Below are 102495 nucleotides of genomic sequence, written 5' to 3' on the forward strand. Positions count from 1 at the left end.
GCAAATTTACAATCACGATGCTAAACGGTTTTTCTCTGGTGGCTTTGAAACGCTACCTACCTTTGAGTTACCAAAAGCCGTGTTAGATGCCGCTTTAAAAGCATGTAAAACTGTGGGCAAAGGCTTATATGGCGTAGATGTTAAAGAACATCAAGGCAAAGCATATGTGCTTGAAGTAAATGACAATCCAAGTATTGATCACAAAGTAGAGGACGGATATTTGGGCGACGAGCTATACATGATCATTATGGATGAATTTAAACAACGCCTAGAAGCGCGAGGCCGTGGCTAATACATGAGCAACCTTGTTATTCGAAAAGCACTTAGCAGTGATTTAAACGCGCTAATTGATGTTGAAAACGCGTGCTTTAATAACGATAAATTGAGCCCGCGTAGTTTAAAGCGTTGGTTAAGTGCTAAGCACGGTATTTTGCTCGTTGCAGATAACGGCGAGCAAGTATGCGGCTATGGGCTGGTGTGGTGTCATAAAGGCACGCGTTTGGCGCGTTTATATTCGCTTGCTGTAAAACCAACAATGCAAAGTAAAGGCATTGCTAAAATGTTATTAGCTGCGCTTGAAAAACAAACAAGTGAGCGCGGGCGACTTTACTTACGATTAGAAGTAGCGGTAAATAACGAAAGTGCGATAGGGCTTTACAAAAGCTTAGGTTATAGAGTATTTGGCCAATATAGCGATTATTATGACGATCACAGTGATGCACTGCGAATGCAAAAAAATATTCGCAAAACGCGTGAGCTAAAAGTAGCGCGGTTAACGCCGTGGTATCAGCAAACTACCGAGTTTACTTGTGGGCCTGCTGCGTTATTAATGGCAATGGGGGCACTTGAGCCAACAACTGAGCTTAGCCAATCGCATGAGCTGGCACTTTGGCGTGAAGGCACCACCATTTTTATGACATCGGGTCATGGTGGTTGCCATCCGTTTGGTTTAGCGTTGGCGGCAAACAAACGCGGCTTTAAAAGCGAGGTAATGGTAAATACCACAGAGCCTTTGTTTTTAGATGGCGTACGCAATGAAAACAAAAAAGTGGTGCTTTCAACAGTACACCAACAATTTGTGGATGGTATAGCGCAGGCAAATATACCGCTTAGCTATAAAGATGTTGAGCTTGAGCATATTGAACAGTGGTTAAGTCAAGGCTTTAGTGTGCTGTTACTAATTAGCACCTACCGGTTTGATGGTAAAAAATCACCTCATTGGGTGTGCGTTACCCACCTTGATGAGCACTGCGTGTATGTTCATGACCCATTTTGCGAGCCAGGCAGTGACAAACAGCTCGCAATAGATTGCCAGTACGTGCCTATAGCGCGCAGTGATTTTAGTAAAATGTCAGCATTTGGTAGCCAACGTTTAAGAACCGCAGTGGCCATTGCTAATAATTAATGGGTTTAATGTAAAGAGTGACTTTTTTAGATTTAATTGATGTAGCCCCTTATTCGTGGGCGGCCATTGGTACCGCCGCTTTTTGCGGTGCCATAATTGGGTTAGAGCGCCAGTTACGCGGTAAACCTGTAGGTATTCGTACCTCAGCTTTAATAACACTGGGCACGTATTTGTTTTTATCGACCGCGTTTAACTTACAAGGGGATGTAATTGATCATTCGCGTGTAGTGGGGCAAATAATTACAGGCATTGGCTTTTTAGGCGCAGGCGTTATGCTTGCAAAAGACGGAGCCGTTGTAGGGGTTACCTCAGCTGCAACCATTTGGGTGCTTGCCTCAATTGGCGTAATGATAGCCACCGATAATCTAGCTGCTGCTATTAAACTTTCAGTGCTGGTGGTTGGTATTTTATACGGTGTAGATGTACTGGAGGCAAAATTTAAAAGCCTAAGCAAAGGGGTACACACTAAAGTAAAAAATTATCAAAAACGTTACTACCGAAAAGACTTTAACGACATAGAACGCCACTAATTTAGTGGCGTTTTGTTTTATTATTACTCAAATATACATTGTATTTTTAAAATTATAACTGGCCTATTATTCAGCGGATAACTTTTCGATTGAACTCTAATCATATGCGTGCTGTTAATTTACATATATCTAATCTAATATTAATAAATATATTTATGAACAAATAGTTAGTAATTTAAAAGGATTTTATGAACCGTCATTCATTCGATAAAACACAAGAGGTAAGAACAAAAGTTCTTCAAGGAATGAGTTTAATAATAGCGCTAGTTGCGCTTGTTGTAGCTTATGTAAATATAATTATTTCGAAGGTTTACATATTAGGAGCGATAGAAGTTTTACTCGCTGTGTTTTGTTTTTACACGTATTACAAAACATGTGTATCTGCCTCAAAGGTTTGGCATAGATGGGCGGTAGCCTATGCTTATTTCTTTGTTGTATTTTTAGCTGTTTATATTTTAAAAACAGATGAGGGTATAACGCATTGGATTTGTACATTTCCCATTTTGGCGTATTTGTTATTTGGTAAAAAACATGGGCTTATAAGTAGCTTTTGCTTACTGTTTGCGTCGGTAATTCCTTTATATTCTTTCCTCAGTTTAGGTGGTGCTAATAGTTTGCACTTAATTGTTAACTTAGGCCTTTCGTATATGACTATATGGACCGTTTCGCATATTTATGAAGCGATGAGATATTCTAACCAAGAAACAATTTTAAATTTGGCACTAAGAGATCCATTAACAAAAGCGTTTAATAGACGTGCATTACAAAGCCGCTTTAGTAAACAAACAATTATTGATGAGCCTTTATGCATAGCACTAATTGATATTGATTTTTTTAAAAAGGTGAACGATAAATATGGACACGACGCAGGTGATGCTGTTTTAACGCAACTAACTGAGTTATTTGTAGAAAAATTTAAAGAAGATAATGTATTTAGAATGGGCGGTGAGGAATTTGTAGTGGTTATAAACACTGATCAACAAGCCGCTTATGACTTAATAAATTGTTTAATTAAAACGGTTGAAAGTCATCATTTTACTTATGAGAAAAATAGTTTAAAAATTACAATAAGTATTGGTTTGGAGGAACTGGTTACAGATTCGTTTGTTGATTTATCTAAAATACTTAAAGCAGCTGACGGTTATTTATACATAGCAAAAGATAACGGAAGAAATTGTGCTGTTTGTAGTATAAATAATTCAATGTTAGGTAATTAAAAAGCTTATTTGTTAGCCAAATAGCTTTCTTCTTACTACTTTTCTGTACTCGCTTGGCGTTTGGCTTAGCACTCTTTTAAACACGCGAGTTAAGTGGCCTTGATCGTTATAGCCAACCTCAAGTGCCACTTCTTGTATTGTTAAATTAGACGACGCCAATAACTCTTTAGCACTTTCAACCCGTAATTGCTGCCAATATTCTATAGGGCTTTGATTAGTTGCAAGCTTAAAGCGTCGTGTAAATGTACGGTAGCTCAAACTAAATTGGGCGGCTACTTCTTGTAAGTTTAACTCGCTGGCTAAATTAGTTTTAAGCCAAAACTGAATTTGCGCTATGAGTTCATCTGGGTGGCGGTCAACCGCGCCTTCAAGGTAGCGCTGATCTTCGTAGGGTTTACGTACTTCGTGTGAAAAGTTACGTTCTACGTGCTGCGCAGCGGCTTTGCCGTAGTATTGGCTAATAATATGTACGATCACATCGGCAAGAGCATTTAAGCTTGCTACCGTATACATGCGCTCAGACTGGGTTATAAAAAAGTCGGGCTTTAAGCGCACTAACGGGTAGTCATGGCTAAATTGTTTTGCGTAATGCCAATGAGTTGTTGCAGGGTGCCCATCAAGTAAACCCGCTTCTGCAACTAGGCAATTACCCGTGCCTACACCAATTATATGGCTGCCAGTTTCAAAGCTTTCTTGGAGCCATTCAACCACTTCTTTATTAGTACGTACTACAGGGCGAGGATTTCGCCATATGCCGGGGACTATAATTAAATCGTTATACGGTGCGTTAGCAGTAGTGCAATCCGGGACTATAGCAAGGCCAGTACGGTTTTGTATTGGCTCATTACTTTTAGAAATTAAATTTATACTAAGCGGTCTAAAGTCAGTTTGGTCTAAGTGGCCTTTTGCGTAGGCTTCGCCGGCTCTTAGCATTTCAATAGGCAGTGTTAAACTGGTAATAAGTAAATGCGGATACACTGTGATTGCAATATTTAACGCAGGCTTTACTGATTTTTTATGCATATGAATGCTCCGACCAGTACTTTTTGGCCTTTAATGCTGAATATTTGGCTATTAAAGCATAAAGCGGTGTGGTTAATCCAATTAAACTGTTGGCTTCTCCCATAACACGTTTTAAAGGTTAATTATGACAGCATTACCCGTAATTGTAGGCATGGGTGGTATTAACGCCGCAGGCCGTACTTCTTTTCATCAAGGTTACCGCCGTATCGTGTTAGACGCATTAAACGCACAAGATCGTAGTGAAACATTTTTAGGCCTCGCCACATTAATGAACTTGGTATGCGTTGTTGATGGTCAATTACAAGACACAAACGGCAATAATGTTGAGCAAAGCGACATAGAAGCACGCTTTGGTGAGCAAATTATTGCTGGGACGCTTATTCGTAAAATTGAAAAAGAACATTTTGATGCAGATGCCACACCTTGGCAGCAAAAAATGACATTAAAGACATCTGATGAAAACGCGATTGTATTTGAAACTCGCGCACGCGATTTACCAAGTCCAGTACCTGCAAGTTGGAATGTACAAACGCTTGATGGCAAAAAAGTAAAAGTAACAATAGCTGCAGACTTAGACGTAAAGCTTGATTCTACACGTGATAACCCAATTAAATCGGCAGGGCAGTTTCCTACCGGGTTTGATCCATCAATTATGTATAACAGCCGTTATCAGCCACGCGGTTTGCAAGCCACCATATTTGCTGCAAACGATGCGATTAAATCAACAGGCCTTGACTGGCAACGCATAATGAATAGCGTAGAGCCAGATAAAATTGGTACCTATTCAGCCTCGGTTATTGGCCAAATGGACGACAAAGGGTTAGGTGGTTTAGTTAAAGCCCGTCAGCAGGGCGATCGTGTTAGTACAAAGCAATTAGCACTTGGCCTAAACACGATGTCGACTGATTTTATAAACGCCTACGTTACAGGTAATGTAGGTACTACGTTTTCTACCTCGGGTGCATGTGCCACATTTTTATATAACTTACGCGCTGCAGTAAACGATATTCAAGCAGGGCGCACCCGTGTTGCGGTGGTAGCAAGTGTTGAATGCGCTATTACGCCTGAAGTGGTAGAAGGCTTTGGTAATATGAGCGCCCTTGCAAATGTTGAAGGCCTGCGCCGTTTAGATAACTTAAGCAGTGAACAAGAGCCCGATTACCGTAAAAGCAGCCGCCCATTCGGCGAAAACTGTGGTTTTACATTAGGTGAAGGCGCACAAGTCACTATTTTAATGGATGATGCATTAGCACTTGAGCTTGGTGCAGATATTACGGGCTCAGTACCTGATGTATTTGTAAATGCCGATGGTATTAAAAAATCAATCACCTCACCGGGTCCAGGTAACTACATTACAATGGCCAAATCTGCAGCGCTTGCAACAAGCTTATTAGGTAAAGAGGCGTTACAAAAGCGTAGCTTTATTTTAGCGCATGGTTCTAGCACGCCGCAAAATAGAGTCACAGAGTCACTTATTTACCATAAAGTGGCACAAACGTTTGCCATTGATAGCTGGAAAGTGACGGCGCCAAAAGCTTATGTAGGGCATACAATTGCCCCCGCCAGTGGCGATCAGCTTGCTATTGCGCTGGGGGTATTTAGCCATAATATTATGCCGGGTATTACTACCATAGATAAAGTGGCCGACGATGTTTATGCAGATCACTTAGATATACGTAACAGCCATTACGATTGTGGCGACATGGACATCGCCTTTATAAACTCAAAAGGTTTTGGCGGTAATAACGCCACAGCTACAGTACTTAGCGCTAAAGTAACACTACAAATGCTTGCTAAGCGCCATGGTGAAAAAGCGATGAGTGATCACGCTGATAAAAATACATCCGTTGTTGCTTTGCAAAATACCTATAAAGCGCAAGCTGACCTTGGTAAGTACGAATTAGTATATCGTTTTGGTGATGGCGCCATTGACGATAACGACATTGTAATTGGCGAAGACGGAATAGAGCTTCCTGGTTTTGATAAAGCAATTTCGTTTAATACAACCCACTCCTATCAAGATATGTTTTAAGCACACATACTTGAAACCCAAGGCGCTTAATAAAGCGCCTTTTTTTATATTTATTAGCCTATAGTTAAATTTTGGTTAGTTATAAATATAAGCTTGCATCTTTTTATAATGTTTGTTTCTATAATAGCTACTTTGCGTTCTAGGATGGATAATCAAATGAAAAAACTCTCTATAGCTCTTTCTATATTACCTGCGTTAACTTGTGTGCCTGTAATGGCAGATTTTGTGCCAGCTGAAGTTGTTAAGGACAACTACAATAAACAAACAAATACATCTTCTCGTGTGTCACGCTTTGAAGGCTTAAATTTAAGTAGTTATGTTGTGAATGAAAGCGGTCAGGTTAGTGATATTGAAATTGTTGCATCTATTGGGCAAGACAAATACAAAAGAGAAGTTGTTGAGTATGTGTCAAAACTAAATTACAAGAGTGCTCAGGTCGATGGTAAAGCTGTGCCTAGTGCCAAGCTAATTACAGTGACTTCTCAAAACCTGCACTTGGGGTACACTAACGACAAAGCAACGCATGGCTTTTTTAATGATTATGAAACGGCAAGTAATCTAATTAATGAAAAAAAATTAGACGAAGCGCAAATTAAAATAATAGAGCTAGAACGCGACCATGCTAAAAATACTGTTGAAATAGTATTACTTTCATGGCTAAAAAGTCAGCATAGCTACTTTACCCAAGATTGGATTGGCTTTGATAAACATATTAATAATGCATTTTTATTTAGAGATAATTTACCAGATCAGATTAAAGTGCGAGTGGTAAAAAATGCTTTGCAATGGTTTATATCTAAACAGGACTACGTGCGCGCTTATGATGCAATTGATGCCCTAGGAAATATTAAAGCCTTTGTTTTTACAAATGAAAACAAGCAGCAGTTGCTAGCTCAAGTTAATGATATTTATAAAAATTCAGGCGATATAAACCAACAAATAGCTATTGAGACAGATCAAGCTGTTATGCCTTTACTGTCTAAAAGTGAGGTTGTGCTTGAGTCAACAATGCCACTTAGCAAGGTTCAACTGCGCTGTGAAAATAAAGTGGTAAATTACAACACAAGCGCTATTGATAAAATTGTCATTTCTAAAGATGATTTACGTTGCGGGTTATTAATTAAAAGTGCGCAAGCACAAACAGTAACGCTAAAACAAAGTGGTAATGCTTTTTTGTAAAGACCAAAAAATATTTTTATTTAAAACCCCATATATAACGATGGGGTTTTTACTTTTAAGCTATATTACTTCAATTTTTTTACATACCTGAGCGTTATAAAGTTAATAATAGCTAGCAAAATGGCTACTTCATATCGGTTATTTGCTACAGCAATACCAATTAATCCCATATTCCATATGCTCGCTGCTGTCGCAGTACCTGATGTCGACTGATTATTTTTCAAAATTGCACCACCGCCAATAAAACCAATGCCTGTTATTATTCCTTGTAGCATTTTAGATTGTGCTTCAGATGAGTCTAGTACCGACATGGCTATAAGTGCGTAGCCACACGATGCAACTGCAACTAACGGAAATGTTCTTAGTCCAGCGCCGTCTTTACTTCGCTCTCTATCGTAGGCCATTGGCAAGGCTAGGGCGTAGGCAATACCTAAATGAATTAAGTTATCTAAGATTTCATTCCACTGTAAATCAAATTCCATTGCGATTCTCTATTAAAAAACTTAACTTACAAAAGCAATTGCCACGCCAAGTATAAAAACATTTAAAATCAATGTATTGTTTTTTATTTTAGGTTTACCTAGATCATATTTAGTAAAATGTACACATTGGTTTATCACTTTTACTTAATGTATTTACAGGTGTATTTAAATTGGTTTTACAACTTTTTACAGTCTTAATTTTATAAACGTATAGTATAAATCCATGCTTTTAGAGGATGAAACTATGAAATTATTACTAACACTATTAATAAGTGTGTACTTAAGTGGTTGCACGGTGGCCGGAGTTTTAATAGATGGGCATGCTCAAAATAACGAAAAATTAAATCAAAATATGAATAGCAAAGCTCGTTCAGACCATTACAAAGATCCATTCAAACCCATTCCAAAAGATAGAGAAGGGTTTTCTTTTACAAAGTTAGGTTTAAAAATTGATTCTGCATTAGTCGACTTTGTCAGTGTGGAAAATAAGCAACAACGCCAAGTGTGTAGGAAGGTGAGTAAAAGTTTAAAAGAGTGTGTAGAACTAAATAAGCCAGAACTACACACTAACGAGGCTACGCAGTTAAAAACTGACTATGAAATAATAAGTGTTGGTCAATAAAACTACTTATAAAGAAGTAACTATGATCGTAACCTTCTTGCATTTCAAGCGTTAACGGGTAACTCTTATCGTGAGCGATAGCCACTAGGTTTTGTGGTTTAAGTTGCTCCTCTAAAAAGCCATCGGCATCACCCTGCGATACTAGCATAGGTAGGTAATCGTCCTGCTTTGCTAGTTTCATCAACTCACACGTATCGTATTGAGCCCAGAGCTCTTTGTCAGTGCCTAAATAACCGTTAAACGCTTTTGTGCCCCATGGGCAATTGATTGGGTTAACTATTGGGCTAAAAGCAGAGGTACTTACATAGGCTTGTGGGTTTTTAAGAGCAACCATTAAAGCACCGTGCCCACCCATAGAATGACCACTAATAGCTTTGGTACTTGTTACCGGAAAATGCTGTTCAATAAGTGCTGGTAGCTCATTAACGACATACTCGTACATATTAAAATGTGTATTGTAAGGTGCTTGAGTAGCATTAACATAAAAGCCAGCACCTTGAGCAAAGTCATAACTATCTTCATTGGGTACGTTATCGCCACGCGGGCTTGTATCCGGTGCCACTATTGCAATACCCAGCTCAGCAGCTTTTTTAAACGCGCCCGCTTTTTGCATAAAGTTTTCGTCGGTACAGGTTAAACCCGATAGCCAATAAAGCACAGGGACTTTGTTTGTTTCACTTGCACCTGGTGGTAAAAATACCGCAAAACGCATTGTGCAATGGGTACTTGTTGAAGCGTGAGTGTATTGCTTATGCCAACCACCGGCTACTTTTGTACTTGAGATATTCTCTAACATAAAAATCCTTAAAAGCCGCAAACGTTCAAGTTTTACGGCTTTATATCAAGTCGTTTACTAAGTGCTTATTAGTAATGAATTACTGTACGAATACTCTTGCCTTCGTGCATTAAATCAAATGCATCGTTAATTTCTTCAAGGCTCATTGTATGAGTAATAAAGTCGTTTAGTGCAAATTCGCCTGCCATGTAGCGCTCAACTATTTCAGGGAGTTGCGAGCGACCTTTAACGCCACCAAATGCGCTACCACGCCATACACGGCCGGTAACAAGCTGGAAAGGACGAGTTGAAATTTCTTGGCCAGCACCGGCTACACCAATAATTACCGATTCACCCCAGCCTTTATGGCAACATTCAAGGGCAGAGCGCATTACATCAACGTTACCAATACATTCAAATGAGTAATCAACGCCGCCGTCAGTCATTTCAACGATCACTTCTTGAATTGGCTTGTCGAAATCTTTAGGGTTTATTAAGTCGGTTGCGCCAAGCTTAGTAGCAAGGTCAAATTTACTGGTGTTAATGTCTACACCAATAATACGACTCGCGCCCGCCATTTTTGCACCAATAATGGCCGATAAACCAATGCCGCCAAGGCCGAATATCGCGACTGTATCGCCTTCTTTTACTTTAGCAGTGTTAGTTACAGCACCCATACCGGTTGTAACACCACACCCTAATAAACAAATTTCTTCTAAAGAGGCTTCTTTGTTTACTTTGGCGAGTGAAATTTCTGGAAGTACTGTGTACTCAGAAAATGTAGACGTACCCATATAGTGGTAAATTGGTTGGCCGTCTTTAAAAAAGCGCGTTGTGCCGTCTGGCATTAAACCTTTACCTTGTGTTTCGCGTACTGCTGAACACAAGTTAGTTTTGCCAGATGTACACATTTTACACTCACCACATTCAGCGGTATAAAGTGGAATAACATGATCCCCCACTTCAACACTTGTTACACCTTCGCCAACGGCATAAACAACGCCTGCGCCTTCGTGGCCTAAAATAGCTGGGAATATACCTTCTGGATCTTCACCTGATAACGTAAATGCATCGGTATGACAAACACCAGTAGCAGTAATTTTTACCATTACTTCGCCTTTTTTAGGCATCATTACATCAACTTCTTCAACGCTTAAAGGTTGGTTAGGGCCCCAAGCAATCGCCGCTTTTGATTTAATAAAATCAGACATGTGTTTATCCTTAGTAGTGTTATTTAATATCAATTGTAGACCCATTTTGTTTGGGTGATGGGACTATTGTATTTGTTTCTCATATAATGATAATCTCTTATTTATTAAAACACTTTTACAGTATGGTAATAATGGCGCGTTGGGATGGGATTGACGAATTTATAGCAGTCGGTGAGGAAGGAAGCTTCACTGCTGCAGCTAGGATATTGGGCCTTTCGGTTGCGCATATTAGCCGTCATGTAACAGCCCTTGAGCAACGTTTAAATACCCAGCTTTTAACGCGCACCACACGAAAAGTTGTTCTTACCAAAGAAGGTGAGGTTTTTTTACATCAAATAAAACACTTACAGCATGCAATGGACGATGCTACGCAGGGCCTTGCATCACATCAAACAACCCCTAAAGGAAAAATTAAACTAACAGCCCCGGTAATGTTCGGCGAAACCTTTATTATGCCTATTGTGCACAATTTTATGCACGATCACCCCGATGTTGAAGTTATTGCAAACCTAAGTAACGAACAAGAAGATTTACTTGAAGGCGGGTTTGATTTAGCAATAAGGTTAGGCCATTTAAAAGATTCGAGCTTAAAAGCGCGAAGGTTAAGTGATCGGCGCTTTATTATGTGTGCATCGCCTGCTTATTTAAGGCGCTTTGGTGAGCCACATACCTTAGGTGAGCTACATAACCACCAGTGTTTAGTAGGGAATAGTAGTTATTGGCGTGTAAACGAAAATGAGCGTGAAAAACACATTAAAATTGCTGGCAGATTAAATTGCAATAGTGGTTGGTCACTTGTTGATGGTGCTAAAAAAGGCTTAGGTATTGTGCAACTTCCTGATTACTACATAGATAATGAGCTTAATAGTGGTGAGTTAGTGCCTATTTTAACGTCTTACCAACCCAAGCAAGAAGGTGTGTGGGGGGTTTATCCACCACGTCAGTTTGTAGCTACCAATGTACGTGTATTACTAGACTATTTAGTTGCTGGCCTTAAAGAATAAATTGCACTAAATAAATTGCTGAAAAATCATCCAAGTCTCAGATTTATAAATTATTTCTTACATTTATGGTCATATTCAATTGTGCTAACTTCGTGCTACTATAGCCTCACACTTTTAGCATAAATGTTTTAAATTATATGTTTCAACCGGTTAGCTTATTTATAGGACTTAGATACAGCCGCTCCTCAAAAGGGAATGCGTTTATATCGTTTATTTCTTTTTTTTCTATTGCCGGTATTGCTATTGGTTTAATGGCTTTATTTACTGTAAGCAGTGTAATGAATGGTTTTGAGCATAGCTTAAAAACTAATATGCTTGGCCTTATTCCGCACATTGAAGTTAAATCTGATCAGCACACCCCAGAGCAAATAACGAGTTTAAAGGCAGCTCTCACTAAATCTTCATATGTGAAACATGTTAATTTGTATCGCCAAGGCGAAGCTATATTGCAAACCAATAAAGATCTTCACGGCGTATTACTGCAAGGTTTATATGACAATAACGGTGCGTTATACAAAGTTACTGAGAAAATAGTACAAGGCAATTGGCAAACAGTACTTAATAGTAATTATAACATTGCTATAAGCCGCTATTTGAGTCGGAAGTTAGGTGTCGGTTTAGGTGATAAACTTCGTGTGATCATGCCAAATGCATCTACTTATACTCCTTTGGGGCGTGTGCCTAGCCAGCGTTTATTTAAAGTTGCAGCAATATACGAAACGGGCTCTGAAATAGACATGGCACTCGCTTTCACAAGTGGGCCATCGCTTCAGCGTGTTTTAAAGTTAAATAAAAATGTTGCCCCAAATTTAAGTGTGTCACTTTTTGAACCCTTTGAATTGGACGAATTTACGGACGCAAGCCAACTTATATTAAAAGGTTACAACTATTCAGATTGGCGAAGCAGCCAGGGCACTTTATTTGCCGCAGTAGCAATGGAAAAGCGGATCATGTCTATGTTACTTGCACTTATTGTGCTGGTGGCTGTGTTTAATATTGTATCTGCCTTAACAATGATGGTGAGTGAAAAACAAGGGGAAGTTGCGATACTTCAAACACTTGGGCTTACACCATCGCAGGTGCAAAAAGTATTTATGGTTCAAGGTCTTTACAATGGCGTTATTGGAACATTAATCGGCGCTTTTTTTGGGGTGCTACTGAGTTTATACATAAATGAGCTTCTTGAATTAGTTGGCCTGAGTCTACTTGCTGGCATTGAACTACCTGTGAAATTTGATGTGCTTAGTTTAGTAATAATTGCGTTTGCCAGTATTGCTATGAGCTTTTTAGCTACCTTATATCCTGCGCGCAAAGCCGCAAAAGTAAAACCAGCAGAGGTGTTGCGTTATGAATAATTTAGTAATTAGTTGTGAAAATTTAAGCAAAGTATACCAAGATGGCAACAACCAAGTTGAAGTGCTAAAGGGCGTAGATTTAGCGCTACAGCAAGGTGAAATGCTTGCTATTGTAGGTAGTTCTGGTTCTGGTAAAAGTACGCTTTTGCATATACTCGGTACGCTTGATACTGCCACTGCAGGTATTGCGAAAATTAAAAATCAAGAAGTTGCTAAGTTATCTCGTACTGAACAAGCAGCTTTTAGAAACCAAAATTTAGGTTTTATTTATCAGTTTCACCATTTATTGATGGAGTTTAGTGCTGTAGAAAATGTAGCAATGCCTTTGTTAATAAAAGGCTTAACGGCAAAAGAAGCAAAAGTACAGGCGCTCGACATGCTTGAAAAAGTGGGCCTTGCACATCGAAGTGATCATAAACCTTCTGCTCTATCAGGAGGAGAACGTCAACGTGTTGCTATTGCCCGTGCTTTGGTTACGAAACCTTCGTTGGTTCTTGCTGATGAGCCAACAGGTAATTTAGACAAGCAAAATGCGATTAAAATTTATGATTTAATAAACGAGTTAAACCAGAGTTTAAACACGAGCTTTGTAGTGGTAACTCATGATTTAGAGCTTGCTGATAAGCTAGGTAAAATAGCTTACTTAGATGACGGTAAACTATCGGTAAAAGAGTCACAATATGTTGCTTAGTGCATTTTTAAGTAAACGTTTTAGAGCATACTCAGGTCATAAAGACGAAAAAAACGGGTTTGTTAGTTTTATAGCTAAAGCGTCTACTATAGGTATTTTATTGGGGGTCGCTGTTTTAATTGTTGCCCTTTCAGTAATTAACGGCTTTGAACAACAATTAGTCCATCGTTTACTAAGCGTAGTACCTCAGGTTGAATATGTTGCACCAAGCAGACCTATTGCTAATTGGCAGCTAAAAGTAGCTAATATAGAAAGTCAGCCGCACGTAACGGGAGCTGCCCCATTTATCGCGGTTAATGGTATGGCGCAGTATAAAAGCCAATTAAAAGCGGTCGAAATACGCGGTGTTAGCCCTTCTTATGAGGGCAATGTTTCTGCAGTTAACCAGTTTGGAACAGGTAAATTAGTAAGCCAATTATCCTCTGAAGAGGTTATTTTAGGCCAACAGATAGTAAAGCAACTTGACGCAAAAGTGGGCGACAATATTACTTTACTAATTCCTCAGGTTGGGCAAGCAGGTGGTCAGTTATTAGCACCTAAACGCGTTACCCTGAGCCTTGCAGGTGTTATTGAAATGGGCGGCCCAATTGATAGTACGGCTGCTTTTATACATTTAAGCAAAGCGCAGCAAACACTTGGCTACGACGAAACCCAAGTTACAGGTTTAAGGTTAAGTGTTGATGATGTGTTTTCAGCGCATCAAATAGCGCTTAATGTAGGGCAAACCATTAGCGATTATGTCTATATTTCTAGTTGGTTTAGAACACAAGGTAGCTTATATCAAGATATACAAATGGTTCGTACCATTGTTTATATTGTTGTGTTTTTAATTATTGCTGTTGCGAGTTTTAATATTGTGTCTTCTCTTGTCATGGAAGTGCGTGAAAAAGAAGGCAATATCGCAATTTTAAAAACAATGGGCGCTAAAGACAGCACTATTTTAGCAACCTTTGTAATGCAGGGATTAACGCAAGCGTTTGTGGGTGTCTTACTTGGCTCGTTCATTGGTGTTGTATTAGCATTAAACATAAGTGAATTATTTGCTTGGCTGAGCCAGCTAATGGGTGCTAATCCGCTTGAAGGGGTTTATTTTATAGAATTTTTACCTAGTAAGCTTGTGCTCGAAGACATCGGCATTACAGTAATTGCAACATTCGTACTTGCTATTTTTGCGACTATTTATCCCGCATGGCAGGCCACGCGAGTCGATCCGGCAAAGGTGCTGGGTAATTAACCTTACTAAAACAATAGGGGCGGGTTTGTAAAGCTGCTAAACTACGGGCTCAATTAATAGTGGGCGCTATTGCTCAGCTATACAACACCTTACTCAGGAAATTACTTTGACAAATAACGATATTTTACGCCGTCTTCGCTATACCTTTAATTTAACCGATACTGCCATGGTTGACATTTTTGCTGCGGCAGAGGCTACAGTAACAACAGAGCAAGTCATTGCGTGGTTAACAAAAGAGGGCGAGCAAGAGTTTGTTAAAATTTCAGACACTGAGTTTGCAACCTTCCTAAACGGGTTTATTAATACCAAACGAGTTAAACGCGAGGGTGTACAGCCAATACCAGAGAGTAAGCTCAATAATAATATTATCTTTATGAAGTTACGCATTGCTTTAAACATGAAGGCTGAAGATGTAATAGCCACGCTTGCATTGGTTGATTTTGATTTAAGCAAACACGAATTAAGTGCGTTTTCTCGTAAAGTAGACAACAAGCATTACCGAGTGTGTAACGATCAAATACTGCGTTTATTCTTAACAGGCGTTCAGCAGCAATACCGCCCTGAGTAATTACTAATAATTATTTTGGCTTAAAAACGTTGTAATAACCAACGTTTTTTAGACAGTCATCTTTAAGCGTTTACTAATATTGTAATTAATCAAACATAGCGATAATATTTAAATGCTAACTTTACTAGACCAATTTAAATGGCTTAAAAAGCAACCATCACATAAATACAAAAATAGCGGCTTTTAAGCACATTATTTCAAGCCAACGAAAGTATAAAAGGAATTTAAAATGCAATTAATACCCGCAACATTTTATTTTCCGCCTGACAAAGAAAAAGATTTTCAGTATCAACTTAATAAAAGCACCGTTCACTTTGCTAATATAGCCTTGTATTTAGCTGCTTTATTTTTAACGATTTTGGTTATTCTTTCGTGGTTGAATGATGAACAATCTATATCCTCTGTCATTAATGTTTTAAGACTATCGATGGTTTGTTTGTCGTTTGTATTGGTTTATGTAAACAATAAATTAAAGGCAAAATACTTACATTATCGTTGTTTTGCTTTTGGCGTTTTATTTTGTATTTTATTTGGGTATTTATTTTGGTCCTTTGTCGGATTATATGGTTATTTAAACGAGGGAGGGCCAATGCTTGTAGTGGCTTCCTTTTCTGCAATACCCATGCTTCATTTAGGCCATAAACTTATTTTATGGACAATTACGGGGTTAAGCCTTCTAAGTGTTCATTTGTTTTCATCCACGCCAATAATATGGAGCCTTTACTTTTATATTAGCATTGTGATTGTAATGGCTTGTATTCAATATCAACTGGATATACTTTTACGTAAACAATATGAAGCTGAGCTTGTTGAAACACAAAAAGCAAACATTGATCAACTAACGGGGTTATATAATAGACACAGTTTTGACTCAGAATGTAAACGCTTAATGGATCAAATAAAGCCATCTCAGTCGCTAGCGCTTGCTATGGTTGATATCGATGACTTTAAAAAATATAACGATAATTACGGGCATTTAGATGGCGATAACATACTCATTGATGTTGCGAGCCGATTAAAAAAACTCCAGGCAGATATCGTTGTTAGATTTGGCGGCGAAGAGTTCATTTTAGTTAAAATTTTAGATCAAAATAATTTAAACTGGCTTGATGATTTACCCAATCGTTTTGCTACAGATACGATAAGTCACGAATACTCAACATTTAAACGTGTAACTGTTTCTGCTGGCGTTGTTGTAGCTGATTTTTCCGCCCTTTGTCCAGACATGAAAGCATTGCTATCTGCAGCCGATAAAGCGATGTACAAAGCAAAAAATACAGGTAAAAATAAAGTAATTAAAGATTACATATAAAAATGGCCCAACATTTATATTGTGTCATGCTGGGCAAGTTTACATTATGAAAATAATTTACTTGATAATACTTCTTGCATTTGTTCTCGCATTTTGAACTTTTGTAGTTTGCCTGTCACTGTCATTGGGTAACTTTCTACAAAGCGAATATAGCGAGGCATTTTAAAGTAGGCTAGTTTGTCTTGTAAAAAAGCACGAATCGCTTGCTCATCGAGTGTTGTATCTTCTTTTGGTTGGATCCACGCACACACTTCTTCACCGTATTTTTCATCGCTGATACCAAATACAGCGGCGTCTTGTATGCCTGGATAAGTATAAAGCACCTCTTCAATTTCTCGAGGGTAAACGTTTTCACCACCACGGATAATCATGTCTTTAATTCGCCCAACAATACTCACAAATCCTTCGCTATCCATAACACCTAAATCGCCTGAATGAAGCCAGCCGTCACTATCTATTGTGGCTTTTGTTTTTTCTTCGTCATTCCAATAGCAGCGCATTATTCCTACGCCTTTGGAGCATACTTCACCGGGTAAACCTATTTTTTGAATGTTACCCAGTTCATCAATAATTTTAACCTCAGTATGTGCAAGGGCGCGGCCAACGGTTGTTACTTGGCGCTCTATTGATGAATCAGTTTCGGTTATATTATTGATTGGGCTGCATTCAGTTTGCCCATAGGCAATTAAAACCTGATGCATATTCATTTGTGTTTGAACTTTGCGCATGACTTGTTCTGGACAAGTAGAGCCTGCCATAACGCCAGTTCTGAGTGACCTTAAGTCATATTCACTAAAGGTACTGAGCTCAAGTTGACTAATGAACATAGTGGGAACACCGTGCAATGCTGTACAGCCTTCTTGTTCAATTACATCAAGCGTTGTTTTGGCGTCAAACGAATCACTCGGATAAATGGCTGCGGCGCCTTTTGTAACGCATAACAGACTACCTAAAACCATACCAAAGCAATGATATAAAGGAACTGGAATACAAAGCTTGTCGTGCTCAGTAAAGTGCATAGAGTCGCTAACAAAAAGCGCGTTATTTAATATGTTTTTATGGGTGAGTGTAGCGCCTTTTGGGTTACCTGTTGTGCCTGAGGTAAATTGTATATTTATGTCCTGTTCGGCATTTAAATTTGTAGCAATAGCATTAAGTTCAAGCTCATGAGCTGGCGTTGCCATACGCATAATATCGGAAAACGAAAACATGCCAGCGCTTACATTATCACCAATACGAATTACATTCTTAAGATTGGGCAGAGCTTTAGCTGAAAGCTTGCCACTGTCACAATGTTTAAGTTCTGGCGCTAGACTATTTAGCATTTCTATATAGTTGCTGCCTTTAAATTGTGAAGCGGTAATGAGTGTTGAACATTCAACGCTATTTAATGCATATTGAAGCTCATTTGGCCGATAGGCTGGGTTAATGCAAACCATAATGGCACCAATCTTTGCGGTAGCGAATTGAGTTAAGCACCACTGTATATTATTAGGTGACCATATTCCGACCCGATCGCCTGGCTTAACACCGATGGCTAATAGCCCCATTGCGAGTTGATTCACTTCTTTTTGAAATTCTTTGTAGGTTAAACGAATGTTTTGATGATTGACCACTACCGCAAGCGAGTTAGGGTTTTTGTCGACAATGAGGTCGAAGTAAGCACCAATGGTTTTATTGGTTAAAGGTGTATTTTGTGAGCCTTTAAAATAGCTTTTGGACAACGGTAGTGAATTTATTACTTCTACTTCTTTAACCGTTTTATGTAGTGTGTGCATGTTTTTCTCCGTGTCGATGTGTGTGTATTACATAAACTAGGAACTAAATAAACACACATTGTCGACAAAAAGAAGGGTGGTTAGACTAATGTATTATAAGTAAAGATATAGCCAGTAAAATAGTAGCAATAAAAAACGCGCCATATTGGCGCGTTCATAATTTAAAAAACTTTAAACGTTTTAAATTAAATTTCGTCACTACGATACGTTTTTTTCATTATGTATACGTAGGCGTTCACAAATGCATTTTCTTGGTACTTTTTAAGGCCTGTTTCCTCAAATGCTATTGGGATAGGGTTACGCTTAACTTGCTCTTTAATCTCTGTAGTTGAGAATACGCGAACATCAAGGTTTTCAATGAGCTGGATGGCGGTTTCCATTTTAAAACCTTTCGCACTGCCGGCAAATTTACCTTTTGGTTGGCGTTCGCGAATGGCAACAGAGTCAATTTGGTAATCTTGCATTAGCTTTGCAAAATCAAATTGAAATTTGCGCATTATTTCAGTGTCGTTACCATTACCTAAAGTAAAACGTGTTTGACGCACATCGCGAATATCAAAAACGTCGTTATCTTTACTTAAAATACAAAGTAGTACGTCACTACCGGTAATTTCTACACCACATGTTCTCATTGCTGTTCTCTAATAAAACTTAATTATTGCGTATTATACGCAACATCGAATAAATTGCGAGAATAAGCAATAAGGTGAATTCTTACTATGCATTTCTCAAAATTGTCATCGTTTTTAACTATATTTACAAACTTACGCAAAATAACATTGATTACAGCGCCTTTAAACTTGTAATTGTTTCGCGCTCACGCGACAATATATTTTTGTAGTTGAGCAGACTCAGCATCTACATCAGCCTGTTAGGCGAAAAATAGTCAATGCTTATTCGTAAGAGCGTTGTCGAGTCATTCTCATTTAATTTTATTTAAAATACACGTGATACATTGTAGGTGTCACCACTGTATGTAAGGATTTATAATGCCAGTTATTACCCTTCCTGACGGCAGTCAGCGTAGTTTTGAAAACCCTGTAAGTACCCTTGATGTTGCAAACGATATTGGTCCAGGCCTAGCCAAAGCAACCATTGCTGGTCGTGTTAATGGCGACCGTGTTGATGCATGTGACCTAATTAATGATGATGCACGCCTTGAGATCATCACAGCAAAAGATGAAGACGGACTTGAGATTATTCGTCACTCGTGTGCTCACTTAATAGGTCATGCGGTTAAGCAACTTTTCCCTGAAGCAAAAATGGCTATTGGTCCAACTATTGATAACGGCTTTTACTACGATATCGATTTAGATCATTCTTTGTCACAAGATGACTTAGATGCCATTGAAAAGCGTATGCTGCAACTTGCAAAAACAAACTATGACGTAGTGAAAAAAACAGTAAGCTGGCAAGAAGCTCGCGATACGTTTGAAGCGCGTGGCGAAACATACAAAATTGAAATTTTGGACGAGAACATTGCAAAAGATGATCGCCCAGGATTATACCACCACGAAGAATACGTAGACATGTGTCGTGGTCCTCATGTACCTAACATGAAATTCTGCCAAAACTTTAAAATAATGAAGGTAGCAGGTGCATACTGGCGTGGTGATTCTGAAAACAAAATGCTACAACGTATTTATGGCACAGCGTGGGGCGATAAAAAGCAACTTAAAGCGTACTTAAAGCGTTTAGAAGAAGCTGAAAAACGCGATCACCGTCGTATTGGTAAAGCACTTGATTTGTGGCATTGGCAAGAAGAAGCGCCAGGCATGGTATTTTGGCACAACGATGGTTGGAGCATTTACCGCGAACTTGAAGAGTTTGTTCGTGAAAAACTACGTGAATACAGCTACGAAGAAGTAAAAGGTCCAATGATGATGGACCGTTCTTTGTGGGAAAAATCTGGTCACTGGGAAAAATATTCAGACGCCATGTTTACCACAGAGTCTGAAAAACGTGAATACGCTATAAAACCAATGAACTGCCCGGGTCACGTGCAAATTTTTAACCAAGGTTTAAAATCGTACCGTGATTTACCACTGCGTATGGCCGAGTTTGGTTGTTGTCACCGTAACGAACCATCAGGCGCTTTACACGGCTTAATGCGTGTACGTGGCTTTACACAAGATGATGCTCACGTGTTCTGTACAGAAGAGCAAGTAATGGACGAAGTTTCAGCGTGTATTAAGATGGTTTATGATACCTATGAGACATTCGGTTTTGACAAAATTGTAGTTAAGCTTTCTACGCGTCCTGAAAAACGTATTGGTGACGATGAAATTTGGGACAAAGCAGAGGTTGCATTAGCTGATGCACTTAAGGCAAACGACATTGAATTTGATTACCTACCAGGTGAAGGTGCCTTTTACGGACCTAAAATTGAATTTACTTTGTACGATTGTTTAGACAGAGCGTGGCAATGTGGTACAGTGCAACTAGATTTTGCACTTCCGGGTCGTTTAGGCGCTACTTATGTAGCAGAAAACAACGAACGACGCACTCCAGTTATGATACACCGTGCTATTTTAGGCTCAATTGAGCGCTTTATCGGTATTTTAACTGAAGAATACGCTGGTTTGTTCCCAACGTGGCTTGCTCCAAAGCAAGTGGTAATTATGAATATTACCGATAAACAAGCAGATTACGTGCACGAAATTGTACAAAAATTAAATAAACTTGGAATTAGAGCCGCTGCTGACTTGAGAAATGAGAAGATTGGCTTTAAAATCCGTGAGCATACATTAAAGCGTATACCTTACTTACTGGTTGTTGGCGACAAAGAAGTTGAACAACAAGAAGTAGCGGTTCGTACGCGAACAGGTGAAGACCTGGGTAAATTTAATGTCGATGACTTTGTAGCTAAAATAAGCGAAGAGATTAAAAATCGACAGTAAAAATCGAGCGTGTAGGGCTGTAACTAAAAGTCATCTACACGCTTATATTATTGATATTCTTGGAGGAACGTACCATTAGAGGCGGCAAGAAAGGGCAACAAACAGCTCAAAAAAATCGTATTAACGAAGAAATTACAGCTCAAGAAGTTCGTTTAATCGACATCGACGGCGAACAAGCTGGCATTCAGTCATTAAAAGACGCACAAGCTATGGCTGATGCAGCGGGTGTTGATCTTGTAGAGATTAGCCCAAACGCTGAGCCGCCTGTTTGTAAGGTTATGGACTACGGTAAGTTCATCTTTGAAAAAAGCAAAGAACTGAAAGAGCAGAAGAAGAAGCAAAAGCAAATCCAGATTAAAGAAATCAAATTCCGTCCTGGTACGGATGAAGGTGATTATCAGGTTAAGCTTCGCAACTTACGTAAGTTCTTAGAAGCTGGCGATAAAGCTAAAATTACCATCCGCTTCCGTGGCCGTGAAATGGCTCACCAAGAAATTGGCATCGAACTATTAAACCGCGTTAAAGGCGATTTAGAAGATTTAGCAGTTGTTGAGTCTTTCCCAAATCGCGTTGAAGGCCGTCAAATGGTTATGATGATGGCACCTATTGCTAAAAAGTAATTTTTAAGTAATAATGCGCACCGAATTTAGCTCAGGTCTGCAAGCAATATGCAAATATTCACCTGAGTTAACCGGTTTTAAAGTAAAGTTGCAACATTTTATGTTGGGCTTTCACCGGAACATGGCAGTAAGTTAGGCCTAAAAGTGGAGCTATAGAAATATACCTCACGCCTGCTTACTAATTTAAAGGCAATACAATTGGAGTTATTGCAATGGCTTATAAGCTAAAAAGTCACAGTGGCGCTGCTAAGCGTTTCAAAAAGACTGCTTCTGGCGGTTTCAAGCGTAAACAAGCGCATCTTCGTCATATTCTGACTAAGAAAACTTCTAAGCGTAAGTTACACCTACGTCCTAAGATGATGGTTCATAAAAATGACCATGGTCTAGTTTCACGTATGTTACCGTTCGCTTAATAGGGGTTTTTAGAAATGGCAAGAGTTAAACGCGGCGTTGTCGCACGTGCACGTCACAAAAAAGTTTTAAAACAAGCAAAAGGTTACTACGGAGCACGTTCACGTGTTTACCGCGTAGCTTTCCAGGCTGTTACTAAAGCGGGTCAATACGCTTACCGTGACCGTCGTGCGAAGAAACGTACTTTCCGTCAATTATGGATTGCACGTATCAATGCTGCTTCACGTCAAAATGGTCTGTCTTACAGCCGTTTTATCAATGGTCTTAAAAAGACTTCTGTAGAAATCGATCGTAAGATCCTTGCAGATATCGCTGTTTACGACCAAGTTGCATTCGCAGCGCTTGTAGAAAAAGCTAAAGAAGGCCTAGCCGCTTAAGCTTTTTTATAAGAACTGAAAAGGAGCCCATTGGCTCCTTTTTTTGTGCCTAAAATTTGCTATGAAAACCCCACCACATAAAAGTTATTCTAAGTTCCCGAGTAAGATAAGCTGTTATTAATTTAAAGACCCAGCTGTATTTAATTGGATGCTAATTGTGCTGAAATACTAATAAAGCATTTTTGATCCATTATTAACTTACCTTAGGCTGTGTTTTTTGTTGAACTACCGCAGTTTTTTCGTAACGATCAGTTAAGTTGTTATAATTTGGCCATTAAAGCGTTTTTTTGAGAATAATATGTTAGCCAGCTTACTCTTTTTATCTGCAAGTATGACTTACGACAGCCATTTACCACCTTTGCTACCTTGGCAAGGACAAAGCTTATCGCTGATACAACAGGCAGGTCCTCTGACAACGGATTTTGAACTTTCAGATGGTTATATATCTCCTGACTACAAAAACACAATGGCTTTTGTAGAGCGTTTAGTTGCTGCAAACCCAACTCAATTCAAATCGCAAATAATTGGTTATAGTAATAGTAAGCGCGCTATTAAAATGGTTGTAGCGAGTGAGCAAGGTTTTTTTGATGCAGATCAGCTTGCTAATAGCACCAAGCCTACAGTGCTTGTTCAAGCGGGAATTCATGCTGGCGAGATTGACGGTAAAGACGCCATGTTTATGTTGTTACGCGATATAGCGACAGGCAAACGCAGGGATATTTTAAAGAAAGTAAATATTTTGTTTATCCCAATTTTAAACGTTGACGGACATGAAAGAAGCGGCCACTTCAACCGTATTAATCAACGCGGCCCAAGTAAAATGGGTTTTAGAACTAATGCAAATAATTTAAATTTAAACCGTGACTTTACAAAACTTGATACACCCGAAGTTAAAAGTGTTTTGAAGGTTATTAATTACTATAACCCAAATCTGTATGTTGATGTGCACGTTACTGACGGTGCAGATTATCAATACGATGTCACCTATGGGTATAACCCGGTTTTTGCGAGCGAATCACCTGCTATATCAGCTGCGCTAGACCAATACTTCAAACCTGTAATAGATGAAAAGTTAGCATCGCAAGGCCATATACCTGGACCACTTGTATTTGTTATGAATAAGCGAAACTTTAAAGAAGGGCTTGCAGGTTGGGTTGCTACACCACGGTTTTCAAATGGTTGGGGCGACTTAAAGTCTTTACCTACAATTTTAGTCGAAAACCATTCCCTGAAACCCTATAAGCAACGTGTATTAGGAACTTATGTATTTATTGATGGTGCAATTGATGCCTTATCAAATCACAGCCATGAACTAGCTAATGCAGTAAAAAAAGAACAGGCATTTGTGCCAAAAGAGCTTATTGTTCAACGAGGGTATAGTAAAACTCCTGTTGAAATTGAATTCAAAGGTATTCGTTATACCTCAAAAATGAGTACGTTATCAGGTCAAACAGAAGTTCAATATATTGGCGAGAAAGAAGACTATACAAACCTCCCTGTATATTGGCAAAAAGACGTACAAAAGCGTGTTGAAGTGCCTAAGGCATTTTTTATACCACCTGTTTACACGGATTTAATTGAAAAGTTATCGCTTCATGGTGTGTCTGTGAACAAATTAGTTGGTGAAAATACACAACCATTAAAACAGGCCAAAATAGATAAGTACTCTTTTGCTAAGTCACCGTTTGAAGGACGATTTAGAGTAACGGCTATTTTTGATTATAAGCCTGCTATTAATGTAAATTTAGACGGTTGGTTTGAAGTGACAACTCAACAAAAGGCAGGGGAATTAGCTGTTCATTTGCTGCACCCAGAGGCACCGGATTCATTTTTTGCATGGGGTGAGTTTAATACTGTTTTTCAACGAACAGAATACATGGAAAACTACGCGCTAATCCCGTTTGCCCGTCAAATGCTAAAAGATAATCCAAAACTTGCATTAGCATTTGATAAAAAGCTAAAAAATGATAAGTCATTCGCTAATGATCCTGATGCTCGCTTAAACTGGCTGTATGAGCATAGCCCGTTTTATGACCAAGCTTATTTAAAGTATCCAATACTTATGTCGTTTGAAGAAGAAATAGCAATACCAGAACAAAAAGATAAAGAAATATAGCGATGAAAGTTATAACAATACCAGTGACACCTTTTGCACAAAATTGCAGAATAATAGCTTGCGAAAGTACTCAAGAAGCAATCGTTGTTGACCCCGGTGGTGACAGCGATAAGATAATAGCTACTTTAACGAGTAATAGTTTAACCTTAAAAGCTGTTTGGTTAACCCATGGGCACTTAGACCATGTTGGTGCAGCTGACGTGCTTCGTAGGCAGTTTGATATTAAAATTATTGGCCCGCACAAGGATGAACGTTTTTGGTTTGATAGTTTACCAATGCAAGCTCAAATGTTCGGTTTTCCACCCATTGATCCTTTTTACCCAGATGCGTGGCTATCGCATGGTGATACTTTGAGCCTAGGTAAATTAAAATTCGATGTAATGCATTGCCCAGGTCATACGCCAGGACATATTGTATTTTATGAACACAATAATAAATGTGTAATTGTTGGTGACGTTATATTTAAAGGCTCTGTGGGTCGTACGGACTTTCCACAAGGCAATAGTCAACAACTTATAGAATCCATTAAGGCTAATATATTTACCTTGCCGGCGCAGACCGCGATTTTGTCGGGGCATGGCAGTGAAACAACGGTAGAGCATGAAATTAAAACGAACCCTTTTATGAGTGGGCAGTACGGATAGTGAGTTAAATGTATTAATTATGAGTAATTTATACATAGAAAAACTAAAAATAAGCAGACTGTTTTTAAAAATGGTTGTATAATTTAACCAGTTTATTTGATAAATAAGAAATAAAATGTCTCTAAATCACGTAGATCGCCAAATTTTGGCACTTTTGCAGCAAGACGCAAGTCTATCAACTGCTGAAATAGCCGACAAAGTAGGCTTATCTCAATCACCTTGTTGGCGTCGAATTGCTAAACTTGAACAAGACGGCTATATAAAAAGCAAAGTGGCATTGTTAGATGAAAAGAAACTAGGCTTTGATATGCTGGTATACGCACATGTGCGTTTATCTAACCATGGAAAAAAAAATCTGGCTGAGTTTGAAAAACTGATCATGAGTTATGATGAAGTTACTGAGTGTTATACAATGGCTGGTACCATGGATTTTATGTTACGTATAATCTCGCAAGGTATAGAGGGTTACGAACATTTTGTTAGAGATAACTTATTAAGTTTAGAATATGTACAAGAAGTGCATTCAAACGTAACAATGACATGTGTAAAACGAAGCACATCTCTTCCTTTGTAAACGGATAACTTTTTAGAACTATTTAGTTTAAAAGACAATGTAATTGTTAAATGAGCGCTAATTTGCTAGAATTTAGCGCTTTTTTTATACCCAAAACACACCTGAGGATCTCAATGTTTAACTTACTCAGTAGGGCGCCAAGCTCTGCTAAAAACGATATTCTATCTGGTTTAACTGTGGCGTTAGCCTTAGTGCCAGAAGCTGTTGCGTTTGCCTTTGTTGCAAATGTAGAACCTTTAGTTGGTCTATATGCCGCGTTTATCGTAGGTTTAATCACGGCTATATTTGGCGGTCGCCCTGGTATGATTTCAGGTGCTACCGGTGCATTAGCAGTTGTTATGGTAAGTTTAGTACTTGATCATGGTGTTGAGTATCTCTTTGCAACCGTTCTGTTGATGGGTATTTTGCAAATACTCGCGGGAATATTCAAGCTCGGTAAGTTTATACGTATGGTTCCGCATCCTGTAATGCTAGGGTTTGTAAACGGCTTAGCTATTGTTATATTTTTAGCCCAGTTAGGTCAGTTTAAAGTACCTGACGGTATGGGCGGTCAGCAATGGATGACGGGTGAACCATTGTTTATTATGCTAGGGCTAGTCGCGCTAACTATGGGGATTATTCATTTCCTTCCTAAGTTAACAACGGCTATTCCTTCATCTTTAGTTGCGATTGTGACGGTTACAGGCTTAGTGATTGGTTTAGACCTTGAAGCACATACCGTATTAGATTTTTTAAAAGGGATGACAGGTGATGAAGCAGCAACAATCGCAGGTGGGTTGCCAGAGTTTCATATTCCTATGGTGCCATTTAATTTAGATACACTGCAAATTATCTTCCCTTACGCACTGATACTTGCTGCTATCGGCCTAATAGAATCATTATTAACGCTTAGCTTAATTGATGAAATTACTGAAACGCGTGGCCACAGTAACAAAGAGTGTATTGGCCAAGGCGCTGCAAATATAACGTGTGGTTTTTTTGGTGCAATGGGTGGTTGTGCAATGATTGGCCAATCAATGATTAATATTAATTCTGGCGGTCGTTCACGTTTATCAGGTATAAGTGCAGCATTAATGTTGCTCGCATTTATCATTTTTGCCTCAAGTTTAATTGAAATGATCCCACTTGCCGCACTTGTTGGGGTTATGTTTATGGTTGTGCTTGGTACATTTGAATGGGCAAGTTTTAAAATGATGAAGCGCGTTCCATTGTCAGATGCCTTTGTAATCGTGTTGGTTTCAGGTGTAACGGTGATTACCGATTTAGCGATTGCAGTGTGTGTAGGTGTCATCGTGTCTGCACTTGTTTTTGCATGGCAACATGCTAAGCATATTTACACAACTAACTACATTGATGAAGAAGGCTCAAAAGTATATGAGTTACATGGGCCATTATTTTTTGGTTCAGTTAAAAACTTTTCTGAATTATTTGATGTTAAAAATGACCCAGAGAACGTTATTGTAGAGTTTAAACATAGCCGTGTATCAGATCACAGTGCAATAGAGGCTATTGACGCATTAGCTGATAAATATACTAAAGCAGGTAAACAGCTTCATTTGCGTCATTTAAGTAAAGACTGTACTCAGTTACTGCACAAAGCGCGTGATTTAGTTGAAGTAAATGTAATAGAGGATCCAACTTATAAAGTTGCGTCAGATAAACTTGCTTAAACAATAATTATCAACGTGTTAATGAAAGCGAAAGGGTAATACCTTTCGCTTTTTTATTGCGCGTAAGTTAAGTTTGCGTTGATTGTATTAAAAACTAAGATAGGCGGTAGTGCTAAACAGCCTCGTAAATCTATATAATAGGCGATGATATGAATTAGTTTATTTATAAAATTAATTAGTTATTAATAAATACAAGCTAAGAATAGATTTTAAAGTAGTTACTATTTTGGAGACAGTGTAAATTTTGAATTGGCAATCTTTAATTGATAACCGTCAGCGCTTTTTTTGGCTTTTGCAGATTGCAGGCTGGATAGGGTATGCGCTTGTCAATTACATTGGTTCTAAAGTATTTGAAATGCGTGATATTTACGTATTCGTTATATTATTAAATGCTTATGCTGGCTGTCTTATGACAGTACCTCTTCGCTATATTTACCGTACAGTTTGGAATGCTTCACCTATAGTGCTGATGTTAGTGGTGTTTGGTTCATCTTATGTAACGGGTACATTATGGGCTGTTGTACAAAAATTTAATCTATGGGAAATATATCGCCATGGTTACAGGCCAGAAGAGTGGTTTTATTACCTGCAACAAGGATTGGATTCTGTTTACATTATTTTGTGTTGGAGTGGTTTGTACTTTGGCGTTAAATATTATCAGCTATTGCAAAGTGAACGTCAAAAAGCATTAAAAGCCACTACAATGGCCCACGAAGCCCAATTAAAAATGCTTAGGTATCAGCTTAACCCGCATTTTTTATTTAATACGCTAAATGCAATTTCAACATTAGTTTTGGTAAAAGAAAATAAAGATGCTAACTTAATGGTCTCTAAATTGAGTGACTTTTTAAGATACACATTAAATACCGATCCCATAAAAAAAGTACCACTTGAGCAAGAGTTACATGCATTAAAGCTATACCTTGATATTGAGAGAGTACGTTTTGATGAACGTTTAAAGGTAAACATAGACGTAAGTGAACAAGCAAAACAAGCGCTTGTGCCTAGTCTTATATTGCAACCTATTATTGAGAACGCAATTAAATATGCGATTGCCCACTTATCTGAAGGTGGTGTAATTGATATCAAAGCCCAAGTGTTTGCTAACGAATTACTCCTTGAAGTGGGAGATAACGGGCCTGGCACAGAATTAGAAAATGGCAAGCTTGTTAACGCACAAGGTGTTGGCATTGCAAATACCAAAGATAGATTAAAAACGCTCTACGAAAATAATTATTCGTTTGTATTATCACATAATACGCCAAGTGGATTAAAAGTTAATCTGCGAGTGCCGTTTGAGAAGGCTGTGAAGAAATGATGAAAATCAGAACGCTTATTGTTGATGATGAACCATTAGCGCGCAAAGGTTTAGATGTAAGACTTTCAGAATTTGATGATATTGAAGTTATTAAATTATGCAGTTCAGGTGCAGATGCAATACAGACGTGTAAAAACGAAAAAATAGATTTAGTATTTTTAGATATTCAAATGCCAGGCATGAATGGTTTTGAAGTTGCTCGCGCGTTAAGTGAAAGCACTAAAGTACTACCTGCAATCGTGTTTGTTACCGCATTTGATCAATTTGCAGTAAAAGCATTTGAAATTCATGCATTGGATTACATTTTAAAACCCGTTGATGATAACAGACTAAAACAGGCGGTAGAAAAAGTGCATACCTATTTAAAAACGCAACAAGACAACGCCCATAAGAAAAAACTCGCGAGTTTTGTAGCTGGCATTACCGGAAATAACTGTGAAGAAATTCTCAAAAAGCTGGCAACCGGTGATACTTTAGCTGATAAACGTTACCCAGAGTCGTTGGCAGTAAAAGAGCAGGGCGAAATTATTCGTGTTCCAGCAGCAACCATTCAATGGGTAGATGCAGCAGGTGATTATATGTGTTTACATTGCCAAGATGGACAAACACATATATTACGTAAAACAATGAAAGAACTTGAGCAAGAGCTCGACCCTCATTTATTTGTTAGGGTTCATCGCAGCGCAATTGTAAATACAAAACAAATCAGTAAATTAGTAACACAGGTTAGTGGCGAGTATTTACTTGTTTTAGAAAATGGACAAGAGTTAAAAGTAAGCCGAAGTTACCGAGATAAAGTAAAAGCAGCATTAGCGAGCTAAAATTATAGTTAGAAATAAAAAATGCGAGCTAAGCTCGCATTTTTTTTAAAGCGTTAATTACTCAACAGTAACAATTTTCATTGTATTTGTTGCGCCAACCGTTTCCATTGAATCACCATGCGTTAAAATCACAGTATCACCTGACGCTAATGATCCTTGGGCAACAAGCGTATCTAAAGCTGCTTTAACCATTGCATCTTTTTCTGTTTGTGTTGAATCAAAAAACACAGGGTAAACACCACGATAAAGTGCGGTTTGACCAAGCGTACTAGCATGACGAGATAGTGAGTAGATTGGTAAACCCGAACTAATACGTGACATTAATTTTGCTGTGCTACCTGATTCAGTAAGCGTTACAATAGCTTTAACAGAGTCTAAATGGTTTGCCGCATACATAGCTGACAAAGCAATTGATTCTGCATTATTAGAAAAACGGCTGTCTAAACGGTGCTTAGATACGTGTGTTTCTTTTTGTGACTCAGCACCTAAACAAACTCGCGCCATAGTCGCTACAGTTTCTTCAGGGTAATCACCCGCTGCGGTTTCTGCAGAAAGCATTACAGCGTCGGTTCCATCAAGCACTGCGTTTGCAACATCCATTACTTCAGCACGTGTTGGCATTGGGTTATCGATCATCGATTCCATCATTTGTGTTGCTGTAACAACAGTACGGTTCAATGAACGAGCACGACGAATAATAAGCTTTTGCTTGCCCATTAACGCAGCATCGCCAATTTCTACACCTAAGTCACCACGCGCAACCATAACAGCATCTGAAGCAAGTACAATGTCGTCAATCGCTTCTTGCGTTTCTACAGCTTCAGCACGTTCAATTTTTGCAAGAAGTTGCGCTTTAGAGCCAGCTGCTTCAGCTAAAGAACGAACGTAACGCATATCATCACCACTACGTGGGAAAGATACCGCAATATAATCTACATCGATTTCTGCTGCTGTGATTAAATCTTCTTTGTCTTTATCAGTAAACGCAGGGGCAGTTAATCCACCGCCCAAACGGTTAATCCCTTTATTATTTGATAAAACACCTCCCACTGTAACGGTACAGTGAACTAGATGATCAACTACTTTATCAACTGTAAGTTGAATTAAACCATCATTTAAAAGAAGTAAATCGTTAGGAGATACGTCTTGTGGAAGCTCTTTATAATCGATACCTACAGCGCTTACATCGCCTTGCCCTTTTTCCATTTTTGCATCAAGAATAAACTTAGCACCCACTTCTAGGGTTACTTTGCCTTCTTTGAACGTTGATACACGGATTTTAGGACCCTGAAGGTCGGCAAGGATAGCAATATGTTTGTTCAATCGTTTTGCAATATCACGAACTGCTTGTGCACGGTCTTTATGATCTTGAGCCACACCGTGTGAGAAGTTTAAACGTACTACGTTTGCGCCTGCGCGAATAATTTTTTCTAAGTTGTTATCTCTATCGGTAGCGGGCCCAAGGGTAGCGACTATTTTTGTGCGTCTTAGCATCAATTTCTCCTGTGTGCTTGGTGAAAGCAGGTTGACGGTTATTTTGTTTACGATAGATATAGCTTTATAAAGCTATATCTTTAGTTGTAGGCAAGGCTAAAAGAATTGCCACTATTTTATACAAAACTATTGTGTCGTCATTATGACACCGGTGTCAAAATGCGTCAATGATCATAATTTTAATTTGCTTTGCTTTTAGTCACCCTTTGCTCGATGATATTTGATATAATTGCGAGGCTTTTATACCTGTAGTGAAATATTACTTTGTATTGGCTCATTGTTAGTATTTTATTACTGTATACGTATAAAGCATGCGGTATTATTGAATGAATACATTGAATTTTCTAACCAAATAGTTGTTACCGAGGAGGACACTAAATGCAAGTTGCATTAGTCGGGTTAGGCGTTATGGGGAAAAATCTTGCCCTAAATTTGATAGAAAAGGGGATAACGCTTGTTGCTTATGACAAAAACCCACATGCGGGTGAAGAGTTAATAAGTTGTGCTAAATCTCAAGGCATGGCTGACAAACTTCACATTGTTTCGGATTTAGGAGACATGGTAAGGCGTTTAGAAGCACCTCGTTCTATTTTATTACTTGTTCCTGCGGGTGAGTTAGTAGATACAGTTTGTAATGAACTGGTAAACGCAGGCGTAGAGTGTGATGATATTATAGTTGATTGTGGTAACAGTAATTATAAAGATGGTATTACGCGTAAACTTAAATACCAAAATAAATTTGAGTTTGCCACCATGGGTATTTCAGGTGGTGCAGAAGGTGCCCGCCATGGCCCAGCAATGATGGCAAGTGGGTCAGAAGGTGGCTGGGAACGTATTGAACCATGGTTTGAAAAAGTAGCTGCAAGTTACAATGGTAGCTCTTGTTTTGCACGTGTTGGCCAATCGGCAAGTGGACACTTTGTTAAAATGGTTCACAACGGCATTGAATATGCACTTATGCAACTCATTGCAGAAATGTATCAATTACTACGCTCAGGAACTAACCGTTCTCCAAAAGAAGTAGCTGCAATATTTGATGAGTGGTCACAAGGGCAGTTAAATAGTTACTTACTTTCTATCTCTAGCCACATATTAACCCTTGAAAATGATAAAAATGAGCCACTAGTCGACCTTATTGATAATAAAGTTGGCGCTAAAGGTACAGGTTTGTGGACTGCACAAAACGCGCTAGAGTTAGGAATTGCAGTACCATCACTTGTCGCTGCTGTTCAAGCCAGACACCTAACCAATGCCTGCGATACAACCGCTGCACAAGAAATGACGTACGCTTCAAAATCAACCAATATCGTTGATATTGATCTCGAAGAGCTTAAAGATGCATTTACACTTGCTAGTTTACTTGCGTATCGCCAAGGTTTAGCACTAATTAAAGGCGCATCTCGTACACACCAGTGGAAAGTTGATTTGTCGAAAACATTACAAACTTGGCGTGCAGGTTGTATTATTCGAGCTGACTACCTAGATAGCGTAGCGCAAGGAGTCGAATTTATAGATTCACTCGATAAAGAGGCGAATGCACTACGTAAGATAACAGGACAAGCTGTTATGTCTGGTTTGGCGTTTCCTGTATTAAGCTCTACACAAACTTACTTAGCAACGTTAACAACACCAAGTAATGGGCACCTAGTTCAAGCCCAGCGTGATTATTTTGGTGAGCATGGCATTAAAACCCATAGTGGTGAAACCTGCCATTTGACTGACCTAGTTGAGATTGACGCTAAAGTTCGTTAATTCTTTATTAGACAAAAAGGCACGCTATAAGCGTGCCTTTTTTGATTCTGCAGATGTGTAACTCTTTATCTTGTTAATTCACCACGCATATTATCTTGCATTAAGTGGCGAATAGTCTCGATTTCTAGATTCTGGCTGAATAGGCAATGAAGTTTGGTTAGGCAGGCTTCTAAAGTCATATCATACCCACTAATAACGCCAATATTTAATAATGCGTTGCCGGTTGCGTAACCGCCCATATTGACTTGACCTTTTAGACATTGTGTTAAATTAACAATAATCATTCCTTTATTACTTGCTTCACTTAACACAGATAAAAACTTATCGTCCTGAGGTGCATTACCCACGCCAAAGCTTAATAACACTAAAGCTTTAATGTTATCGTTTACAAGACTCTTCACCACCTCGGTACTTATTCCTGGATATAAATAAAGTACGCCAATTGGCTGTGGCGTTATTGTGGTTACTTGAAGTTCGTTTTCAACATAGGGACTTAGTTGGCCTTTAATAAGTTGAATATTAATGCCTGATAATGCAAGAGGCTCTAAATTTGGTGAAGCAAAGGCATCAAAACCATCTGCATGTGCTTTAGTGGCTCTATTACCTCTAAATAGCTGGTTATTAAAAAACAGACTCACTTCTGCAATTGGGTAATTAGCAGCTAAGTACATTGCATTTAACAAATTAACTTGTCCATCAGAGCGTAGTTGAGAAAGTGGAATTTGCGATCCGGTAACAATAACGGGTTTAGTTAAATTATCAAACATGAATGAAAGTGCGGATGCAGTATAGGCCATGGTGTCTGTACCATGCAGTACAACAAAGCCGTCGTATTGCTGATATTTGCTTTTTATATCATCTGCAATAAGCTGCCAGTGCGCAGGGGACATGTCAGATGAATCAATAAGTGGACAGTATTCGTGAATATCAAATAAGGGCATTTCATCACGATTAAATTCGGCATTGTTCATAACCGTTTCAGTTAAGAAACCTTCAGCGGGAATGTAACCCCGACTTGATTTTTTCATTCCTATGGTACCGCCGGTATAAGCGATATAAATGCGTTTACGTTTCATAAAAAAAGCCCAGTAAAAAAACTGGGCTTAGTATAACCTGTCGCTAGTGTAAATAAAGCAACGAGTGTGAATCACGCATCTTTATTGTGCAACTTTACACTCTAAACAACGAGCGTACACACCCTGTGGATCGTTATAATCCTTGAGGCTTTCAACTTCACTACTCAGTTGTTGAATGACGCTGTTTAAATTAGCTTGTGTTGCTAAAACAGATGGTGCTTGTGTTTGAAGACCCAACATCGATTTCACTGATGCACTTCCAAAAATGTCTTGTAGCATTTTTTCTTGCGGGCTCAAATCTTGTGTGATTGTTTTAACATCGTAGTTTTCTAACTTAGCAAGGGCGGCTGCAGCATCAATTGCATCTTGCTTATCACCTAGCTTATCAATTAATCCCAGTTCAAGTGCTTGAGAAGCAATCCAAACTCGACCTTGCGCAATTGCATCAACTTCCTCAGGCGTCATGCCTCGAGCCTGAGCTACAACATTCAAAAATCGACCGTACGCCTTTTCAACACTCATTTGAATAACTTGAGCCATTTTTTCGTTAAGTGGGCGAGTGACAGAAAAACCTGCCATTTCGGTGGTTGCAACACCATCAGAATACACCCCAATTTTTGATAGTGTATTTTCAAATGTCATAAATGTACCAAATACGCCAATCGACCCTGTAATCGTACTTGGTGCAGCCCATATTTCGTTTGCAGCAGATGCAATCCAGTAACCGCCAGATGCCGCAACAGAGCTCATTGATGCGATAACAGGTTTACCGGCTGCTTTTAGAGCTAATACCTCTGCGCGAATAACTTCAGATGCGAACATACTACCGCCACCTGAATCAATACGAAGTACCACTGCTTTTACTTTATCATCAAGTCTTGCTTTACGAAGAAGGGCAGCGGTAGAGTCACCACCAATTTCGCCCGCTCTGCGCTCACCATCTACAATTGTTCCTCTCGCTACAACAACCGCTACTTTCTCAGTCATTGGGTTATCAAAAACGACAGGAGGCTTAACCAGGCTCAGGTATTCACGAAACGATACGTGTTTAAATGTTTTACCATCTTCTTGCGCACCCACTAAATCTATCAATTGTTGGCGTATTTGCTGAGTTGTTTTAAGCGAATCAACCCATTGATTATCGAGTGCATATTTACCAGCATCACCGTTAGCAGCTTGCATTTTTTCTAGGTAAACATCCATAGTTTCATCAAAGTTTGACTCATCGAATGGACGTACAGCAGAAACATCTTGCTTATATTCATTCCAAAGTGCACCTAACCATACACGGTTTGCTTCTTTAGCCGCATCAGACATATCGTTACGGATAAAGGGTTCAACAGCTGATTTAAATGTACCTACTCTAAAAATATGCTGTGTTACTTCTAGCTTTTCTAGTGCGTCTTTAAAATACAGTGGGTACATGCCGTAACCTTCAATAGCAACGCTTCCATACGGATGCATCGCTATTTCGTCAGCATGTGCAGCAATGTAATACTGGGCTTGCGTATAGTAGTAACCTGTAGCGATTACTTTTTTGCCAGCCTGTTTGAAGCCCTCAATAGCGTTGGTAATTTGTTTAAGTTTATTTAAGTGCGCTTTAGGCATTTCTTGTAAATCAAGTAGTAGTACACTGATACGACTATCTTTTGCTGCTTCGTTTATGACTTCAACAACATCATCGAGTAAAATCTCACTTGGCTCGTCGTTACCTGATGTTGCGTCATTTAAAGCCGCTTCAATAGGATCTACATATAACTTTTCTTCAACCAATGGGCCATTTAGGTTTAACCTAAGAACAGAGCCTTCCTCTACAATAATTTTATCATCATCGCTTGATATACCTGCAATAAATACAATAACAAGTAGCACAAACAAAAAGTTGATTATTAATCGACGAGAAAAGTTTATTCCAGCCCAAATGCCTTTGAATATTTTTGCTATCAAAATAGCTCCTTAATTTGGTACAGCTAATACATTTGTTTCATCTTATCCTAGAATAAATATAAATTTAACTGCTAAATCGTAACGAAGTGTTTATAAATACGTTCAAGCTACCGAAAACAATGGATTTATTATGCGATACACTCTCGCATTAAATAGTAATTTTGAGATGAGTACGTATTTTAAGCGTGTCTTAAGTATTAATTAAATACATGCAAATATTGCTTATTCGTTATCATTAAAGCAGAATTAGTGAATCTACACAGGTTAGACCAGTTAATGGGGCATGAGATGTTAGAACAACAACTACAATTAAAACACACACAATTACGAAACAGATTAGTTATGGGCTCAATGCATACGGGCCTCGAAGAGGGATGGCATAACAGAAAACGTTTACGTGCATTTTATGAAGCCCGTGCAAAAGGCGGCACAGCCATGCTCATTACCGGTGGCTATAGCCCGAACCTGCGAGGCAAGTTAACGCCAATATCGTCTTCTTTTAACAGTTATTATGATGTTTTTAAGCATCGCGCATACACAGACGCTGTTCATAAACATGGTGGGAAAATTTGTTTACAGTTACTGCATGCGGGTCGCTATGCTTATCATCCTTTCAATCAGGCACCTAGTGCTATCCAGGCTCCAATTAATCCCTACAAGCCTAAAGAAATGTCACTGAGCTCAATTAAAAAAACGATTAAAGACTTTGCGCACTCTGCTTATATGGCTGAAAAAGCTGGGTATGATGGCGTTGAGGTAATGGGGTCTGAAGGTTATTTGATTAATGAATTCATGGCGCCACACACCAACAAACGCGAAGACGAATTTGGTGGAAGCCTTGAAAACAGAATGCGCCTAGCGCTTGAAATAGTCAAAGCGGTTAGGGCTAAAGTATCTGATAAATTTTTAATTATATTTAGACTGTCAGTTATGGATCTGATCCCTGATGGGTCCACTCCTGATGAAGTGGTTATTCAAGCCACTGAGCTTGAAAAAGCCGGGGTTGATATTTTTAATACGGGTATTGGCTGGCATGAAGCGCGCGTTCCTACGATTGCTAGCATGGTTCCACCAGGAGCCTTTAAAGAAGCGTCTAAGCGCTTAAAAAGTGTTGTTAGCGTTCCAGTCATTGCAGTAAACCGTATTAATACACCTGACATTGCAAATGACATTTTAAATGCAGGTGAAGCCGACCTCATATCAATGGCTAGACCTTTATTAGCTGATCCTGAGTTTTTTAATAAATATCAAAATGATCAAACAAAACAAATTAACATTTGTATTGGCTGTAACCAAGGCTGTTTAGATCATGTATTTAAAAATAAACGTGCAACCTGCTTGGTTAATCCTCAAGCGGCTTTTGAGCTTGATTACCCGCTCGATAAAGCGACAAACTCAAAAAATGTACTTGTTGTGGGCGCAGGCCCTGCTGGCTTATCCGCAAGTTGTTATTTGGCTCAAAAAGGTCATAAGGTCACTTTGATTGACCAAAAAGCGCAAATGGGTGGCCAATTTAATTTAGCCATGCAAATACCTGGCAAAGAAGACTTTAATCATACACTGGCATACTTTATTAATGAGCTAGAACGTTTAGATGTAGCGGTTAAACTCGAAACGTCATACAACGAGTCAATGCTGACACAGTACGACGATATTGTATTTGCAACGGGTGTTCGCCCACGTGAGGCGTCAATTAAATGTGGTGATAACAAACGCGTTTTTGCATACGATGAAGTAATTCGTGGCGAAGTCGAGTTAGGCAACTCTATTGCCATTTTAGGTGCTGGCGGCATTGGTTTTGATATGGTGGCATTTTTAAGTGAACATAAATCACAAACCATTGATGAGTTTAAAACGCAGTGGGGAATTGAATGTGAACCGAAGCCACACAAAGACGAGCGTCAGTTGTACATGTTAAAAAGAAGCTCTGGCCGATTTGGTAGTGAACTTGGAAAAACAACAGGTTGGATCCATCGTCAAGTAGCTAAGCAGCATGGTGTAAAACAAATTGCAGATTGTCAGTATCAAAGCTTTGATAGCAAGGGTTTAACTATTACAGTTGGTGGTGAAACTCAGGTTTTACCGGTCGACACTGTTATTGCGTGTATTGGTCAAGTTTCAAATGATGAAGTTGTAAAGCCTCATGCTGAAAACGCTAAAGTACACGTTATTGGTGGCGCTAAACTCGCTGCTGCAATTGATGCTAAGCGCGCTATTTTTGAAGCCCTTCAAATAGCGAGAAGTATTTAACCTTTCGACAAGTTGAAATAGTTTAGTAATTCATGCGGTCTTGGTTGTTTATAGTCTATAACTAAATAAACATTAAACACAGGATACGCATGAACATACTGACTCGCTTCTATGTAGCTGCAATAGGTAAACTATCATTTTTAGATGGGTTACCTCCTTTACTTTTTAGATTAATTTTAGCACCTGTGATGATTATCGCGGGTTATAATAAGCTCGCCATCAGCGGCGATGCTACTGGCTTTTTCAATAATTTTTTAGCATCACCTGATGTTGTGCAATGGTTTGGAAATAGTGAATGGGGCTTGGGTTTACCGTTTCCCGACTTACTTGCATTTTTAGCTGGTTGGAGCGAATTTTTGGGAGGTTGGTTTTTATTATTAGGCCTATTGACTCGCCTCGTAAGTATTCCTCTAATGTTTACTATGGTTGTTGCTGCAACATCAGTGCATTGGCACAATGGCTGGTTTGCAATTGCTCCGACTAACCCTGACACGAGTGCAGCTCAGGTACTTGATTGGTTGTCTATACCCGGCGCCAAAGAAAGTCTTGAAAACTCAGTTGAAGTACAAGAGCGAATTGGCAAAATACGATCAATAGTCGATGAGCATGGGTTTGTAGATTACCTGTACGAAAAAGGTAAACCTTCAATTTTAAATAATGGGATAGAATTTGCAGCCATTTATTTCGCAATGCTCCTGAGTTTATTTTTCACCGGAGGTGGGCGCTTTGTTAGCGTTGATTATTGGCTAAGAAGAAGTGTCTTTAAAGAGTAAATTTAACGTAAGTTTATATACGCTAGCAAAAATTATTTTTTGCTGGCGTTTTTATTTCAATATTTATCAACACAGACTTAAAATGTTACCCTAGCGTTTTAAATATCGAGAAATAATTATGGACGCTATTGAGCTTTTATTAACTCGCCAATCTGACTCAAAACTAACAGAGCCAGGCCCATCAATTGAGCAGCTTAATATTATTAAACAAGCTGCACTTCGTGTCCCCGATCATGGTTGCATAGCGCCATGGCAATTTATTGTTGTTGAAGGGCAAGCGCGTGAAAAGTTAGGGTCGATTTACCACGAGAGTGCTGTGGCAGAGCAACAAGAAGATAAAGTTATAAACCGAGCTAAAGAATTACCGCTTCGTGCTCCAATGATCATCATCGCCATTGCTAAATATCAACAACATCCTAAAGTCCCACGTATAGAGCAAGTCCAAAGCGCAGGGTGTAGCGTACTTGCAATGCAACAAGCCGCATTTGCACAAGGGTTAGGGGGTATTTGGCGCACGGGTTATTTTGCACAAAGTAATGCGGTTAAGCTAGCGCTTAATTTAAACGAGTTAGATGAAATTGTGGGTTACTTGTATATAGGTACACCTGCAGTCGATTGTAAAAAGTCACCAAGGCATAAGCCAGAAACTTATTTTACGGATTTATAAAATAAGTGTGAACTTTTACATCAATATAGGGTCACTTATAATTGAGTGTAAATTTTAACCGCTGATTATTATTGTCAGTGAGAAACTGCAAGAAGGGCATGGATGCTAAATAACTTGATAATTCTTCTGCAGATTGTTTTTTAATCGGTTGTTTTTTGATAATGTATGGAGAGTCTCAAAATAATAACGATAAAGAAGACTTAAATTATGGGAAATTTATTTTTACGTGAAAAAGAAAACTGGCTCGCTTGGTCAATTTGGGGCCTTTTAGGTGCGTTTGTTACGTTATATGTAGCAATGAGTACAAATGCTGCACCTTTTATTGCCGGTTCAGCCGTCAGTGTATTGGTACTACTTACTTGGTGGATGCAACAATCTAAACGATTTGATTTTGGACGCGCATTTAAAGTGTGTTGTTATGTGCTTATGTTAAGTATTCTGCCTACTTTTATGTTTGTCATTGTGCCAAGTGACGACTTAAACCGTTTTGATTTAATTTTTCAAGGGGTTACTTTTTTCTCATTGAGCTTATTGGTTTGCTTAGTGTGTTCTTGGATTGCGCGTAGGCCTAAACAGTATTATTAGTAACCGCTATTTTTAAAATCTTAAAATGAATAAGTGATAGTTTTTTTACGCTACTAGATTAAATTTTATTTTTTTACATTTAAAGCTTTACAAATATCTCGATAACCCATATTATTCGCGCCGTACGGAGAGATGGCAGAGTGGTCGAATGCACCGGTCTTGAAAACCGGCATAGGTTTGTAGCCTATCTAGGGTTCAAATCCCTATCTCTCCACCATTATTTAAAAACCGCCTTATGGCGGTTTTTTGCTATCTGGGGTTTGATAAATGACAGACAAAGCAACTATTCCTATGAGTGCACAGCTTTTAAAACACATTCTTTTATGGACCGTGTTTGGTTACTGTTACCAAAGCGGCATGAGCGTACTAATTAAAATGGCAGCCGATGCACAACCAGAACACCCATTAATTACAGCGTTTGCATATGGTGTTGGTTTTAATATTTTAGTGGCCCACTTAATTACTAAGTACGATACAAAATGGCCCCTAGTAGCCTCAGTTTTTATTGGTGTAGTTGGATTAGTCGCTGTACCAATTATTATTGGCGGCACCGCTAGTTTATTAACTTTTTCATTGCTTGCTGGATTTTTATTCAGTTTGATACTTAGTTGCTTTATTGTTGGTCTGTTAAAGGTAAAACTCAATAAAAACTAGCACCAAACGTGCGTTATTTTGTGATAGCATACTCATGTCTTTTAACTAACAAAACGTGAAAAACACATTATGTCAGATAATTTTACTACAGATGCTGAAAAAGCAAGTTACGGTATTGGCTTACAAATGGGTGAGCAACTTAAGTCTAATCCTTTTGAAGGCTTAAACCTAAATTCAGTGTTTGAAGGCATGAAAGATGCGTACGCAGGTAGCGCTTTTCAAGTTGAGATCCCAGAGATCCAAGCTGCATTTGAAAAAGTTAACGAAGAGATTCAAGCTCGTCGTGAAGAAGAGTCAAAAGTACTTTCTGCTGAAGGTATTGCATTCTTAGAAGAAAACGCAAAACGTCCTGAAATCACTGTTACTGAGTCTGGTCTTCAATATGAAGTATTAGCAACAGGTGAAGGCGAAAAGCCAACTGCTGAGTCTACAGTACGTGTTGATTACCACGGTACATTAATTAACGGTACAGTATTTGATAGCTCTTACGAGCGCGGTCAACCAGCTGAATTCCCAGTAGGTGGCGTGATCAAAGGTTGGACTGAAGCTTTACAAATGATGCCAGTAGGCACTAAATGGCGTATTTACGTTCCTCATGAGCTAGCTTATGGTGAACGTGGTGCAGGTGCTGCAATTGCACCTTTCTCAACGCTTGTATTTGATGTTGAGCTACACGAAATCCTTTCTTAATAGTCATTATTAAGTTAGTTAAAAAACCGCGCTTATTATTAGCGCGGTTTTTTTGTGCCTATAAAAATTACCTTTAATTATTGTCAGGCAATACGCATAGTCACTTTTAAAATGATTAACGCCAAACGCCAAACGCCAAACGCCAAACGCCAAACGCCAAACGCCAAACGCCAATTACAAAGCAAGTCATTAAAAAAAACCGCATTTAAAAATGCGGTTTCAAAAGGGAGTTATTAATTAAACACTTTAATCTCAAAGCATAGCTTTTAATGATTAAAAGTAGCCGCGAACACCCAAGCGAATATTTCTACCTGGAAGAGGGGCTTTATCTTTTATAAATGAGGTATGAACAAACCCAAGCTCATCAGTCAGGTTATCAACATTTATATAAAATTGAGCATCAACAGCACCTAACCCTAATTGGTAGTTAGCTTGAGCATCAAATAAAGTATAACCATCCGTTTGGCTTTCAAACGCAGTGATATCATTTTGATCGAAGTAATGTGTGCCAGTTAACGTTAGTTGTAGGTTACCTAAATCATACTGTAACTCAGAGCCTAACTTATTTGCTGGTATACGCGGCAAGTTGCCTTCATCACTTTTAAGTTTAGCGCGGGTAGAGTCACCAAATACTTTAACCATTGTGTTTGGTGTAATTTGGTAGTGTGCATCGAACTCAAATCCATAGAGCTCTGCATCTTTGCTTTTAAATTGGTAAACAGCGACTGCATCGTCGTGTGCACCAATAGCGGATTCTAAACCCTCTTCTTCATCGTAAACTAATCCCGTATTTTCTTGAAAATAGAAATTTTTAATATCATTATAGAAAAAGTTTACAGTGTAACCAAAATCTCCGCTAAAGCGTCTAAAGCTTAAATCAAGGTTAGTTGATTTTTCTTGCTTGATGTCCTCAGGTTCAAAATGCGCTTCGTTATCTTCGATGTGGTAACCTAAGCCAAGTTCGTAAGTACCTGTTGCAATGTGTAGGCCATTTGATAACAGCTCAGCAGAAAGCGGCGCACGCTCAGAATGAGATAGGCTCAGTGCTAAACTTTGTCCTGGCGTATATTGCCAAATAGCCCCTGCAGATGCACTTACGTTAGTAAAGCTTTCACTGTAGGCAATTATCTCTTCTTCATGTTCTTCTTCAAGTTCTTCAACTTCTTCATCATGGTCATGATGATGCTCAGCTGAAGATATATTACTTTCAATTTTGTAATCTTCAATACGAGCCCCAAGCTCTAAAGTTACATCACCAAACACGCGTTCTTCTAACACATAAAGTGCATTTGAGGTTGTTATACTGGCTGGAGTAAATGCTTCATCACCAATTGCGTCGTAGTCAGAATCGCTGTAATGATAGCCCAGCATACCATGCCAATCCGCGAATTTATGTTCTACGTTTAAACGCGCTTCGGTAGTTTCATTAGTGAACGTGGTGCCAATTTCACCATCTTCAATTTCACTGTGTGAATAGTCTGTATAACCAATACGAAGGTTGATTGTTTCTATCCAGTTATTGTGAAGCGCATAACTGACTAAGCCTTGCCAACGGTCTTGCTCTAGCTGTGCAAAAACAACTTCTTCGCCTTCTTCTTCATCCTCATGTTCTGCGTGTTCTTCTTCAGTTTCACCTTCGTGATCATGCTCATGATGATGTTCATGTCCAGGTATTCCATAGTCAGTTTCTATACTACCGTAAGAAAATCCGACAGTAAGGTGCTCGCCAACGTAACTAGAACCAAAATTTAGTGTTTCGCTATCAATAAACGTGTTTTCTACTGAGTTTTCAGTTTCTATGTCGCCATCTTCGTCAGTTACTGTAAATGTAGGCGTTTCATAGTCATCGCCACTGCGTTTAGTCCCATCAAAATGAAAGTTAAATCCGTCATTTCCTGTTTCTAGTTTTGCGGCCACGGTATTTGAGTTAGAAACCGTGTCATGGCTATACTCAGCGGCACCGGTTAAATCATCTAAATTACTCGTTGGAATACGGTTATCAACCACATTTACCACACCACCAATTGCACCTGAGCCATACAAAAGTGTACTTGGTCCACGAAGTACTTCAATTTGTTCAGCTGCTAAGCTGTCGCTTGAGGTTGCATGGTCTGGTCCAATGCGCGACGCATCACTAGCATCTAATCCGTTTTGGGTGATTTTAACGCGAGGACCATCTAAACCTCGAATAATAGGGCTTGAGGATACAGGGCCAAAGTAGCTTGCATTAACACCAGGTAAACCTTTTAGTGTTTCGCCAAGTGTTGGTTTAGATTTATTTCTTAATTCATCACCCGACAGAACGCTTACCGGTGAAATCATTTCTAGGCTGCTTTTGTGTAGCGCAGATGCGTATACAACAACGGTTTCAACCGAGGTTGGTAAAAGTGAAACCGTGACATTGTTTGACGATTCAGTCACCGTTATTCTTGAATCTACGTAGTTGTCTTTACTGATATGAAGTTGGCTGTTAGCGTCAATTTCAATTGAGAATTCGCCAAGCTCATTACTTTTTATAGTTTGATTTTTTCCATGAATATGAATGGAAGCGTTTTCAATAGGTTGATTTTTATCGTTTATTACTTTACCTGATATTGTTGCAGCTAGAGCAGATTGGGTGCATAAAACCGATAAAATGGCAGAAGAAATTAATGTTAACTTTGTCATTGGTAAATTATTTGGTGATTACATGTTGTGATATAATATAACAGTTCATAATTTTTGAATCAACAATGTTATACTATAACTTTTGCATTTGCGTTTAATCAACTAAAAATGATGATATATCACTCAGGTTGGTATTTTATCTGCTATCAATCATTAGTACATCAAGCTTGTATTGTGCACGTGTTTGGTTTTTTAAGTCAGTAGGCTCTAGCATTTCACATTCGTCTCGTAGCATTTCGGCTATTAGGCTAGGGTATTGGCGGCAATCTTCAGGTCGGTCTAGGTAAATATTACATATGAATTTATCGCGATCACCTTCATCTTTTTTAGGTTCAATTGCTAAAAATGGGCAGTTATTTAATTTATCACCTGTGTTCGGCTCAAACCAAATTTTATTGTTTTGTACATATTGATAAATCTCGGGATTAAAGAGCGCCCACATTTCAATTTCTTCTGATGATACGTCGAGGTCACCACCACCATATTTGGTACAGCATTTACCACACTGGTTACACTCTTTCATGATTTATTCATCTTTATATAATTTTTACAATTATTAGTTTAACAGCTCATGTTAAATTGTTTGAAATTATTATTTTATTTACGCTAAGCATTTTAATTTATAGCCTGAAAAAGCTTACCAAATATTCTTTTTCGTTCTGATATTTACAAATCAACTATAGTTAAGCCTTATAGAGGGTTTTACTACCTATAAAATAGATAAACCTCATCAAAAATACATTTTTAACTACTGCTCCTGGAGTTAAATTGTTTGCTATATACTTTAATGTTGTATGATCGGCCTAAAGGCATATTTAATGAGCCATTTAAATTTATATTTTGCTATTTTAAGCATAAATACATTAAGGGTGATACGTAATGATGAATACAAAAGTATACAAAGCGGTACATGATTTGGCTGAAGAATTAATGAGTGCGGCGAATAAAAATGATCGCAAACGCTTTGAGTTACTTTTTTCTAAACTAAAAGCAATTTGTGAAGAAAACGAAAATACCTCTAAAGATCATCCTGTTCAGTGGGAAACACTGGCTGATTTTACAGAAGAGTTAGAAGATGCTATTACTACCTACGAGAAGGCACTAGCAAAATCTATTGCTATTAATAATAAAGACCATATGTCGTCGGTTGCTTTTTCTATGGCGACACTACAACTTGAGATGGGTCAAAAAGAAGAGGCTATAAAAAATCTTCAAAGTGCCAAAGTCAGTGCAAATAAAATAGAAGACAAAGAACTTAAAGCAGAGATTCATGACTTGTTAGAGTCACTTGTTGAAGAAGAAGGCTAATTAAAGCTTTGGCGTATAGCGTTTTTAAAAGGGTGATTATGTTTAAATACGGTTTATATTTATTTACGTTTTTACCTTTTTGTTCGTTTGCTAACTCTTTCAATCAGCAAATATCCGCAGCTCTGATTGAAAGAACAACACACAATATTACTTATGACGGCAGTTATTATTCAATGACCTATCCCGGTGGTGATGTACCAAGTAATATTGGTGTGTGTACCGATGTTATTATTCGCGCTTACCGCCAATTGGGTGTGGATTTACAACAAAGAGTACATGAAGATATTCGAGCAAATTTTGCTATGTATCCGTCTGAGCGAATTTGGGGTTTAAAAAAACCAGATAAAAATATCGACCACAGGCGTGTACCTAACCTTCAAGTATTTTTTAAGCGTCAAGGCACAGAGTTAACTATTTCAAGTAACTCACGTGATTATAAAGTTGGTGATATAGTTACTTGGATGTTACCCGGTAACTTACCCCATATAGGCATGGTTGTTACTGAAGCTTTAAACAGCGCCGAGAATGTTCAAATTGTACATAATATAGGGCGAGGGCCAGAAATAAGCGAAATGCTATTTGATTATAAGATCACTGGTCATTATCGTTTTACTAATAAACATTATAATGCCCAGTAAAGATGGGTGCTGCTATAAAGCTATTAATTATTTTAGATTAATACTTATATTGCCGTTTGGCTTGCTACAGCATAAAAGTATTTCACCATCACGAACAAACGCGAGTGGCTCTTCATTATATTGAACATTGCCAGATACTAAAGTTGCTCTGCAAGCACCGCAGTAGCCTTCACGACATTGATAAGCAACGTCTATTTTTTGAGATTCTAAGCAGTGTAAAAGAGAAGGGCAGCCAGGGCTATATTCAATGCGCTGGCTGTTTTCTGCAAGTGTAACACTTGCAGTCGTTTCGTTATTCATTATAAGTCAAAGTCACCAAATTCAGCAGCATCAACTTGTGAATCTATTTGACCTACAAGGTATGAACTAATTTCTGCCTCTTGTGGTGCAACCTGAACATTATCAGACACTAACCATGAGTTGATCCATGGGATAGGGTTACTGTTGTTTTCAAATTGGGCTGGCAAACCAATAGCAGTCATACGTGCGTTAGTAATATATTCAACATACTGACATAAAATATGCTTGTTTAAGCCAATCATAGAGCCATCTTTGAATAGGTACTCTGCCCATTCTTTCTCTTGCTCAGCAGCTTGTACAAACATTTTAATTGCTTCATCGCGACATTGAGCTGCAACGATTGCCATTTCTGGGTCGTCTTTACCGTCTTGCATGATATTTAAAATATGCTGTGTACCCGAAAGATGAAGTGCTTCGTCACGTGCAATTAGTTTAATTATCTTAGCGTTACCTTCCATAAGTTCACGCTCAGCAAATGCAAATGAACAAGCAAAGCTGACATAAAAACGAATTGCTTCAAGAATGTTTACCGACATCATAGCGAGGTAAAGTTTCTTTTTTAGCTCGAATAAGTTTACAACAACTGTCTTACCGTTGATTTCATGCTTGCCTTCACCGTAAAGGTTGTAAAGTGAAACAGAGTTAATTAAATCATCGTAATAAGTTGTTACTGCATCAGCGCGCTCGCTAATTTTATCGTTGCTAACTATGTCATCAAAAATAAGCTCTGGTGATTGTGTTACGTTACGAATAATGTGGGTGTATGAACGGCTGTGAATTGTTTCACTAAATGCCCACGTTTCTATCCAGGTTTCAAGTTCTGGGATAGACACGATAGGTAGTAGCGCAACGTTAGGAGAGCGGCCTTGTACACTATCAAGCAGTGTTTGATATTTTAAGTTACTTAAAAATATATGCTTTTCATGCTCTGGTAGCGCCTGAAAATCTAAACGGTCTTTACTCACATCTACTTCTTCTGGTCGCCAAAAGAAAGACAGTTGCTTTTCGATTAACTTTTCAAAAATAGGATATTTTTGTTGATCGTAACGCGATACGTTAACGGTCTGGCCAAAAAACATTGGCTCTTGCATTTGGTTATTATGATTACGACTAAAAGTAGTATAAGACATGTTTATCACTCAAAAAACTATCAGAACAAAGCGGGCTGCATGCCCGCTTAAGATAAAATTAACGACTATATTTTACACGCGCCGCCTGCACAATCGTCATCTTCCACTTCTGGAGTGTCGTCTTGTGCATCAGATGCGCCATCACGGGTATTATGGTAATACAACGTTTTGACCCCCAATTTGTAGGCGCTAAGTAAGTCTTTTAATAAGACTTTCATAGGTACTTTACCGCCTTCAAATTTATTTGGATCATAATTTGTGTTTGCAGAAATAGTTTGGTCAACAAATTTTTGCATGATACCGACAAGCTGTAAGTAACCATCATTAGAAGGTATGTCCCAAAGTAACTCATAGTTGTCTTTCAAACGTTCGTACTCAGGTACAACTTGTTTTAAAATACCATCTTTACTTGCTTTAACACTAATGTGACCGCGTGGTGGCTCGATACCATTTGTTGCGTTCGAGATTTGCGATGACGTTTCTGATGGCATTAATGCGCTTAGTGTTGAGTTACGCATACCGTGTTCTTGTATGCTCTTACGCAGTGCATCCCAATCAAGGTGCAGTGGCTCATCACAAATTTTATCTAAGTCTGTTTTATACGTATCTGTAGGCATAATGCCTTGAGAATACGTTGTTTCGTTAAACTTAGGACATGCACCACGTTCTTTTGCAAGTTCGTTTGACGCTTTCATCAAGTAGTATTGAATAGCTTCGAATGTTTTATGTGTTAGTGCATTTGCACTGCCGTCTGAATAACGCTTACCATTTTTAGCTAAGTAGTAGGCATAGTTGATTACGCCTATTCCTAACGTACGACGTCCCATCGTTGCGTTTTTGGCAGCTGGTACTGGGTAGTCTTGGAAGTCGAGTAAATTATCGAGTGCACGTACAGCTAGCTCCGCAAGCTCTTCTAGTTCATCTAGAGACTCAAGCGCACCTAAGTTGAAAGCAGACAGTGTACATAATGCAATTTCGCCTTCTTCGTCGTTAACGTTGTTAAGTGGTTTAGTCGGTAATGCAATTTCTAAACACAAGTTAGACTGACGTATTGGCGCAACTTTCGCTATAAACGGGCTATGTGTATTACAGTGATCTACATTCTGTAAGTATATGCGGCCAGTACTTGCACGTTCTTGTGCAAACACAGAGAACAATTCAATGGCTTTAATACGCTTTTTACGAATAGACTCGTCTTGTTCGTATTTAACATATAACGCATCAAATTCGTCTTGATCTTCAAAAAACGCATCGTAAAGACCTGGCACGTCTGATGGGCTAAATAACGTGATGTAATCGTCTTTAATCAAACGAGAATACATTAGCTTATTAAACTGTACGCCGTAATCTAAATGGCGAACACGGTTGTCATCAACACCCCGGTTATTTTTAAGAACTAAAAGGTTCTCTACTTCTAAATGCCATAGCGGGTAGAATAGGGTTGCTGCGCCGCCGCGAACACCACCTTGCGAACAACTCTTAACAGCTGTTTGAAAGTGCTTGTAAAAAGGGATACAACCTGTGTGGTATGCTTCGCCATTACGGATATGGCTTCCTAATGCACGGATACGACCAGCATTAATACCGATACCAGCACGCTGAGAAACATATTTTACAATAGCTGACGATGTAGCATTGATTGAATCAAGGCTGTCGCCACACTCAATAAGTACGCAAGAGCTAAATTGACGAGTAGGCGTACGTACACCAGCCATGATTGGCGTAGGCAATGAAATTTTAAATAACGATACCGCGTCGTAAAAACGTTTTATGTATGAAACTCGTGTATCTCGTGGGTAATCTGCAAATAAGCTTGCAGCCACTAAAATATATAAAAACTGTGCGCTTTCATAAATTTCACCCGTTACACGGTTTTGAACTAGGTATTTACCTTCTAATTGCTTAACTGCAGCGTAACTAAAATTAAGATCGCGTGAGTGGTCAAGGTATTCGTCTAATTCGTCAAATTCTTGCTCTGTATAATCAGCAAGTAAGTGAGCATCGTAACGTTTATCACTCACCATTTTTGTTACGTGATCAAATAAACGTGGAGGCTCGAATTGACCGTATGCTTTTTTACGTAAGTGGAATACAGCTAAACGCGCAGCAAGATACTGGTAATCAGGTGATTCTTTAGAAATCTGATCGGCAGCCGCTTTGATAATCGTTTCGTGAATATCTTTTGTACGAATACCATCATAAAATTGAATATGTGACTTTAATTCAACCTGTGAAACCGAAACGTTATTTAAACCTTCGGCGGCCCATTCTATAACGCGATGGATCTTATCAAGATCAAGAGGCTCTTTGCGCCCGTCACGTTTGCTTACAGATAACTGTTGGTTCATAGCTTTGCCTGTATTCCTTGGGGATAATGTATTTTTGACCAATGTTTTACGTCTCAAAAAGAGAAGTAGTGCTCATTTTTTATAAGTTTTACCCAATGAGGTAAATTTAATTGAATAACATTTGGCCACAATATCTGGTGTTGTTCAATTTAGAGATCACAAGATAGTGTGGTCTGAGTTGATTTGCAAGGGGCATAATTGCCCCTATTTGTGGATAACGTTGGGATAACGTATTTGTGTTAGTAGGCATTAACCTTTGATCATTCATTGAAGTTGAAATTTTTAAAAATCAACTCAGGATCGACTAAATTTACATATTTTGAAAATAAATTTCGGCTGCTTTTTTTATCATCAAGCTTTGCGTAAAAACTAACACGATCACAATATATAGTGTTTATATCTAAAATGGGCACTATATATGGTTAAATGCGTCAATAGGGCTACGCCAGTTAAAATCAGCTTTCCAAGTAAGTGCTTCTGCATCGCTTGGAATGTACCCCCACAGAGCAGTAGCTGTAGGCATACCTGCTGCTTTACCAGCTTGAATGTCTCGCTCGGCATCACCTATGTATAAACAGCGAGCTGGTATTACGTCCATTAGTTTTGCGCAATGAAGTAAAGGTAGAGGAGAGGGTTTGGCTTCTTCAAGCGTATCACCGCTAATTACAACCGCCGCATTTTTTAAAGCAGGGATCGCAGCGACAAGCGGCTCAGTTAAAAAGCCTGGCTTGTTTGTCATGATCCCCCATTTGATCTTTTTGTGATCAAGTGAGATCAATAGTGGTTCAATACCGGCAAAGCATTGAGTATATTTTGCAATGTTTTGGGCATAGCTATCGACCAATTGCTTTATCAACTGTGCTTGTGCAAGAGAGGGCCACAACTCTTTAAAACCCGCTTCCAATAAAGCTGCCGCACCATTAGAAGCCGCTGGGCGATATATTTCGCTTGTTACTTCGGCAATTTGATTTGCTCGTAGTACACTGTTAAGTGCAGCGCCTAAATCGTCAGCTGTGTCGAGTAAGGTGCCGTCTAAATCAAACAAAAACGCATCATATTGATAAAGTTCTAATGATGAACCTGCGCTCTTCATTACAACAACTTCTCAAAATGAAGGATATAATTAACACTAACATCATTATTAAGTGTGTATTGTTTAGAGAAGGGGTTATACGAAAGTCCTGAGCTTGCACGTACTTTTAACCCCGCTTGCTCGGCCCACGCAATTAGCTGCGCCGGTTTAATAAACTTTTTGTGATCGTGAGTTCCCTCTGGAACCATTTTTAATAGTTTTTCAGCACCTACAATTGCGTACAAGTAGGCTTTCGGTGTTTTATTGAGGGTAGAGAAAAAAACATCAGCGCCAGGTTTTGCAAGTTTGGCAACGGCGTGAATTATTGAAGCAGGGTCTGGAACGTGTTCGAGCATTTCCATACAGGTAACAACGTCAAATCGTTCAGGGTGTTCTTCAGCAAACTGTTCTGCGGGTATTTTTATGTAATCTACATTAACACCCGTTTCTAGGCTGTGTAATTTAGCGACAGTCAAAGGCTCTTGTCCCATATCAATACCTGTTACCTTTGCCCCCATACGTGCCATACTTTGGCTTAAAATACCCCCACCACAGCCAACATCGAGTGTTTCTTTATCAAATAAACCTTGCGTTTTATTTGCAATAAAATCTAGGCGTAACGGATTAATTTCGTGAAGAGGTTTAAACTCACCCTCTAAATCCCACCAACGCTCTGCGATGGCTTCAAACTTTGCTATTTCTGCGTGATCTACATTTTGATGTTCGGTCATAAAATACTTCCTCGTCAATCTGAGGCCATTATATAGGCCTAAATTGATAAATCGCAAAGTTTTGCGCCTGTAAATTAAAATTAATTGTGATAGCATGTCTGTTAGTAATAATAACAATACTCTTTAAAACCTAATACTGGGTTATTAAGAGCTGCTACTGAAGGAATGTGATATCAAATGACTGATCTCGCCAATGAAATTCTGCCAGTCAATATTGAAGACGAGTTAAAAAACTCCTACTTAGATTACGCAATGAGTGTAATTGTAGGACGTGCATTACCAGACGTACGTGATGGCTTAAAGCCAGTTCACCGCCGCGTTTTGTTTGCAATGAACGAGCTTAGTAATGATTGGAACAAGCCTTACAAAAAGTCGGCACGTGTTGTCGGTGATGTAATCGGTAAATACCACCCACACGGCGATAGCGCAGTTTATGACACGATAGTTCGTATGGCACAGCCATTCTCACTTCGTTATATGCTTGTAGACGGCCAGGGTAACTTTGGTTCTGTTGATGGTGATTCAGCTGCTGCAATGCGTTACACCGAAGTACGTATGGCTAAAATGTCTCATGAGTTATTAGCGGATCTTGAGAAAGAAACGGTTGATTTCGTTCCTAACTACGATGGCACAGAGCAAATTCCTGACGTTTTACCAACGAAGGTACCTAATTTACTTGTAAATGGTTCTTCTGGTATTGCCGTAGGTATGGCGACAAACATCCCACCACATAACTTAACTGAAGTTATCAATGGTTGTTTAGCATTAATTGTTAATCCAGATTTAACCATAACTGAGTTAATGGATTACATTCCTGGCCCAGATTTCCCTACAGCCGCAATCATTAACGGTAAAAAAGGGATTGAACAAGCGTATCAAACGGGTCGTGGCAAAGTGTACATGCGTGCACGTGCTGACATCGAAACAGACGAAAAAACGGGTCGTGAAACAATTATTGTTCATGAAATCCCTTATCAAGTTAACAAAGCACGCTTAATTGAAAAAATAGCGGAGCTTGTTAAAGATAAAAAAATTGAAGGCATTAGTGCACTACGTGATGAATCAGATAAAGACGGTATGCGTATCGTTATTGAGATAAAGCGTGGTGACGTAGGTGAAGTGATTCTAAACAACCTATATGCACAAACACAGTTACAAACAGTGTTTGGTATGAACATGGTTGCACTCATCAATAACCAGCCTAAGTGTTTTAATTTAAAAGAAATGCTTGAAGAGTTTATTATTCACCGTCGTGAAGTAGTAACTCGTCGTACAGTATTTGATTTACGTAAAGCGCGCGACCGTGCACACATGCTAGAAGGTCTAGCAATTGCACTTGCCAACATTGACCCAATTATTGAACTTATTCGTAAATCTCCAACACCAGCAGAAGCAAAAATAGCGTTAACTGCACGTTCGTGGGAATTAGGTAATGTTAAAGCAATGCTTGAAAAAGCAGGTGAGGCTAACGTTGCTCGCCCAGATTGGTTAGCTGATGATTTAGGTATACGCGACGGCCAATACTTTATTTCTGAGCAACAAGCTCAAGCGATTCTTGACTTACGATTACACAAGCTAACAGGTCTTGAGCACGAAAAAATCTTAAGTGAATACCAAACACTGCTTGATTTAATTGCTGAACTGTTACACATACTGGCAAGCCCAGAGCGCTTAATGGAAGTAATTCGCGACGAGTTAGTTGAAATTAAGGCGCAATATGGCGATGAGCGCCGCACTGAAATCAACGCAGCCGCGCATGATATCAGCCTTGAAGACCTAATAACTGAAGAAAACGTAGTTGTTACGCTTTCTCACGAAGGTTATGTTAAGTATCAGGCGTTATCTGATTACGAAGCGCAGCGTCGTGGTGGTAAAGGTAAATCTGCAACAAAAATGAAAGACGAAGATTTTATTGAACGTCTTTTAGTTGCAAACACGCATGATACTATTTTATGTTTCTCTACAGCAGGGCGTTTATATTGGCTGAAAGTATATCAATTACCACTAGCAAGTCGTGCAGCACGCGGTAAGCCAATTGTAAACTTATTACCTTTAGAAGCTGACGAACGTATTACCGCTATACTGCCAGTACGTGAGTACGAAGAAGATAAATACATCTTTATGGCAACAGCATTTGGTACAGTGAAGAAAACACCTTTAACAGCCTACAGCCGTCAACGTGCTAGTGGTATTATTGCCGTTAACCTAAATGAGGGTGATAGCTTAATTGGTGTTGATATTACTGATGGTACCAACGAAATAATGTTGTTTACCGATGCGGGTAAGGTTGTTCGCTTTAAAGAAGCTGAAGAATCTGCTGTTGTTGATGAAAATGGAAACCCAGTATTAGACGAAGAAGGTAACCCAGAAATTCGTTTCAAGGGTGTTCGTCCAATGGGCAGAACGGCAACGGGTGTACGCGGTATTAAAATGACCGACGAGCAACGTGTTGTATCGCTCATCGTGCCAAAAACTGATGGCGCAATATTGACTGTAACTGAAAATGGTTATGGTAAACGAACTCAACTTGAAGATTACCCATCTAAGAGTCGTGCAACACAAGGTGTTGTATCAATTAAGGTGAGTGAGCGTAATGGTGCTGTAGTCGGTGCTGTTCAAGTTGATGACAACGACGAAATAATGCTTATTTCAAATCGCGGAACGTTAGTGCGTACTCGTGTGAACGAAGTTTCAACAGTTGGTCGTAACACACAAGGTGTTATTTTGATCAGAACTATTGACGAAGAGCAAGTAGTTGGTTTACAACGTATAGAAGAAATTGAAGTTACAGAAAGTGACTTAATCAATACTGAAGACGTTGAAACAGTTGATACAGTTATAGATGAAGTCGTGGATGATAATCCCCCTTCAGAATAATTGAGATTGAAAAAGCGGCCTTGGCCGCTTTTTTTAATGTTGTTGAAAAAAATTAATACAGCGTGGATTTAATATTTTCATGTTGAGTGTATAAATTACTGGAATGAGGCAAAGGTAATGAGTAAATATAATTTTTGTGCAGGGCCGGCTATGCTTCCGCAAGCGGTAATGCAAAAAGCACAAAAAGAATTCTTAGATTGGCAAGACATGGGCGTTTCTGTAATGGAAATTAGCCACCGTAGTAAAGAATTTTTGGCATTAACTGCAAAATGTGAAGCAAGCTTAAGACGCTTAATGAATATTAGTGATGAATTTGAAGTTTTATTTATGCATGGTGGTGGTCGCGGTCAGTTTAGTGCAGTGCCCCTCAATCTTCATCAAGCAGATAAAAAAGCTATCTACTGCGAAAATGGTGTGTGGTCTAAAAGCGCGACAGACGAAGCTAACAAGTTTACTTCAACAACCAGTGTTGATGTACGTAACGATGCAGATGGAAAATTCTCAATTAAAAATGTAGCTGATTGGGTTTTACCTGCAGATGCCTCATATATTCATTATTGTCCGAACGAAACCGTAGATGGCTTAGAAATTTTTGAGGTGCCAAGTCATCCAACGGCACCAATTGTTGCTGATATGTCGTCAACGATTTTATCGCGCGAAATTGATGTAGATAAATTTGATTTAATTTACGCTGGTGCGCAAAAAAATATCGGTCCATCAGGTATCGCTATCGTTATTGTGCGCAAAACATTACTTGAACGTGAAGGTTTAGCTAAGCCTGGTATTTTAGATTATGCACTCGAAGCGAAGCAGGGCAGTATGTTTAATACACCACCTACATTTGCATGGTACTTAGCTGCAGAAGTGTTTGAATGGTTAGAAGCACAAGGTGGTGTAAAAGCAATGGAAGCTCAGAACATCGCTAAGGCCGAACTTCTTTATAATTTTATTGATGAATCTTCTTTTTATTCAAATAAAGTAGCAAAGCATTGCCGCTCACGTATGAACGTCCCATTTTGGCTTAATGATGAAAGCTTAAATGAAAAGTTTGTATCACAATCTAAAGAAGCTGGTTTATTAGCGCTTGAAGGTCATAGAATAGTAGGCGGTATGCGCGCAAGTATTTATAACGCAATGCCACTTGAAGGCGTACAAGCGCTTGTTGATTTTATGGCAGCTTTTGCGAAGGAGAATAGCTAATGGAGCAACTTCGTTTAGAACCAATATCGCGTGTTAACGGCTCTGTGACATTACCAGGGTCAAAAAGTTTATCTAATCGTATTTTACTTCTGGCTGCTCTGGCTAACGGAACAACAGTAGTAGAGAACTTACTCGATAGTGATGATATTCGTCACATGTTGGGAGCATTAGAGCTTTTAGGTGTAACAGTAAGACTTAATGAAGACCGAACAGTTGCAACTGTTCATGGTGTTGGTGGTGAGTTCAAAAAACCTAATGAACCTTTATTTTTAGGTAATGCGGGTACAGCATATCGTCCGTTAACAGCTGTTTTAGCTGCTGTTAAAGGTGAATATGAGTTAGTCGGTGAGCCACGCATGGAAGAGCGCCCAATAGGGCACTTAGTTGATGCGCTTCAAGCCCTTGGTGGTGATATTACCTATACAAAGTACAAAGACTACCCACCGCTTAAAATTGTTGGTGGGCAAATTAATGGTGGCGAAGTTGAAATTGATGGCAGTATTTCAAGTCAATTTTTAACCGCTTTATTAATGGCAGCTCCATTATTCAGTGGTGATACGCAAATTACAATTAAAGGCACATTAGTGTCTAAGCCATATATTGATATTACTTTAGGTGTTATGGCGCGTTTTGGCATTACTGTTGAACACTCAGACTATTCACTATTTAAGGTAAAAGGTGGGCAGCAATATCAATCACCTAAACGCATAATGGTTGAAGGTGACGCATCATCGGCTTCTTATTTTGTTGCAGCAGCAGCAATTGCTGGTGGCGAGATTGAAATTAAAGGTGTGGGTGCTAAATCGGTTCAGGGTGATATTGGCTTTGCGAAGGTGATGGAACAAGTCGGTGCACAAATCGATTGGTACGATGAACGTTTAGTTGTTAGGAAAGGCGAGTTAAAAGGGGTCGACATAGACGCCAATGCCATTCCCGATGCTGCAATGACATTAGCTACTGTTGCTTTATTTGCTAAAGGTCCCACAGCTATTCGTAATATTTATAATTGGCGTGTAAAAGAAACAGACCGTCTTTACGCTATGAGTACAGAGCTTCGTAAAGTAGGTGCAAAAGTTGTTGAGGGGGAGGATTTTATTGAAATAACTCCGCCATTAACATTTAACGATGTCGCTATTGACACTTACGATGATCACCGGATTGCTATGTGTTTTGCCATGGTTGCAGTGGGCGGAAAGCCTATAACAATCAATGACCCTAAGTGTACCTATAAAACATTTCCTTCGTTTTTCAATGTATTAGCATCAGTGAGTGAATAGGCTTTTTATAACTATTTATAAAAAGTTACACACTAATAGCAGATATATTTTAATAACTGACGTATAATGTCGCGGTTTATTTAGGTGTGCATTGCAGGAGGTTTAAATGCAGGCGTTATTAATGCCCGTGATCACCGTTGATGGCCCAAGTGGTTCTGGTAAGGGAACTGTTTGTCGTTTGTTAGCCGATAAGTTGGGTTGGGATGTATTGGATAGTGGTGCAATTTACCGCGTTTTATCCCTTGCAGCACTTCATCACCAAATCGCATTAGATAACGAAGAGGCACTTGTACCACTGGCTGCGAATTTAGACGTGCAGTTTTTGGTAGATAGCCAAACTAATACTGGAAAAGTTATTCTAGAGGGAGAGGACGTAACAACCACTATTCGTAATGAAGAAGTGGGCGCAGCTGCATCAAAAGTAGCCGCTCTTCCACGTGTTCGTGAAGCGCTATTAAGGCGTCAACGCGCTTTTAGAACCGAAAATGGTTTAATAGCAGACGGCCGTGATATGGGTACTATTGTATTCCCAGATGCGCCATTAAAAATCTATTTGACAGCGAGCGCACAAGAGCGTGCTCGTAGACGCTTTGTTGAGTTGAATGAGCGTGGGCTTGATGTTACACTAAGTGGTCTATTAGAGGACATTCAAGCTCGTGATGACCGTGATATGAATCGCGCCGTCGCACCGCTTGTGCCTGCAGAAGATGCAATTGAACTCGATACTAGCGAGCTAAATGCACAGCAAGTGTTTGATAAAGTTATTACTTTATTAGATGCAGCTATCTCTGAAGGTAAACTTCCTAAACGAAGTTAAACACATTTTATGCACCAGCAGGATGCCAGTGCTATTTTAACAACCCCATGCAGCATGGTTGCTTATTGGTATTAATATATGAGACGTATATTCGTATGTCAGAAAATTTTGCGCAGTTATTTGAAGAAAGCTTAAAGGGTTTTGAAGCAGAGCAAGGCTCTATTGTTAAAGGTACAGTAATCTCAATCGAGAACAACATTGTACTTGTAGATGCTGGTCTTAAATCAGAAAGTGCTATCCCTGCAGAGCAGTTCAAAAATGCTGCTGGTGAACTAGAAGTTGCTGTTGGCGACGAAGTAGATGTTGCACTAGATGCAATCGAAGACGGTTTCGGTGAAACTATCCTTTCTCGTGAGAAAGCGAAGCGTCACGAAGCGTGGATCCGTCTTGAGAAAGCTTGTGAAGAGCAAGAGACTGTTACTGGTGTTATCAACGGTAAAGTTAAAGGCGGTTTCACTGTTGAAGTTGATTCAATCCGTGCTTTCCTACCTGGTTCACTTGTTGATGTTCGTCCAGTACGTGACACAACTCACCTTGAAGGCAAAGAGCTTGAATTTAAAGTAATCAAGCTTGATCAAAAACGTAACAACGTTGTTGTTTCACGTCGTGCAGTTATCGAATCAGAAAACTCACAAGAACGTGAAGAGCTTCTTGCTAACCTTGTTGAAGGTCAAGAAGTTAAAGGTATCGTTAAGAACCTTACTGACTACGGTGCGTTCGTTGACCTTGGTGGTGTTGATGGTCTACTACACATTACTGATATGGCGTGGAAGCGTGTTAAGCACCCTTCAGAAATCGTTAATGTTGGTGACGAAATCGCAGTTAAAGTTCTTAAATTCGACAAAGATAAAACTCGTGTATCTCTAGGCCTTAAACAGCTTGGTGAAGATCCATGGGCAGCTATCGCTGGTCGTTACCCAGAAGGTTCTAAACTTTCTGGTCGTGTAACTAACCTTACTGATTACGGTTGCTTCGTAGAAATCGAAGAAGGCGTTGAAGGTCTAGTACACGTTTCTGAAATGGATTGGACTAACAAGAACATCCACCCTTCAAAAGTTGTTTCACTAGGTGACACAGTTGAAGTTATGGTTCTTGAAATCGACGAAGAACGTCGTCGTATTTCTCTAGGTCTTAAGCAATGTATTGCTAATCCTTGGCAAGAATTTGCTCGTCTACAAAATAAAGGCGATCAAGTTACTGGTAAGATCAAATCAATCACTGACTTCGGTATCTTTATCGGTCTTGACGGTGGTATTGACGGTCTTGTACACCTTTCAGATATTTCTTGGAACACACCTGGCGAAGAAGCTGTACGTGAATTCAAGAAAGGCGACGAAATCACTGCTATCGTATTGCAAGTTGACCCAGAGCGTGAACGTATCTCTCTAGGTGTTAAGCAAATCGAAGCTGACCCGTTCAATAACTACCTTGATGCAAACAAAAAAGGTGCTATTGTTAAAGGTAAAGTGACTGAAGTTGATGCGAAAGGCGCAACTGTTGAACTTATCGAAGGCGTTGAAGGTTACATCCGTGTAGCTGATATCGCTCAAGAGCGCGTTGAAGACGCAACTACTGTTGTATCTGTAGGCGACGAAGTTGAAGTTAAATACGTTGGTGTTGATCGTAAGAACCGCACTTTAAGCTTATCTGTAAAAGCTCTTTTCGAAGCAGAAGAGAAAGAAGTACTAGAGAAGCTTAAGAAAGAAGAGCCAGTGTTTGAAAACGCAATGGCAGCTGCTTTCGCAAATGCACAAAAAGACTAATAAATAATTAGTTTTTAGTTGGGAGGGCACTTTTGCCCTTCCTATATCTTTTTATTAAGGAAACGCTATGACTAAGTCAGAATTGATAGAAACACTTGCGGAACAACATGCACACGTTCCAGTGAAAGATGTTGAAAATGCTGTAAAAGAAATTCTAGAACAAATGGCCGGTTCATTATCTTCTTCAGATCGAATAGAGATCAGAGGATTTGGTAGTTTCTCTTTGCATTTCCGCGCTCCTCGTACAGGTCGTAACCCTAAAACTGGCGATACAGTAGAGTTAGATGGAAAGCACGTACCTCATTTTAAACCAGGTAAAGAATTACGCGACCGCGTCAATGCGAGCATTGCCTAGTTAATATAACGGAGTAGTTACTTGTTCAAGGTATTGAAATTTATTCTGGTAGCGCTGTGCCTAATTAGCGCATTTGTATTAGGGTCACAAAACCCGCAGTTAGTACAAGTAAATTATATTATAGCCAGTAATACTCTGCCTTTAGCTGTAATAATAAGTATCTGCTTTTTATTAGGTGTTTTAATAGGTTGTTTTATAAGCTTTAAGCTATTCTCTCAATTAAAGTGGCAAAATTACCGTTTGAAAAAACAGTTAGCGCCTGAGAAAAATAAAAACAAGCTTGACGTTAATAAAGACACCTAATTATGATTGAGCTTTTGTTTTTACTACTACCTGTTGCAGCCGGCTACGGTTGGATTATGGGTAAAAACAGTGCTAAAAATCATGCTCACCAACTTAATCGTCAAATAACTTCTGAATACAGTAAAGGGCTTAAGTTTCTATTAGACCGTGAAGAAGATCAAGGTTTAGAACACTTAATAAATTTACTAGAGGTTGCAGCGGATTCAGTTGAACATTACTCTACACTTGCCACTATGTTTCGTCGCCGAGGCGAATTAGACCGCGCAATCAAAATCCATGAACTTCTCCTAAAACACCCAAGTTTGAGTGAGCAGCAAGCCGCTACTAGTCGCTTAGAATTAGCCGAAGATTATATAATGGCTGGATTGCTAGATGGTGCAGAAGAGCATTTGGTTTGGTTGGTCAAGGCCGGCCATGTAGAAGCTCTCGATCCTATTATTACCTTATATTCGCAAACTCGTGAGTGGGATAAAGGCATTAATATGTTTGAATCTCACAGCGAATTATTCTCTAAAGAGCAACAATTTAAGGCTATCGCGAATTTTTATTGTGAGTCTGCCCTTAGTGACAGTACTCCTCAAATTATGCGAAAAGCAATTAGCCTAAACTACAAAGCCGTTCGGCCTTTGTATGAGCTAGGTGTTATCGCTTTTTCTAAAGAAGATTATGTTAAAGCGATCTACTATTGGCGTGAACTTATTTGCCAGTTTACTTTGTTTGCCCCCTTATTCATTGATGATCTGGCGCATAGCTATAAGCAACTAAATTTAACGTATCAATTTCATGAGTTAGTAAACGATTTACTAGAGAAGGGTGGTGTTCTTATAAAAATAAAACATTGCCAAGCTCTTTTAGAGCAAGGTCATACAAAACAAGCTTTCGATTTTTTAACTGACAGTTTAAAAAGACAACCTACGATCAGGGGGTTTAGTTTTTTACTGCAGCTAATGGGTGACCAAAATAAAAATACAAAAGAAGTACTTAATGAAATTGATAGTCTTGTAACGTCATATATTGCTACTAAGCCAGATTTTCAATGCCAGCATTGTGGCTTCACAAGTTATACAATTTATTGGAATTGCCCTTCTTGTAAACATTGGGAAACCATTGTCCCAAGTAGAGGTTTAGACGGATTTTAATAACCCCTAAATACTTAATTATTGTAATGCCCTTACAAATTTGACTAGAAGTTTAACTAGCATCTATATACTAATTAAACCTCCTTACTCACTTTGTGTAAGTTTGCCTTGATAACTAAGTTGAATATATAAAAACTCTTTACTGCTATAGATTAGGATAACTATGTCTTTCGAAAATTCAAAAAAAGTGCTTATCGCTTTAGACTACGACGATCAAGAAACAGCATTAGCATTTGTAAAACAGCTTTCGCCCGATACTTGTCGATTAAAAGTAGGCAAAGAAATGTTTACTTACTTTGGCCCTGAATTTGTAAAAGAGTTAATTGAACTTGGTTTTGATGTATTTTTAGATTTAAAGTTTCATGATATTCCTAATACAGTTGCAAAGGCAGTTACAGCTGCTGCAAAAATGGGCGTTTGGATGGTAAATGTTCATGCGTCAGGCGGTTATGAAATGATGCACAAAGCAAAACTTGCTTTAGAAGAATTTGGAGATAGAGCACCAATTCTTATTGCTGTAACTGTGTTAACAAGTATGGATGAACCAGAATTAAAACGTTTAGGTATAAACAAATCACCACAGGAGCAGGTAATATACCTTGCAAAACTAGCTAAGGAAGCAGGCCTTGATGGTGTTGTTTGTTCTGCTCAAGAAGCGAATGTTTTAAAGGCTGAGCTTGGTGAGCATTTTAAATTAGTTACACCAGGTATTCGCCCTGAAGGCAGTGAAGCAGGCGATCAAAAAAGAATAATGTCTCCAAAACAAGCAATTGAAGCTGGCAGTGATTATCTAGTTGTAGGCAGACCGATTACTAAAGCAGCAAATCCAGTAAAAGTACTGCAAGATGTTAATAAATCCATAAAATAATTTACAAAAAACAGCAAATAAGTACTAAAACCCTTACGTTATGTGTAATTTGTGTTACATTTATAATATCAAAATGATGTAAGGGGTTTATTTTGAAGCTATTATTTGGTTCAGTGTTAATTATCATTGCAGGCTTTTCAGTTAACAAACATGTATTTTCTAGTAAGGCTTATGATGGCGTTACAACAGTAACAGACGTTATATCAGCTTATCCTGTAGACATGTTTGATTTTAAAAAAACAATGAAGGATTATGCTCATCATCTTTGCTACAGAAATTCTGACGCGTTAAATGCTCAAGATATCACTGTCAGTGATTGTTTAACTCATCATGATGAAAAGAAATTGGAGTGTGAAATAAAGGTTTTTAGATTAGCGCCGCAAAACTTAGAATCAGAAAGGGAAGTACTTAATTACTCAAGAGAGTATACACAGTGTACATTGCCTTATAAGTATATTTTAGGGTAAGCACTCACAATATAAAGATATCATGAGCGCTATAAAATTATTTAGATTTTAAGCGGATAGATTTCGCTTCTATCTCAATAAGCTCTTGTTTAAATAATCCACCAATTGCTTTTTTATAGTTAGCTTTACTTGTTGAAAATACTTTCTTAATAAGTTCAGGATCAGATTTATCGCCAATGGCGAGTATGCCGCCTTCGTTTTTAAGCTTTTCCATTATTTTATCGCCAAGCTCACTTACTTTACCCATGCCTGGTTTTTCAAGTACAACATCAATTTTTCCGTCTTCTCGTACTTTTTGGACAAAGCCTTTAAGCTTTTGCCCTACAAATAAGTTTTTGAATACCATATTGTAAAATACAACACCAAAGTGAGACTCTTCTATAAGCACTTTGTAGCCAATATCTGTCTTACCAGCAACAATCAAATCAACCTCTTGTAGGCGTGTGTATTCAGGCTCATCCTTTGATAAAAAGCGATTAAAGTTAGTTGAAGCACAAATGCGTTGACTCGCATTATCAAGATACAAACGAACAAGATAAGAATGCCCCTCTTGCATACGTGGCTTTTGTTCATTAAATGGGGCTAATACATCTTTTTCTAATCCCCAGTCTAAAAATGCACCAATACTATTTATTTCCTTAACACGTAAAAGGGCGTATTCACCTACTTGAGCATGTGGCTTTTTAACCGTCGCCGTTGGTAAATTAGCATTATCTAAATATATAAATACGCTAATGCTGTCACCAGCTTCAAGTTCATCTCTGATTTCGTTTTTTGGTAAAAAAACTTCACCTAAATCATGACCGTCCAAGTAAGCGCCTTCATTACTTACTTCTTTTACAAATAGGGTTTGTGTTGTTCCAAGGTAACTCATAATTATTCCTGCTCAGGCTTTTTTTTACGGCGCATTGGTGAATCGCCATCGATATTCATAGGGGCTTTAATGGGTGCCGCTGGTTTTTTAGGTTTTGCTTTACGTTTAATTTGTGGCTTTTTAACCTGCATTACTTTTTTAGCTTTAACAGTTGCAGCAGGTTTTTTATCTTTTATCCCTTTAAATTTAGCTTTAAGCCCGTCAATAGTTGCAAATTTAAGCTCATCGTTTAAAAAAGATTTAATTGCTAAATAACTAGCCCAATCTTTAGGGCCTACTAATGAAATAGCGGTACCTTTAAAACCTGCACGTCCAGTTCTACCAATTCTGTGTACATATTCTTCTGCATGTTTTGGTAAATCAAAGTTAATTACATGCGTTACGCTTAACAAATCTAAACCACGGGATGCGACATCAGTGGTAATTAATATTTTAAAGTTTCCTCTGCTAAACGAGTCCATAATGTCTAAGCGTTTGCTTTGTGTTAAATCTCCCGCTAGTGCGACTGATTTAAATCCTTTGTTGTTTAGTTCTTCGCTCAAACGACTTGTATCTGCCCGGGTGGCAGTAAATATTATGCATTGGCCAACTTCGTCTTGCTTTAAAAAGTGTGCTAATAACGCTTCTTTGTGATCTAGATGGTCGGCTAAGTAGAGTGTTTGCGTTATATCGCTGTGCTGTTCATTTGCAGCACTAAGCGTGATCTGTTTTGGTTTTTTTAATAAATTACGCGAAAGAGCATCTACTTGAGCGTGGTCTAGGGTTGCTGAAAACAATAATGTTTGGCGAAGACGGTGATTGGCTTCGTCGTTAATTAACTTTAGTTGCTCAGTAAAGCCCAGATCTAAAATACGGTCTGCTTCATCAAAAATTAGCAGTTCTAAACCACTTAATTGTAACGAGCGTTTGGTAACATGATCGGCCAAACGACCGGGTGTTGCCACTACAAACTGTGGGTCGTTCCTTAATGCTTTAATTTGGTCATTAAAGTTTTCACCACCTAATACTTTTACAGCTTTAATCGCCGTGCCCGCTATTAACAAACGCAACTGTGTAAATACTTGCGTAGCTAATTCGCGTGTAGGGGCAACAATAAGTACACGTGGATCGCGTTTACTGAGTGCTTTTTGTTTCATAACCCGTTGTACTGCGGGTAATAAAAACGCCAAGGTTTTGCCCGACCCAGTCTTTGACTGAGCAAAAATGTCATGCCCTGCAAGTGCGGTAGGCACTGCATGTGCTTGAATGTCTGTGGGCTGGGTGATCCCTTGATGTGCTAATTGTGTTTCAAGGCGAGTATCAATCCCAAGATCAGTAAAGTGCAATGTAATGTTCTCCAATGTGCAACTTAAATTAATTGCTGCATTATAGCGTACACATGGCTTATCCCGACAGCAAAAAGCAAAGTATGGTGCTATTTTTTGCAATTAATCTAAAAAAGCGTAAAATACGCGCCCCATATGCGCCGGATTTACGATTCGGTAAACGCCAATATTGGCTAATAAGGCAAAATAGGAAATAAAATGACAGCTGTTCATAAAGATGATCTTACCAGCGAACACTTTGTAGTGTGCGCTTTATACAAATTTGTAGGCCTACCTGAATTTGAAGCATTACGTAAACCTCTACTGGAGGTTATGGAAAAAAACGAAGTGCGAGGCACATTACTTTTAGCTGCAGAAGGAATTAATGGTACTGTTTCTGCAAAACGAGCGGGCATTGATAACCTCCTTGCATGGTTAGATGAACAGCCAAATTTAAAAAACATTGTTACTAAAGAATCCTATGATGACGAATGTCCGTTTTACCGCACAAAAGTAAAACTAAAAAAAGAAATCGTAACAATGGGCGTAGAGGGAATTGATCCTCTTAAAGTAGTGGGAAGCTATGTTAAACCTCAAGACTGGAATGCATTAATTTCTGACCCCGAGGTTGTACTTATTGATACGCGTAACGATTACGAAATTGAAATTGGCACATTTCAAAATGCCGTTGATCCAAATACAACAACGTTTCGTGAGTTCCCTCAATGGGCAAAAGAAAACCTTGATCCTGAAAAACATAAAAAAGTTGCTATGTTTTGTACAGGTGGTATTCGATGTGAAAAATCAACAGCTTACATGAAAGAGCAGGGCTTTGATGAAGTTTATCACTTAGAAGGTGGTATTCTTAAATACTTAGAAGAAGTGCCAAAAGAAGAAACCATGTGGGAAGGCGAGTGTTTTGTATTTGATAATCGCGTTGCTGTTGATCATGACCTACAGAAAGGTTCTTACGATCAATGTCATGCGTGTCGTATGCCTATAACTGAACAAGAAAAACAAAAGCCTGAATATTTAGAGGGTGTTTCATGTCATCATTGTATTGATAAGGTAACTGATGAGCAGCGAGCCCGTTTTGCAGAGCGCCAAAAACAAATTGAGCTCGCACAGGCTCGTGGTGAAGGGCATATAGGTAACGAAGCACAGACCGTTCTTCAACAACGCAAAGAGGCTAAAAAAGCACAGAAAGATGCTCAACGTGGTAAGTAAGTCATCTTTAAAATGTACTTAATAAAAAAGAGCTTTACGGCTCTTTTTTTTGGCTAAAATTTGTTATTCATCTTACATAGTTGAGTGTTCAGCGTTAACACAGGCTAATTTTGATCACACTTTTGTTACACTGCGTATAGTGGTCAACAAAATGGTTTATAAGGTGGTTCTTTGAAATTGCGCATACTTCTATTAAATATCTACTTGTTATTATTCATTTTTAGCACAGCAGCATTTAGTGCAAATGTAATGGTACAAAAAGTTACAACGGAACGAACAAAAGAAGAGGTTAAAGCTGTAGGTAATGCAGAAGCAATTCACTCCGTTATATTATTTCCTGCAGTGGGTGATAGAGTAACAGCCGTTCACTTTAAACCGGGTAACTTCGTAAAGGAAGGAGATATTTTAGTCAAACTTGACTCTCGCAGACAAAAAGCAGCTCTTAAACAAGCAGAAATAACCTTAGCAGATACCCAACGAACACTTAACAGACTCAGCGAAAGTCACAAAAAGGGAGCAATTCCTAAAAGTGACTTAGATGATGCTAAAACTTTGCATGCACTCGCCGAGGTTGCTCTTATTAATGCTAAAACAGATCTGGAAGACAGAACTGTGCTTGCGCCATTTGATGGTGTGATGGGACTTACTGATGTAGAAAAAGGGGATCGCATTACAGATCAAACTGCCATTGCAACAATTGATGATACTCGCAGTTTGTACATTAATTTTAACGCCCCCGAGTCAGCTGTCTCAATACTAAAAAATAAAGGTATTGTGGAAGTAACACCATGGCAAAGCGCAAAAGCTATTAATGCTCAAGTTTCATATCTTGATTCTCGAATAAATCCACAAACCCGTACCTTACGTGTCAAAGCCAAACTGGAAAATGAAAATGATCAGTTTATGCCTGGTATGAGTTTTCGAATTACTATTACCATGCAAGGGGAATCATATGCTGTTGTGCCTGAGGCTGCACTTATGTGGGGAGCAACAGGGCCTTATGTTTGGAAAAGTATAGATAAAAAAGCAAAGCGCATAGATGTAAAAATAGAGCAACGCTTAGCTGGGCGATTGTTAGTTTCAGGCAATTTAAATGAAAACGATATATTGGTTGTTGAAGGCGTCCAACGCTTGCGCGAAAACCAAACATTAACGTTTGCTAATCCCAGTAATTTAGAGGAATAACAATGAAAAATTCCCCTATGATGCAAGACCTACCCTCAATGGCAATTCGCCGCCCAGTGCTCATTGTTGTTTTGAATCTACTAATAATAATTGCTGGTTTAGCTGCAATTGCAGGAATTGAAGTCAGAGAATTACCAGATGTTGATAGGCCACGTATAACTGTTTCGGCTTCATTTCCTGGTGGGTCTCCAGAAACGGTCGACACAGAAGTAACCAGTAAACTAGAAGGGGCAATAGCCCGTGTAAGTGGTGTTAAATCAATTCGCGCACAAAGTGAAGAAGGCAATGCGCGTATTGTTGTTGAGTTTCGCCCTGGCGTAGATTTAGACAATGCAGCTAATGAAACCCGGGAGTCTGTTGCGCGTGTACAGCGAGAATTACCAGAGGAAGTTGAACGTGTTGCAATTATCAAGGCCGATAACGATGCAGAAGCTGTTGTTTCGCTCACTGTATCAAGTAATAGTCTAGCACTTGAAGCCCTTACTGAACGCGTTGAAACCGATTTAGCTCCTCAGTTTTTAACCATACCAGGTGTTGCCGATGTCAGGTTAAACGGGGACCGAAAACGTGTTTTGCGAGTTCGCTTAGATCCATTAAAGTTAAGTAGTTTTAATCTTACCATTCCTGATGTGGCAGATGTTTTACGACAAGCGCCATTTGATGTACCAGCAGGAAGCCTTAAATCAAGTGATCAACAAGTTATAGTAAGAGCCGATGCTACTTCTATTACCCCCAATGAAGTAGCAGATATTATTGTTAGCGGTGATACGCGAGTAGGTGATATTGCATCAGTCTATTTTGGCCCAGCAGATCCACGGTCTATGGTTCGTTTAGATGGTAAACCAGTAATAGGTATGGAGGTTATTCGTCAAGCGCAATCAAATACAATTGAAATATCGGATGAAGTTTTACAGTTACTTGAAAACATGCGCGAACGATTTCCTGAACTCGAATTTACCCTCACCTCAGACGATGCTCAATTTATAAGAAGCTCTGTTGACGAAGTAATAAACTCCTTAGTGCTTACAGTTTTGTTAGTGGTAATAACGTTATGGGTGTTTATAGGTTCGTGGCGCGCAACACTTGTGCCTGCGTTTGCCATACCTGTTGCGCTTATAGGGTCTCTTGCACTTATTTGGGCCCTTGGTTTTTCTATTAATATACTCACTTTATTAGCACTCGTGTTAGCCACAGGTTTAATAGTTGATGACGCAATTGTTGTAAGCGAAAACATACAACGTCAAAGAGGACTAGGGCTTGGTCGGCGAGCATCAGCTGTAATAGGAACTCGAGAAGTATTTTTTGCGGTAGTTGCAACGACTGCCGTATTGGCTGCGGTTTTTATCCCTATTGCATTTTTACCTTCTACGGCAGGACGATTATTTAGAGAGTTTGGCGGGGTGCTTGCAGGTGCAGTCATTATTTCAAGTTTTGTTGCGTTATCACTTGTCCCTGCATTGACTTCAAAATTAAAACTAAAAAAACAAATCAACCACCCATTTTCCAAAGTAGGTAATAAGTTAGTAAGTCTTTATAGCATAACTATTAAAAGCGTTCTGAACCGCGCTTGGCTCGTGCTCATAGCTTGTATATTAATAGCCTTTGGTTCTGGCGCATTGTATTTAAACCTCGATAACGAACTATTACCCACAGAGGACAGGGGTAAAATTCGTATATTTGCCAGAGGCCCAGACGGTGTTGGGTTGAACTTTATGGACAGGCAAGCAATGCAAATGGAAGATATTTTGTTACCTTTTGTAGAAAGTGGTGAAATAGAATCTATTTACACAGTTGTTGGGCAATGGGATCCAAATATTGTTTTTATTACAGTACCACTAAAGCATTGGGACGACCGTCAATTTAGCCAGCAAGAAATCATTAATAAAATTCGCGGACCATTAGGTGAAATCCCAGGCGCAGCTGGTCGTGCATCCGGTTCTAATAGTTTAAATCTTAGAGGTCAAGGTGGCGGTATAGAAATCGCTTTATTAGGCCAAGACTACCAACAAATTTTTGTCGCTGCACAAGATTTTGCAAAGCAAATTGAAAACGCAATCCCGGGTACTGCGCCTGTAAGAGTCTCTTATCAGCCGTCACAACCACAATTACGTGTAAATATTGATAGGCGAAGAGCCGAAGAGTTGGGTGTATCGCTCAGTGATATCTCAATTACACTTCGCGCTGCCATCAATGGGGATGATGTTGCGGATCTAAACATTGGCGACCAATCAATACCCATCATGCTGCAAGTGCAAAACCAGGTTATTCAAGATCCAAGTGATTTAGCAAACCTCTATGTGGCAAGTTCGCAAGGTAGGTTAGTGCCGATTAGTAGCTTAGCTAATATTAGTGAAGAAGGAGTAGCCGCTGAGCTTGAGCGCCATGCACAGCGTCGTGCTATTGAATTAGATATGGAACTACCGGATGGTATGACGATTGCCGATATAGTCGATCAAATTCGCAATTTGTCTCAGCAATCGTTGCCTCAAGGTATTACCCTTGCGTTTAAAGGTGAAGCGCTGACCTTTGAAGAAACAGCAAACGAAGTACTTTTAACTTACGTGTTGGCTTTTCTAATTGTATTACTGGTATTAGCAGCTCAATTTGAAAGTGTAAACAGTGCAATAGTGGTAATGCTAACAGTTCCATTTGGTATTACTTCAGCTATTTTAGCGCTTTATTTAACAAATACGTCTCTTAATATTTATTCGCAAATTGGTCTAGTGATGCTCATTGGTCTAATTGCGAAAAATGCCATTTTATTAGTCGAATTTGCAGATCAACTTCGAGACCAAGGCTTATCAGTTCGCGAGGCTGTTGAAGAGGCTGCACTGGTTAGATTACGTCCTATCACTATGACACTCGTTTCTACGTTACTTGGTGCACTGCCATTAATTTTATCAAGCGGGGCGGGTGCTGAAGCACGTAATGCAATAGGTTGGGTTGTATTTGGTGGTCTCTCGCTTGCTGTTTTATTTACTTTATACTTAACACCAGTCATCTATTTAGGACTTGCACGTTTCACTAAGCCAAGAGGGGATGAAACTAAACAGCTGGCCCAAGAGCTTGAACAAACAGAATAAACCTTTAGTGGCCTAATTAATCTTTTTTCTTTAAAAAACGGTTAATTAGGCCCACAATTGCATTATTGGAAATCAGTAGGGATCTATAATGCAAAGCGAACAAATTGAAATAGCGCAATTTTTATCACAACACCCTCCTTTTGATGATCTCCCTCAAAAAGCATTAGATGAACTTGCTAAACAAGTCGAAGTCAGTTACTTCAGGGCTAATACCGATATTTTACAATACGGCCAAGACATAGCCGATTTGTACATCATAAGAAGTGGCGCTGTTGAAATGTATCGCCGTGATGGCGAGCTCTATAACCGTTTGGCCACTGCGGGAATATTTGGGCAAATGGGCTTGTTGATGAATCGCAAAGTACGTTTTCCGGCTACAGCGCTTGAAGACACGTTAGTGTATTGTATAAACGTTGACATATTTTTGCAGTATTGTGATGAATTTGAAGTCTTTGCAGATTATTTTGAAACCGATGGTAATGTGCGTTTGCATCAAGCAATTGTTGAGCAAGCCGATGGCAACGATTTAACCACTGCCAAGGTGAAATCGTTACTTCACCGAGACGTTGTTACAGTCGATGCAACTGAAACAGTAAAAAATATTGCACAGCTCATGACCGATGAGTCGGTTTCGTCAGTGCTAGTGACCGACGTTAATAAGCCTATTAATAACGACCCTCAAGAAGATGACGGGCAAGTCGTTGGTATAATAACAGATAAAGATTTACGTACTAAAGTTGTTGCGCAGGGGCTTGAGTACAACACGCCTGCACACGTTATTATGTCAACTAACCTAGTGCTACTTGATCAAAATGACTATATTTTTGAAGCCGTTTTAGCCATGCTCAGAGATAATTTACATCATCTTCCTGTGGTACAAAAAAAACGGCCAATTGGTGTTATATCACTGTCAGATATTCTACGTTATGAATCGCAAAGTAGCTTATTGTTGGTGCGTGGTATATTGGCTCAGCAGTCTGTTGAAGACTTAGCTCACTACGCAAATCAGCTTCCCCGTGTATTTGTGCGCATGGTAAATGAAGATGCAAACTCTCATATGGTCGGTACTGCAATGGCTGTCATTGGTCGTACATTTAAACAACGGTTGCTAATACTCGCAGAAGAAAAATTTGGCCCGCCGCCAGTACCCTACTGCTTTATCGCATTAGGCTCTATGGCTAGAGATGAGCAGCTTATTGTTACCGATCAAGACAATGCACTTATACTAGATAATAGCTATGACGACGAAAAACATAATGCTTATTTTCAAAATTTGAGTGACTTTGTTTGTGATGGATTAGCTCAATGTGGCTATAGCTATTGCGACGGTGAAATTATGGCGTCATTCAAGAAGTGGCGAAAAACACAGGACCAATGGTTTGAGCAATTTGCCCAATGGATTGCTGAACCCAAACCACAGGCTTTACTTAACAGTTCTATATTTTTTGATTTAGACGGCGTATGGGGTAAAACAAAATGGGCTAATGAGTTAAAAACATATATTGCTAAACACAGTGCAAATAACAGACTGTTTCTAGCAAATATGGCAGCAAATGCTCGTAATAGAACACCTCCACTTGGCTTTTTTAAAGGGTTTGTTCTTGAACACAATGGGCAGCATCAAAAATCTATGAATTTAAAACGACGTGGCACAGCGCCATTAAGTGATGTTGTTCGCGTTCATGCACTTGCCATTGGATCTCGTAAGCAAAATTCATTTGATCGCCTAGAAGATATAATAGAAGCCAATATTTTGCCTGCAGGTAAAGCGCAAGACTTACGTGATGCGTTAGAGTACATTTCGATGACCCGAATACGTCATCAGGCATGGCAAATTGAGCAGGGTGAAGTACCCGACAATAATCTTGACCCGCATCTGCTTTCTCCATTTGAACAGCGTCATTTAAAAGATGCTTTTGCTATTCTAGATAAGGCGCAAAATTACCTTAAATTTTGTTATACCGCACACTCGGGTGTGAAATAATCTATGTTTTTCAAAGAAGTTAAAAACTGGAATACACGTTATGCTCAGCTTGCCGATGATGCGCAAAACAACTTACTAAAAGAGTTTTATTTATCTACATTTAGTGATGCTAGCGCTTCTGTAAAAGACATTCCTTTTGTTGCATTAGATTTTGAAACAACTGGGCTTAATAGTAAAACAGATGATATTGTGAGTGTGGGGTTAGTGCCATTCACATTGGCGCGAATATACTGTAAACAGAGTAAACATTGGGTGGTTCAGCCAAGACGAAACCTAAGTGAATCATCTATTGTGATCCACGGTATTACTCATAACGATGTTGATAACGCGCCTGACTTTGACAACATTATAGCCCCTTTACTTGATGCTTTGCGTTCTAAGGTGATTGTTGTTCACTATGCGGCAATCGAACGTGGCTTTTTTAATAGTGCCTTATTATTGCGATTAAAAGAGCATATTGAGTTTATGGTTGTAGATACCATGGAACTTGAGCGAAGAGCGCTCAAAGCAAAACAAGGCTTAATAGGGCAGATATTTAACACTAAACTGGGATCGCTAAGGCTAAATGACTGTCGTAAACGTTATTCTCTACCTGTTTATGAAGGACATCATGCGTTAACCGATGCGCTTGCAACCGCTGAGCTTTTACAAGCTCAATTGCGTCATCATTACACAGAAGAAACACCGTTGTGCACTATATGGAGCTGAACACATATAAATAAAAAACGCCGCAAAAATGCGGCGTTTTTTATTGTTGTTAATTTATTACTTAACTGGGCGAGGCTCAGTTCTTAAACCTAATACTAAGCTCACACACATAAGTAAAAGCACAAACGTAAATGGTAAACCTGTTGACACAGCACCCGCTTGTAAAGCTTCAATGGCTTGTGTTCCGCCAATCCAAAGTAGCGCAGCAGCAATAGCGCCCTCAACTGTAGCCCAAAATATACGCTGGGGAACGGGAGCGTCAATCTTACCACCGGCTGTAATAGAATCGATTACTAACGACCCAGAGTCTGACGAGGTAATAAAAAACACAAGTACAAGAACAATCGCAATAAACGATAAAATATTTGAAAGCGGAAGTTCATCCAGCATATGAAACATTGCTAAAGGGACTTCAGTTAAGCCATTAAGCCCAAGCGCGCCAACACCATTGATAATTTGATCAATTGCAATACCACCGTAGATAGACATCCACAATACCGTTACTAAAGTTGGAATAAGTAATACAGCGATTAAGAATTCACGAATAGTGCGTCCGCGTGAAACACGAGCTATAAACATACCAACAAACGGTGACCACGAAATCCACCATGCCCAGTAAAATACAGTCCAACCGTGCATCCATGTTTCGTCTTCACGGCCGTGTGGGTTACTCAAAGGGATAATGTTTTCTACATACCCCATTACTGTATTTGGAACATTCCCCATAGCTACAGCAAATCCAACTAGGCAAACAAACAACAGTAATACAAACGCTATCAGCATGTTTATATTACTTAATAGCTTTACACCGCCATCAATGCCGCGAACAACGGATATAACGGCTAATAAAGTAACCCCTACAATAACTAAAATTTGCGAGCCAATACCGCCCTCTAAACCAAATACATGGTTAATCCCCGCTGAGGCTTGCTGCGCACCTAAACCTAATGAAGTTGCTAACCCAAATAAAGTAGCCAAAACAGCCAAAATATCAATAATATGACCCGGCCATCCCCACGCTTTATCACCTAAAATCGGATAAAAAATCGAACGGATTGAAAGCGGGAGCCCCTTATTGTAAGCAAAAAAAGCCAAAGATAAACTAACCACTGCATAAATTGCCCACGGATGAAGACCCCAGTGGAACATGGTTGCGCCCATGGCTAATTTTGCAGCTTCTGGTGTGTTTGCTGCAACGTTTAATGGTGTTTCGTACCAGCCAGTATAATAAGCAACAGGTTCTGCTACACCCCAAAACATAAGGCCGATACCCATACCAGCGGCAAATAACATTGCAAGCCATGAAAGGCGAGTATGAGAGGGTTTAGCTTCACTTCCTCCCAAGCGTATATTTCCGTATGGAGATACAATAAGCGCTAAACAGAAAACGACGAAAAAGTTAGCAGCCCACATAAATAGCGCATCAAAGTTATTAATAATATCGAATTTAATAGTATCGAGCGCAGTTTTAGCTGTTTGTGGCTCGGTGACAAGCAAGGCAACTAAAAATAAAATAATAAGACCCGCACTAATCCCAAAAACAGGGTTATGAATATCAAACCCCCACTTTTGGACGTTATCCTGTCCTACGGTGTAATCTGTATTATCAATACTATATTTGTCATGATTTTCCTTCATGCAATACCTCTTTTGTAATTATAAATAACTGGTTATCCAGCCGCCCATTAAATACATTAGTCTATATACTGAGAATAAAAAATAATTTGAAGACTAACTATTTATTTTTCTATCTTACAGATGATACGCAGCTACATAAACGATAAAAGTAACAAATAGTTAAAATAGCGTGTTTTAAGGGTAATGTTAGCCATAAAAATAGCTATTTAAAAAAATAATAGTAGGTAGATAAAAACTATAAGCTTAGAACTTAAACTATAATTAAAGTAATTATTTATAGACCAAGCAGTCTAGTAAGTTGAAGAAGGAAATGAACCTAACGGGGTGGTGGAAGTTTATACACTGCATAAAACTTATGCAGTGTATACGTTAGTGCTTATTTTTTACCTGTGTAAGCGTCGTTGTGTACGCCCGCTGCACGACCAGAAGGGTCCGCATTATTTTGGAATGATTCATCCCAAGCAAGTGCTTCTGGTGTGGAGCAAGCGACTGACTTACCGTGTGGTACACACTTAGCCGAGGCGTCACCTGGGAAGTGCGACTCAAAAATAGCACGGTAGTAATAAGCTTCTTTTGAATCAGGGGTATTAATAGGGTATTTAAACTTAGCGTTAGCGAGGTCTTGATCGCTTACTTGCTCTTCAACATACTCTTTTAATGTATCTATCCAGCTGTAGCCAACACCATCAGAAAACTGTTCTTTTTGGCGCCATAAAACTTCATCAGGTAGGTAGCCACCAAAGCCTTCACGTAAAATATGCTTTTCAATTTTGCCTTCTTTACACATTTTAGCTTCAGGATTGATGCGCATAGCAACATCAACAAATTCTTTGTCTAAGAATGGTACGCGAGCTTCAACACCCCATGCGGCCATCGACTTATTAGCACGCAGACAGTCAAACATATGAAGTTTAGATACTTTACGGTTTAGTTCTTCATGAAACTCTTGTGCATTTGGCGCTTTATGGAAGTATAGGTAACCACCAAATAATTCATCTGCACCCTCACCAGAAAGAACCATCTTAATACCCATGGCTTTAATTTGACGAGCCATTAAATACATAGGGGTTGATGCACGAATAGTGGTTACATCATAAGTTTCTATGTGGTAAATAACTTCACGAAGCGCATCAATACCCTCTTGAATAGTAAAAATGATAGGGTGGTGCACTGTCCCAATCATGTCGGCTACCTTTTGAGCTGCCGCTAAATCGGGTGAACCCTCAAGACCCACTGAAAACGAGTGAAGCTTAGGCCACCAAGCATCACTTTCGTCGTTATCTTCAATACGTTTAGCTGCAAAACGCTGTGTGATAGCAGAAATTACCGATGAGTCTAATCCACCAGATAGTAATACACCGTAAGGTACATCACACATAAGTTGACGTTTAACGGCTGCCTCTAGTGCGTCTTTCACATCTGATGATTCTGCACTGTTATCTTTCACTGCGTCGAATGTTTGCCAATCGCGTTTATAATACGGCTTTAATTCACCATCTTTACTGTAAAGGTAATGACCAGGAGGAAATTCTTCAATATGTTTACAAATTGGAGAAAGTGCTTTTAGCTCAGATGCAACATAAAAGTTACCGTGCTCATCGTGGCCAGTGTATAGCGGTATAATACCAATGTGATCGCGACCAATTAGGTAGGCGTCATTCTCTTCATCGTATAAGCAAAATGCAAAAATACCGTTCAAGTCATCTAAAAACTCAGGACCTTTTTGTTTGTATAGCGCTAATATTACTTCACAGTCAGACTGTGTCTGAAAAGTAAAATCAGTGTTTAAGTTTGCAGCTAACTCTTTGTGATTATATATTTCCCCGTTTACCGCTAAAATATGCGTTTTTTCAGGGTTGTATAAAGGTTGCGCACCACTAGATACGCCAACAATTGCAAGACGTTCGTGAACTAAAATTGCTTTTTCAGACGCGTAAACACCAGACCAATCTGGGCCTCGGTGTCGTAGTAATTTTGACATTTCAATTGCTTGAGTTCGCAATTGAGCGGGATCAGATTTAATATCTAATACCCCAAAGATTGAACACATAGTAACTCCTCATTCCTATTATGTGTGCAGAACAGCCAGTTTGCTGAACTGCGAACCCTTGTTTTATCAGAAATATTTACTCAAGTCACATAGCTTTTGCAATTAATTAAGAATAATTTATGCACCAATGTTTAAGTGACCGCACCTTGTTGGTGAACAAGGAGTAACTATGATTATTTTTGCATCAATTCTATTGTTCAAACTCTGTACTATTAGTGAGTTATCCAAGTGAGCTTGCTTCACAGACGGCTCGTTTTTGTAACACAGTGGTGCAATAAGCAACTACTAATTAGTTAAAGTTCAACGTAATCAATTATTGCTTAACGTTTGCTTTTAAGTGCAATTTTTAACTGGTTTAAATGACCGTCGAGCTTCTGTTTGGCTTGAAATGCTTGCTTAAACGTCACATATTCAAATTCAATTGTATCTAGTGGTCTGTATTGCGCAAATTGATGCAAATCTGCTTCAATTACGGTGCCTAATAAGGGGTAACCCCCCGTTGTTTGCGCATCGTTTAACAAAACAATGGGTTCTCCATTTGGTGGGAGTTGAATGCTTCCGGGGCTTACAGCAAGAGAAGGCAATGAGTGTGAGTGGGTTAAATAATAATTATCACTTTGTAGCCTAACACCCATGCGGTTACTATTGTGACTCACTTTAAACGACGACTGAGTGAACCCATTAATGATCTGTTTTGAGAAAAGCTGTGCATGTGGGCTTGGGTATACACGGACAATTTTACGTTTTGGCGGCATAAGTGCACCGCATTGAGTAAATTCTGATTGGTAAGGAGTTATTTTAATAGTGTCACCGGCTATGAGCGATTTACCATTTAGTCCGCCAAAACCAGCATTTAAGTCAGTTGCTTTAGAATTCATAACAACCGGGCTTTGAATACCACCTTTAACGGCAATGTAGGCTCTTAATCCTGCTCTGCCGGTTGAAAATTTTAGCACCTGTTTTTGTTTAATATTATATGTCCAACCTGGGTAAATCGGTTTTTCATCAAGTGTTGCACTTAAATCAGCACCAAATAAGGCAATAACAGTGTTGCATTCAAACGCAAGTTCGCACAAGCCAACGGTTACCTCAAGAACAGCGGCGTTTTTATCATTATTTAAAAGGCAGTTTGCTATGGTTTGTGCGTAAGGGTCTAAGCTGCCAGACTGACTAACGCCTAAATGGCGGTATCCGTTACGTCCAAAATCTTGGATGCTCAGTAATGGGCCACTTTTAATAACTTTAATCATTATTTATTTCCCCACAGATACAGGTATAAATTCAAGCGTGTCACCAGGCTGTATTAAGCATGGGCTTTTTTGCGTTGCATCAAATAATGGTATGTCAGTTTGGCCAATAATATGCCAGCCACCAGGCGAATCTGCCGGGTAAATGGCTGTTTGGTCAGCACCAATAGCGACAGACCCTTTAGGTACTTTAAGACGAGGTTCTGAGCGTCTTGGTGTAAAAAGTTGCTTGTTTAGTCCATTTAAGTATGCAAAACCAGGTTGAAACCCCAAAAATAAAACAGCGTACTGGGGCTCACTGTGAAGGTTAATGACGTCATCAATGCTTAAACTATGAAAATTTGCCACGTAGTTTAGGTCTGCGCCGTTATAATGCGTTTTGATTTTGTGGTGTTTAGCTACGAACTCATTAGGTTTAATGTTATTCCAAATATCTGGTAATTGCTCAAGCCATTTAGCTAACTCAATATCTTGCTTTAAATATAAAGTGAGTGAGTTCATACCGGGTACAATATCAATAAATGAATTATCTTTTTTACAGTGATTTGCTAAAGACCAAATTTTTTTTTGAATACTGAGTGTTCCGCTAGTGCTTAAGTGAGATGCATCAAGCAATAAGCTATTGTTTGATAAGGCGTAAACGTGAGGATTTTGCATTAGTAAAACCTAATTCGAACATCATTAAGCAAACCTATCACATATTTAATTAATTATTTATACCCTTGAGACCAACACAGAACATTTATGCAAAATTGTTAACACACTTAAATTTAAATCTTATTGTCAATTAGATTTAAAAGTAAACTTTATATGTTTAGCCTCGTAATAAAAAAGTAAGTCGTTTGAAATAATAATTAAATTTAAATGGTCTTAATTAGTACGGACTTGTTTAGAGGTACATTATGAATTATCAGCATTTATTATATTTATCGGGCGCTGCAATTATATTTAGCGCAGGCGCGTTTGCTTTATCGATGGAAAAGGTCGAACAAAGCGATGTAGCAGCCAGTATGCATGTAGAAAGCCTTGTACTAGGATCGGGGTGTTTTTGGGGCGCAGAAAAACGCTATGAAGCGCTAGATGGAGTAATTGATGCAGAATCTGGTTATGCAGATGGCAATGGGTTTGAGGCTACTTACAAAAACATTACTAAGCAATCACGCCGCTTTGACGAAAACAATTACGCTGAAGTAGTGAAAGTGACTTACAACAGCAATATTATTTCTGCGCAAGAGTTACTTAAAAATTACTTTGAAAGTCACGACCCTACTCAGTTAAACAAACAAGGTAATGACATTGGTACGCAATATCGATCTATTATATTAACGAGCAACGATGCGCAAAAAGACACAGCTTTAAAGGTTAAAGCGCAATACCAACAATTATTAACCAATGCTGGGTATGGAAATATAGTCACCGTTATCAAGCCACTTGAGGGCTTTGTAGCTGCTGAAGAATACCACCAAAATTATTTGCAAAAAAATCCTAATGGTTATTGCCCTGATCATTCTACTGGTGTGGTTTTTGAACCAGTACCAGTTAAAACGAAAGACAACACTGCATTATTAGTGGGTAAACAAATAGTGATAATAGACTCTCGAGACTATTGCCCTTACTGCGAGAAGTTTAAAAAAGAGGTGGCAAATGACTACAAAGGCACCATCCCTTTGTCATTTAGATACGCAGATCAATTAGATGGGTTAACCATTAAATCAGCGACATGGGCAACACCCACAATTCTATTTTTAGAAAATGGTGAAGAAGTATATGGTCGCCAAGGCTACGCAAGCCGTGAGACGTTTTACAAAGCATTAGGTGCATTTAAATTAGGAGATAGTGAAGCTTATAAAGTTGCATTTAATGCAAAAACAGATCGCCCATATTGTAAAGAATATAAAATATTTAAAAACACACCCGATGGCACCTTTGTCGATAAGCTCAGTGGTGAGGCTTTATTTGATACTCGAGATCGTTTTAATTCTGGTACAGGTTGGCTGTCGTTTACGCACCCTGTTAAAAACAGTGTAACCGAACACGAGGACAATAGTTGGGGCATGCAGCGCATAGAATTAAGGTCTAAAAGCACAGGTATTCACTTAGGACATTTATTTCCGGGTGAGGGGCCTAGAGGAAAAGATAGATATTGTATAAACGCAACCGTATTAGACTTTGTACCTCGAGATAATAGCTGATACCGAATATAAACCTATCGGTCTATAATTGGTGTTTTGACTAATAAAGAAACTAGAACAAAAAAGCCCTCATTAATTGAGGGCTTTATAAATATTTACTAAGTGGTGCACTTTTGTTGAAAAATAAAAACAGCCCAAACTAAGTCACCACCTAATTTGAACTGCTTTTCACACTGACAACATCTTCACACACAATAAAGATTCGTTTACTGCCAAAAGCAGATTATTATATTATGTGGCCGTTGGAGAGAATAAAAACAGCCCAAACTAAGTCACCACCTAACTTGAACTGCTTTTCACACTGACAACATCTTCACACACAATAAAGATTCGTTTACTGCCAAAAGCAGATTTTAATATTGTATGGCCGTTGGAGAGAATAAAAACAGCCCAAACTAAGTCACCACCTAATTTGAACTGCTTTTCACACTGACAACATCTTCACACACAATAAAGATTCGTTTACTGCCAAAAGCAGATTTTAATATTATGTGGCCGTTGGAGAGAATAAAAACAGCCCAAACTAAGTCACCACCTATCTTGAACTGTTTTTCACACTGACAACATCTTCACACACAATATAAAGATTCTTTTATACATTTATTTGAGTCATAAAAACTAAATTGGTTTCAAACTTAGTTATTTAAATAACAACTCAATTAGTCATTAAATGTTTTCGTTAAATAGACTTTATGTTGTTTCCTAAATTCAAACAAACGATAAAAATAAAACTGATAAGTGAAAAAATTTAAACCATAAAAATTAAATAACAAAAAAGCCAACTCATTGATAATAAGTTGGCTTTTACATTAATTTAATGTGAATTTTTTATGATTTATACAGTAAATAAATTAACTAAGTGTGAACTAAAAATTATTGTTCTTGTGTTTTTCTAAAAGTATCAACTACCCATTTAGCAAACAGATCTAGAGGGTGGTTGGCTACATTTGAGTCGTGTTGAACCAAATAATATTTATCTTTAGTTGTTAATGGCTGTTCAAACAATTTATATAACCATTGCTCGTCTAACCAGCTTTGGCTTATAGGTAGAGGAATAAGTGCAATCCCCATACCTTGCTGTGCGGCACGTGCAACACCAAACATACTATCTATTTGAATAATTTGCGTAGGCGAAAAATCATCTATGCCCACTTTTTCAGCCCACTGGTGCCATGCCCAAGGGCGTGCTTTGTGTAAAATTAGTGGTACTTGGTTTAGTGCTTGTAAATCGTTGTTTTTCCACTGTTCAAGTAATTTTTTATTACATGCAGGAATGTATTCTAAATTAAATAGCTCAGTGACTGCGCCCTCAGTTGGCTTACTTGACGAAAGCACAATAGACAAATCACTATGGCGGGTAAGTTCTTTACGTGTTTTAAGCGTGTCCATTTGCAAATTAATATTAGGATGCTGAGTGGTCCATTCGCTTAATTTTGGCATCAGCAATTCACTGGCAAAAAACTCGGGTAAAGTAATCGTGATATTTGTGTTTTGTTGTAATTGACTAAACTCATTAATGGTACCTTCTAACATAGTAATGATAGGGGAGATCGCATCAAAAAAGTTTTTTCCAGCCGTAGTTAGGCTAATCGAACGTGTTTTACGATGAAACAGCTCTATACCAAGTTGTTCTTCTAGTTGTTTTATTTGGTGGCTTACCGCCGACGGTGTTAAGTACAGCTCATTGGCTGCATGCTTAAAACTTAGGCTTCTTGCTGCAAAGCAAAAAGAACGAAGACCACGAATAGGAGTTTGCATGTTTTCCAGTGTTTAAATGTTTAGATTACCTGTACAGGCAAATATCGATCCAAATGTTATTATTCAATACTATCAATAACTTAATTTTATTGATAGGGCAACTTCACAATTTTGGTGCATCATAACAACAAATTAGTGCAATAGCTCTAGCTAAATAACACAGTATTTATGCATCTATTATAGATAATAATTTATTAAGCGTGTATTAATTAACCATAAAAATAGCATTGTAGGCAAAAAAAATCCCTCTTGCGAGGGATTTTGGGTAACTCAGCGCCATTGGCACTGGGAATGAGGTCGGTACAGGGTAAAGTTAACTATATAATAATCTTATAAAACCATTTCTGGTACTTCACCGTCAACAAGTAATTTACCTGCTGTTTTGCTAATAATTTCATCTACAGATACACCAGGTGCACGCTCTATTAAATGAAATGCGCCGTCTTTAACTTCTAAAACGGCTAAATCTGTTACTATTTTCTTTACGCAATTTACACCGGTAAGCGGTAAACTACATGCTTCAAGAAGCTTAGATTCACCATGCTTACTGGCATGGGTCATTGTAACAATTATATTTTTTGCGCCAGCAACTAAGTCCATTGCGCCGCCCATGCCTTTAATAAGCTTTTTGGGGATCATCCATGACGCGATGTTACCGTTCTGGTCAACTTCAAAAGCACCAAGAACTGTTAAGTCTACATGACCACCCCGTATCATGGCAAAACTATCTGCACTATTAAATATGGCAGCACCTGTGGCTGCTGTCACGGTTTCTTTACCCGCGTTAATCATATCTGCATCAAGCTCTGCTTTTGTTGGGTATTGCCCCATACCTAATAGGCCATTTTCTGACTGTAGCATAACTTCAATATCATCAGGTACATAGTTTGCGACGAGTGTCGGAATTCCTATGCCCAAATTAACGTAGTAACCATCTTGTAGTTCTTGCGCAACGCGCATTGCAACTTGTTCACGTGATAATGCCATTACTTTGCTCCTGCTTAATCTCGTGTTGTTACACGTTCAATGCGTTTTTCAAAGTTACCTTTAATCACGCGATTTACATAAATGCCAGGGGTGTGGATTTGGCTTGGTTCAAGTTCACCCGGCTCGACGATTTCTTCCACTTCTGCCACAGTAATTTTTCCTGCTGTTGCAGCCATTGGGTTAAAGTTCATTGCTGTGTGTCTAAATACCAGGTTTCCATACCGGTCAGCCTTCCACGCTTTCACAATGGCAAATTCACCCGTGATAGACTCTTCTAAAATGTAAGGGCGACCATCAAATTCTTTTACATCTTTACCCTCTGCAACGGGCGTACCGTAACCTGTAGCGGTATAAAATGCGGGAATACCGGCACCACCAGCGCGCATTTTTTCTGCAAGTGTTCCTTGTGGCGTAAGCTCAACATCTATTTCGCCATTTAATAATTGCTGCTCAAATAGGGCGTTTTCTCCAACATACGAGGCAATTACTTTTTTTATTTGTTTATCTTGCAATAAAATACCTAAACCAAAATCATCAACACCGCAGTTGTTAGATACAACGGTTAACTCTTTTGTGTTCATCTTTTTAATTTGCTTTATTAAACCTTCAGGTATTCCACATAAACCAAAACCACCGGCAATAATGGTATCACCGTCTTTCAACCCTTCCATTGCAGCTTCGTAGCTTGAAACCACCTTATCAAAACCGGCCATGAGTCTCTCCTCATTGTGTGCTAAATTTTGTTAACTATTTACCTTCGTTTTACACTTACTTAAGTAATATATAGGCTAAAAAGTAGTTAACACGTAAGTGTGTCATTGTTGTTTTTTGTGCAGCGCTACAGAAACTTTACTTACTGGCGTTTTGTTAAGCGCATCAGTAATGGCCCAACCTGCATCAACAAGCCTTTGTAAATCAATTCCATGGTTTATGCCAAGGCCATCAAGTAAGTAAACGACATCTTCAGTGGCAACATTTCCTGACGCCCCTTTAGCATAAGGGCACCCACCAAGGCCAGCAACTGCTGCGTCAACCGTTGATATTCCTAGGCTTAGCGCTGCGTAAATATTTGTGAGCGCTTGCCCGTAGGTATCATGAAAATGCACTGCAAGCCGGTTGCTGTCTATGTGCATTAAAAGTATTTCTATGAGTTGAGTTACTTTTTTTGCAGTACCTACGCCAATCGTGTCTCCAAGGCTTACTTCGTAACAGCCTAAATCTAATAGCTTTTGTGTTACATCAAGCACAGCATTAGCGTCTATGTCTCCTTCGTAAGGACAGCCAAGTACACAACTTACGTAACCACGAACACGAATATTATGCTCTTTTGCAAAGTTCATAACTTCACTGAAGCGTGTGATACTTTCGTCAACTGAGCAGTTGATGTTTTTTTTACAGAAAGACTCGCTTGCGGCGGTAAAAATTGCAAACTCTTTAATACCAGCGTCATGGGCCGCGTGCGCACCTTTCAAGTTTGGTGTCAGCGCGCTTAAGTTAATATTTGGTAAGTTAAGTGCGTTAATCACATCTGCCGAATCTGCCATTTGTGGCACCCATTTAGGGGATACAAACGCACCTGCTTCTATATCTTTTAAACCGGCTTGTGCAAGGGCATTAATCAGTGAAATTTTATCCTGAGCATTTACCAAACTCTCGTTTTGTAGGCCGTCACGCGCACCCACCTCAACAATACGAACCGAATCAGGAAAGGCACTCATTAGGCACCTTCCTGTTGTGTGGTATCCTCAACAATGGCGAGTAGGGTACCGTGAGATACCAATTCACCTTCACCAAAACAATAGCTTTGTAAAATGCCATCGTGTGGCGCATTGAGGGTGTATTCCATTTTCATAGCTTCAATGATCACAACAGGATCGCCTTTGCTAATTGTACTGCCAACATTAATCAAATGTTTAACCACGGTGCCATTGAGTGGTGCTGCTAGTGGCAATGCATCACTTTCATGTGAACTTATGTAATGTTTATTAATGAGTTCAAGCTTAGTTTGTAGTGCTTTATTCATAACCGTAATGGCGTCATTACAGTGTGAGACATGAGCAATATGCTTATTGCCATCAATAAATACAGTACAAACGCCTTTAATGACTGTCCCTTGAAGATTAAATACCGTGTTGTTATGGGTAATGTTGAACCCTTCAGATGTTTTAATCGCACTCAGCTGTATATCTTTAAAGGGCACTTTAATGATGCGTGGAGAATTTAAGTTAAATCCGTTAAGTTGCTGCCATGGGCTACCATTGTGTTGCTGAGCTTGCTCATTATTCAAAGAGCATAAGTACGCAAATGCACCTATGAGTTCACTTGATTGCAAAAGCGCACTATCAACGGCAACTAAAGAGTCGCCTTGCTCTGCAATAAAATGTGTACTTGGCGCGCCCTGGTTAAAAGTAGGGTGATGAGCTAAGTTACTTAAAAAGCCAATGTTGGTACTAAAACCCGCCAAATGAAATTCCCCAAGTGCTTGGCGTAAACGCCGTAATGCTTGCTCGCGGTTATCATCATGTACGATAAGCTTTGCAATCATTGGGTCGTAATAAGGGCTGATTTCATCGCCTTGTGCAATGCCGGTATCTATGCGTACAAACTCACTATTAAGCGGAGTATTTAACGATTCGATTACGCCTGAACAAGGAATAAAGTCGTTACTTGGATCCTCTGCGTAAATTCGCGCTTCAAAGCTGTGGCCTTGTAGTTGTATGTCAGATTGCGTTAAAGGCAAAGTGTGCCCAGCTGCTATATTAATTTGCCAATTCACTAAATCTACACCGGTTACCATTTCGGTTACTGGGTGTTCTACTTGTAGGCGTGTGTTCATTTCCATAAAGAAAAACTCATCACCACACAGTAAAAACTCAACAGTACCTGCACCGCGGTAATTTATAGCCAAAGCACAGCGTACTGCGGCTTCGCCCATTTCTTTTCGTAATGTGTCACTTAAACCTGGTGCTGGCGCTTCTTCAATTACTTTTTGATGACGACGTTGTAAAGAGCAGTCTCTATCACCTAAATAAACACAGTTACCGTGATTATCTGCAAACACCTGTACTTCAACATGGCGAGGCTGGTTAACATAGCGCTCTAGCAGTACTAAGTCATTACCAAAGCCTGCTATAGCTTCACGCTGTGCGCCTTCAAGAGCACTCATAAAATCTTTAGCTTGCTCAACAACGCGCATACCTTTACCACCGCCCCCAAAAGCCGCTTTAATCAGTACGGGATAGCCAATTTTTTCGGCCTCAGATTGTAAAAAGGCAGGGTCTTGATTATCACCATAATAGCCAGGCACTAACGGTACATTTGCTTCAGCCATTATTTCTTTAGCGCGGGTTTTAGATCCCATGGCTTCTATGCTGCTTGCAAGTGGGCCAATAAACGCAATGTTGTTAGCCTCACAGGCTTTAGCGAACTCGCTGTTTTCAGATAAAAAACCATACCCAGGGTGAATACAATCTGCACCACTATTTTTTGCTACTTGTAAAATTTTATCGGTTACAAGGTACGAGTCTTTACTCGGCGCAGGCCCAATGTGGTAAGCTTCATCAGCCATTTTTACATGTTGTGCGTGTTTGTCGGCGTCAGAATAAACGGCTACAGTCGTTAACCCCATTTGCTTTGCACTGCGCATAATACGGCACGCAATTTCACCTCGGTTGGCAATGAGTATCTTTTTTAAAGTGTGTGTGTTCATAATTAATCCTACAGTTGCCAAGCGGGTGGGCGTTTATCAAAAAAAGCACTAAGCCCTTCTTGGCCTTCATCAGATACGCGAATCTTTGCAATACGTTCGGCCGTAAGCTCAATAAGTTGTTCACTAATAGGCTTGTTTGCTACATCATTAATTAAAGCTTTAGCGGCTTTGACTGCAACAGGACCGTTATCAATCAGTGTTTGCAACATGTTATCAAGCGCGCAGTCTAATTTGCCGGTTACTTGATGAACTAACCCAAGTTGTTTGGCTGTGTGGGCATCAAACACCTCGGCAGTTAAAAAATATCTACGAGCAGCGCGCTCGCCTATGGCTTTAATTACATACGGGCTAATTACCGCAGGAATAAGCCCAAGTTTAACCTCACTTAAGCAAAACTGAGCATCATCTTTACACAGTGCAATATCGCAACAGGCAATTAAGCCTAACGCGCCACCAAATGCAGCGCCCTGAACAGCACACAGGGTTGGGTGAGGGCTGGTGGCTAAAACCTGCATTAATTTTGCAAGTTGCATAGAGTCGGCTAGGTTATCGGCGTAATTGTTATCAGCCATGGATTTCATCCAGGCTAAGTCTGCTCCGGCTGAAAAGTGTTTGCCTTCTGTTTTTAACACAAGCGCTTTTATATCAAGCGTATTAGCATGTTCAATGCATTGAATTAATTCGTGTATTACTTCGCTATTAAATGCGTTTCTTTTTTCAGGGCGGCTTAAAACAAGTACAGCCACATTAGATTTTGTTATTTGTAGTGTTACTGACATTTACTGCGCTCCGGTTACATTCTAAATACGCCAAATTGAGAATCTTGCGCTGGTGCATTCTTAGCAGCACTTAAGGCAAGTCCTAATACGTTACGTGTGTCGGCTGGGTCAATAATACCGTCGTCCCACAAACGCGCGCTGGCATAATATGGGTGGCCTTGCTCTTCGTATTGCTCAATGATTGGCTTTTTAAACTCGCTAATTTGCTCATCGGTCATACTTTGGCCTTTTCGCGCCAAACCGTCTTGCTTAACTTGGGCCATTACCCCTGCGGCTTGCTCGCCGCCCATGACCGAAATACGGGCATTAGGCCACATCCACATCATGGTTGGTTCAAATGCGCGGCCACACATACCGTAGTTACCAGCGCCATAAGAGCCGCCAATTAGTACCGTAAATTTAGGTACATCGGCACACGAAACCGCCATCACCATTTTAGCGCCGTGTTTTGCTATACCTTCGGCTTCGTATTTTTTACCTACCATAAAGCCGGTAATATTTTGTAAAAAAACCAATGGGATATTGCGTTGTGCACACAGTTGAATAAAGTGTGCGCCTTTTTGAGCAGACTCGCTGAATAAAATGCCGTTATTAGCCACTATGCCAACAGGGTTACCGTAAATGCTTGCAAAACCAGTTACCAACGTTTCACCAAAGTAGCGTTTAAATTCATCAAACGATGAATCATCAACTGTTCGGGCAATGACTTCTCGTACGTCAAATGGCTTTTTAAGGTCGGTACCCACTATGCCGTAAAGTTCGCTTATATCGTACCGAGGCGCTTTTATATCTTTTAATAACGGTGCAGTAGGGCGTGTGTAATTAATGCGTTCAATACATTGGCGTGCAATAGACAGCGCATGCTCGTCGTTTTCAGCAAAATGATCAGCTACCCCTGATGTTTTACAATGAACATCAGCACCACCAAGCTCTTCAGCCGTTACTTCTTCACCTGTTGCCGCTTTTACAAGCGGCGGGCCTGCTAAAAATATGGTGCCTTGTTCTTTTACTATTATGCTTTCATCTGCCATAGCCGGTACATAAGCACCACCAGCAGTACATAACCCCATGACCACAGCAATTTGAGGAATACCTTTACCTGACATTCGAGCTTGATTGTAAAAAATACGGCCAAAATGTAATTTATCGGGAAATACATCATCTTGCTCAGGTAGGTTAGCACCGCCAGAATCAACCAAATAAATACACGGTAAATGGCATCGCTCTGCAATGTCTTGTGCTCGCAAATGTTTTTTAACAGTAAGCGGAAAGTAGGTGCCGCCTTTAACCGTGGCATCGTTTGCAATGATCATGCATTCAATGCCTTTTACACGGCCAATACCAGCTACGACACCTGCGCACGGGATTGCTTGCTCATAGACGCCAAATGCAGCGAATTGAGAAATTTCTAAAAATGGTGAACCTTCGTCAATTAGCGTACTAATACGATCGCGTACAAATAATTTACCGCGACCTTCGTGACGCTCTTTTAAAGCAGTCCCACCACCTAAGCTTATTGTGGCAACTTTATCGCGTAAATCATCCACTAGTGCCGACATGTTCTTATGATTTTGCACAAAAGTAGGATCGTGTGGATTAACGCTCGATTTTAAAATCGTCATAATCTAATCCTTAACGGCTTTCAGTGAAAAGTTCGCGACCAATTAGCATGCGGCGAATTTCAGACGTGCCGGCGCCAATTTCGTATAGTTTAGCGTCACGTAATAATCGACCCGTTGCGTATTCGTTTATGTAGCCGTTTCCACCTAGTATTTGAATCGCATCCAGTGCCATTTTGGTTGCCAATTCGGCGGCATATAAAATGGCGCCAGCAGCATCTTTACGTGTAGTTTCACCGCGGTCACAGGCTTTAGCTACCGTGTAAACGTATGAACGGGCAGCGTTCATTTGTGTGTACATGTCGGCAATCTTGCCTTGAATAAGCTGAAATTGCCCAATTGGGGTATCAAACTGCTTACGCTCATGAATGTAAGGCACAACAATATCCATACATGCTTGCATAATGCCAAGGGGGCCTGCTGCCAATACAACACGCTCGTAATCTAGGCCGCTCATAAGAACTTTTACGCCTTCGTTTAAGTTACCTAAAATGTTTTCTTCAGGCACTTCACAGTTTTCAAATACTAACTCACAGGTGTTTGACCCACGCATGCCAAGTTTGTCTAGCTTTTGTGCGGTTGAAAAACCAGGGAACGTCTTCTCTACTATAAATGCAGTAATCCCTTTAGCACCGGCGTTTAAATCGGTTTTAGCGTAAATAACCAGTGTGTCTGCATCCGGGCCATTGGTGATCCACATTTTATTACCGTTCAAAATGTACTTATCGCCTTTTTTCTCAGCTTTAAGTTTCATCGATACCACGTCAGAGCCCGCATTAGGCTCACTCATAGCAAGCGCACCAATGTGTTCACCGCTGATAAGTTTTGGTAGGTATTTTTCTTTTTGTGCTTGTGAACCATTACGGTTGATTTGATTAACACACAGGTTTGAATGCGCACCGTAGCTCAAGCCAATAGATGCACTTGCGCGGCTAATTTCTTCCATTGCTATAACATGCTCTAAATAGCCTAAGCCAGCACCACCAAACTCTTCAGGAACGGTCATGCCTAACACGCCCATTTCGCCCATTTGCGGCCAAAGTTGATTTGGAAATGTATTGTCAATGTCGGTTTGTTCAGCTAGTGGCGCAATTTCTTGGCTTGAAAAACTATTTACATGGTCGCGGATCATATCGGCGGTTTCGCCAAGACCAAAGTTCATCTCTTTATAAAGTGAAATAGTGCTCATGATTCATTCCTGTGTGAGTGTGTGTTATCAGTGTGTTTTTATTTTAAAAATAAACTACTCGTCTATTTTATTCAGTGTGTCTCTACAGCGTCGTTCCGCAGTAACCAGTTCCATTAGGACAACTTTAATATCGTCCATTTGCTGCGAAAGGTCGGCTTTTTTCTCTGAAATCAGATCTAGCATAGTGACTAGTTGTTTAGCGCTTGATTTATCAGCGTCGTACAGTTCAAACAAACGGCCCGTTTCGGCAAGCGTAAAGCCTAAGCGTTTACCCCGTAAAATGAGCTTTAAGCGCACTTTGTCGCGCTTTGAGTAAATACGTGTTTGCCCATTACGCTCAGGTGATAAAAGCCCTTGGTCTTCATAAAAGCGTATAGAGCGAGTTGTAATGTCAAACTCTTTAGCTAAATCGCTAATGCTAAAAGTTTGTTCATTACTGGTCGGTATAGTGGCGGAACTTGCAAAGTTTGTTTGATTATCTGGTTTCATAATTGTAATTACCTCATTCGAATAACTCCAATATAAGTGAAGTTTACGTAAAGGTAAAGCGCTGGCTGGTGTGAAATAAATATAAGCGAAGTGGTTTGCAGTATTTGTAATTTAAATTATTTAATTACAATGACTTAATTTTAACTTAGATTGTCAGAGCCAAAGGTGGCAAAGAAACCTTACAGATAAGAAAGTATAATTTTAACGGTTTTTAGTTGACGTTAGCGTAAACGTTAGTATTGTGTATGGTTATTAAATTATAATTTAAAACACAATTAATAGAGTAAATATTCTAACAACTATTTACCCTTAAATACAATGGAGTTAGCTATGTCTTTAGAATCAGTGGTAATTGTAGCAGCAAAACGTACGCCTATGGGTGGCTTTATGGGCGGGCTAAGCGATGCTCAGTCTACTGAATTAGGTGCAACGGCTATTAAAAGTGCATTAGCGCAAACTGGTTTAAACACCGATGAAATTGACGAAGTAATTATGGGCTGTGTACTCCCTGCTGGTTTAGGTCAAGCGCCAGCTCGTCAAGCTATGTTAAAAGCAGGGCTAGCATTAAGCACGGGGGCTACCACCATTAATAAAGTATGTGGTTCAGGTTTAAAAGCCGCCATGCTTGCTAACGATTTAATTAAAGCAGGCTCTATAGAAACAGCTATTGCTGGTGGCATGGAAAGTATGACCAATGCCCCTTACTTTATTCCAAAAGCGCGTGGCGGAATGCGAATGGGCCACGGTGAAATTAAAGATCACATGATGAGTGATGGCCTTGAAGATGCATACGACAATAAAGCCATGGGTTGTTTTGCACAAGATACCGCCGACGAATATGGCATTGGCCGTGAGCAAATGGATAATTTTGCACTCAGCTCATTAAGCAAAGCGAATGCCGCAATTGCAAACGGTAGTTTTGAAAACGAAATAGCACCGCACACAATTCAAACACGAAAAGGCGATGTAACGGTATCGGTTGATGAGCAACCAGGTAATGCACGCCCAGAAAAAATCCCAAGTTTACGTGCAGCCTTTAAAAAAGACGGCACTATAACAGCTGCTAACTCATCATCTATTTCGGATGGTGGCGCAGCCCTCGTTTTAATGACTGAGTCAAAAGCAAAAGCACACGGTTTAACACCCCTTTGTAAAATTGTAGCGCACAGCACACATTCTCAAAAACCTAGCGAATTTACGGTAGCGCCAGTAGGCGCGATGAACAATGTGCTCGAAAAAGCCGGTTGGACAACAACTGATGTAGACCTTTGGGAAATTAACGAAGCTTTTGCCATGGTAACAATGCTTGCAATAAACGAGCTTAAGCTTGATGAAAGTAAAGTAAATGTTAACGGTGGGGCATGTGCACTTGGCCACCCAATTGGTGCCAGTGGCGCACGTATTTTGGTTACGCTTATTCACGCTCTTAAAAACCGAGGCCTTAAAAAAGGCGTTGCTTCTTTATGTATTGGTGGCGGTGAAGCCGTTGCAATGGCAGTAGAAGCTTACTAAGTACCAATCACATTAAAAATACGCAGCAACATAACAATAATAAAGCTGCGTTATTTTTAAAACTAACACACTAATACAATAGGATTTAACCATGCACCAAGTTCCACTATTAATAGATGGCGAATTTATTCAATCGGCTTCAAAAGAATTAATCGATGTTATAAACCCAGCAAACCAAGAAGTATTAGCTCAGGTTCCTTGTACCACCGATGCAGAAATGGATGCGGCAATTGCTTCAGCCTCTGAAACATTTAAAACATGGAAAGATGTCCCAATTACTGAGCGTGCCCGCATTATGATGAAATATGCTGCGCTTTTAAAAGAACACCATGATGAACTAGCCACTATTATTTGCCACGAACTAGGTAAAACCTTTGAAGATGCTAAAGGTGATGTATGGCGAGGTATTGAAGTTGTCGAACAAGCAGCTAATGCACCTTCGCTGATGATGGGCGAAACAATGGAGAACGTAGCGCGCAAAATTGATACCTATTCTTACATGCAGCCATTGGGTGTGTGTGCAGGTGTGACGCCGTTTAACTTTCCGGCAATGATCCCGCTTTGGATGTTTCCGCTGGCAATAGTGTGTGGTAACACATTTATATTAAAACCATCAGAGCAAGACCCACTAACGCCAATGCGTTTAGCTGAGCTATTTATTGAAGCGGGTGCACCTAAAGGCGTTCTGCAAATTGTACATGGTACAAAACCGCAGGTAGACCGGTTATTAGAAGATAAAGCCGTTCGTGCTATTTCGTTTGTAGGATCGTGTGGTGTAGGTGCCTATATTTATTCAAAAGGCACACAAAACCTTAAGCGTGTTCAAGCCTGTGTAGGTGCAAAAAACCATATGGTAATTATGCCAGATGCGAGTAAATCGCATGTTGTAAATAACCTTGTTGGTGCATCTGTTGGTGCCGCAGGGCAGCGTTGTATGGGTATTTCGGTCGCTGTATTTGTTGGTCAAGCAAGTGAATGGGTAGATGAAATAAAAGCAGGCTTTGAAAAAGTACGCCCAGGTTTATGGGATGACAAAGACGCAGCCTACGGCCCACAAACGTCAAAAGCAGCAAAAGAGCGAATTCTATCGTTGATTGCAAGCGGTAAAAAACAAGGCGCGACCTGTTTAATAGATGGCTCTGACTTTAGTGTAGAAGGTTACGAGCAAGGTAACTGGGTTGGCCCAACTTTATTTACAGACGTTACAAAAGAAATGGACTTATATAAAGAAGAGATTTTTGGTCCTGTTTTGGCTTGTATGTTTGTAGACACATTAGAAGAAGCTATCGCCTTAATTAACGAAAGCCCTTACGGTAATGGCACCTCGCTATTTACTTCAAGCGGTGCAGTTGCACGTAAATTCCAACACGAAATAGAAGTAGGTCAAGTAGGTATTAATGTTCCTATTCCTGTGCCACTGCCGTTCTTCTCATTTACCGGATGGAAAGGCTCTTTTTATGGCGATACTCATACGTATGGTAAGCAAGGTATTCGTTTTTACACCGAAACCAAAACCATTACCTCACGTTGGTTTGAAGACGATATAGCGTCAGGCCCAAACATGAGCATTAACTTAAAATAATTAATAAACACACACAAAAAATAATAACAAAGACGGGCGCGAAGGTTTTTCACACACATAAATATGCCTTCGCCGCTCTTCACTCATAATCCCAATACGGGAAAACCGACAACACACAACTAAAGAGGTCTACCATGGACTTTAACTTATCAGAAGACCAACAAGCCTTTGCACAAACTGCTCGCCAATTTGCCGAGTCAGAGCTTGCACCTCACGCGGCTAAATGGGATCGCGAACATATTTTTCCTAAAGATACGATAAAAGCAGCCGGTGAGTTAGGCTTTTGTGGTTTATACACACCAGAGGACGCGGGCGGCCTTGGTTTATCACGTTTAGACTCAAGCATTATTTTTGAACAACTTGCGCTAGGGTGTACGGCAACCACTGCCATGCTCACTATTCATAATATGGCTACCTGGATGGTTGCAAGTTTCGGTACAGACGCAATAAAAGATCAATATGTAGACCAATTAGTTATGGGTGAGTTATTAGCATCATACTGCTTAACCGAGCCTGGTTCTGGTTCAGATGCAGCTTCACTTAAAACAAAAGCAGTACGCGATGGCGACGAATACGTTATTAACGGTTCTAAAATGTTTATATCGGGTGCAGGAGAAACCGAAGTGCTAGTGGTCATGGCGCGTACTGGTGGCGAAGGCGCTGCGGGTATTTCTGCGTTTGTTGTACCGGCCGATGCAAAAGGCGTTGAATACGGTAAAGCAGAAGAAAAAATGGGGTGGAATGCACAGCCTACACGACTAATTAGCTTTGAAGATGTGCGTATTCCTGCACATAACTTACTTGGTGCAGAAGGCGAAGGTTTTAAGTTTGCAATGCAAGGCCTAGATGGCGGGCGTATTAATATTGCCACCTGTTCAATAGGTACCGCACAAGCAGCCTTAAATACAGCACGTGAATACCTCAAAGAGCGCTCACAATTTGGTAAACCGCTGGCTGCTTTTCAAGCGTTACAATTTAAAATTGCTGATATGAACACAGAGCTTGTAGCGGCGCGCCAAATGGTAAGGCTTGCGGCATTTAAACTTGATACTGGCGACAGCGAAAAAACCACTTATTGTGCTATGGCCAAACGCTTTGCAACTGATGTTGGTTTTACAGTGTGTAATGAAGCACTTCAAATACATGGTGGTTATGGTTACATAAAAGAATACCCACTAGAGCGCCATGTACGTGACGTGCGCGTTCATCAAATACTTGAAGGCACAAACGAAATAATGCGTGTGATTATTGCGCGTCGAATTTTAGCTGAATCAGCAAGCGAAATATTATAAGGAGCACGGTATGTCTGAATCAAAACCAAGCATTGAGTTAACAACCGAAGGCCATGTTGCTATTTTAACGATGTCTAACCCGCCAGCGAATACCTGGACAAAAGACACCTTAATTGATTTAAAAAATAAAGTTAACGCGCTTAATAACAATAAAAACATTTATGCCTTAGTGCTAACGGGTGAAGGCGATAAGTTTTTTAGCGCAGGCGCCGACCTTAATGTATTTGCAAGTGGTGACAAAGGTATTGCTGCAGACATGTCGCGTGTATTTGGCGAAGCGTTTGAAGCATTAACTAATTTTAGAGGCGTGTCGGTTGCTGCCATTAATGGCTATGCGATGGGCGGCGGTTTAGAGGTTGCATTAGCGTGTGATATACGCATTGCTGAACAACAAGCGCAAATGGCACTCCCTGAGGCAAAAGTCGGTTTATTACCGTGTGCAGGTGGCACGCAAAATTTAGCATGGTTAGTGGGCGAAGGCTGGGCTAAACGCATGATTTTGTGCGGCGAGCGCTTAAAAGCTGATAAAGCACTACACATTGGATTAGTCGAAGAGGTTGTTGGCCAAGGTGAGAGTTTTGCTGCTGCGCTTAATCTTGCAAACAAAGTAAGTGAGCAAAGCCCTAGTTCGGTTGCGGCATGTAAAACATTAATTCAAAAAGGGCGCCACCAACCCATGGCGAGCGTTTTACCATTAGAGCGCGAACTATTTGTTGGTTTATTTGATACTGATGATCAAAAAGAAGGCGTAAATGCCTTTTTAGAAAAGCGCAAAGCAAAATGGGTAAATGGCTAATGAGTGATTTAACCTTATTAAATAAAGCGGATGACTCAGTACTTTTTGAGACGGCAACCGCAGCCAACGGCCGTTTAATTGGGCTTATTACACTAAACGCACCTAAATCGTTAAATGCGCTTAATTTTAACATGATCAAATTGCTTACTCCTCAACTAAAGGCATGGGCAAACGACGATGCCATCGCAATGATTATTTTAAAAGGGGCAGGAGAAAAAGCGTTTTGTGCTGGTGGCGATGTAGTAAGTCTTCATCATGCAATGGCACAAGGTGAACCAACAAGCTTAGTTGAAGAGTTTTTTACCCAAGAATATAAGCTCGATTACCTTATACATACCTACGTTAAACCTATTCTTGTTTGGGGAAACGGGATTGTAATGGGAGGCGGTTTAGGGCTAATGGCTGGCGCAAGCCACCGTGTTGTTACCGAAACCTCACGTATTGCAATGCCAGAACAAACAATAGGTTTATACCCCGATGTAGGCGGCAGCTATTTTTTGCATAAAATGCCCAAAAGTGTTGGCTTGTTTTTAGGGTTAACGTCAGCGTCTATTAATTGCGACGATGCATGTTTTGTATCACTTGCCGATCACTTTATTGACAGCGTTAAATACAACGACATGCTAAACACTATTTTAGCTACAAGCTGGAGTAAGAGTGCAAGCGAAAACCACACGGTGCTAACTAATTTACTAAATGAGTTAAACGCGCAGTCTGCTGATATGCCAATAGGAAACGTTAGCGCTAATTTAAAAACAATTCAAACACTAGGTAGTTTTGGCTCATTGCAACAGCAAGTAGATTACCTATTAAGCTTAAGCACCGACGACAAGTGGTTACAACGTGCGCAAAAATCGTTAAAACATGGGTGCCCACTCAGCTGTGCATTGGTCAGTGAGCAGCTTAAAGCAAGTGAAGGTAAAACCCTTTTAGACTGCTTTAAAATGGAACTAGGCATGTCGGTAAGAGCCGGTGAAGTAGGTGAGTTCCAAGAAGGCGTTAGAGCACTGTTAATCGATAAAGACGGCGCTCCCAATTGGCAATACCCAACACTCCATGATGTGCCAAGTAGCGTAGTTAATAGCTTTTTTGGTAATCGTTACGGCACTAGTCACCCACTTGATGACCTAGACACGGCAACACAAAAATAAAGGAAAGACGATGACTAAACTTAACATTGGTTTTATCGGATTAGGAAACATGGGCGGCCCTATGGCGGCAAATTTAGTAAAAGCGGGGCACACAGTCACTGTTTTTGATTTAAACCAGTCGGTCGTAAATGAGCTTGCTAGCCAGGGGGCTAAAGCGGGCGTTGATGCAGCGCAATGTGCTACCAATGCCGACGTTCTGATCAGCATGTTACCTGCAGGCAAGCATGTTAAATCGTTATACTTAGGTAATAACGATAACAATGGACTAATTGAGGTTTTAAGCAAAAATACCTTAGTGATTGACTGCTCTACAATTGATGCCGAATCGGCACGCGTTGTAGGAAATGCACTTGACGAGCAAGGTATACGGTTTGTTGATGCACCGGTTTCAGGTGGTGTAGCCGGGGCAACGGCAGGAACGCTTACGTTTATCGTGGGTGGTGAACAAACCGCATTCGAAAAAGCAAATACCGTATTAGTAGATATGGGTAAAAACATATTTCATGCTGGCGATATTGGTGCAGGTCAAGTTGCAAAAATATGCAACAACATGCTGCTTAGCATATTAATGGCAGGCACAAGTGAAGCCATTCAAATGGGTATTAATAACGGTTTAGATCCAAAAGTGCTGAGCGATATTATGACTGCAAGCTCAGGTCGAAATTGGACATTAGAGTTATATAATCCGTGTCCAGATGTAATGGAGACAGCACCGGCTAGTAATAATTATAAGCCAGGTTTTATGGTTGACTTAATGGCAAAAGATTTAGGTCTTGCCATGGAAGCAGCTCAACAAAGTAATTCATCAACGCCAATGGGTTCAATGGCAAAAAACTTGTACACTATGCTTCAGCATCAAGGTGCAGGCAGTGATGACTTTAGCGCCATATTTAAATTGTTTTCGAAGTAGGAGTAAACCGTGGAAATTAAAAATAATACGGTAGTAATCACAGGTGGGGCGCAAGGTTTAGGTTTCGCTATGGCGCAAAAGTTTGCAGTTATGGGCGCAAATATTGCACTTATTGACATGGCACAAGATTTATTAAACAACGCATGCGAGCAACTAAACCAGCTTGAAGGCGTAAAAGGGATAATTAAAGGTTACGCTGCTAATGTGACTGTTGAAAGTGAAGTAGAACATGTATTTAGTACCATTAACAATGATTTTGGCCATATTGGTGTGCTTATTAACAACGCTGGTATTTTGCGTGACGGCATGTTCATAAAAGCTAAAGACGGAAAAGTGGTTAAAAAAATGTCGCTAGAGCAATTTCAATCAGTGATTGACGTTAATCTTACCGGCGTATTTTTAGCAGGGCGCGAAGCTGCAAGCCACATGATTGAATCAGGCAAAGGCGGCGTAATAGTAAATATGTCGAGCGTAGCGCGTGCGGGTAACATAGGCCAAACAAACTATGCTGCCTCAAAAGCGGGTGTAGTGGCACTTACCACCACATGGGCTAAAGAACTTGGCCGTTTTGGTATACGCGTAGGCGCTATTGCACCAGGTGTAATAAGCACCGCCATGACCGACGCCATGAAGCCAGAAGCCAAACAACGTATGCTTGCGGTAACACCCGTAGGGCGTTTAGGTGAAAGCGACGAAATTGCCCATACCGCACAGTACATAATCGAAAACGACTTTTTCACCGGTCGCGTGGTTGAAATAGACGGCGGTATTCGTTTGTAAATTAAGTTTTTTACGTTTGAATTTAAAAAGCATGGCGCTTATAGGCTGTGCTTTTTTGTTTTAAATCGGGGAGATTTATAATCGTGATAAAGGGCTAACAACCCCGTTGGCACCTTGTTGTAGTACATGAGTAGGATACCCGCTGTATTAAAACGTTAATCATTTTAGCGCTCTAAATAACTCATTAACTGCGTTAAAAACTTCTCATGTAGATAAACTATATAACTAAGTTTTTGCCTTGTTACTGAGCTATTTATCTGTCGCTATAATTGCTCACTAATTCAATACAGCGGTTATTATTTGTGTTGTTCGCACATCGTTGTGACCTAGCTGTGTTTGTACTGTACGAATATCAGCGCCGCTTTGCAGTAGATGCGTAGCAAATGAGTGTCGCAAAGTATGTGGGGTAACGTTCTTATTAATATGTGCTTTTGTTGAAGACAGTTTAACAGCCTTTCTTACCCCTGAATGATCTAAGTGGTGACGTCTTATTTCTCCTGTTTCAGGGGCCGTACTTAATTTATGTGATGGGAACAGAAACTGCCATTGTAAAGACTTATTAGCGCTTGGGTATTTTTTACTAAGTCGATGAGGCATCCATACACCGGCGTACGCATCATTTTTTAAATCTAACTGTAAATATTCAACAACTTGAATTATTTGATTTCTTAGCATTGGTATTAATTCATCAGCAAGTGTCACAATACGATTTTTATTACCCTTGCCGTTCCAAATGCGTATATATTTATAGTCGAAATCAATATCATGAACTCTTATTTTTACTGCTTCCATCAGCCGTAAACCACTTCCATAGAGCAGGCTTGCTATCAAATAATGTCGTTTATTTATATTTCTAAAAAATAGCGATACCTCAGTCTGTGTAAGTACGACAGGCAGTTTCTGTTGGCGGTTACTTTTAACGGAATTTAAATCTAATTAAAGCTCATTCTTAGTAATATGTTTATATAAAAAAGCAAGTGCATTTAAAGCGGTTGCTTGTGTTCTCGCTGCCACTTTTTAGTGACTGTTAAGTGATTTAAAAATATTTCTACTTCATTATTGCCCATACTGGTAGGGTGCCGCTTATTATGAAAATGGATATAGGCAGAAATCCAAAATACATAAGTTTCAATAGATTTTTAGCATAGTGATGGCTATACATAATAGTTGATAATACTATTAAGAAAAGGGGATTTTGTTTTCATTTTAAATCTCAAATAACTGGATTTACATACAGTGTTGGCGTTTTTCCTCCTAAGTCAAGAAATGAGGACGTTTTCCTCTTTTCTGCATATATTTAAAGAGCAGCCTGACTTAAAGTTTAAAGCTGGCAATGTGTTACAGGATTTGTTATTAATATGAAAAAACAATTAAGGGGACATGCATTGCTCATAAAAAGAGGAAACTGTCCTCTGATAAAGCTGTTATAAGAACAAGGATGTATCGGTGAAATATCTAATAATTACAATATTTTCTGCTTTTTTAGTTGGGTGTGTTTCAACGATGCCCAAAGCTGGCATTAGCCAGACCTATAATCATGTAGGCGCTAAAGTTACTTCGCCTAGTGAGCCAAACTGGTATTTGATGAAACACACTGATCCAAGTGTAGTTTTTGGTAAAGAATATTCCGACAAATCTGAAACTGCTATAGCAAATACTTACCTTTACTGGATTGGTGAATTTCCTACAGACAAAGAATTCTTTGACAAAGTTATTGAGAGTAGAAAAACCTTTGATAACAAAGCTCGCTTTAAACAACTTGAATTAAATTATGAAACGCTCACATTTAAAGGGCGCCCTTGCTTAAAGTATAGTGGTGTTGCCGAAGACCACGGAGACAAGGGGCTAGAGTCAAAAGACTTCCAATACTTTAAAAATCAAGGTTATATTTGTCGTACTAACTTAAATCAAACTACCGCTTTATTAATGGAAGTATCACATCGCTCAGATAATAAGGAGTTTCCACAAAACTTGGATAATGTAGCGCTAGAGTTTTTAAATAATATTGAACTTACGGCGTATTAGTTCTTATAACAAGGCATTAAAGCCGGACTCGCAACAGTTTGCTCGGTTCCGCTACGCTTCACATTTTAGCAAACTATTACTCACCGCTTAATGCGGCGTTATATTACAAAAGGAGTTGTGGTGAAGTTTCTAGTTTTTTTCGCATTAAGTTTTCTGTCATACACAACTCAAGCTTGTATGTTTCCACCTAAAGGGTTAATCGAGGAGCATAATAATCAATTTGATTTACTTGTTTTATCTTCTCTCTTAATCGCGGTTATTTCTCTGTTAATAAGGTTCTCCCATCAAAAATCTAGATTGTGGGTGCCTGCAATATTAGTTTTAGGGTTTGGCTACTTTCCATTTATTCTATTTAACCTTGATAGTTATGGGATGATCGGCCCAGGTGGCGCTTGTGGTCGGCCGGGGATGGTTTTAATTGGTCAAATATGCCTAGGCGGTTACTTATTTATTTTGGGCTACGAACTATTTAAGTACTTAAAATATCGGCGTAAATTTTAATATAACAAGCTAATTAATAGGACAAATTACAGTTGGTTTTTGCTCCTGCGTCGCCTATTATAACCAACTGAAACTTGCCCGTTATTAGGGCGTTAGGTATTTAGAGTCATAATCAAGGATTGTCGATGAAAAAAATTATAATAATCTCGTTATCAATATTACTAGGAGCTTGTTCTACAGTAGGCTCACATGATCGCCCAAGTAGTTACTATGCTAATGATTCAAAACCTAAAGGACTTGCTAGTGATTCTTTACTTGGTGAAAACGATCAAAAAATTAATGAATTACTTTATTACCAAGTAAAATTGCCTCCTAAAAATAGAATCGCAATTTTAAAATTAAGCCAAGATAATCACTGGAAATTTTATTCTAACGACTTCACATCTCTAACCACTTCATTAGTTGATGGTTTTATTTCTGAATTAAGGTCATCTAATAAAGTATATGACGCATCATTTTTACCAGCAATGCTAGTACCTGAGAAGAGAACGGTTCCAACATTAAGAGAAGCTGCGGCAAGATTTCAAGCCGACTTATTATTAGCTTACAGAACGTCTTGTAATTCATACAATAAGTACCGTTTCATTGATCCAAATGAAACTAAAGCTTATTGCTCTGTCGAGGCAATATTACTAGATGTACGCTCAGGTATAATTACAAAGTCTGTTGTTAGTACACAGGACTTTGTTGCAAAAAAACAAAAAGAAGATGTCAACTTCTCTGAAACTGTTAAAAAAGCAGAGTTAGAGGCTATATCTAAATCATTATTAGAGGTGGCAAAACAAGTGAATAATTTCCTGTCAAATGTTGCTGTAATTGGCAAAAATACCTAACAACACGCCCTGAGGTGGACGACTAGTAAAATTTAGCTATTAACTGCAAATTTTAAAAGTGGTGAGCCTCTGCG

General features: G+C 39.4%; 88 protein-coding genes, 1 tRNA gene and 1 pseudogene (1 of these 90 only partly in view). 58 read left to right on the plus strand and 32 right to left on the minus strand.

The window, feature by feature from the left end:
* The 4 genes from R0J88_RS01225 to R0J88_RS01240 all read left to right on the plus strand — a co-directional run.
* Positions 1 to 292 carry the 3' end of a RimK family protein gene (locus R0J88_RS01225; RefSeq protein ID WP_410898825.1) on the plus strand. It extends 1103 nt beyond the left edge of the window, so only the last 292 of its 1395 coding nucleotides appear in the window; the start codon falls outside the window, past its left edge; its stop codon occupies positions 290 to 292.
* Positions 293 to 295: 3 nt separating this feature from the next.
* The gene (locus R0J88_RS01230) at positions 296 to 1405 is read left to right on the plus strand and encodes a GNAT family N-acetyltransferase/peptidase C39 family protein (RefSeq protein WP_410898826.1); all 1110 of its coding nucleotides are present in this window, start codon (positions 296 to 298) and stop codon (positions 1403 to 1405) included.
* Between the two features lie 17 nt (positions 1406 to 1422).
* The gene (locus R0J88_RS01235; RefSeq protein ID WP_039036890.1) at positions 1423 to 1935 is read left to right on the plus strand and encodes an MgtC/SapB family protein; all 513 of its coding nucleotides are present in this window, start codon (positions 1423 to 1425) and stop codon (positions 1933 to 1935) included.
* Positions 1936 to 2123: 188 nt separating this feature from the next.
* On the plus strand, positions 2124 to 3152 hold the full coding sequence (locus R0J88_RS01240; protein ID WP_410898827.1) for a GGDEF domain-containing protein: 1029 nt from the start codon (positions 2124 to 2126) through the stop codon (positions 3150 to 3152).
* 12 nt (positions 3153 to 3164) lie between these two features.
* Here R0J88_RS01240 and R0J88_RS01245 read toward each other — a convergent pair whose 3' ends face one another.
* A complete protein-coding gene (locus R0J88_RS01245) occupies positions 3165 to 4175 on the minus strand; it encodes a GlxA family transcriptional regulator (protein ID WP_410898828.1) in 1011 nt (336 codons plus the stop codon).
* Between the two features lie 124 nt (positions 4176 to 4299).
* Between R0J88_RS01245 and R0J88_RS01250 the strand changes: the two genes are divergently transcribed.
* Entirely contained in the window at positions 4300 to 6207 is a 1908-nt protein-coding gene (locus R0J88_RS01250; RefSeq protein ID WP_410898829.1) for a beta-ketoacyl synthase, read from the plus strand.
* A 156-nt stretch (positions 6208 to 6363) separates the two neighbouring features.
* Positions 6364 to 7386 (plus strand): energy transducer TonB, encoded by a 1023-nt coding sequence (locus tag R0J88_RS01255; RefSeq protein ID WP_410898830.1) that lies wholly within the window; start codon positions 6364 to 6366, stop codon positions 7384 to 7386.
* A 65-nt stretch (positions 7387 to 7451) separates the two neighbouring features.
* Here the strand turns inward: R0J88_RS01255 and R0J88_RS01260 are convergent, their stop codons facing one another.
* Positions 7452 to 7868, minus strand: a complete 417-nt coding sequence (locus R0J88_RS01260) for an MgtC/SapB family protein (protein ID WP_006794759.1) — start codon at positions 7866 to 7868, stop codon at positions 7452 to 7454.
* Between the two features lie 244 nt (positions 7869 to 8112).
* Between R0J88_RS01260 and R0J88_RS01265 the strand changes: the two genes are divergently transcribed.
* Positions 8113 to 8490: a hypothetical protein gene (locus tag R0J88_RS01265; protein WP_410898832.1), complete on the plus strand. Its 378-nt coding sequence runs from the start codon at positions 8113 to 8115 to the stop codon at positions 8488 to 8490.
* On the opposite strand, the gene fghA is transcribed toward R0J88_RS01265, so the two are convergent.
* Entirely contained in the window at positions 8444 to 9286 is an 843-nt protein-coding gene (fghA, locus tag R0J88_RS01270) for an S-formylglutathione hydrolase (protein ID WP_410898833.1), read from the minus strand. The two genes, R0J88_RS01265 and fghA, sit on opposite strands and share 47 nt — an antisense overlap.
* A 68-nt stretch (positions 9287 to 9354) precedes the next feature.
* Complete coding sequence (locus R0J88_RS01275) at positions 9355 to 10476, minus strand: S-(hydroxymethyl)glutathione dehydrogenase/class III alcohol dehydrogenase (RefSeq protein ID WP_006794756.1); 1122 nt, start codon at positions 10474 to 10476, stop codon at positions 9355 to 9357.
* A 131-nt stretch (positions 10477 to 10607) separates the two neighbouring features.
* Between R0J88_RS01275 and R0J88_RS01280 the strand changes: the two genes are divergently transcribed.
* From R0J88_RS01280 to R0J88_RS01305, 6 genes are all read left to right on the plus strand, one after another.
* Complete coding sequence (locus tag R0J88_RS01280; RefSeq protein WP_410898834.1) at positions 10608 to 11480, plus strand: LysR family transcriptional regulator; 873 nt, start codon at positions 10608 to 10610, stop codon at positions 11478 to 11480.
* Positions 11481 to 11617: 137 nt separating this feature from the next.
* A complete protein-coding gene (locus R0J88_RS01285; RefSeq protein ID WP_138740875.1) occupies positions 11618 to 12835 on the plus strand; it encodes a lipoprotein-releasing ABC transporter permease subunit in 1218 nt (405 codons plus the stop codon).
* On the plus strand, positions 12828 to 13526 hold the full coding sequence (lolD, locus tag R0J88_RS01290) for a lipoprotein-releasing ABC transporter ATP-binding protein LolD (protein WP_248519368.1): 699 nt from the start codon (positions 12828 to 12830) through the stop codon (positions 13524 to 13526). The genes R0J88_RS01285 and lolD overlap by 8 nt, the downstream gene beginning before the upstream one ends.
* A complete protein-coding gene (locus tag R0J88_RS01295) occupies positions 13516 to 14760 on the plus strand; it encodes a lipoprotein-releasing ABC transporter permease subunit (protein WP_010557436.1) in 1245 nt (414 codons plus the stop codon). Before lolD ends, R0J88_RS01295 begins: the two co-directional genes overlap by 11 nt.
* A 106-nt stretch (positions 14761 to 14866) precedes the next feature.
* Complete coding sequence (locus R0J88_RS01300) at positions 14867 to 15328, plus strand: DUF1456 family protein (protein ID WP_410898835.1); 462 nt, start codon at positions 14867 to 14869, stop codon at positions 15326 to 15328.
* 229 nt (positions 15329 to 15557) lie between these two features.
* Positions 15558 to 16640, plus strand: coding sequence for a GGDEF domain-containing protein (locus tag R0J88_RS01305; protein WP_410898836.1), 1083 nt, complete (start codon positions 15558 to 15560; stop codon positions 16638 to 16640).
* 44 nt (positions 16641 to 16684) lie between these two features.
* Here the strand turns inward: R0J88_RS01305 and R0J88_RS01310 are convergent, their stop codons facing one another.
* Complete coding sequence (locus R0J88_RS01310) at positions 16685 to 18418, minus strand: AMP-binding protein (protein ID WP_410898837.1); 1734 nt, start codon at positions 18416 to 18418, stop codon at positions 16685 to 16687.
* 185 nt (positions 18419 to 18603) lie between these two features.
* On the minus strand, positions 18604 to 19050 hold the full coding sequence (locus tag R0J88_RS01315) for a DUF3010 family protein (protein ID WP_410898838.1): 447 nt from the start codon (positions 19048 to 19050) through the stop codon (positions 18604 to 18606).
* 357 nt (positions 19051 to 19407) lie between these two features.
* On the opposite strand from R0J88_RS01315, the gene thrS reads away from it, so the two are divergent.
* The 10 genes from thrS to R0J88_RS01365 all read left to right on the plus strand — a co-directional run bounded on the left by thrS (position 19408) and on the right by R0J88_RS01365 (position 29869).
* Positions 19408 to 21318, plus strand: a complete 1911-nt coding sequence (gene thrS, locus R0J88_RS01320) for a threonine--tRNA ligase (RefSeq protein ID WP_410898839.1) — start codon at positions 19408 to 19410, stop codon at positions 21316 to 21318.
* Between the two features lie 59 nt (positions 21319 to 21377).
* Positions 21378 to 21938 carry a translation initiation factor IF-3 gene (gene infC, locus R0J88_RS01325; RefSeq protein WP_006794470.1) on the plus strand — a complete coding sequence of 187 codons (561 nt, stop codon included), beginning with the start codon at positions 21378 to 21380 and terminating at the stop codon, positions 21936 to 21938.
* Positions 21939 to 22150: 212 nt separating this feature from the next.
* Positions 22151 to 22351, plus strand: coding sequence for a 50S ribosomal protein L35 (gene rpmI / locus R0J88_RS01330; RefSeq protein WP_002960713.1), 201 nt, complete (start codon positions 22151 to 22153; stop codon positions 22349 to 22351).
* A gap of 15 nt (positions 22352 to 22366) precedes the next feature.
* Positions 22367 to 22726 (plus strand): 50S ribosomal protein L20, encoded by a 360-nt coding sequence (gene rplT, locus R0J88_RS01335; RefSeq protein WP_002960711.1) that lies wholly within the window; start codon positions 22367 to 22369, stop codon positions 22724 to 22726.
* A gap of 298 nt (positions 22727 to 23024) precedes the next feature.
* Entirely contained in the window at positions 23025 to 24842 is a 1818-nt protein-coding gene (locus R0J88_RS01340; protein WP_410898840.1) for a M14 family metallopeptidase, read from the plus strand.
* A gap of 2 nt (positions 24843 to 24844) precedes the next feature.
* Positions 24845 to 25486, plus strand: a complete 642-nt coding sequence (locus R0J88_RS01345; RefSeq protein ID WP_410898841.1) for an MBL fold metallo-hydrolase — start codon at positions 24845 to 24847, stop codon at positions 25484 to 25486.
* Positions 25487 to 25601: 115 nt separating this feature from the next.
* Entirely contained in the window at positions 25602 to 26060 is a 459-nt protein-coding gene (locus R0J88_RS01350) for an Lrp/AsnC family transcriptional regulator (protein ID WP_002960703.1), read from the plus strand.
* 113 nt (positions 26061 to 26173) lie between these two features.
* Complete coding sequence (locus R0J88_RS01355) at positions 26174 to 27730, plus strand: SulP family inorganic anion transporter (RefSeq protein WP_006794467.1); 1557 nt, start codon at positions 26174 to 26176, stop codon at positions 27728 to 27730.
* Positions 27731 to 27974: 244 nt separating this feature from the next.
* Entirely contained in the window at positions 27975 to 29048 is a 1074-nt protein-coding gene (locus R0J88_RS01360; RefSeq protein ID WP_243533537.1) for a sensor histidine kinase, read from the plus strand.
* Positions 29045 to 29869 (plus strand): LytR/AlgR family response regulator transcription factor, encoded by an 825-nt coding sequence (locus R0J88_RS01365; protein WP_006794465.1) that lies wholly within the window; start codon positions 29045 to 29047, stop codon positions 29867 to 29869. Before R0J88_RS01360 ends, R0J88_RS01365 begins: the two co-directional genes overlap by 4 nt.
* Before the next feature lie 57 nt (positions 29870 to 29926).
* On the opposite strand, the gene pyk is transcribed toward R0J88_RS01365, so the two are convergent.
* Positions 29927 to 31363 (minus strand): pyruvate kinase, encoded by a 1437-nt coding sequence (pyk, locus tag R0J88_RS01370; RefSeq protein WP_039036906.1) that lies wholly within the window; start codon positions 31361 to 31363, stop codon positions 29927 to 29929.
* A 378-nt stretch (positions 31364 to 31741) separates the two neighbouring features.
* Between pyk and gndA the strand changes: the two genes are divergently transcribed.
* Positions 31742 to 33115: an NADP-dependent phosphogluconate dehydrogenase gene (gene gndA, locus R0J88_RS01375; protein ID WP_039036907.1), complete on the plus strand. Its 1374-nt coding sequence runs from the start codon at positions 31742 to 31744 to the stop codon at positions 33113 to 33115.
* A 65-nt stretch (positions 33116 to 33180) separates the two neighbouring features.
* Here the strand turns inward: gndA and ansA are convergent, their stop codons facing one another.
* Both ansA and sppA read right to left on the minus strand, forming a co-directional pair.
* On the minus strand, positions 33181 to 34191 hold the full coding sequence (ansA, locus tag R0J88_RS01380) for an asparaginase (protein WP_006794462.1): 1011 nt from the start codon (positions 34189 to 34191) through the stop codon (positions 33181 to 33183).
* 81 nt (positions 34192 to 34272) lie between these two features.
* Positions 34273 to 36138, minus strand: coding sequence for a signal peptide peptidase SppA (sppA, locus tag R0J88_RS01385; RefSeq protein ID WP_410898842.1), 1866 nt, complete (start codon positions 36136 to 36138; stop codon positions 34273 to 34275).
* 288 nt (positions 36139 to 36426) lie between these two features.
* Between sppA and R0J88_RS01390 the strand changes: the two genes are divergently transcribed.
* The 7 genes from R0J88_RS01390 (at position 36427) to R0J88_RS01420 (ending at position 41757) form a co-directional block, all read left to right on the plus strand.
* A complete protein-coding gene (locus R0J88_RS01390; RefSeq protein ID WP_203987058.1) occupies positions 36427 to 38388 on the plus strand; it encodes an FAD-dependent oxidoreductase in 1962 nt (653 codons plus the stop codon).
* An 89-nt stretch (positions 38389 to 38477) separates the two neighbouring features.
* Complete coding sequence (locus R0J88_RS01395) at positions 38478 to 39161, plus strand: DoxX family protein (RefSeq protein WP_410898843.1); 684 nt, start codon at positions 38478 to 38480, stop codon at positions 39159 to 39161.
* A 118-nt stretch (positions 39162 to 39279) separates the two neighbouring features.
* Positions 39280 to 39828 (plus strand): NAD(P)H nitroreductase, encoded by a 549-nt coding sequence (locus tag R0J88_RS01400; protein ID WP_006794458.1) that lies wholly within the window; start codon positions 39280 to 39282, stop codon positions 39826 to 39828.
* Positions 39829 to 40035: 207 nt separating this feature from the next.
* Positions 40036 to 40413 carry a hypothetical protein gene (locus R0J88_RS01405; RefSeq protein WP_006794457.1) on the plus strand — a complete coding sequence of 126 codons (378 nt, stop codon included), beginning with the start codon at positions 40036 to 40038 and terminating at the stop codon, positions 40411 to 40413.
* Between the two features lie 126 nt (positions 40414 to 40539).
* A tRNA-Ser gene (locus tag R0J88_RS01410) sits at positions 40540 to 40630 on the plus strand.
* A 50-nt stretch (positions 40631 to 40680) separates the two neighbouring features.
* Positions 40681 to 41067, plus strand: coding sequence for a hypothetical protein (locus R0J88_RS01415; RefSeq protein WP_006794456.1), 387 nt, complete (start codon positions 40681 to 40683; stop codon positions 41065 to 41067).
* 69 nt (positions 41068 to 41136) lie between these two features.
* Positions 41137 to 41757: an FKBP-type peptidyl-prolyl cis-trans isomerase gene (locus R0J88_RS01420; RefSeq protein ID WP_006794455.1), complete on the plus strand. Its 621-nt coding sequence runs from the start codon at positions 41137 to 41139 to the stop codon at positions 41755 to 41757.
* Between the two features lie 273 nt (positions 41758 to 42030).
* Here R0J88_RS01420 and R0J88_RS01425 read toward each other — a convergent pair whose 3' ends face one another.
* The gene (locus R0J88_RS01425) at positions 42031 to 44424 is read right to left on the minus strand and encodes a TonB-dependent receptor (protein ID WP_410898844.1); all 2394 of its coding nucleotides are present in this window, start codon (positions 44422 to 44424) and stop codon (positions 42031 to 42033) included.
* A 136-nt stretch (positions 44425 to 44560) separates the two neighbouring features.
* Entirely contained in the window at positions 44561 to 44947 is a 387-nt protein-coding gene (locus R0J88_RS01430; RefSeq protein ID WP_276754873.1) for a YkgJ family cysteine cluster protein, read from the minus strand.
* Between the two features lie 356 nt (positions 44948 to 45303).
* Here R0J88_RS01430 and R0J88_RS01435 point away from each other — a divergent pair, with 356 nt between their 5' ends.
* Together R0J88_RS01435 and R0J88_RS01440 are read left to right on the plus strand one after the other, a co-directional pair.
* Positions 45304 to 45732, plus strand: coding sequence for a hypothetical protein (locus R0J88_RS01435; RefSeq protein WP_039036914.1), 429 nt, complete (start codon positions 45304 to 45306; stop codon positions 45730 to 45732).
* 38 nt (positions 45733 to 45770) lie between these two features.
* Positions 45771 to 46370, plus strand: coding sequence for a DUF1287 domain-containing protein (locus R0J88_RS01440; protein WP_276754874.1), 600 nt, complete (start codon positions 45771 to 45773; stop codon positions 46368 to 46370).
* Positions 46371 to 46397: 27 nt separating this feature from the next.
* Here R0J88_RS01440 and yfaE read toward each other — a convergent pair whose 3' ends face one another.
* The 5 genes from yfaE to ubiG all read right to left on the minus strand — a co-directional run bounded on the left by yfaE (position 46398) and on the right by ubiG (position 51951).
* Positions 46398 to 46670: a class I ribonucleotide reductase maintenance protein YfaE gene (gene yfaE, locus R0J88_RS01445; protein ID WP_006794449.1), complete on the minus strand. Its 273-nt coding sequence runs from the start codon at positions 46668 to 46670 to the stop codon at positions 46398 to 46400.
* The gene (nrdB, locus tag R0J88_RS01450) at positions 46670 to 47800 is read right to left on the minus strand and encodes a class Ia ribonucleoside-diphosphate reductase subunit beta (protein WP_006794448.1); all 1131 of its coding nucleotides are present in this window, start codon (positions 47798 to 47800) and stop codon (positions 46670 to 46672) included. The genes yfaE and nrdB overlap by 1 nt, the downstream gene beginning before the upstream one ends.
* 65 nt (positions 47801 to 47865) lie before the next feature.
* Complete coding sequence (nrdA, locus tag R0J88_RS01455; protein ID WP_276754876.1) at positions 47866 to 50148, minus strand: class 1a ribonucleoside-diphosphate reductase subunit alpha; 2283 nt, start codon at positions 50146 to 50148, stop codon at positions 47866 to 47868.
* A 412-nt stretch (positions 50149 to 50560) separates the two neighbouring features.
* Complete coding sequence (locus tag R0J88_RS01460; protein WP_006794446.1) at positions 50561 to 51241, minus strand: HAD-IA family hydrolase; 681 nt, start codon at positions 51239 to 51241, stop codon at positions 50561 to 50563.
* Positions 51241 to 51951, minus strand: a complete 711-nt coding sequence (ubiG, locus tag R0J88_RS01465) for a bifunctional 2-polyprenyl-6-hydroxyphenol methylase/3-demethylubiquinol 3-O-methyltransferase UbiG (RefSeq protein WP_410898845.1) — start codon at positions 51949 to 51951, stop codon at positions 51241 to 51243. The genes R0J88_RS01460 and ubiG overlap by 1 nt, the downstream gene beginning before the upstream one ends.
* Positions 51952 to 52128: 177 nt before the next feature.
* Between ubiG and gyrA the strand changes: the two genes are divergently transcribed.
* The 10 genes from gyrA to R0J88_RS01515 all read left to right on the plus strand — a co-directional run bounded on the left by gyrA (position 52129) and on the right by R0J88_RS01515 (position 63017).
* Entirely contained in the window at positions 52129 to 54828 is a 2700-nt protein-coding gene (gyrA, locus tag R0J88_RS01470) for a DNA topoisomerase (ATP-hydrolyzing) subunit A (RefSeq protein ID WP_008132953.1), read from the plus strand.
* A 117-nt stretch (positions 54829 to 54945) separates the two neighbouring features.
* On the plus strand, positions 54946 to 56028 hold the full coding sequence (gene serC, locus R0J88_RS01475) for a 3-phosphoserine/phosphohydroxythreonine transaminase (protein ID WP_410898846.1): 1083 nt from the start codon (positions 54946 to 54948) through the stop codon (positions 56026 to 56028).
* Positions 56028 to 57305, plus strand: a complete 1278-nt coding sequence (gene aroA / locus R0J88_RS01480) for a 3-phosphoshikimate 1-carboxyvinyltransferase (protein ID WP_410898847.1) — start codon at positions 56028 to 56030, stop codon at positions 57303 to 57305. Before serC ends, aroA begins: the two co-directional genes overlap by 1 nt.
* A gap of 106 nt (positions 57306 to 57411) precedes the next feature.
* A complete protein-coding gene (cmk, locus tag R0J88_RS01485; RefSeq protein WP_410898848.1) occupies positions 57412 to 58122 on the plus strand; it encodes a (d)CMP kinase in 711 nt (236 codons plus the stop codon).
* A 95-nt stretch (positions 58123 to 58217) separates the two neighbouring features.
* The gene (rpsA, locus tag R0J88_RS01490; RefSeq protein ID WP_006794164.1) at positions 58218 to 59885 is read left to right on the plus strand and encodes a 30S ribosomal protein S1; all 1668 of its coding nucleotides are present in this window, start codon (positions 58218 to 58220) and stop codon (positions 59883 to 59885) included.
* A gap of 67 nt (positions 59886 to 59952) precedes the next feature.
* Complete coding sequence (ihfB, locus tag R0J88_RS01495; RefSeq protein ID WP_006794165.1) at positions 59953 to 60240, plus strand: integration host factor subunit beta; 288 nt, start codon at positions 59953 to 59955, stop codon at positions 60238 to 60240.
* A 21-nt stretch (positions 60241 to 60261) separates the two neighbouring features.
* Positions 60262 to 60543: a lipopolysaccharide assembly protein LapA domain-containing protein gene (locus R0J88_RS01500; RefSeq protein ID WP_008132961.1), complete on the plus strand. Its 282-nt coding sequence runs from the start codon at positions 60262 to 60264 to the stop codon at positions 60541 to 60543.
* A gap of 2 nt (positions 60544 to 60545) precedes the next feature.
* Entirely contained in the window at positions 60546 to 61682 is a 1137-nt protein-coding gene (lapB, locus tag R0J88_RS01505; protein ID WP_039036921.1) for a lipopolysaccharide assembly protein LapB, read from the plus strand.
* Between the two features lie 163 nt (positions 61683 to 61845).
* A complete protein-coding gene (pyrF, locus tag R0J88_RS01510) occupies positions 61846 to 62550 on the plus strand; it encodes an orotidine-5'-phosphate decarboxylase (RefSeq protein WP_410898849.1) in 705 nt (234 codons plus the stop codon).
* A 92-nt stretch (positions 62551 to 62642) separates the two neighbouring features.
* Positions 62643 to 63017: a hypothetical protein gene (locus tag R0J88_RS01515; protein ID WP_006794169.1), complete on the plus strand. Its 375-nt coding sequence runs from the start codon at positions 62643 to 62645 to the stop codon at positions 63015 to 63017.
* Positions 63018 to 63054: 37 nt separating this feature from the next.
* Here the strand turns inward: R0J88_RS01515 and R0J88_RS01520 are convergent, their stop codons facing one another.
* Both R0J88_RS01520 and R0J88_RS01525 read right to left on the minus strand, forming a co-directional pair.
* On the minus strand, positions 63055 to 63891 hold the full coding sequence (locus R0J88_RS01520) for a S1 RNA-binding domain-containing protein (protein ID WP_006794170.1): 837 nt from the start codon (positions 63889 to 63891) through the stop codon (positions 63055 to 63057).
* A gap of 2 nt (positions 63892 to 63893) precedes the next feature.
* The gene (locus R0J88_RS01525) at positions 63894 to 65216 is read right to left on the minus strand and encodes a DEAD/DEAH box helicase (RefSeq protein ID WP_410898850.1); all 1323 of its coding nucleotides are present in this window, start codon (positions 65214 to 65216) and stop codon (positions 63894 to 63896) included.
* Positions 65217 to 65414: 198 nt separating this feature from the next.
* On the opposite strand from R0J88_RS01525, the gene R0J88_RS01530 reads away from it, so the two are divergent.
* The 5 genes from R0J88_RS01530 to R0J88_RS01550 all read left to right on the plus strand — a co-directional run bounded on the left by R0J88_RS01530 (position 65415) and on the right by R0J88_RS01550 (position 73382).
* A complete protein-coding gene (locus R0J88_RS01530; protein ID WP_286890292.1) occupies positions 65415 to 66422 on the plus strand; it encodes a rhodanese-related sulfurtransferase in 1008 nt (335 codons plus the stop codon).
* A gap of 171 nt (positions 66423 to 66593) precedes the next feature.
* Entirely contained in the window at positions 66594 to 67607 is a 1014-nt protein-coding gene (locus R0J88_RS01535; protein ID WP_410898851.1) for an efflux RND transporter periplasmic adaptor subunit, read from the plus strand.
* A 2-nt stretch (positions 67608 to 67609) separates the two neighbouring features.
* A complete protein-coding gene (locus R0J88_RS01540) occupies positions 67610 to 70690 on the plus strand; it encodes an efflux RND transporter permease subunit (RefSeq protein ID WP_410898852.1) in 3081 nt (1026 codons plus the stop codon).
* 88 nt (positions 70691 to 70778) lie between these two features.
* Positions 70779 to 72674 carry a DUF294 nucleotidyltransferase-like domain-containing protein gene (locus R0J88_RS01545; protein WP_410898853.1) on the plus strand — a complete coding sequence of 632 codons (1896 nt, stop codon included), beginning with the start codon at positions 70779 to 70781 and terminating at the stop codon, positions 72672 to 72674.
* Positions 72675 to 72677: 3 nt separating this feature from the next.
* On the plus strand, positions 72678 to 73382 hold the full coding sequence (locus tag R0J88_RS01550; protein WP_410898854.1) for a 3'-5' exonuclease: 705 nt from the start codon (positions 72678 to 72680) through the stop codon (positions 73380 to 73382).
* A 57-nt stretch (positions 73383 to 73439) separates the two neighbouring features.
* On the opposite strand, the gene R0J88_RS01555 is transcribed toward R0J88_RS01550, so the two are convergent.
* From R0J88_RS01555 to pxpB, 4 genes are all read right to left on the minus strand, one after another.
* Positions 73440 to 75020: a BCCT family transporter gene (locus tag R0J88_RS01555; protein WP_006794177.1), complete on the minus strand. Its 1581-nt coding sequence runs from the start codon at positions 75018 to 75020 to the stop codon at positions 73440 to 73442.
* Between the two features lie 376 nt (positions 75021 to 75396).
* The gene (gene asnB, locus R0J88_RS01560; RefSeq protein ID WP_010557399.1) at positions 75397 to 77070 is read right to left on the minus strand and encodes an asparagine synthase B; all 1674 of its coding nucleotides are present in this window, start codon (positions 77068 to 77070) and stop codon (positions 75397 to 75399) included.
* A gap of 320 nt (positions 77071 to 77390) precedes the next feature.
* Positions 77391 to 78320, minus strand: coding sequence for a biotin-dependent carboxyltransferase family protein (locus tag R0J88_RS01565; RefSeq protein ID WP_410898855.1), 930 nt, complete (start codon positions 78318 to 78320; stop codon positions 77391 to 77393).
* Between the two features lie 3 nt (positions 78321 to 78323).
* Positions 78324 to 78974: a 5-oxoprolinase subunit PxpB gene (gene pxpB, locus R0J88_RS01570; RefSeq protein WP_410898856.1), complete on the minus strand. Its 651-nt coding sequence runs from the start codon at positions 78972 to 78974 to the stop codon at positions 78324 to 78326.
* 245 nt (positions 78975 to 79219) lie between these two features.
* On the opposite strand from pxpB, the gene msrA reads away from it, so the two are divergent.
* Positions 79220 to 80509, plus strand: a complete 1290-nt coding sequence (gene msrA / locus R0J88_RS01575; protein WP_410898857.1) for a peptide-methionine (S)-S-oxide reductase MsrA — start codon at positions 79220 to 79222, stop codon at positions 80507 to 80509.
* Between the two features lie 873 nt (positions 80510 to 81382).
* Here msrA and R0J88_RS01580 read toward each other — a convergent pair.
* The 9 genes from R0J88_RS01580 to R0J88_RS01620 form a co-directional block, all read right to left on the minus strand.
* Positions 81383 to 82267: a LysR family transcriptional regulator gene (locus R0J88_RS01580; RefSeq protein ID WP_006794182.1), complete on the minus strand. Its 885-nt coding sequence runs from the start codon at positions 82265 to 82267 to the stop codon at positions 81383 to 81385.
* 330 nt (positions 82268 to 82597) lie between these two features.
* Positions 82598 to 83254, minus strand: a complete 657-nt coding sequence (locus R0J88_RS01585; protein ID WP_006794183.1) for a 3-oxoacid CoA-transferase subunit B — start codon at positions 83252 to 83254, stop codon at positions 82598 to 82600.
* A gap of 14 nt (positions 83255 to 83268) precedes the next feature.
* Positions 83269 to 83967: a CoA transferase subunit A gene (locus tag R0J88_RS01590; RefSeq protein WP_006794184.1), complete on the minus strand. Its 699-nt coding sequence runs from the start codon at positions 83965 to 83967 to the stop codon at positions 83269 to 83271.
* A gap of 102 nt (positions 83968 to 84069) precedes the next feature.
* Positions 84070 to 84972 (minus strand): hydroxymethylglutaryl-CoA lyase, encoded by a 903-nt coding sequence (locus R0J88_RS01595; RefSeq protein ID WP_410898858.1) that lies wholly within the window; start codon positions 84970 to 84972, stop codon positions 84070 to 84072.
* Positions 84972 to 86963: an acetyl/propionyl/methylcrotonyl-CoA carboxylase subunit alpha gene (locus tag R0J88_RS01600; protein WP_410898859.1), complete on the minus strand. Its 1992-nt coding sequence runs from the start codon at positions 86961 to 86963 to the stop codon at positions 84972 to 84974. Before R0J88_RS01600 ends, R0J88_RS01595 begins: the two co-directional genes overlap by 1 nt.
* Before the next feature lie 8 nt (positions 86964 to 86971).
* A complete protein-coding gene (locus tag R0J88_RS01605) occupies positions 86972 to 87742 on the minus strand; it encodes an enoyl-CoA hydratase/isomerase family protein (RefSeq protein WP_410898860.1) in 771 nt (256 codons plus the stop codon).
* Positions 87743 to 87756: 14 nt separating this feature from the next.
* Positions 87757 to 89364 (minus strand): carboxyl transferase domain-containing protein, encoded by a 1608-nt coding sequence (locus tag R0J88_RS01610; protein WP_058428925.1) that lies wholly within the window; start codon positions 89362 to 89364, stop codon positions 87757 to 87759.
* Between the two features lie 10 nt (positions 89365 to 89374).
* Positions 89375 to 90550: an isovaleryl-CoA dehydrogenase gene (locus R0J88_RS01615; RefSeq protein WP_138740880.1), complete on the minus strand. Its 1176-nt coding sequence runs from the start codon at positions 90548 to 90550 to the stop codon at positions 89375 to 89377.
* A 54-nt stretch (positions 90551 to 90604) separates the two neighbouring features.
* On the minus strand, positions 90605 to 91039 hold the full coding sequence (locus tag R0J88_RS01620) for a MerR family transcriptional regulator (protein ID WP_006794190.1): 435 nt from the start codon (positions 91037 to 91039) through the stop codon (positions 90605 to 90607).
* Between the two features lie 330 nt (positions 91040 to 91369).
* Here R0J88_RS01620 and R0J88_RS01625 point away from each other — a divergent pair, with 330 nt between their 5' ends.
* From R0J88_RS01625 to R0J88_RS01655, 7 genes are all read left to right on the plus strand, one after another.
* Positions 91370 to 92551 carry a thiolase family protein gene (locus R0J88_RS01625; RefSeq protein ID WP_410898861.1) on the plus strand — a complete coding sequence of 394 codons (1182 nt, stop codon included), beginning with the start codon at positions 91370 to 91372 and terminating at the stop codon, positions 92549 to 92551.
* A gap of 91 nt (positions 92552 to 92642) precedes the next feature.
* A complete protein-coding gene (locus tag R0J88_RS01630; protein WP_248519790.1) occupies positions 92643 to 94133 on the plus strand; it encodes a CoA-acylating methylmalonate-semialdehyde dehydrogenase in 1491 nt (496 codons plus the stop codon).
* Positions 94134 to 94267: 134 nt separating this feature from the next.
* Positions 94268 to 95425: an acyl-CoA dehydrogenase family protein gene (locus tag R0J88_RS01635; protein ID WP_039036937.1), complete on the plus strand. Its 1158-nt coding sequence runs from the start codon at positions 94268 to 94270 to the stop codon at positions 95423 to 95425.
* A gap of 10 nt (positions 95426 to 95435) precedes the next feature.
* Positions 95436 to 96221, plus strand: coding sequence for an enoyl-CoA hydratase (locus tag R0J88_RS01640; protein WP_410898862.1), 786 nt, complete (start codon positions 95436 to 95438; stop codon positions 96219 to 96221).
* Entirely contained in the window at positions 96221 to 97372 is a 1152-nt protein-coding gene (locus R0J88_RS01645; RefSeq protein WP_410898863.1) for an enoyl-CoA hydratase/isomerase family protein, read from the plus strand. Before R0J88_RS01640 ends, R0J88_RS01645 begins: the two co-directional genes overlap by 1 nt.
* Positions 97373 to 97382: 10 nt before the next feature.
* Entirely contained in the window at positions 97383 to 98282 is a 900-nt protein-coding gene (gene mmsB / locus R0J88_RS01650; protein ID WP_039036939.1) for a 3-hydroxyisobutyrate dehydrogenase, read from the plus strand.
* A 9-nt stretch (positions 98283 to 98291) separates the two neighbouring features.
* Positions 98292 to 99062, plus strand: a complete 771-nt coding sequence (locus R0J88_RS01655) for an SDR family oxidoreductase (RefSeq protein WP_410898864.1) — start codon at positions 98292 to 98294, stop codon at positions 99060 to 99062.
* Between the two features lie 276 nt (positions 99063 to 99338).
* On the opposite strand, the pseudogene R0J88_RS01660 reads toward R0J88_RS01655, so the two are convergent.
* A pseudogene (locus R0J88_RS01660) lies at positions 99339 to 100267 on the minus strand (integron integrase).
* Between the two features lie 241 nt (positions 100268 to 100508).
* Here R0J88_RS01660 and R0J88_RS01665 point away from each other — a divergent pair.
* Both R0J88_RS01665 and R0J88_RS01670 read left to right on the plus strand, forming a co-directional pair.
* Positions 100509 to 101087: a hypothetical protein gene (locus R0J88_RS01665; protein WP_410898865.1), complete on the plus strand. Its 579-nt coding sequence runs from the start codon at positions 100509 to 100511 to the stop codon at positions 101085 to 101087.
* Positions 101088 to 101713: 626 nt separating this feature from the next.
* Positions 101714 to 102421, plus strand: a complete 708-nt coding sequence (locus tag R0J88_RS01670) for a hypothetical protein (RefSeq protein WP_276755083.1) — start codon at positions 101714 to 101716, stop codon at positions 102419 to 102421.
* The last annotated feature ends 74 nt before the right edge of the window (positions 102422 to 102495 follow it).

Source organism: Pseudoalteromonas sp. SIMBA_162 (assembly GCF_046535955.1).
Lineage (GTDB): Bacteria > Pseudomonadota > Gammaproteobacteria > Enterobacterales > Alteromonadaceae > Pseudoalteromonas > Pseudoalteromonas marina.

Bases quoted from the DNA above. Each gene is read 5' to 3' on its own strand.
- R0J88_RS01550 (WP_410898854.1), top strand. From the start codon at position 72,678: ATGTTTTTCAAAGAAGTTAAAAACTGGAATACACGTTATGCTCAGCTT.
- fghA (WP_410898833.1), bottom strand. From the start codon at position 9,286: ATGTTAGAGAATATCTCAAGTACAAAAGTAGCCGGTGGTTGGCATAAG.
- rpsA (WP_006794164.1), top strand. From the start codon at position 58,218: ATGTCAGAAAATTTTGCGCAGTTATTTGAAGAAAGCTTAAAGGGTTTT.
- R0J88_RS01305 (WP_410898836.1), top strand. From the start codon at position 15,558: ATGCAATTAATACCCGCAACATTTTATTTTCCGCCTGACAAAGAAAAA.
- R0J88_RS01435 (WP_039036914.1), top strand. From the start codon at position 45,304: ATGATGAATACAAAAGTATACAAAGCGGTACATGATTTGGCTGAAGAA.
- R0J88_RS01295 (WP_010557436.1), top strand. From the start codon at position 13,516: ATGTTGCTTAGTGCATTTTTAAGTAAACGTTTTAGAGCATACTCAGGT.
- lolD (WP_248519368.1), top strand. From the start codon at position 12,828: ATGAATAATTTAGTAATTAGTTGTGAAAATTTAAGCAAAGTATACCAA.
- aroA (WP_410898847.1), top strand. From the start codon at position 56,028: ATGGAGCAACTTCGTTTAGAACCAATATCGCGTGTTAACGGCTCTGTG.
- R0J88_RS01610 (WP_058428925.1), bottom strand. From the start codon at position 89,364: ATGACGATTTTAAAATCGAGCGTTAATCCACACGATCCTACTTTTGTG.
- ansA (WP_006794462.1), bottom strand. From the start codon at position 34,191: ATGAAACGTAAACGCATTTATATCGCTTATACCGGCGGTACCATAGGA.
- pyrF (WP_410898849.1), top strand. From the start codon at position 61,846: ATGTCTTTCGAAAATTCAAAAAAAGTGCTTATCGCTTTAGACTACGAC.
- R0J88_RS01405 (WP_006794457.1), top strand. From the start codon at position 40,036: ATGGGAAATTTATTTTTACGTGAAAAAGAAAACTGGCTCGCTTGGTCA.
- mmsB (WP_039036939.1), top strand. From the start codon at position 97,383: ATGACTAAACTTAACATTGGTTTTATCGGATTAGGAAACATGGGCGGC.
- R0J88_RS01425 (WP_410898844.1), bottom strand. From the start codon at position 44,424: ATGACAAAGTTAACATTAATTTCTTCTGCCATTTTATCGGTTTTATGC.
- R0J88_RS01565 (WP_410898855.1), bottom strand. From the start codon at position 78,320: ATGATTAAAGTTATTAAAAGTGGCCCATTACTGAGCATCCAAGATTTT.
- R0J88_RS01600 (WP_410898859.1), bottom strand. From the start codon at position 86,963: ATGAACACACACACTTTAAAAAAGATACTCATTGCCAACCGAGGTGAA.
- R0J88_RS01400 (WP_006794458.1), top strand. From the start codon at position 39,280: ATGGACGCTATTGAGCTTTTATTAACTCGCCAATCTGACTCAAAACTA.
- gyrA (WP_008132953.1), top strand. From the start codon at position 52,129: ATGACTGATCTCGCCAATGAAATTCTGCCAGTCAATATTGAAGACGAG.
- nrdB (WP_006794448.1), bottom strand. From the start codon at position 47,800: ATGTCTTATACTACTTTTAGTCGTAATCATAATAACCAAATGCAAGAG.
- R0J88_RS01645 (WP_410898863.1), top strand. From the start codon at position 96,221: ATGAGTGATTTAACCTTATTAAATAAAGCGGATGACTCAGTACTTTTT.
- lapB (WP_039036921.1), top strand. From the start codon at position 60,546: ATGATTGAGCTTTTGTTTTTACTACTACCTGTTGCAGCCGGCTACGGT.
- R0J88_RS01620 (WP_006794190.1), bottom strand. From the start codon at position 91,039: ATGAAACCAGATAATCAAACAAACTTTGCAAGTTCCGCCACTATACCG.
- asnB (WP_010557399.1), bottom strand. From the start codon at position 77,070: ATGTGTTCAATCTTTGGGGTATTAGATATTAAATCTGATCCCGCTCAA.
- R0J88_RS01670 (WP_276755083.1), top strand. From the start codon at position 101,714: ATGAAAAAAATTATAATAATCTCGTTATCAATATTACTAGGAGCTTGT.
- R0J88_RS01595 (WP_410898858.1), bottom strand. From the start codon at position 84,972: ATGAGTGCCTTTCCTGATTCGGTTCGTATTGTTGAGGTGGGTGCGCGT.
- R0J88_RS01240 (WP_410898827.1), top strand. From the start codon at position 2,124: ATGAACCGTCATTCATTCGATAAAACACAAGAGGTAAGAACAAAAGTT.
- R0J88_RS01585 (WP_006794183.1), bottom strand. From the start codon at position 83,254: ATGGCATTATCACGTGAACAAGTTGCAATGCGCGTTGCGCAAGAACTA.
- R0J88_RS01265 (WP_410898832.1), top strand. From the start codon at position 8,113: ATGAAATTATTACTAACACTATTAATAAGTGTGTACTTAAGTGGTTGC.
- R0J88_RS01640 (WP_410898862.1), top strand. From the start codon at position 95,436: ATGTCTGAATCAAAACCAAGCATTGAGTTAACAACCGAAGGCCATGTT.
- serC (WP_410898846.1), top strand. From the start codon at position 54,946: ATGAGTAAATATAATTTTTGTGCAGGGCCGGCTATGCTTCCGCAAGCG.
- R0J88_RS01635 (WP_039036937.1), top strand. From the start codon at position 94,268: ATGGACTTTAACTTATCAGAAGACCAACAAGCCTTTGCACAAACTGCT.
- nrdA (WP_276754876.1), bottom strand. From the start codon at position 50,148: ATGAACCAACAGTTATCTGTAAGCAAACGTGACGGGCGCAAAGAGCCT.
- R0J88_RS01545 (WP_410898853.1), top strand. From the start codon at position 70,779: ATGCAAAGCGAACAAATTGAAATAGCGCAATTTTTATCACAACACCCT.
- R0J88_RS01245 (WP_410898828.1), bottom strand. From the start codon at position 4,175: ATGCATAAAAAATCAGTAAAGCCTGCGTTAAATATTGCAATCACAGTG.
- pyk (WP_039036906.1), bottom strand. From the start codon at position 31,363: ATGCTAAGACGCACAAAAATAGTCGCTACCCTTGGGCCCGCTACCGAT.
- R0J88_RS01440 (WP_276754874.1), top strand. From the start codon at position 45,771: ATGTTTAAATACGGTTTATATTTATTTACGTTTTTACCTTTTTGTTCG.
- R0J88_RS01420 (WP_006794455.1), top strand. From the start codon at position 41,137: ATGTCAGATAATTTTACTACAGATGCTGAAAAAGCAAGTTACGGTATT.
- R0J88_RS01340 (WP_410898840.1), top strand. From the start codon at position 23,025: ATGTTAGCCAGCTTACTCTTTTTATCTGCAAGTATGACTTACGACAGC.
- cmk (WP_410898848.1), top strand. From the start codon at position 57,412: ATGCAGGCGTTATTAATGCCCGTGATCACCGTTGATGGCCCAAGTGGT.
- R0J88_RS01460 (WP_006794446.1), bottom strand. From the start codon at position 51,241: ATGAAGAGCGCAGGTTCATCATTAGAACTTTATCAATATGATGCGTTT.
- R0J88_RS01230 (WP_410898826.1), top strand. From the start codon at position 296: ATGAGCAACCTTGTTATTCGAAAAGCACTTAGCAGTGATTTAAACGCG.
- R0J88_RS01580 (WP_006794182.1), bottom strand. From the start codon at position 82,267: ATGCAAACTCCTATTCGTGGTCTTCGTTCTTTTTGCTTTGCAGCAAGA.
- R0J88_RS01260 (WP_006794759.1), bottom strand. From the start codon at position 7,868: ATGGAATTTGATTTACAGTGGAATGAAATCTTAGATAACTTAATTCAT.
- gndA (WP_039036907.1), top strand. From the start codon at position 31,742: ATGCAAGTTGCATTAGTCGGGTTAGGCGTTATGGGGAAAAATCTTGCC.
- R0J88_RS01625 (WP_410898861.1), top strand. From the start codon at position 91,370: ATGTCTTTAGAATCAGTGGTAATTGTAGCAGCAAAACGTACGCCTATG.
- R0J88_RS01355 (WP_006794467.1), top strand. From the start codon at position 26,174: ATGTTTAACTTACTCAGTAGGGCGCCAAGCTCTGCTAAAAACGATATT.
- R0J88_RS01415 (WP_006794456.1), top strand. From the start codon at position 40,681: ATGACAGACAAAGCAACTATTCCTATGAGTGCACAGCTTTTAAAACAC.
- R0J88_RS01280 (WP_410898834.1), top strand. From the start codon at position 10,608: ATGGCGCGTTGGGATGGGATTGACGAATTTATAGCAGTCGGTGAGGAA.
- rpmI (WP_002960713.1), top strand. From the start codon at position 22,151: ATGGCTTATAAGCTAAAAAGTCACAGTGGCGCTGCTAAGCGTTTCAAA.
- R0J88_RS01365 (WP_006794465.1), top strand. From the start codon at position 29,045: ATGATGAAAATCAGAACGCTTATTGTTGATGATGAACCATTAGCGCGC.
- R0J88_RS01350 (WP_002960703.1), top strand. From the start codon at position 25,602: ATGTCTCTAAATCACGTAGATCGCCAAATTTTGGCACTTTTGCAGCAA.
- yfaE (WP_006794449.1), bottom strand. From the start codon at position 46,670: ATGAATAACGAAACGACTGCAAGTGTTACACTTGCAGAAAACAGCCAG.
- R0J88_RS01345 (WP_410898841.1), top strand. From the start codon at position 24,845: ATGAAAGTTATAACAATACCAGTGACACCTTTTGCACAAAATTGCAGA.
- R0J88_RS01315 (WP_410898838.1), bottom strand. From the start codon at position 19,050: ATGAGAACATGTGGTGTAGAAATTACCGGTAGTGACGTACTACTTTGT.
- R0J88_RS01250 (WP_410898829.1), top strand. From the start codon at position 4,300: ATGACAGCATTACCCGTAATTGTAGGCATGGGTGGTATTAACGCCGCA.
- R0J88_RS01590 (WP_006794184.1), bottom strand. From the start codon at position 83,967: ATGGCCGGTTTTGATAAGGTGGTTTCAAGCTACGAAGCTGCAATGGAA.
- pxpB (WP_410898856.1), bottom strand. From the start codon at position 78,974: ATGCAAAATCCTCACGTTTACGCCTTATCAAACAATAGCTTATTGCTT.
- R0J88_RS01555 (WP_006794177.1), bottom strand. From the start codon at position 75,020: ATGAAGGAAAATCATGACAAATATAGTATTGATAATACAGATTACACC.
- R0J88_RS01530 (WP_286890292.1), top strand. From the start codon at position 65,415: ATGACAGCTGTTCATAAAGATGATCTTACCAGCGAACACTTTGTAGTG.
- R0J88_RS01255 (WP_410898830.1), top strand. From the start codon at position 6,364: ATGAAAAAACTCTCTATAGCTCTTTCTATATTACCTGCGTTAACTTGT.
- R0J88_RS01395 (WP_410898843.1), top strand. From the start codon at position 38,478: ATGAACATACTGACTCGCTTCTATGTAGCTGCAATAGGTAAACTATCA.
- rplT (WP_002960711.1), top strand. From the start codon at position 22,367: ATGGCAAGAGTTAAACGCGGCGTTGTCGCACGTGCACGTCACAAAAAA.
- ubiG (WP_410898845.1), bottom strand. From the start codon at position 51,951: ATGACCGAACATCAAAATGTAGATCACGCAGAAATAGCAAAGTTTGAA.
- R0J88_RS01430 (WP_276754873.1), bottom strand. From the start codon at position 44,947: ATGAAAGAGTGTAACCAGTGTGGTAAATGCTGTACCAAATATGGTGGT.
- thrS (WP_410898839.1), top strand. From the start codon at position 19,408: ATGCCAGTTATTACCCTTCCTGACGGCAGTCAGCGTAGTTTTGAAAAC.
- R0J88_RS01605 (WP_410898860.1), bottom strand. From the start codon at position 87,742: ATGTCAGTAACACTACAAATAACAAAATCTAATGTGGCTGTACTTGTT.
- R0J88_RS01390 (WP_203987058.1), top strand. From the start codon at position 36,427: ATGTTAGAACAACAACTACAATTAAAACACACACAATTACGAAACAGA.
- R0J88_RS01540 (WP_410898852.1), top strand. From the start codon at position 67,610: ATGAAAAATTCCCCTATGATGCAAGACCTACCCTCAATGGCAATTCGC.
- R0J88_RS01285 (WP_138740875.1), top strand. From the start codon at position 11,618: ATGTTTCAACCGGTTAGCTTATTTATAGGACTTAGATACAGCCGCTCC.
- R0J88_RS01520 (WP_006794170.1), bottom strand. From the start codon at position 63,891: ATGAGTTACCTTGGAACAACACAAACCCTATTTGTAAAAGAAGTAAGT.
- R0J88_RS01310 (WP_410898837.1), bottom strand. From the start codon at position 18,418: ATGCACACACTACATAAAACGGTTAAAGAAGTAGAAGTAATAAATTCA.
- R0J88_RS01275 (WP_006794756.1), bottom strand. From the start codon at position 10,476: ATGTCTGATTTTATTAAATCAAAAGCGGCGATTGCTTGGGGCCCTAAC.
- R0J88_RS01630 (WP_248519790.1), top strand. From the start codon at position 92,643: ATGCACCAAGTTCCACTATTAATAGATGGCGAATTTATTCAATCGGCT.
- R0J88_RS01615 (WP_138740880.1), bottom strand. From the start codon at position 90,550: ATGAGCACTATTTCACTTTATAAAGAGATGAACTTTGGTCTTGGCGAA.
- ihfB (WP_006794165.1), top strand. From the start codon at position 59,953: ATGACTAAGTCAGAATTGATAGAAACACTTGCGGAACAACATGCACAC.
- msrA (WP_410898857.1), top strand. From the start codon at position 79,220: ATGAATTATCAGCATTTATTATATTTATCGGGCGCTGCAATTATATTT.